Below are 109,724 nucleotides of genomic sequence, written 5' to 3' on the forward strand. Positions count from 1 at the left end.
CGCGGACCAGCTGCTTCTGGCTGAACCAGCCCATGATCAGGATCGGCGCGATCGCCAGCGTCGAGGCGGCCGAAAGCTTGGCCCAGAACAGCCCCTGCGGGCTGGAGAAGGAGCTGATGAAAGCGGTGAGCGGCGCGGCCTCGGTGGTGGTCAGCCGGATCGTCCAGAACGCCTCGTTCCAGGCGAGAATGATGTTGAGCAGCATGGTCGAGGCGATGCCGGGCACCGCCATCGGCGTCAGCACGTAGATGATCTCGTTCCAGAGCGATGCGCCGTCCATGCGCGCCGCTTCCAGGATCTCGCCCGGGATCTCGCGGAAATAGGTGTAGAGCATCCAGACCACGATCGGCAGGTTGATCAGCATCAGCATGACCATCAGGCCGATGCGGCTGTCGAGCAGTCCGGTATCGCGGAAGATCAGATAGATCGGGAACAGCACGGCGACGGCCGGCATCATCTTGGTGGAAAGCATCCACATCAGGATGTCCTTGGTGCGTTTGCTCGGCGAAAACGCCATCGACCATGCCGCCGGTACGGCGACAAGCAGAGCCAGGACGGTCGAGCCGACCGACAGGAACACCGAGTTCAGGAAGAATTTGAAATAGCCGCTCTGCGCCTGGACCTCGGAATAGCTCTCCGTGGTTCCCGACGGGAACAGGTTGAAGCCTTGGATGGCCTCCTGCTCCGATTTGAACGAAGTGATGATCGTATAGAGGATCGGGAAGAAGATCAGTAGCGCGACGATCCAGGCGGCCGCGGTCGCAATCGTCTTGTGCTGGGTGGTGACTGCACGTGCCATCTTAGCCTCCCTTATTTGTCCAGGTTCTTGCCGACGGCGCGCATGGCGAAGAAGGCGACGATGTTGGCGAGAATGACGGCGATGATGCCGCCGGCGGACGCCTGGCCGATTTTGAACTCCAGCAATGCCTTCTGGTAGACGAGGAAGGGCAGGTTGGTAGAGGCGTAACCCGGGCCGCCATTGGTGGTGACGAGGATCTCGGCATAGACCGACAGAAGGAAGATCGTCTGGATCAGGATGACGACGGTTATGGCGCGCGACATATGCGGCAGCGTCAAATAAATGAAGCGGCTGATGAAGCCGGCACCGTCCATTTCGGCGGCTTCCTTCTGCTCGCCGTCGAGCGACTGAAGCGCGGTCAACAGGATCAGCGTCGCAAACGGCAGCCACTGCCAGGCAACGATGATGATGATCGCCAGGAGCGGGTGCTGCCCGAACCAGTCGATCGGCTGCCCGCCGAAGAAGCGCGCAATATCGGCGAAGACACCGTACTGCGGATGCATGATCATGTTCTTCCAGACCAGTGCTGCCACCGGCGGCATGACGAAGAACGGCGAGATGACGAGGATGCGGACGATGCCCTGTCCCCACATCGGCTGATCGAGCAGAAGCGCCAGCAAGATACCGCCGATCACCGTGATCAAAAGCACGCTGACGACGATGGTGAGCGTGTTGAGGATCGACTGCAGGAATGCCGGGTTGGAATAGAACAGCGCGTAGTTCGAAAAGCCGACGAAGCCGTCGCGCATCGGATTGAGCGGATTGTACTGCTGGAAGGAGAACCACAGCGTGAATGCCAGCGGCACAATCATCCAAACCAGCAGCAGCACCACGGATGGCGCCATCATGAAACGGGCAAGCGAACGGGTCTGCTGAGTAGCCATGACGGTCACCCTTCGAGGTCAGCCAAGTTTTTCAGCGGTATGAAGCTGGCCGCCCGAACTGGGATTCGGGCGGCCGGTGCCGATTGCTATTGGCAACCGGCACCGGGAGGAACCTACTTGATGTAACCGCCCTCGGTCATCGTCGCGGTGGCGGCGTCCTGCGCCTGCTTCAAGGCATCGTCGACGCTCGACTGGCCGGCAAGTGCCGCTGAGAAGAGCTGGCCGACGGTGGTGCCGAGACCCTGGAACTCAGGAATGGCGACGAACTGGACGCCGACATAAGGCACCGGCTTGACGGTTGGGTGCGTCGGATCGGCGGAGTTGATCGAGTCCAGCGTCATCTTGGCGAAAGGCGCTGCCTTCTGGTACTCGGGATTGGCATAGAGCGAGGAGCGCGTTCCCGGCGGAACGTTGGCCCAGCCTTCCTTCGAGGCGACGAGCTCGGCATAATGCTTGCTGGTAGCCCAGGATACGAACTTTTGAGCGGCGTCGGCCTTCTGGGTGCCGGCGGGGATGGCCAGCGACCATGCCCACAGCCAATTGCCGCGCTTGCCGAGGCCATTGTCCGGCGCCAGCGCATAGCCGACCTTGTCGGCGACGGTGGAGTTCTTCGGGTCGGAGACGAAGGAGGCAGCGACGGTGGCGTCGATCCACATGCCGCATTTGCCCTGCTGGAACAGCGCCAGGTTTTCGTTGAAGCCGTTGGACGACGCGCCCTCGGGGCCGTCGGCCTTCATCAGGTCGACATAGAATTGCAGCGTGTTCTTCCATTCGGGCTGGTCGAATTGCGGCTTCCAGTTCTCGTCGAACCAGCGCGCACCGAACGAGTTCGACATGGCGGTCAGGAAGGCCATGTTCTCGCCCCAGCCTGCCTTGCCGCGCAGGCAGACGCCGTTCACGCCGTTGGCGCGGTCGGTCATCTTGTCGGCGGCCTGCTTGATGAAGTCCCAAGTCGGTGCATCGGGCATCTTGAGCCCGGCCTTTTCCATCAGGTCCTTGCGGTACATGACGAAGGAGCTTTCGCCGTAGAACGGCGCTGCATAGAGCTTGCCGTCGACCGACAGGCCGCCGGCTATGGCCGGGATGATGTCCTTGACGTCGTAATCGTCGCCGAGCTTGTCGAGAGGCAAGAGCCAGCTCTGCTTGGCCCAGATCGGCACCTCGTAGGTGCCGATGGTCATCACGTCGTACTGGCCACCCTTGGTGGCGATGTCGGTGGTGACGCGCTCGCGCAGGACATTTTCCTCGAGCGTGACCCACTGCAGCTGAATGTCGGGATTCGTTGCGGTGAAGTCGTCGGTCAGCTTCTGCATGCGGACCATGTCGCCATTGTTGACCGTGGCGATGGTGATGGATTCGGCATGCGCGGCGAAAGCAAGCGCGCTGGCCGAGAACAGGCCTAGGGTGAACGTGCGAAGTTTCATCAAAATTCCTCCCATAAACCAAGATGAGCATTTGCCTTGGCTGTGAGCAATTACTCACTTGCGGTGAATTATGTCAAGACGGATTCGTTGCTGCAGCGCAGCACGTCGGTCTCGTGCAGCGGCAAGCCTGGGCCACTCGCGGGATATGTGAGAGGGGTTCGGTCGGGCTCATCGCGCCGCCAAAAGCCGGAGCTTTGCTGTCCGGGTGGCTGGGATTCAGCCTATTGGCAAGCGATCTCGCTCAGGATCCAATCGCGGAAGGCGCGGATCTTCGGCACGTTGCGCCGCGCTGTCGGATAGACCAGCCAATAGGCATGGCCGTCGTCACCAACAAGATCGAAGGGCTGGATCAGGCGGCCGTCGGCAAGTTCGGTCTTGAACAGCGCCTTGGTAACGATCGCCACGCCGTGGCCGGCAATCGCGGCGTTGGCCTCATAGGCCTGCGCGCCCATGCTGGTGCCGGGGCGCTTGGCCAGTTCCTCGACCGGCAGGCCGGCGGCGGCAAACCAGTCCCGCCACCAGATGTCGCCCGGGTCGAGGATCGGCAGCCGCAGCAAGTCGGCCGGCTCCTTGACGCCGCCGATGCTTGCCGCGAGCTTTGGGCTGAGAACCGGCGTGAAATCGGCCCTGAAAAGCATATGGGTCTCGACGCCCGGCCAGTTGCCGCCACCGGAGCGGATGGCGATGTCGATATCCTCTCTGGCAAAGTCGACAACCCTGTTCGAGGTGTCGACGCGCACCGCCAGCGACGGATGCGCGACCTGGAACGAACCGAGATGCTGCGCCAGCCAATTGGAGGCAAAGGTCAGCAGCGTCGAAACGCAAAGTACGCCGTCGGCGCCGGTGCGCGCGGCGGCATAGGCGCCGCTCAACAGCGCGAATGCTTCGCTGACCGCGGGCGCCAGGCGTTGGCCGGGTTCGGTCAGCACGATCTGTTTTGGCTGGCGCAGGAACAAGGGCGCGCCGATGCGCTCCTCCAGAAGCTTGATCTGATAGCTTGCCGCCGCCTGCGTCATGCCAAGCTCCTGGGCGGCCTTGGTGAACGAGAGATGCCGCGCCACGGCCTCGAACACCCGGATCGCCTGAAGCGGAGGAAGCTGCGAAACCAGCTGTCGTGAATTGAGCTCCGGCATAAGCCCTCCTTATGGGCAGTGATCGACGTTTGATTGGCGGCACCGGCCGGTCCTACCGATATTCCGTGTTGAAGATCAATTACGCCTAGAGATAGCGAAGGCTGACGATCATGACCACAATACAGGAAAAGCTGCTTCTTGCTCCAGCCCATGGCTGGTTTTCACGGCTGGCGCGGGGATTGGCAAGGCACGCGGCGCGGAAACGGGCCTATCTCGACGTCCGGGAACTGCCGCCGCATCTGCAGCGAGACATGGGCTTCCTCGACGGCAATGATCCTTGCGGCCGTCGCCAGTAGTGTCGCTCGTTTTATCGGGGGTTCAGATGCGTTTCGATTTCACATGATCGTTTCCGACCGTCAGGGGCTCGGAGATCATGCGCCCGCCAGCAGGGCGGCGGCGGTCCGCTCATCGGTGATCAGGCCGTTGACCAGCCGCCGGTTGACGGCGGCGAAGATGCCCGGCAGCTTGCGGTCGCCCATGGCAAGCGCGATCACCAGCGACTTTTCGCGCGACGGCAGCGGCGCCGACGACACCCGGTCGTTGGTGATGCCGTCGATCATGCGGCCGTCGCGATCGAACACCCAGCCGACGATCTCGGCGACGCCGCCGGCCTTCTGCAGCGCCTTCAATTCACCCTCCGAGATGAAGCCGTCCTCGTAAAGCGGCGCCTTCGGGCCGAGATCGCCTATGCCGACAAAAGTGACGTCGGCCTCGGCCGCAAGCGCCAGCGTCGGCTGGATCATCGGCTGGCTGAGCAGCATCTCGCGCTCCTCCGGCGAGGAGGCGATGACCGGCAAAGGCATCGGAAACGAGCGCGCCTTGACCCTGTCGGCCATGGTGAAGATGACGTTGTAGAAGGCGGCCGAGCCGTCCGGCGAGATGTTGCCGGTCAGCGATACCACCTTGTGCTGCGGGCATTCCATCGGCGGCAGCTGCTCGATCGCGGCCTTCAGCGTGCGGCCGGTGCCGATCGCCATGACAATCGGGGTCGGCGACCTCAGCCGCCGCTCGATCTCGGCCGCCGCCGCCTCTGCGACGCCGATGACGGTGGAGGACGAAGACGGGTCGCTCGGCACCACCTCGACCAGATCAAGGGCAAAGCGCGATTTCAGCCGTGCCGCAAGGTCGAGGCAATTGGCGATCGGATGGTCGACGCGCACCTTGATCAGCCCTTCGGAGACTGCGAGCGACACCAGCCGCTGCGCCGTCTGCCGCGAGATGCCAAGCGTGGCGGCGATCTGGTCCTGGGTGTTGCCGGCAACGTAATAGAGCCATCCGGCGCGCGCCGCGTCGTCCAGCCTGTTGCCGCCGCTGTCCTGCCGCGAATTCAAGTTCCTGCCTCCCAACCCGCCGAGCATAAGAGGCGGAGTACCATAGTTTCGCAGGGAATGAACTTGCGCGCAATTGCCTATTGTACGAGCAATTGCTTAAGGACTTGGTGGTTCGAACGAAGTGACGGGGTCGACCTAGTCTCGTCGCAACAGCAAGGCTGTCGAGGTCGCACCAATCTCGGTTCCAAAGCGCGACGTGTTCGATCGGCCTCATGCATGTCGTTATCGCAAAACCGCTGCACACTTTTGCGCGACATGCATTAGCGGGGACGCGGCGGTTTATCTCCCGCGCTAAACGCTTTAAGGGATTTTGGAGAATGGAGCCTTGCATGACGCCGAAAGCGGTTTTCTGGGATATGGACGGCACGCTGGTCGACAGCGAGCCGCTGCACGAGGCAGCGCTGATTGCGGCGCTGCACAGCGTCGGCATCGCACCGCCGGCCAACCTGCACGAGCGGGTGCTCGGCATCGCCGCATGGCCGGTCTACGAAATGCTGCGCGACGAGTTCGGCCTCGACCTGCCTTTCGACGACTGGATCGTGCGCAAATACGATCACTATCTGCCGATGGCCGAAACGCTGACGCCACGCAGCGGCGCGATCGAGATTTTCAATGAGCTGCGGGAGCTTGGCGTGCCGCAAGCGGTGGTGTCCAACTCGGACAGGCTGATCGTCGATGCCAATCTGCGCGCCGTAGGCCTCGTCTATCCCGGCATGAAGACGGTCAGCCGCAACGACGTGCGCGAAGGCAAGCCGCATGCCGAACCTTTCCTGCGCGCCGCCTGGTTGGCCGACGTCGATCCCGCCGAGGCCGTGGCGGTCGATGACAGCGTGACCGGCGCCACGGCGGGGCTGGCAGCGGGAATGAAGACGATCTTCTGGCCAGAGGTGCCCATGGAAGGGCCGCCGGGGGCGATTGTCATCAACAGCGCCGACGAATTGCGGGCCAAGCTCGGGCTTTAAGCCAGGCCCGGCGGGACTGCACTCAGTTCCGGTAGGCAGGCTCCTGCTCGTCGAGGATCGCCTTCAGTTCGGAAAGGTGGCGCTCGGCCTGGCCGGGATAGTCTTCCTGTTCCCGTGCCGCCTTTTCGGCGATCTCATCCGACAGAACCCGCAGCGTCCGGCCTGTCCACAGCGCCTTGATATAGGTTTCGGCGGCGCGCTCGAAATAGAACATGCGGTTGAAGGTGTCGGCGACGCTGTCACCGATGACCAGCACGCCATGGTTGCCCATCACCATGACCTTGACCTTCGGGTCCACAAGAAGCTGCGAGCAGCGCTCGCCCTCTTCCTCGAAGGCCAGCCCGCCATAATGAGCGTCGACGACATGGCGGTTGAAGAAGATTGCCGAGTTCTGGTCGACCGGCGGCAGCGTCGAGTCGGCAAGCGAGGCAAGCACGGTGGCGTGGATCGAGTGGACATGCATGACGCAGCGCGCATGACGCACGTTGCGATGGATGGCACCATGCAGCCCCCACGCCGTCGGATCGGGCGCATTCGGGCCGACCAGCGTGTCGGGATCATTGGCGTCGATCAGAAGCAGATCGCTCGCCTTGATGCGCGAGAAATGCACCTGGTTAGGGTTCATCAGGAATTGCGAGCCATCGTCGTTGACCGCCAGCGAAAAATGGTTGGCCACCGCCTCGTGCATGTTAAGCCGCGCCGTCCAGCGGAAGGCGCAAGCCAGATCGACGCGCTCCTCATAGAACGGCAGGTTGGTCAGCACTTCCTTCTGCAGGCGCGTGATGCTCATCGTAGACCTCCGTGAATGGAGCGAGCATGCCGCGCGGCTGGAACACGCGCAACCGGTTTCGTTTGGTGCAGGCGAGCGCCGTTATGCCGCCGTGCTGGTGGCCGCGCCGACCCTGAGCCCGCCATGCTCGACGATGAAATCTATCACCTCCTGCAGTCCCTTGCCGCGCGACAGGTCGGTGAAGCCGAACGGCCGTTTGCCGCGCATGCGGGCAGCGTCGCGTTCCATGATGTCGAGATTGACGTTCACATAGGGCGCAAGGTCGCTCTTGTTGATGACCAGGAAATCGGACCGGGTGATCGCCGGCCCGCCCTTGCGCGGAATCTCCTCGCCCTGGCAAACCGAGATGACATAGAGCGTCAGGTCGGCAAGGTCCGGCGAGAAGGTGGCGGCGAGGTTGTCGCCGCCCGATTCTATGAAGACGATGTCGAGATCCGGGAATTTTTTGGTCATCTCGGCGATCGCCTGCAGATTGATCGAGGCGTCCTCGCGGATGGCGGTGTGCGGACAGCCGCCGGTCTCGACGCCGACGATGCGATCCTCGGGCAGCGCCTGCAGCCGGGCCAGCATCATGGCGTCTTCCTTGGTGTAGATGTCGTTGGTGACGACGGCGATCGAGAACTCGTCACGCAGCGCCTTGCAGAGCTTTTCGGTGAGCGTCGTCTTGCCCGAGCCGACGGGACCGCCAATGCCGATGCGAAGAGGACCGTTGGGCGATATCATGCGGGGAACTCCGTGAAGGCAAGAATGGCGAAGGCAAGCCCGATCAGCAGGCACAGCGGCGAATAGTAACGCAGATCGAGCCGCGCGAAAGGCTGTTCGGGCGTCAGCCGGCGCCACCAGGACGTGAAGCCGGCAATGCCGCGCGCCAGGAAAACCAGGGCGATAAGCAGTGACGTGGCGGCAAGCCCAGCCTTGGGAAACGGCGTGGCAAAGATGCCCTCGAGCGCCATCGGCCACAGTGTCGCCAGGCCGAGACATGCGGCGACGGCGAAGCTGGCGAAGGGTGCCGGCATTTCGTCGACGCCATGAAAGCCGATGACGGCGCGGGCGCAGGAGGCAGCGTCCCTGCCCGGCCAGATGCCGCCAATGCCCCAATAGACATGCAGTGCGGTGATCAGCAGCAGGACCGAGGAGAGCGCGGAGGCTAGGACGATCATGAGCGGAACAGCCGCGAATACTGGGTCTCGTGCTTCATCGCCGTGATGTCGGAGATAAAAGCGCAGCCGCCGAGATCGTCGAGGGTCGAGTCGGAAGCGCGGGCTGCAGTCGCCAAGGCCAGCGGCTCGAAGCCGGCGAGCAGCGCGGTCGCTCCGGTCTGGCCAACGACACCAAGCCGGATCGCGGCCTGGACGAGGTTGGAAAAGAAGGCCTGCAGGAAGCCGGCCAGCGCATCCCGCAGCATAATTCCGTGGCCGCCGGCGACGGCACCGACGGCGACGCAATAGGCACATTCGGCCGGCAGGCGGTCCAGCACCTGGCACGGCCAGGCCGAGGCCGCCTTCAGGAAGGCGGCGCCCTGCAGCATGGTTTCGGCATGACGCTCGCGCGAGCCGGCCAAGGCCTCTGCGAGTGCTGCGATTTCGGCGAGATCGCCGGCTTCGCGCGCACGGCGCCAGCTTTCGGCAAACAGCACCGCATCGTTCCAGCCCGAACCCATCTCGACCAGCGTCTCCAGCCACGCGGCGAGCTCTTTGCCGTCGGCAACCAGCCCGGCATGCACGGCTTGTTCCAGGCCATGGCTGTAGGAAAAACCGCCGACCGGAAAAGACGGCGACAGCCACGCCATCAGCCGCAACAAAGCAACGTTGGAAGGCTGGGCCACGTTGGAGGGCTGGTCAGTCATGATCATGGTCGTGCGAATGGCTGTGGGAATGCGATTCGCTGTGGCTATGGGAATGCGCTTCGGCGTGGCTGTGTGCATGCACCTCGGCATGAGCATGGCCGTGCCCGCCATGCCCGGAATAGGCACCGCGCACCGGCTTGAACGGTTCGGAAACGTCGCTCACGGTGGCGCCAAGCCCTTCCAGCATCGCCTTGATGACATGGTCGCGCAGGATGAGGATGCGCCCAGCTTCGATGGCGGCTGCGAGATGGCGGTTGCCGATGTGCCAGGCAAGCTCGGCCAGATGAACAGGGTCGCTGGCCCGGACGTCGTAGAGCGGCTCCGCCGCCGCGATGATCTCGATGTGGCGGCCATCCTCCAGCACCAGCCGGTCGCCATGGTTCAAGGTCACCGGTTCGGGCAGGTCGACCAGCACCTTGTCGCTACGGGCCGTTTCGATGGCGCGACGGCGCAGATGCCGCTCGTCATGGGCAAGCACTGCGCTGTCATACGGCGTAGTGGTTCCGGCCTTGCCGGCAGCTAGTACCGCCACAGCGCGCGGGAATTTGGTGAAGTCGGTGCGGATGTCGAGCTTCATGTAAGACTACCTTTCGCAAAAAGCCTAGACTATACCGATCAGCCGCCCCAATGGCGCTCAAACAATCGTGTCGAAGAGCCGCAGGATAAACGATATCTGATAGACGAGCGCGCCGGCGACAAAGGCGATGTGAAAGCGGCGGTCGCGCAGCAGGACCGCAATGACGCAAAGCGCTACGAAAACCGGCGTGCGGATCAGATATTCGACGCCGAAATGTGCGAAATGCGCCGGCCCTTTCAGCAGCGTATCGACCACGTCGAGCAGATAGGTCGCCGCCAGCAGGCCGAAGAACCAGGCCCGGCGCGAATAAAAGAAATCCTCATAGCTGGTGTAGTCCAGCATCGAATCCGGAAACAGCAGCGCGCAGAGCAGGAACAGCGTGACGGCGTAGAAGATGATGAACAGGTATTTGCCGAAGGTCCAATTCTCGATCTGGAACAGGCCGAACTCCCACCACCAGAAATGCACCAGCATTAAAAGCACCGACGCAACCCAGGCGAGGTGCACGGGATAGAGCCGGTATTGGCCGGGATGCTGGACGATGCGGGCGAGCCCCGACAGCAGGCGGGTGACGCCGAGGCCGATCACCATGCCCAGGACGATGCGGATATGAGGGAAAATGTCGTGGGCGTAGGGGAGTTGCTGGTCCATAGGCCTGGCGCGGCATGTTCTACGTCGGTCGTTCTAACGCCTATGGTTCAGAACAGGAAGTAGCGTTGCGCCATCGGCAGCACGGTGGCCGGCTCGCAGGTGAGCAACTCGCCGTCGGCGCGGACCTCATAGGTTTCGGGGTCGACCTCGACATGCGGCGTGGCGTCGTTGAGCACCATCGAGTGCTTGCCAATGCCGCCGCGGGTGTTCTCTACCGCCACCATCTGCTTGTCGATGCCGAGCCTGCCGCGCAGGCCGGAATCGAGCGCGGCCTTCGAAACGAAGGTCACCGACGAATTGGTCATCGCCTTGCCATAGGCGCCGAACATCGGCCGATAGTGCATCGGCTGCGGCGTCGGGATCGAGGCGTTGGGATCGCCCATCGGGGCGGCGGCGATCATGCCGCCAATCAGCACCATGTCCGGCTTGACGCCGAAGAAGGCCGGGTTCCACAGCACAAGGTCAGCGCGTTTTCCCACCGCCACCGAACCGATGTCCTTCGACAGGCCATGCGCGATGGCCGGATTGATGGTGTATTTGGCGATGTAGCGGCGGACACGGAAATTGTCGTTGTTGCCGGTCTCCTGCGGCAGCGAACCGCGCTGGCGCTTCATCTTGTCGGCGGTCTGCCAGCAGCGGATCGCCACTTCGCCGACACGACCCATGGCCTGGCTGTCCGACGAGATGATCGAGAAGGCGCCGATGTCGTGCAGAATGTCTTCGGCGGCGATGGTTTCCTTGCGGATGCGGCTCTCGGCAAAGGCGATGTCTTCGGGGATCGACGGCGACAGGTGATGACAGACCATCAGCATGTCGAGGTGTTCGGCCAGCGTGTTGACCGTGTAGGGGCGGGTCGGATTGGTCGAGGACGGAATGACGTTGGGCAGGCCGCAGACCTTGATGATATCAGGCGCGTGGCCGCCGCCGGCGCCTTCGGTGTGGAAGGCGTGAATGGTGCGGCCCTTGATCGCTGCGACCGTGTTTTCGACGAAGCCGGACTCGTTCAGCGTGTCGGTGTGGATCATCACCTGCACGTCGTAATCGTCGGCGACCGACAGGCAGCAGTCGATTGCAGCCGGCGTTGTGCCCCAGTCCTCGTGCAGCTTCAGCGAGCAGGCGCCGGCGAGCACCATCTCCTCGAGCGCGGCAGGCAGCGACGCGTTGCCCTTGCCCGACAGGCCGATATTCATCGGGAAGGCATCGAAAGACTGGATCATGCGCGCCAGATGCCACGGCCCCGGCGTGCAGGTGGTCGCCAGCGTGCCGTGGGCCGGGCCGGTGCCGCCGCCGAGCATGGTGGTGATGCCCGACATCAGCGCTTCCTCGATCTGCTGCGGGCAGATGAAGTGGATATGCGCGTCGAAGCCGCCGGCGGTCACGATCTTGCCCTCGCCGGCAATAATCTCGGTGCCCGGGCCGATGATAATGGTAACGCCGCCTTGAGTATCCGGATTGCCGGCCTTGCCGATCGCGGCGATGCGGCCGTCCCTGAGGCCGATATCGGCCTTGACGATGCCGGCGGTGGCATCGACGACCAGCGCATTGGTGATGACGGTGTCGACCGCGCCTTGCGCGCGCGAAACCTGGCTCTGGCCCATGCCGTCGCGGATGACCTTGCCGCCGCCGAATTTCACCTCCTCACCGTAAAGGGTGAGATCCTTTTCGACTTCGATGAACAGCTCGGTGTCGGCGAGCCGGACCTTGTCGCCAACGGTCGGGCCGTACATCTGGGCATAGGCGGCGCGGGTGATTTTGGCGGGCATGGATGTTCCCTGTTTGCGGATGCGGCCCTCAACGGCCAGAATGGCTACTTACTTTAACCCCAAAGTCCCCCGTGCGGGCCGCACTGACGTCTTCGCTAGTTAGTCTCGGGATCCTCTTCGGGCCACGGATCCCCGGCTCGCCGGCACATGTAGTCCATATGCATACTGCCTCAGAACGGCTCCCTCGGCAGCCGATAGCCGTCGACAGTCAAATCGAGCCCTCCACATGTGTGCTTCCACTGAAGATGGGAAAGAACATCGTGGACTGCACTACTTCGAGCGTCTTCGATCAATTGCGCAACAATTTCCCTATTCGATCCGGTGAGTGACAGGAGAAATGCCTTTCTTGTTTCCTCCTGCAAATCCAACGGCAAATCGTCGTGGTTCGTGCGTTCCGTATGCCCGTACTTTCTAATCCGATCTGCTACGACCTCGGAGCCCGAAAGCTCGACAAATTCGTCGATGAATTTCTGGTAGCGCAAACCGCCTTCCGAAAAGCTCGCGGAAATCATAGTTTTCCCCACTGCCTTCTGCTGAAACACGGCCTGCCCGCGGCCGGGCCCCACATTGCCGCCATCCTATGGTCACGCAATGACCCGCTGAGCGACACTTTCCGATCCCATTTAGCGTTTGAGGTGGCCGGGCCACCCCAAAACGACCATTTGCCAATCGATGGAAAGGAACATCCATGCGCAAAACGACCCTTCTGGCAGCCGCCGCCACGCTGGTGCTCGCAACTGCCGCCAGCGGCCAGCAACAGCCTGCGCAGCAGCCCAGTCCGGCGCCGGCGGCGCCTGCTCCTGCCGCACCCGGGGCGCAGCCGCAGGCGCCCACCATCCAGGCGATCAACGTCGTCGATATCAAGGATCTGCCGGCGGACACTCAAGCCAAGGTCAACGAGGTGATCGCCAAGCGCAGCGATGCCGACCTGCAGAAACTGCGCGGCTCGATCGACGCGACACCGCAGGTCAAATCCGCGCTCGAAGCCAAGGGGCTCACCTCGGCGCAGGTGATCGCCGCCAGCATGAGCACCAATGGCGCGCTGACGCTGATCACCAAGAAAGCGAGCTGACGAGACGAGGCGGCGGGCCGGCGCCCGGTCAGCCCGCCGCATCGCAAAGGGAACCTTCACGGGGGACGTTACGTTTCGGTCCTGTCGCCCTGACACAAGCCTCGAAAAGGACCCTGAGAACGAGCGATGGCGATCACCACCTTCTCCGACACCAGATGGCTGCATGGGATTGCCGCAACCGCGTTTCTGGCAGCCAGCATTCCGCACGCCGCGCTGAACGCGCAAAGCCTGGACAGCGCCGAGACCGTCAACCGGATCGTCGGCTCGGAGGTCGGCCAGGAAGAGACCAAGACAAATGCGGAAGCCGGCAAGGTCAGTTCGGCGATTGACCGCACGCGTGAAAACATCGCCGTCGTGCGCAAGACATCCAAGCTCGACAAGGTCGATATCGTGTTTCTTACCGACGCCGCGCGCACCGAAGGCGGCCCGCCGCCGGCGATCGAGAACAAGGTCAGGCAACATCGGGACGACATTGCCGAGCTGCGCAAGGAGATCGAGGCGAACGCATTGCTGTTCAACGCCATCGACTCGCGGCGAGTGCAGACCGAGGACGTTCTGGCGGTAGAATTCGACGATCCCGGAAAGGTCGTCATCTATGCGGCGGCCAAGCCGCCCGGCTGAGCCGAAACTGCTCGACGCCTTCGATCTCACAGCGCGCCCATGATCTTCTGCTGAAACCCGTAGACCTCGCGCTTGCCGCCGAGCGGCACCAGAGTAACGTCGCGCTCCTGCCCCGGCTCGAAGCGCATCGCGGTGCCGGCAGCGATGTCGAGGCGCATGCCGCGGGCCTTGTCGCGATCGAATCTCAGTCCCGCATTGGTCTCGAAGAAGTGGTAATGGCTGCCGACCTGGATCGGCCGGTCGCCGCTGTTGGCTACCTTCAAGGTGACCGTCGGCAGTCCCTTGTTCAGCTCGATCTCGCCGCTTGCCGTGATGATTTCGCCAGGGATCATTGATTGCCTTCCGTTTCACGGTCGCCGGATCAGGCGGCCTTGCGGGGGCCGCAGCCTTCGGCCTTCAGCACACGTCTGGTGGAGGCCGGATATTTCTTCAGCAGCGCTGCCGGACGGATCGGGCGGGCCGAGAAGTTGCCGCCGCAATTCGGGCAGGCGCCGCCGAGCACGTTTTGTGCGCAGTCGGCGCAAAAGGTGCATTCGAAGGTGCAGATCACCGCATCCGTCGCATCGGGCGGCAGATCCTTGTCGCAGCACTCGCAGTTGGGACGCAGCTCAAGCATTTTCCTCTCCTTGGCGGTGTTATCTGATCGGCTCGTGCACGGTCACCAGTTTGGTGCCGTCTGGAAACGTCGCCTCGACCTGCACGTCGTGGATCATTTCGGCAATGCCTTCCATCACCTGGGCCCGCGTGACGACATGGGCACCGGCCTCCATCAGCTCGGCGACCGCGCGGCCGTCGCGGGCCCCCTCAACGACGAAATCGGTGATCAGCGCGATCGCTTCCGGATGATTGAGCTTGACGCCGCGTTCGAGCCGCTTGCGGGCCACGATCGCCGCCATGGCGATCAGCAGCTTGTCTTTCTCCCTCGGCGTCAGATTCATGCTTTTTCCTGCAGTGGCACGATCGAAATCAGAGTGACCATAATTTGGGCAGGCCTGCCCGTCCGTTGAGCGATTCGACAAGCGGCACCAGCCGCTTGCGGAGCTGGTAGCCGTCCTCGGCGAACAGCCTCGCAAGAAGCTTGCCAGATTTCCGCACGCTCCAGAAACTGACGCCGCCCTGGCCGCCGACTATGCCCCGGGCCGGCTCGAGCAAAGCCTCTGCCCGCGGCGACACCATCAGCAGCGTCGCCACGGCGACGGCACCGCCGGCAACTGCCGTGCGGTTCAAGGTGGCCGCAATGTCGGGCCCGATGCGGAACTCCTCGGCATGGACCAGCTTCCCGTCCTGGCGGACACGCCAGCGGTCGTGGAAATGGCCTTGCGCTGCCCGTTCACCCATGGCCAGACGGCCGAAGACGGTAGCCTCCAGGATCAGCGCCTCGGCTCCGGCGGCAAGCTCCACGTCAAGTGTGCGGGCAAAGGCCGAGCGGTCGAAGACGATGGTTTCCTGCGGCAGCCAGGCAATATGGCCATCTTCGCCGACGGTCAGCTGCACCCGCACTTCGGCGCGGTCGGATGCGGCGCGGTAGATTTTCTCGCAGGCCTGCGTCGTTATGGTTGCGGCGGCGCCGGCACCGACATCGACCTCCCAGGCGAGACGGTCGCCACCGGTCAGCCCGCCGGCAGTGTTGATCAGGACGGCTTCGAGCGGATCGGCCGAGACCGCCGGCATGCGGATCTTGGCAGAGCCGTCCTGGTACAGCCGCCGAAGACGCGTGCGGCCTCCGTTCCAGTCGCAGCCAAGCCGCGCGACGCCGGCAACACGCTGGGCCGGCACTGGGGTCAAGCTATATGCGATCGTATCCACGACACCAACGTTAAGCACTGCGGCGGCTTTGTCGATATATAGCTTGTTGCTTGACAGCGTTTCGGTTTCTATAGAGGGAGCCACCTTGGTACGGTCACCGGCGCCCGGCGGGGGTAAAAGGCGACGATGACGACGTAATCGAGGACAAAAGGGGCGCTGATCAGTTGGCGTCGGGAAACGACAGAGTTGGGGAAGAAACCGAATGGCTGACCAGCTGGCAAACGATATCATCGCCAAGATCAAGGCTCATGCCGAGCCGGGCGGCGAGGAAATCACCACCAGTACCGAACTGACCGCCCTTGGCATCCATTCGCTGGAACTGACGGAAATCATCTTCGATCTCGAGGAAGAGTATGGCATCGAAATCGAGATGAACACGGTCGATGCCTGGAGCAATCTGAAGAATGTCGGCGACATGGTCGAGGCGGTTCGCGCGCTGATCGCGAAAAAAGCCTGACCGAATGCACAAGCGCATCGTCATCACGGGCATCGGCGGATTATGCGGCCTCGGCACCAATGCACCGGCAATCTGGAATGAGATGCGCGCCGGCCGTTCGGCAATCGGCGCGATCGACAATCCGCTGCTGCATGATCTGAAGGTCAAGGTCGGCTGCGAAATCAAGGCGCTTCCCGAGCACGGCATCGACCGCAAGCAGGTCGTGTCGATGGACCGCTTCAGCCTTCTGGCGACGATCGCCGCGCGGGAGGCGGCACAGCAGGCGGGATTGAACCCGCACGCGGCCAACACCTACCGGATGGGCACCATCGTCGGCGTCGGCGTCTGCGGCTGGGAGGCAATCGAAGAGAACTATCGCGCCATCCTGCTCGAAGGCAAGAACCGCGCCGGCATCTTCACCGTACCGAAAGTAATGCCGGGCGCAGCCGCCGGCCACGTCAGCATGAATCTTGGTCTGCGCGGGCCGGTGTTCGGCATCACCTCTGCCTGCTCGTCATCCAACCACGCCATTGCCTCGGCGGTCGATCAGATCAGGCTCGGCCGGGCCGATGTCATGGTCGCCGGCGGCACCGATGCGCCGCTGGTCTGGGGCATCCTCAAGGGCTGGGAGGCCCTGCGGGTACTGTCGCCGGACACCTGCCGGCCGTTTTCGGCCGACCGCCAAGGGCTCGTGCTCGGCGAAGGCGCCGGCATGGTGGTGCTGGAAACGTATGAGCATGCCATGGCGCGCGGCGCCGCCATCCTTGCCGAAATCGCCGGCGTCGGCCTTTCCGCCGACGCCTCCGACATCGTCGCGCCAACTATCGAAGGGCCTGAGGCGGCGATGCGCTTCTGCCTCGTCGATGCCGGGCTCAATCCCGAGGACGTCGACTATCTCAACGCGCATGGCACCGGCACCAAGGCCAACGACCAGATTGAGACAGCGGCGATCAAGCGTGTCTTCGGCGGCCATGCCTACAAGCTTTCTATCTCCTCGACCAAATCGATGCACGCCCACTGCCTCGGCGCATCCGGCGCGCTGGAAATGATCGCCTGCGTGATGGCGATCCGCGAAGGCATCGTGCCGCCGACGGCCAACTATCGGGAAGCCGACGCCGACTGCGATCTCGACATCACGCCGAACGTGGCGCGCGAACGCACCGTGCGCACCGCGATCAGCAACAGCTTCGCCTTCGGCGGCACCAATGCGGTGCTGGCGGTCAAGGCCGTGTGACCGCACGCCTTGCGGGCCCTTCACCGGGGCCGTGAAACTTTCCATGCGCATATTGATCGCGCCAGGCGTCGCGCCTAACTCTCTGCGACCCGCCATGACCGTGCCGCTCGGCGCGGTCCCCGACCAGGAGTTTCGATGACCGATCTGTCCGCGTTTCCGATCGCCACGCGCTGGCCGGCGAGCCACCCCGACCGCATCCAGCTTTATTCGTTTCCGACGCCGAACGGGGTGAAGATATCGATCGCGCTGGAGGAACTTGGCCTGCCGTACGAGCCGCATGCCGTCGACATCGGCAAGAACGAGAGCTGGACCCCGGAATTCCTGTCTTTGAACCCGAACGGCAAGATACCGGCGATGATCGATCCGAACGGCCCGGGCGGCAAGCCGATCGGCTTGTTCGAATCCGGCGCCATCCTGCTCTACCTCAGCGACAAGACCGGCAAGCTGGTTCCGGCAGACGCAACGCTGCGTTACGAGACGATCCAGTGGGTGTTCTTCCAGATGGCTTCGGTCGGGCCGATGTTCGGCCAAGTCGGTTTCTTCCACAAATTCGCCGGGCGCGAAATCGCCGACAAGCGCCCGCTGGAACGTTATCGCGACGAGTCGCGACGGCTGATCGGCGTCCTCGAAACGAGGCTCAAGCGCCGCAGCTGGATCATGGGCGACGACTACACCATCGCCGACATTTCGATGCTTGGATGGGTGCGCAATCTGATCAGTTTTTACGAGGCACGGGAACTCGTCGGTTTCGACGACTTCCCCAGCGTGGGCGCATGGCTGGAGCGCGGCCTTGCCCGGCCGGCGGTGCAGAGGGGCCTCACCATTCCGGCCAGAGCCTGATCGAAAGCCTGACTGGACCGGCTATTTTGCCTTGGTCCGGCGTTTCGAGCTCTTGCCGACTACGGAAGCGGCAAGCGACGCCGCACCTTTGGCGGTCGCAAGCACGGCACCAGCGGCGACGTTGGCCGTCGTTTTGACGGTGCGCATTGCGCTGCCTGCGATCGATGCGCTGCTGCTTACCGGCTTTTTAGGGCTGGCGGCTTTGGGAGCTGCGGCCTTGCTCGCAGCAGGCATCACCTTTTTCGGCGCTGCCTTGCCAAAGCTGGGCTTTGCCGCATCCTTGGAACGCGTCGCCGCTGCCCGGCCGGCGCTGGTTTTCGCTCGGGTTGCTTTTGATCGTGTTGCCCTGCCCTTGGCGGGCGCAGGCTTTCTTGCCATGGTTTCCATCGAACTGTTCCCTCATGCGGCACGATTGCCGTGTCCGGGATAACGGCCTGAAAGTGTTAAGGTTCCGGCCGAACAGTCCTTACAGATCAGGCCTGCTCACCGACCACCAGGTCGGCGGGCCGCCGACGGGCAAGCACGCGATCGATGTTCGGCATGTCGTTGGAAACGATCCAGGCGCGCGCGTCCTCGTCGGACCGGCCGTGCTCGTGCCATCGCTCCAGCAGCCGGCGCTCGAGCTCGGCGCGCGGCACATCGACAAAGATCGAGAAGTCGAACAGCGGCGCCAGCCGCGTCCATGGCTCTTCGTCGAGCAGCAGATAATTGCCTTCAACCAGGATGAATTTGGTCTCGGCGGCGATGATCGCAGCGGCGGCGCGCGACAGCTCCATGCTGCGGTCGAAGACCGGGATGGCGATATCCGGCTCGCCGGCGCGGATGCGCTTCAGCAGCGTTTCGAAGCCGGCAAAATCAAAGGTTTCCGGGGCACCTTTTCGCGCGCGAAGGCCGCGCCGCTCGAGCACGACATCGTCGTAATGGAAGCCGTCCATCGGCACGACTTCCGCCGTGCCTTCCGGCAGCAAGTCGTGCAACCCTGCCGACAATGTCGATTTGCCGGCGCCGGGCGGACCGGCAATGGCAACGACGAAGCGCGGCGCCCTGCCGGCGCGCTTGAAAATGGCAGCAGCGATATGGGCGATCTCGGACATTGGCCCCCTTACGTTGGTTCTGGCGCATTTTGGCGGCAGTTTTCGGAAATTTCAAACGCCGGATTGTGCCAGGCCTTCAATCGGGCCTGGATTGGCCGATCCGCAGGAAATCGCTGTCGAAGCCGATGTCGCGCACCGCATCATCGGCGGCCAGGATGCGCATGCGGCCCGGCGAGGTCGTGACGTCGCGCGGCGGCTCGCCGGATGGCCATGGCAGTGCGCCGATGACATGGCGGAACGAAAAGCTGCGCCCTTCAGAAAGGGCAAAGGCGGTCGCCACGCCTTCGCGCTTCAGCCAATTGTCGCCGAGCGATGCGGCGTGGCCGACGGCGGTGCGGCCGTCCTCGATGCCGAGCACGCCGCGATGGCGGCCACTCCATGGCGCATAATCGCGCCCGCCATTGCTGACCCACAGCATGGTGACCGGCAATTCGGCCGGGTTCTTCAGCACCAGCACGAGATCGGCTTCCGCCTGGCGCGCCAGCGCCGTCCAGCCCGGCCCGCCATGATCGGCCTCGACCAGCGTGACGAAATCCTCACGCTCCTGGTCCATGCGATAGGTGGTCAGGTCGATCGTGCCGCCATCGGCGGCGGGAAAGCGCGTCAGGTCGGCGCTGCGCGCCGGGTAGGCGAGCAAAGAGCGGCCGCGGGCCGGATCGGGCTCAGGCGCCTCGTTCGGCGTTGCGGCAAAGCGCTTCGCCGAGAACGCCAGCTTGCCGCCGGCCTTCATCACCGTCATCGGGTGGTGGGCGACGGGAATGGCGCCGGCGCCGCCGGAAAAGACGTGCTCCTGATAGAGAAGGGGATGATCGTTGCGCAAGGTCAGGATCTTGTCGACGGTTGCGCCCATGACCGGGCGCTGCAGACGGAAGACGGCGCGCCAGCCATCGGCCGTTGCTGCGCTATCGACGACGTCCCAGCGACTATTGGCCGGCCAGCCATGCAAAGGTGCCGCTTCGACGTCGCTGGTCGAGAACGGCGCGCACAGGAAATCGCCCGACAGGTGGACCGTCCCTTCAGGCAGGTCTTTCGGCAGCGTCTCGCGCGGCTCGCCGACCCAGGGTGCGCGATGCAGCGGCTTCAGCCGACGGCCATCGATCTCGATCGCCATGTCGGCGAGATGGCCGACGGCCAGATCGACCGATACCGAAATGCCCTTTGCCGTGATCGTGACCGTATCCATGTGCACCTACCGATTCTCCCGGCCCGATACTGGCGGCCCGATTCTGCCGGCGCCAGCAAAGCCCACTCGCCGCCGGTTGCGCAAGCGCGGTGGCCGGCAATTCACATCAGACCGCGCCACGTCGGCCTGTGGACAGGGCACCAATCCAGGCACCGACCGATATTAACCAAATGGACTGTGCCTTTGCGTTAAGATAGCTTCGCCTCGTCTCAGAAACAGCCTGCCTTCGGAACTGACTTGTCCGCCTTCCGCTTCTTTTCGCTCATTCACAAATGCGTCGCTGTGCTGGCGCTGCTGCTGGTTGCCGCCGGCTGCACGACGGTGGCGCCGCCCGACAGCGTGCTGGCGGTGCCGGCGCCGCCGCAGAAATATGCCGCCATGGTCATCGATGCCGGCACCGGCAAGACGCTGTTCGAGGTCAATTCGACGGCGCCGCGTTATCCGGCGTCACTGACCAAGATGATGACGCTGTACCTTCTGTTCGAGGCGCTGGACCAGGGCCGCATCAGCAAGGAGACGCAAATTCCGGTGTCGGACAACGCCGCCCGGCAGCCGCCGACCAAGCTGCGGTTCAGGCGCGGCGAGACGATCGACGTCGATTCGGCGATCCGCGCCATCGTCGTCAAATCGGCCAATGACGTGGCGGTCGCCGTTGCCGAATATCTCGGCGGCAGCGAAGAGGCGTTCGCCGGCATGATGACCGCCAAGGCGCGCCAGATCGGCATGAGCAGCACCGTTTTCCGCAACGCCTCGGGCCTGCCGGACGGCGACCAGCACACGAGCGCGCGCGACATGGCGGTGCTCGGCATGGCGCTGCACGCCCGCTTCCCGCAGCATTTCCACTATTTCTCCGAAAGCGACTTCATGTTTCGCGGCAGGCTGGTGCGCGGCCACAACGACATGCTCGGCCGGGTGCGCGGCGTCGACGGCATCAAGACCGGCTACATCAGGGCTTCCGGCTTCAACATCGTTACCTCCTATAATGCGGACGGGCACAGGCTGATCATCGTGGTGATGGGCGCCGACAGCGCGCGCCAGCGCAACGACCATGTCGAGGCGCTGATCCAGCGCAGCCTGTCGACGGGGATGGCGAATGCGACGACGCGGCTGCTGTATGCCGAGCAGCAGTGAGGGCTGACGTCCGGCGGGCGGCGGATCAGGGCGCTCATCAGGCGACAAACGCCGAACCGCCGTTTTGCGCGATACCGCTGAGATACTTTGCCGGCGGCTTGCCAAGCGCTTTCTTGAACATGGTGATGAAGGCGGTGACCGACTCGTAACCGAGATCGGCCGAAACCTGCTGCACGCTCGCGCCGGAGGCCAGCTCGCGCAATGCGACGATCAGGTGCAATTGCTGGCGCCAGCGCCCGAAGGTCAGCCCTGTCTCCTTTACCACGAGACGTGCGAGACTGCTCTCGCTGAGCGCGACGCGACTGGCCCATTGCGCCAAGGTGCTGCGGTCGGCAGTATCTTCCGCCAACGCTGCGGCGATGCGCCTCAAGCGCGGCTCGGACGAGATCGGCAAATGTAGCTGCTGGACAGGCATACGCGGCAGTTCGGCGAGCAGAACCCTGGTCAGGAGCTCGCTCCTGGCGTCCTCGTCCTCACCGCGATCGGCCAGCTCGATGATGAGCTCACGCAGCAACGGCGAGATCGACAGTGTGCAGCACCGGTCCGGCAGGTCGGCAGCTCCCGGCTCGATATAGACGAAGAAAATCCGGGCATTGGCGGTCGCGATATTGCTGTGCTCCATGTCGCCGGGAATCCACACCGCGCAATGCGGCGGCACCATCCACAGGCCGCTGGGGACGCGACATGTGACGCCCCCGCCGAGCGCGAAGACGAGTTGGCCTTTGCGGTGGCGGTGGTCGGGCACCTCCGCCCTGGTTTCGGTAACGTCAACGCGCACGGCGATTGCCGGGGCGAGGACGTCATCCGGATCGAAATTCGGCCAGGGGAAGCGAAGAGGCTGTCTCATTTTGACTGATTTTAGCGATCAAGTGCCAAGATATCTAAATTACTCAACCAGGAAAGTCGATAATTTAGGCCACCGGATGAGTAACTCAGGAGCATGCAGGCGTGCTTCCTGGCCCGGCGCACGAAAACAGGCTGGCGTCCGCCAGGCAGCAGGAAGGTACGAACCATGCTCGGCTTAGTCACATCTTCCGACAGCGCCACCGGGTTGAGGTTCGCCGAGCTTGGCGAGCCCGAGCCCGCCCCGCACGAGGCGCTGGTTTCAGTCCGGGCAGTCTCGCTGAACCGCGGCGAACTGCGCCTGCTCAACATCCGCCCGAATGGCTGGGTGCCTGGCCAGGACGTCGCCGGAATTGTCGAGCGCGCGGCGGCCGATGGCTCCGGGCCGGCCGTCGGCGCCCGGGTTGCGGCGCTGGTCGACGAGGCCGGGTGGGCCGTGCGTGTCGCCGTTCCAACCGACCACCTTGCCGTCCTGCCGGACGGCGTCAGCTTCGTCGCCGCCGCCACCGTTCCGGTCGCCGGCACGACCGCGCTGCGGACCCTGCGCCACGGCGGAGACCTTGCCGGCCAGCGGGTCCTGATTACCGGCGCAAGCGGCGCGGTCGGCCGTTTCCAGATCCAGATCGCCCGCCAGCAGGGCGCGTCGGTGGTGGCGGTCGCCGCCGCCCGGCATACCGAAGATCTCCGCGGCCTGGGAGCCGAGCGGGTCGTGGAGTCGATCGAGCTCGCCGAAGGACTGTTCTCGCTGATTACCGAGTCGGTCGGCGGCGATAGCCTCGCCCACGCCATCGAACGGGTGGCGCCTGGCGGGACCGTCGTCATGTTCGGCTCGAGCAGCGGCGAACTCACGCCCATCGGCTTCCGCCAGTTCGTGCCGGGTCACGAGGGCGCGCGGCTTCAGACCTTCGCCTACTACACTTCCGGTCCGCAGGTCGGCGCCGATATCGCCTCGCTGCTCGCGCTGATCGCTGCCGGCCGGCTCGAAACGCGCGTGGTCCTGACCGTGCCGTGGCGGGACGTCGGCCGGGCTCTGGACGCGCTGCGGCAGCGCAGCATCAGCGGCAAGGCCGTCCTCACCCTGACCGAATGAGCAGGCGGTGGCGCCGGACCAAGCTGCGTTTCGGGCACGGCGGGACGATCGAGGTCGATTCGGCGTTCCGCGCCATCGTCGTCAAATCGGCGCTGTGCCGGAGGTTGAACAGACTACCGGTGTGTTCAATAGCCGTGATGAGAACAGCTTGCAAAGTGTCATCCCGAGGAAGTAGCTGACCGTCCCCTTCTCGGGGGGTCCAGCCCAGCAAAGGCATCAGTGCGTTGAAGATGTTCATCCCATGATGTGCTGAGAGTTCCGATGCGTGCCAAATTGTATACGCTGGGGAAAGATCGGCTGTGATATTCGATCAGGAGCGTCATTCCGCCGCCTCCAGTTCCCGCGCGTCGACCGGCGCCAGCGCCTCGGTCAGCAGCGCGTCGAGCAGGCGGCGACTGGTGGTCTCGGCGGCGGTGAGGCTCGCCTCGAGCTGCTCGCACAGAGCCATCAATGAATCGACCTTGGCGACGATGCGGTGTTGTTCGGCGAGCGGCGGGAGGGGAACAAGCAAGGTCTCGACGCCGCCCACGCGCAGGTGCTGCACCGTTGCGCCGATCGGCTTATCCTGAACACGATCCATCAGCTTTGGATCGCGAAGCGAGTAGATCATGAAATTGCGATCAATCGTGTCGGGCACCAAACGCGCAAGCATCATGCGCTGCCCGAGGCAGATTTGTTCGCCCGAAGGAATGAGGCAGACCTCGCCCATAGGAGCTTCGCGCGTGATGAGAATGTCGCCGGGCTCAGGCGTGCAACGGGCGCTCCAGATTTCATATGTCCGTTGATCGACATACTTCTGGTCGTTCAAGTTCATCCGGCCATCGCGAACATTCGTCGTTCGTATCAAACGAATCCCTGAACTAGCATAGGGCGCAGTCTTGTTCTTGCAGTCGATGACGAGCCCCGAACATTGCAGAAGGGTTGCCCATGCCCAACCGTTGGGAAGTGTCTCCAACCCGTCTGGAACGGACTGCTCGGCCAACTTCTTAATCTGGGTGCGCGCCTCATCCGGGTTCGGGTATCCCGCTTTAAGCAACCCGGCGCGCTCCTTCGCGATGCGCTTCAACAGTTCCGACGCCGGTTCGTCGGTCGCATCCTGCGGCACGAGTTTGCCGCGCACGGCGAGGTTGAGGATGGTCTGGCGCAGGGCCTTGATCTGGTCGGGGCGCGTGGTCAGCGCGGGCAGAGCGTCGAGGGCGAAGCGGGCGTCATCTTGATATGTCTCGGCATCGGGCGCGTTGAGGCGGGCGAGGCTCGCCGCCGCCAGCCGGTCGCGCACCTGCTCGCGGCCCGCCCGCGCCGCTTCCAGCCGGTCGCACAGCGTCATCAATTCATCGACCTTGGCGACGATGCGGTGTTGTTCGGCGAATGGCGGGAGGGGAAAGGGTAGGATTGCGAAATCCGCGTCATTGATCGCCGGATAGGCCTGCCCGCGTTGTTTCTCCTCAACGCACTCCACCATGAACGGGCTACGAAGCACTATCCAGAGATAACGCGGCAGCACAAAGCCGTGCCCGTTCAGGACTGCAAAGGCAGTGCTCGCAATCGGCTCCGGGCTGAATTCGGCCTCTATGACAGCGACGTTCAACAAGTATGGGCGAACGCAAGAATAGATCACGTCGCCCTTCCGTGTGACCTTGCGTGCCCTGCTTGGGGCCTCGCTGGCCGCTAGCACCTTCGGGTCAGCGACGACACCGGCCTCTTTGTCGATGGCCGTCACGTCGATGTAAGTGAATGTCCCTTTCGGGATCTCCTGACCTCGATCGCTGGCAATTTCGCGGATGCGCGTCCAGCGCCAGTTCTGCGGTAAATCGAACGGCGGTTCATCCACGACGGGAAGTGTCTTCGGCTTCCTGATCTCTCCCGCCTTTACGAGCCGCGCCTTCTCCTTCGCGATCCGCTTCAGCAATTCCGACGCCGGCTCGTCGCTCGCGTCCTGCGGCACGACCTTGCCGCGTACCGCCAGATCGAGAATGAAGCGGCGCAACCTCGCAATGGCGTCCGGTGCGTCGGCAATCTGTTCATAATGCACCAACAGGCGTTCAGCATTCATCGGGCGAGCGCCTCAGCGAGTATCGCCTTCAAATGGTCACGCAAGCCCGCCGTCTCGGCCTCGGCCTTGGCTAGAGCCGCCAGCAGCGTTTCCGGGTCGCCGTGATCGTCGGCAACACTGTGCGGGTTCTTGATGTCGAGATTGTAGCCGCGCGCTTTGATATCCTCGGCGCTCACTTTCCACGCCTGCGGTGTTTCTTCGCGGCCCTTCCGCTCCTTGCCGCCCCACCAATCGATGCAGCCCTGAAAATGCTCCAGTCGGATCGGTTTGGTCATGGAATAGGCTTTTTGACCTTCCGGCACGCGGTGTTCGTAGAACCAGACGTGCTTGGTCGGCGCGCCCTTTTCGAAGAACAGGAGGTTAGTGCCGATCGAGGCATAGGGTTTGAACACGGAGTTAGGCAGGCGAACGATGGTGTGGAGGGTGCACTCCTCCATCAGATGTTCCTTGAGCCGCGTCTTGACGCCCTCGCCGAACAGGGTGCCGTCGGGCAGCACCACGGCGGCGCGGCCGTCGGCCTTCAGCAGCCGCACGATGAGCGCGAGGAATAGGTCGGCCGTTTCCTTGGTGCGAAAGGTCGGAAAGTTGTTTTCGATGCCGTCCTCCTCGCGCCCGCCAAAGGGAGGATTGGTGACGACGATATCAACGCGCTCGTCCTTGCTCCATGAAATCAGCGGCCGGGCTAGCGTGTTGTCATGGCGCACGAAGCTCGGGTCTTCGATGCCGTGCAGCAGCATGTTGGTGACGCAGAGCATGTGCGGAAGTTGCTTCTTCTCCACCGCCCGCAAGGCGCCCTGCATCGTCTCACGCTGCGCGGGCGTGCGGACGTGGCCTTTTTCCATGTGACGAATAGCGCAGGTGAGAAAGCCACCCGTGCCGCAAGCGGGATCGAACAGCGTTTCTCCTGGGCGCGGGTCAATGCGATCAACCATGAAGGCAGTCACGGCGCGCGGTGTATAATATTCGCCGGCATTGCCTGCCGATTGAAGATCATTCAGCAACTGCTCATAGAACTCGCCGAAGTGCCGCCGCTCGTCGAGATTATTGAAATCAACCTCATTGATCTTGTTTAAGACCTGCCGGATGAGGTGTCCGGATTTCATGTAATTGTACGCGTCCTCGAACACGTCGCGCACTACGCGGCGCCGGTCGCCCGGTTTTCCAGTGAGCTGCAAGCCTTTCAATGCAGGGAAAAGTTCATCATTGATAAAATCGAGCATAGCTTGCCCGGTGATGCCTTCTGGGTCGGCCGCCCAGTTGCGCCACTGGAGTTTTTCCGGAATCGGCGAGTGGTAGCCGTCCTTAGTCAGTTCAAGTTCTTGATCCTGATCGTCGATGATCTTGAGGAAGAACATCCAACACAACTGGCTGATGCGCTGCGCGTCGCCATCAACGCCAACATCCTGGCGCATGATGTCCTGGATGGATTTGACAGTGGTGCGGACAATCATTGGCTATGCGATCTCCTGGTAAAGGGCATCCTGCATTTCGTGGACGGCCTTTTCAAAGCCTTCCTTGCCGCCGAACGCCTTGATTAGTTGGACGACGCTGCCCATCGCAGTGAAGGGCGTCACCTTCAGCACGTTGGCGTCGTCGAGATTGATTACGCCCTCGTCGCGATATTTTTCGAGCAGCGCATCGAGCACGGCGCGGGCTTGTGGCCCGTATTTGGTGAATACGTCGCGCTTCTTGACGTTTTCGGCACGCTCGCGGCGTGTCAAAAGTTTCTTGTCGAATGCCACGTGGCAGATCAGATCGAAGGGATCGAGGTTCTTGCCCAGTTCATCCGCGATGGCGTCAAGCGCCAGGCCCTCGGCTTCTAGTTCCTCAACGATCGCGTGTTTGCGTTCGGCAGATTTCCAGCGTCTGAGGAAATCGTCGAGACTGGCGAAACGCTTCTTCAACGCCGTCTTAGTGAAATCGCGCAAGCTTTCGGTGACGAGCTTGCCGTTCTCGTCAAGATATTCGACGCGCTCGGCGACGATGCGGGCGCCGACGCCGTCCACGTAAATCTTGCGCACCTGGTTTCCCGGCGATAGCGGAAAGCCCGGCTGATCGACTATGGTTTCGTCTTCGCCCGGTTCGTATGGCGCTTGATCAATTTCACCAAAACCGACTGCAGAATCGTCGGGCGGCGTGATCGGATCGTCTTCGCTGGGCTCATAAATCTGCACCGGATCGCCATCGAACTCCGGATCTGCGAAATGTGAGGTTGCGCCACGGAAGTCGATCAGCGTGAAGTAGAATTTTTTGGTGTCCTCGTGAACGCGGGTGCCACGCCCGACGATTTGCTTGAACTCGGTCATCGACCCTACCGTGCGATCGAGCACGATTAGCCGACAGGTCTGCGCGTCAACCCCAGTCGACAAAAGCCGCGAGGTCGTGACTAGAACGGGATACTTCGATTCCGGGTCAAGGAAATTGCCGAGCTGGTCCTGGCCATCGCTGTCACCGCCGGTGATCCGCAAGACATATCGGTGGTTCTCGTCGCAAAGATCCTTGTTCTCGTTGATGAGTGCCTGTCGCATACGCGCTGCGTGCTCCCGGTCAACGCAGAACACGATGGTTTTCTGGAAGCGGTCGCCGGTTTCCTTTAGAAATTCGGTGACCTTCTTGGCGGTAAGCAAAGTGCGGTCGTCAAGAACCAGCGTCCGGTCGAAATCCTTAGCGTTATAGATTCGATCCTCGACTTCGTTACCATCTCGGTCGAGTTGCCCAAGTTCCGGGCGATAGCCCTCAACGTCGCGATCGATGTGGACCTTGATGACTTTGTAGGGTGCAAGGAAGCCGTCACTGATGCCCTGGCGCAATGAATAGGTGAAGATTGGCTCGCCGAAATAATCGGCGTTTGAAACGTATTCCGTTTCTTTCGGCGTGGCTGTTAGGCCGATCTGCGTTGCACCGGAAAAGTGGGTAAGGATTTCGCGCCATGCGGAATCCTCGGCCGCGCTGCCACGATGGCATTCGTCGATTACGATCAGATCGAAGAAGCCGGGCGAGAACTCCTTGTAGAGTTTCTGGCGCTCCTCCGGCCCGGTGATGGCCTGATAGAGACCGAGATAGACCTCGAAGGCGGTGTCGATGCGCCGCTTCCTGTCGAGCGCCAGTGTCAGATCGACCGTGGTGCCGTCCTGCCGCTCGATCGTCTTTGCATTCGTCGAAAGCTTCGCCATCGACGCGCCGAACGGGCGAAAGTCGTTCACCATCGTCTGGTCGATCAACACGTTGCGGTCGGCGAGGAAGAGTATGCGTTTCTTACGACCCGCCTTCCACAGACGCCAGATGATCTGAAACGCCGTGTAGGTCTTGCCCGTCCCCGTCGCCATGACGAGCAGCACGCGGTCGCGACCCTTGGCGATGGCCTCGATCGCGGCGTTGACGGCGTTTACCTGATAATAACGGGGGGCTTTGCCGCTACCGTCGTCGAAATAATCCTGAAGCACGATCTGTTCTGCTTCCGGGCTGAGGCCCTTCCAGGCGCGATAGCGTGCCCAAAGATTGGCGGGCGACGGAAAGGCGTCGAGGCCGAGGTTCGCCTCCTTGGTGTCGCTCTGGCCCGTGCGGTCGTGAAAGACGAAACCGTCGCCGTTTGAGGAAAAGACGAAGGGGATGTCCAGCGTCGCGGCGTAGTCGAGGCCCTGCTGGATACCATCGCCAACGCCGTGGTTGTTGTCCTTCGCTTCGATCAACGCGATGGGGATGTTCGGCTTATAGTAGAGAACGAAGTCGGCCTTTTTCGCCTTGCCGCGAGTCACCAGCTTCCCGCGCACGATGATCCGGCCCTTGGTGAAATAGACCTCCTCCCGAACCTGCATCATCTCGTCCCATCCAGCGCGCTTGACGGCAGGCAAGATGAATTTCGTGCAGATGTCGCGTTCGGTGAGGCTTCGTTTGTCCATCAGTGATGTCCCCCCAACTTGGCTCTATGGGGTAAGCTCACTCCGATCAAGGGTGCAGTTCAACACATCGGCTAGCGAGCTGCTTAAAGCCACTTTGCGGGGGCCTTCGGAATTCGCCTAAACTCGACTTGCCCGTTGAAGCCGGCGCCTGCTTCCGCTAAGAAGCCGTGGCTGGCCGGTTCACCGGCTGGTTCGTTTTTGGGATCACCGATCCTGAAGGCACCCGTAGCTCAGCTGGATAGAGCGCTGCCCTCCGAAGGCAGAGGTCACAGGTTCGAATCCTGTCGGGTGCGCCAACTTTCAAGTGTACGGCCCGGACACATAGGTTACGGTTTATACCGGAGACATGGTGGACCGCACCCCTGGGTGAGACACCAATTAGGGACAGTTCCCCAGATTTTGGATTGCGCACAACCTCCTAGCGCAACGGTTAAGTAGGCGACCACGGGAAGTTCGCGGGGGTCAAGCTTGTGTAAAAACGCCGGGCCTGGCTCCAATCAGATCCGTGGATCGTGTACTGTGATGAGACGTCGGGACCGAGGATCAGCGGATATGGACGAGGAGGGCTTGGCCGAGATCTCAGCCCGATATATTCGCTTCGCCGATACGGAAGCTCGCGGTCGCTCGCCGCTCTACGAGGAGTTGGCTCGGGCAGTCACTGGGGATCGGGAGACGCTCGGTTTCCTGTCGACCCTTCCGGACCTAAAGCGGCAACCGAACCTTCTACTTGCAGCGGTGCGTCACCTGTTCGGCACGCCGACAGGGTGGACCGAGTTTCGCCAGGCGCTTCAGGCTAATCCCGACGCCATCCGCTCGCTCATGCTCGAGCGCTCAACGCAAACCAACGAGCCGGGAAGGTGCGCCACCCTGCTCCCCCTCCTGGCGCGTTTGCCGCAGCCGCTGGCCCTCATCGAGGTCGGGACCTCCGCAGGGCTCTGCCTCATGCCCGACCTCTATGGCTATGACTACGGACGCAAGGTGATCCCCGCACCGGCGATGGCCTTGGAGCCGCCTGTCTTCCGCTGCTTCGCCAGCGAAACAACGCCATTGCCGACGGCCTTGCCGCAAGTCGTCTGGCGGGCGGGATTGGACCTGAGCCCGATAGATGCTTCGGACGACTCGCAAGTCGCATGGCTAGAGACACTGGTCTGGCCGGAACAGACAGCACGGCTCGCCAATCTGCGGGCGGCCCTAAAGATCGCTGCCACAGTCAAGCCTCGGGTGGTGAAGGGCGACCTGCGCGGGAGCGACCTCGTGCGACTCTGCAACGAAGCGCCAAACGACGCTACACTCGTCATCTTTCACACAGCCGTCCTCGACTATGTCTCCGACCCTGGTGACAGAGAAGCTTTCGCCGAGCAGGCGATGCGTCTCTCTCCTTATTGGATATCGAACGAGTTCCCACGCGTCTTTCCGTCCATCGCCACACGCGCCGGAACAAGCTGGCCGCCCGGCCGCTTCCTCCTATCTGCGAACGGCTCCCCTGTAGCTTGGACTGACCCGCATGGTGCCTCGCTCGAATGGATCGCGGACGAGGCGTAGGCTATAGGTAGTGGATTACCGTCCTTGGCCAGAGGCGCCATCAGTTCTCAGCTTCATCTATGCTCGTTTCGACGGCTCGCGTCTCGAATTCATTGGAAGCGACCTCTCCGACTTTCCTTGTCGCCGCCTCTACCGGACGGCTGAGAAAGAGAACGGCGCGCTGAGGCGTACGAAGACCGCTCCACAGTCGGGAACCACAGCTATCGGCAAGCCGTTTACGCTGCAAACCCCGCCTGGCGATCCTCAGAGCCCGGCGAGTTCTCCAGAGAGAACCAAATTGGAGATTTGATCATGACAAGCGCTGCCGACCGCGATCCGCGCCACCACACGCAGAAAATGCAGAAAAAGTTGGAGGAGGTGAAGCAGCACCTTCGCGAGGACATCGAGAAGGTCGATTCGCCGCAGCTGAAGGCGATGTTCGAGACGTCTGCGGAGGTGATAGGCGGCCTCCAGAAGGCGTTCCAGGACTACGAACAGAAGAATGAACCCGCTTGGCGTTGAACGACTTCTTCGCGGGTAGGTTTCAAAGGAGCGCCCCGTGCCTGCACCACCTGAAATGGATGTCGTCCTCGAACAGCTGCCCTTGAGGATCGGCGCCTATATCCCCGACGATCTGCTGGAGGACTGGTTTGCGCCGGGAACCGGCATGAACCCGGTCAGCAAGGAAGCGCTTGCCGCCGCGAAGAACTACGGCTGGCGCTTCGAATGCGACTTCAAGCACTACCCGGAACGCAAGGAAGGCGTGTTCTGGAAGTGGGTGCCGGCGATCTGACCGGCGCTGTTCATCGTTTCGCCGGAAACGCAGAACCGGCCTATCTTTTTGTTTTACGCAATTCCGGACGGAAAACCGTTCCACACTTTTCCTGGAATTGCTCAGCCTCCGCCAATCGGCGTCGTCACCTTGCCGGTTCCGCCGCATTCGGGGCAGGTGCGGCCGTCGATCATGCCTGACCCTGCACAGCGGCGACAAATATTCTCGCCGGCGCCTGGAGTGCCTGCGCGAACTTCGTCCGTGTTGGTTTGGCCGGCTTGCCGGGGCTTGCCCTGCAGCTTGTTCCTCGGCCGGGCGACCCAGCCTTCGTCGACCTCGAGCGGCCTGCTGCTGTCGTCCGGCAGGCCTTCGCCGGATTGGCCGATGGTTTCATTGCGCGGCCGGTCGTTCGCGCCTGTCGTGATCTTCTGAGCCATTGCCGTTGCCTCTACGCCTTGCAATTTCGAACGCCTCAGCCCCGCGGAGGTTCCGGTAGCGGCCAGCCGCCTTCAGCCGGGTTTTGTCCGAGCCGTCCTTCGGCCTCGGCTGGCAAGGATGGTGGTCAGCGTGACCGGACGAAAATCCCAGTTGTCGACGCCGACGTCATACTGACGCGTGACGGGGGTCAGCCTGCCGTGGGAATGGCCATGCAGATCGATCGATTTCCTGCCGATCTGGTTCCAGGTGCGAAAAGGGTAGTGGCAAAGGATCAGCAGGCTGCCGTCGAGCGTCAGCTCCTTGTAGTGCTGCGTGCTCGCCCAACCCGTGGCGTCGATGGTGGCCACAGCATCGTTGTTGCCGATGATCAAATGCTTGCTGCCATGAAGAGACGACAGAAGCGACGACACGAATGCGGCCGATCCCCTGGCAAAATCGCCCAAGTGCCAGACCTCGTCGTCCGGCCCGACAGTCTCGTTCCAGAACGCAATGAGCGCCCGGTCATGTTCCGCCAGCGAGCCGAACGGACGACGATCGATGCGCAGAATGCGCGGGTCGCTGAAATGCGTGTCGGCGGTGAAGTAGATCATGCGCTGGAGTGTTTCGAACTGCCGCGCATCTGGGCGCGTGGCGCACCAAGTCCATCTCGCCTTCCCCGATGCCTGGCCCAACCTGCCCGGTCGCCGGTTGTTCCTGGAAGGAACTGGTGGTTTATGCTCCGCTGAATATCGCACGCAAGTTCAGCGGCGCAGTGGCTGGACATTTTGCATCCGGTCCGGGACCTTGTTGTCGCGTCAGGTTCAGGCGCGATCGAGTCTGCTGCACAGTGACCACGACCCATCAATTCTTTGCCCGTGACGCCACCATCGTCGCGCGCGACATGATTGGCGCCACGCTGCTCTTGCATGGCGTTGGCGGCATCATCGTCGAGACCGAAGCCTATCGTTCGGATGACCCGGCTTCGCATGCTTTCGGTGGCAGGACGGTGCGCAACGGCGCCATGTTCGGCGCCCCAGGCAGCGCCTATGTCTATCGCTCCTATGGCCTGCATTGGTGCCTCAATGCCGTCTGCCTGCCCGGCAGTGCCGTGCTTATCCGCGCAATCGAACCGCAATCCGGGCTGGAGGTGATGCGGGCCAATCGCGGCCTTGACGATCCCCGGCTGCTTTGTTCGGGACCGGGTCGCCTTTGCCAGGCGCTGGCAATCGACAAATCCCATGACGGGCTGCCGCTGGACGTGCCGCCATTCGAATTCAGGCGGCCGGGCGACGCCAGCGCCGTTCTTACAGGCCGCCGGATCGGCATTTCCAAGGCTGTCGATGCAGAGTGGCGGTTCGGCCTGCGCGGCTCGGATTATTTGAGCCGCAAGTTCTGACGCTGCGGCAGCGGCAGAGTAGCTGCCTGGCATCACTCGTCGGGTTTGCCGAGATGCATAGGCGTTCTCTGTTGGCGGGCTTCGCTGGTCACCTCGTCGGCTCCGGCAGGTGAAATCCCTCGCAACGCCTTCGCGGCTTCGATCAGGCGCCCGCGATCATTGCCGAAGCTCTTGATCAGCTGGCGGACCTGGTCGGCGGTGATGCCGTTCTGTTGGGCAAAATACTCGACCTCACGTTCGTCTTCCGCAGCAATGCGATCGCGGTCGCGGAAATCTCGCTTGCTCTTATCGTCAGCCATTTTTTCCTCCTGGTGGAGCTTCGCATCACTGGCAACGTGGGCAAGCGGCTTTCGTTGCCGCGACCAGGCGGACTTTTGCGCCGTCGGGCGACTGACCAGGAACCATGAGGCGAGCAGCCGGTTTGGCTTGGATGCAGCAGCCACCAATTCATACCGATGGAGATTACGATGATGCTCGCAAGCAAAACCACTGTAATTGCAGCGGCGCTGGCTTTGTTGGCCGCGCCGGCATTCGGCCAGACGAGCCCGCCCGCGGCGCCGGCGCCGGATCGTGGCGCCGAACAGTCGCCCGCAGTGAACGGGCAGGATGCCATGCGCGATATGATGCGGCAGATGATGACTGAGATGCTGGAGGAGAGAATGCAAGAAGATCGCGCGCCCCGGGCAGAACGGCGAGGTCACTGGCATCGCGACTACAGGATGGGCCCGCCTGATCGAGGTTGGGAGATGGGAGGCCGCGGTGGCGTTGGACGCGGGATGCATGGCGCGAGGATGCGAATGATGTTCGCCATAGTAGATGCGGACGGCGATGGCGCGCTTTCTCAGAGCGAAGTCCAGGATTTCGTCGGGCGGATATTCAACGCCGTCGATGAGGACGGTGACGGCAGCGTCGACATGCAGGAAATCCGGTCCTTCTTCCACGGAGCAGACGCCGAGGATCAGGAGTAGGTCTCCTGCCGGCCGGCAAGGAGGCTTGGGGCAGCGCGAGCTACGTCGGCCGGGGAGGATGAAAGCTCTGGCAGCTGGATACCAGGCTGCCAGCCGGGGAGATGCGTTCCTTGGCTGGCCTTGCCCGAACGCCGCGGACCAATCAAACCAGCAGGAATTCGTTGGCCATGACAGAGAAAACTACGGAGAAAACCCCGACCATCGCTCGTATCTGGCGCGGCAGAACCGTGCCTGAAAAGGCGGATGCCTATGAGAGTTACAATTACGAAGCCGGCATCAAGCCGCTGACCCAGAAGGCCCTGGGCGTGCAGACCTTTCGCGAGGACACGCCGACCCATTCGGAATTCGTGACGATTTCCTATTGGGAAAACGTCGAGGCGATGGCGGCGTTCACCGGCGGCGATCCGACAAAAATCCACCATCTGGAGCGGGACGAAGAGTTCCTGATCGAGCTGCCGTCGAGGGTGCAGGTGTTGCGCATCCGCTCCAGTCACGGCCAGCTCCGATAGCCCTGGCGACCGCTGCCCGGTTCGGCCCGATCTAGGAAATCGCCCTCAAATCGATTTCGGTAATGTGCCAGCGGCCGAGATTTGCGGTGTAGAGCTTGTCGCCCTTGAAGGCGATATTGGTGGGATGGGCGAGCGTCGTTGCCGCCGGATCCTCGATCAGCACCTCGAGCCCGCTATCCGGTCGCCAACGATAGATGCGGCTCGGCTCGTAGCACGAGATGAACAGCGAACCGTCCGGCGCCAAGGCGACGCCATCGGGGACGTTGTTCACGCCGTCCACGACGAGCCGGCGAGGTCCTGCCGTGCCGTCGGCACGGATCGGCACATAGCTGACGCAGGCCGCATGGCTTTCCACGACGTAAAGCCCATTCCCACCCGGCGCCATCGCCATGCCGTTGGCGAAGGCCATGGCCTCGCTGCACCACAGGCCGCCTTCGCCGGTCTTCAAATCATAGCGGAAGATGCCGGAGCGGTTGTCTTCGCCTACGCTGTCGGAAACGTAGAGCCAGCCGCGCGCCTCGTCGATCACGGGATAGTTCGGCACGCGAATGCCGGCCGAAGCGAAGCGCGTCATATCAGCCGTCGCGGCATTCCAGCGAAAGATCGCCGAATGTCTCAAATCGCAGGCAAAACAGTTTCCCGCGCTATCGAAGGCTATACCGAGCAGAAAGCCATCCGTGCCGCCCATGCGTTCGACCGAGCTGCCATCGGCGGCGAGGCGCAGCAGGTCGCCGGTTTCGGTGCCGCACCAGATCGAGCCGTCGCGATGGATGGCCACGCCTTCCGGATGGGCGACGCGCGGGCTGGTGAAGATGCCATCGAAGAAGACCTTCGCGGCCGACATTTCGAGCAACGGCTTTGCCATGCGCCGCCCCCTCTTCAGCCTGTTGCAGTATGCGACCGCTGCGCGGCAATACAGCGCTCGACCATCAGCCGGTCGGCCGCCAGGATCTCGGCGATCAGCGCGCCACGCTCCTTGGCGCTGACGAATTCGAGGCGCCGCAGGCCGAGCGGGTCGATGCGGTTTCGCAGGATGTCGAGCGTCTCGTTCGAGGGCAGCGCAACCTCGCGGCAATCGGCATCGAATGTCAGGGCAAAGCCGGTGGCATCCTGGACCTGCTGGCGCGTCACGCCCGGCATGGTCTCGACGACGACCAATTGCCGGCTCTCCTGGTCGAGCCGAAACACGCAAAGGTCCGTGAACACCAATGCCGCGCCGGTCCGATAGCCCATCGGCTCGCGCTCGGCCTCAGTCAGCAGGCCGCGCGCCGAGCTGGCGATCTCGACCGTCTCGACCAGCGACTGCACGGAATGGCGGGGGACGTAGAGCAGATAATCGCGGTGCATGTTGGCGACATCGGCCATGCCGCCTTGCCCGGGCAGCCGGATGAGGCTGCCGTCGCGCTTGCGCAGCGCAATGGTGTTGACGCGCCCGCCTCGATCGACCTGCGCGGCACCGACGATCTCATGCGTCACCGCGCCGGCCTGGTAGTAGGTCGAATAGGTGTCATCGCCGCCGGCATGCGCCACCGCCGTCTCGCAATCGAGGCTTTCGATCAGCGACAGGATCATCGGGCTCGGCGCTATGTCGAGATGGCCGCAACTCATGGTGGCGATGATCATGTCCGGCGCGTGCGTCGCTTTGGCCAGCCGGTAGGCGACATTGGCCAGCGGCGACACCGCGCCGGCACTGGCAAAGCTCTCATTGTCGAGCTCAGCGGCGATGCGGGCGGCGATGATCTCGTCGATGGACGCCTCCTTTTCGCCGTGCACGAGCCCGGGCATTGCGAGGACTGTTTCAGCGCGGACTTTTGCAGCGTCTTGAACCCGCTCCGGCACGCCTTCCGAAGGCATACTCAGGCTGTCCGACAAAGGTATTTCCTTGGCCGCGAACGCCCCCGCCAACGCTTGATAATCCGTCACATAGAATGGCAGGCAGGAGGCGGGATAGGCACCGCCTGGCGCCAGGGCGATCGCCGACACCTGATTGCGGGTCAAAATGCTCTGCCGGCCATCATACCGCAGCGCTCCGACCGGGACGATTTCCTCAACCGTGACCAGCACCTGGCGCGCCGCGCCGGCCATGGCGAAATCCAGCGCTCGTGGCCCGATGATCTGGACATTGCCGCTCTCGTCGGCACGCTGGGCATGGACGACGAACGTATCGAGCCGCAAGGCCGGGATGATCCCGGTCGTGATTCCCGCGATCGGATCGGGCACGGCGATCGCGCCGGGCACGCGCGCCAGCATGTCCGAACCCTCCGGAAGCTGAAACGGCATCGACGGCAGGTTCTGCTGCGCGGCCCGCAACGCCTGGATCATGGCCAGCGCCGTCCAGTCGCGGACCGGCACGGCATTGGTCTCGGCAGCCGCGCGGAAGCGCGGCGGCAAGCCAAAAATATCGAGGCTGGAAAAGCAGATATCGACCTCCGCCACGGCATTCGCTTCGAGAAGCAGTTCGAGTGGCAGGCCGCCGGCCCAGCAGACATAGCGAAGGTGCTTGACGCCCGAGCGGGCGATGGCCCGCAACAAGGCGATCGGCAGCCGGGCAAAATGATGGCCACCGACACCGAAGACGTCGCCGCCGCCGACCATCGCAGCCAGGCCCTCGACGTCGGTGAAGCGCGGCCGGTTCGGCTTGACCAGGGACGTCATTTCGCAGCCTTCGGCCGCGCCGCGCTCTTTTCAGCAAATTCCTTGACGCGACGCTGGCCGAGCTCGCTGCGGTAGAGGCCACCCAGGGCATCGCGCTCCATGGCAAGGCCGCCGGCCAGATCGCCCGACACGGCATGCGCTGTCAGCGCTTTTAGCCCCTCGATCGCTGCGGCTGGTTCGGCGGCGATCATCTCGGCGAGTTCCAGCGCCCGCGGCATCAGCCTTTCGGCATCGACGATCTCGTTGACCAGCCCGGCGCCGACGAACTCGGAAGCCGGCATGATGGCGCCGGTCATCAGCAGCAGATTGGCGCGGTTGCGGCCGAGTTTTTGGACGCTGCGCTGCGTGCCGCCGCCGCCGGGGACCAGCCCGAGCTTGATTTCGGGCAGGCCGAGCTTCGCGAACTGGTTGGCGATGACGATGTCGCAGCACAGCACCAGCTCCATGCCGCCGCCGAGCGCAAAGCCGTTGACCGCCGCGATGACCGGCTTGCGGTTGTTCTCGACCGCCGCATACATGCGCGTGCCGGCGGCCTGGAAGGCGTCGAACTCGATAGCTGTCTGGGCGGCGTATTCCTTGATGTCGGCGCCGGCCATGAAGCCTCGCCCCTCGCCGGTCACCACGATCGCGCCGACGCCATCATCCTGCGACAACGCCTCGAAAACTTCGGTGATCTCGCTTTGCATCAGCCGGTTCATGGCGTTGAGCTGATCGGCGCGCCGGAAGGTGACGACCGCGACGCGCCCGGATATTTCCAAGCTGAGTGTCTGGTAAACGCTCATCGTCAGGCAGCATCCACGGTCATGTCGCCGGACGCCTCAAGTGCTGCAATCTCGCCGCTGGAGAGGCCGAACTCGGCCAGTATCTCGCGGCCATGCTGGCCGACCAGCGGCGCCGGCCGTTCTATGGTAGCCGGCGTCTCGCTCATCTTGACCGCCGGCGCGACCACCCTGACCTTGCCGCCGCGCGGATGCTCGTAGCTGGTGATCATGCCCATGTGCCTGACCTGCGGATCCTCGGCCGCGCGGCGGATGTCTTTCACCTCGGCACACCAGATGTCGGCTGCGAGCAGCCGCGCCAGCAGCTCCTGCGTGGCAAACTTCCTGGTCTCGGCGTTGACCTTGTCGAACACCTCGTCGCGCTTGTCGAACAGCGTCTTCAGATCGTCGTAGACAGCAAGCTGCGGCGCCTCCAGCACTTCATACAGCGTCTTGAACGGGCTCATGGCGATCGACACATAGCCGCCGTCCTTCGCTTCGTAGATACCGAACGGCGCCTGCATGCCGGGGTGGCCGATGCCGGAATTCGGGCGCACGAAATCCTCGCCGAGATTGAGCACCGCGACATATTCCTGATTGAGATGCGCCAGCATGCCGGCGAGCAGATTGACCTCGATCTTCTGGCCCTTGCCGGTCTTCTCGCGATAGTAGAGCGCCGACAGGATGCCGTAGACCATGTTCATGGCGCCGATCTGGTCGGCCAGGCCGGCGCCGGCCGGAACAGGAGCCTGATCGCCGCGGCCGGTGTTGGAAATCAGCCCGGACAGTCCCTGGATCAGCATGTCCTGACCGGGACGCTCGACATAGGGGCCTTCCTCGCCATAGCCGGAGCCCGAGCAATAGATAATGGCGGGATTGACCGCCCTGAAATCCTCGTAGCCATAGCCGAGCCTGGCGAGCACGCCAGGGCGGAAATTCTGCACCACCACATCCGCCTTCTTGGCCATGTCCAAGATGATGGCATGCACCTTGCGGCTTTTCAGATTGAGCGCGATGGAGCGCTTGTTGCGGTTCCAGGCGAGGAAATTCGGGCTTTCGGAGCCGCCGACCCATTTGGCGAAAAAGGTCATGCCGCGGAACATGTCGCCGGCGCCGGCACGCTCGATCTTGATGATGTCGGCGCCCATGTCGCCGAGCAGCTGCGTGGCGAACGGCCCTTGCAGCAGATGGCTGAAATCGAGGATGCGGACGCCTTCGAGGGCCTTGTTCATTTTTGTCTCGTTGGTTGTCAAAGCAGGTCGGGTACGTAGCGGGGTGCCGCGGTGAGGCCGCCGTCGACGCGCAGGTCGGTGCCGGTGGTGAAGCCGGCGGCGTCGGAGGCGAGATAGACGGCGGCTTCGGCCACCTCGGACGGTTTGCCGATGCGGCCGAGCGGATGCATCTTTACCCAGGCCTTGGCGAGGTTGCCACCGATCTCCTTGACCAATTTGTCGTTCATCGGCGTGTTGATGGTGCCGGGCGAGATCGAGTTGACGCGAATGTTGAGCGGACCGAACTCGACCGCCATCTGGCGCGTCATTGCCATCACCGCGCCCTTGGCGCCGGCATAGGCGGTCCAGCCGTCAAGCCCGATATGCCCTTGTGCCGAGGCCATGTTGATGATCGAGCCGGATTTCTGCGCGATCATATGCGGCAGCGCATATTTGCAGCCGCGGAACACGCTGGTCAGGTTGACCGCGATCAGCCGGTGCCACTGCTCGTCGGTCATTTCGTGAACCGGCATGCCGCCGATGGCGATGGCGGCATTGTTGACGAGAATGTCGAGATGGCCCGTCTTGGCGACCGCGCCGTCTATCAGGGCGGCAATGTCGGCCTCCTCCGCCACGTCGCAATGGATGTAGTCGGCGCGATGGCCGGCGGCGCGCAGTTCCGCGGCGAAGTTTTCACCCTTCTCGTCGGCGATGTCGCTGAGGAAGACGTGCGCGCCTTCCCTTGCCATCGCCTCGCTGATCGCATGGCCGATGCCGTCGGCGGCGCCGGTGACGATTGCGGTTTTCCCTTTGAGACGATCCATATCAGCCTCCAATGGCGCGCCGGCGCTTTGCTTCGTCGAAGGCGACGGCGGCAATGATGATCATGCCGGTGATGACCAGTTGCCACTCGGTCGGCAGGCCGAGACCGCGCAGCCCGTTGGACAGGAACTGCAGGATCAGCACGCCGAGCGCCATGCCGGTCAGGCTGCCGATGCCGCCGGCAAGGCTCACCCCGCCGAGCACGGTGGCGGCGACGACCTGGAACTCGAAATTCAGCCCGGCCGTATGCTGCGCCGAACCGACGCGGGCGGCCAGGATGATGCCGGCAACCGTCGCCAGCAGCGCGCTGATGATGAAGCAGATGAACTTGACGCGGCGCACATCGTAGCCTGCCAGGCGTGCCACTTCCGGATTGCCGCCGACGGCATAGATCTGCCGTCCGAACGGCCGGTGCAGCATCATGTAGGCGAAGACGGCGAGCAGGGCGATGGCGATAACCGCCGAATAGGGAATGACATTGAACAGTCGGCCGTCCGACAGCGCGATGAAGCTGTCGAGCGCGGCATCGTCTGGAATGGCGCGCTGGCCGGTATAGAGATAAACGCCGCCGCGCATGATGAACATCGTGCCCAGCGTCACGATCAGCGAATTGATGCCGGCATAGGCAGTCAGATAGCCGTTCACGACGCCGATGATCAGCCCGAACAGCAATGCGCCGCTGATGCCGAGCACAAGCGAATTCGTGTCGTTCATGATGATGATCAGCGGCAGCGCGATGGTCGCCAGCAGTGAGCCGATCGAGATGTCGACCTCGCCGGACATGAAGACGATGGCGCAGCCGATGCCGGCGGTGAGCGCCAGCGAAGCCTGACCGAGCACATTGGTGATGTTGCGCACCGAGAAGAAATTCTCGGCGGTGAAGGAAAAGAACGCGATCACCAGGATGAGGCAGAGGAGCAATGCCAATTCCTGCCGCGCGACGAGCCGCGCCAGCATGGACGGCCCAGCTTTCATGGTGTCGGTGCTTGCCAGGCTCATCGCTTGGTCCCTTCGAAAGCGTCGGCCGAATGACAGGGAATGCTGTCGCGAAGCATCATCATCTATCCGATCGCCGCATTGAGGATGTTCTCCTGCGTGGCCTCGTCGCGAGGCATGATCGCGGTGAGGCGGCCTTCGCACATCACCGCGATGCGGTCGGCAAGCCCCAGCAGCTCGGGCATTTCGGACGTCATCATGACGACCGCCAATCCTTCGCCGGCGAGCCGGTCGATGAGCGCAAAAATCTCCGACTTGGCGCCGACGTCGATGCCGCGGGTCGGTTCATCGACGACGATCACCTTGAGACCGCGCATCAGCCAGCGCGAGATCAGCACTTTCTGCTGGTTGCCGCCGGACAGGTTCTTGACCTGCTGGAACAGGCTGGGCGTCCTGATGCGGAAACGGTCAACATAGTCCTGCACCGCCTTGCGTTCGCTGGCCTTGTCGACGAAGCCCATTCTGGCGAAGGCACCGAGCGAGGCGAGGCTTGCATTCTGGTAGACCGGCAGCTCGCCCATCAGCCCTTCGCTCTTGCGATCCTCGGTGAGCAGGCCGATGCCGAGCCGGACGCCCGTATGGGTGTCGTGCGGCAGCAGCCGGCTGCCATCGACCGAAATGGCGCCGGAAGTGATCGGGTCGTAGCCGACGATGGCCTTGGCGAGCTCGGTCCGGCCGGCCCCCATCAGGCCGAAGAAGCCGAGGACCTCGCCGGCATGCGCCTCGAACGACACATCCTTCAGCTTCTTGGCGGTGCTGAGCCCTTCAACGGAAAGCGCTACCTTGCTGCCCGGCGCACCGCGCTTGCGCGGGAACAGGTTTTCAATGCGCCGGCCGATCATGTCCTGGATCAGCGTGTCGTTGGTGTGCTCGCCGATCGGCCTGGTCGAGACGTGACGGCCGTCGCGCAGCACGGTCACGGTGTCGGCGATCTCGAAGACCTCGTCGAGCTTGTGGCTGACATAGAGCACCGCGATGCCGAGAGCGGCCAGCCGGCGGATGACGGTGAACAGCAGCGAGACCTCGTTCGGCGTCAGCGAGGAGGTCGGCTCGTCCATCACCACGACGCGGGCTTCATGGGCGAGTGCGCGGGCGATCTCGACCATTTGCTGCTGGCTGACCGGCAGCGATCCCGTGCGCGCCGCCGGGTCGACGTTGAAGCCGATGCGCTTGAACAAGGCGGCCGCGTCGGCACGGATCTTCTTCCAGTCGATCGAGCCGCCTTTGCCGGTCGGATAGCCCTCAAGGAAAATGTTTTCGGCGACGCTGAATTCGGCGATCAACGCGATCTCCTGGAACACCACCTTGATGCCCTCTTTCAGGCTATCGCGCGGCGACTTGATGTCGGCCTCGCGGCCGCGCAAGCGGATGGTGCCGGCATCCTTGCCGTAGACCCCGGCCATGATCTTGATCAGGGTCGACTTGCCGGCGCCGTTCTCGCCCATCAGGGCGTGGATTTTGCCGGGTTCCAGGGTCAGATCGACATTGTCCAGCGCCACCACGCCGGGAAAGCGCTTGCCGATGCCGCGCATCTCCAGCGCCGGCACGCTTTTGTCGACAGCCGCGGTTTTGCGGGGGTGAAGGAAATCAACCGACATTGGCTCTGTTCCGCACGATGTCGAGATAGGTCGCCAGGATGATGACGATGCCCGGCACCACCATTTGCAGGTCCTGGTTCCATCCGAGGATGATGATGCCGTTGTCGATGACCTTCAGCACGAGCACGCCAAGCAACGTGCCGAGCAGCGAGCCGCGGCCGCCAAGCAGGCTGGTGCCGCCGAGGATGACGGCGGCAATCACGGTCAACTCGAAGCCGCGGCCGGCGGTCGGCTGGCCGGCATTCATCAGCGACGACAGGATCATGCCGGCAATGCCGACGCAAAGGCCGGTGACGACGAAGGCGAACAGCTTCAGGCGTTGCGAGCGCACGCCGGAGAGGCGAACCGCCCGCTCATTGGCGCCGACCGCGTAGAGATAGCGGCCGAGCGTGGTGAAGCGCAGCGTTGCCGCGGCCAGCGCGAAAATCAGCGCGGCAATGACCACGGGCAGCGGGATCGCGCCGATATAGCCGGCACCGAGATCGGTGAAACTTGCAAGCCGATGGTGGTTCTGCACTGCCTCGCGGGTGAACAGATAGACGCCGCCCTGCAGCATCATCATGGTGCCGATGGTGGCGATCAGCGAGTTCACCTTGAGCCTGGTGACGACGAGGCCGTTGAACAGGCCGACCGCACCGGAAAAGGCGAGCGCCGCCAGCAGGCCGAGCGTCAGGCTGTGCGTCGAATTGAGCACGGCCATGCCGATGCAGCCGACAAACGCCAGCGATGCACCGACCGACAGGTCGACTTCAGCGGTGATGATCAGCATCGTCATGCCCGAGGCAACGATCAGCACCAGCGCGCATTGGCGCAGGATGGCGATGATGTTGGCCTCGGAGTAGAATTGCGGCACCGCAATCGAGATGGCGATGCAGAGCACGGCCAGGATCACGCCGAGCACCAGCTGGCTGCTGCCCAGCAGCTGGCCGCCGATGAAACGCCTTGGCGCGGAGGATTGCGTAAGCTCGCTCATGTCCATTTCATTTCGGGGCCGCATCGGGTGCCGTCGCCGTTTGGAAACTGCCGGCCAAAACAGGGCGGTTGACCTGTTTTGCCGTCGGCATCCGATCCGATGCCCTTCCCGCCGCGCGGGAAGGGCTACCCGGAATCCTTACTTCTTCAGATCGGCGGAAGTTTTCATGCATTTTTCCGGTGGCTGAAGCGCATTGACGGCATCCCATTTGATCGTTCGTGTGGTGCCGTCGTAGTCATAGAACTTCTTCCAGTCGTCGCCGTTCATCGGCGCGGTCGGACTGACGATGTGTTCCGGCACCTCTTCGCCGTTGAAGAGCTTAACCGCTGCATCGATGGCGGTGTAGCCTTCCTTTTCGGGGAACATCGCGGCCTCGATTCGATAGGACGGCTCGTTCTGCATCGCATTGATGAAGGCGAGGCCTTCGCCGCCGGTGCCGACCGTCAACAGGCCGTCCTGCGACTTGCCGGCCGCTTTCCAGGCCTGAAGGCCGCCGAGCGACGAGGAATCGTTGATGCCGTAGATGATGTTGATGTCGGCGTTCTTGGCAAGAGCCGCCGAAGAGACTTCGAGCGCGCGGTCCGGGTTGCCGCCGCCGTCGAGGTCGTGGACCATGACCGCGTCGGGGATGATGGTCTTCAGGCCATCCATGAAACCCTGCGACCGCAGCACGGTGGCGGACAGCAGCGGCAGGCCGACATTCATCACCTTGGCTTTGCCTTCGAGCTTCTCCTTGGCGTATTTGCCGGCTTCAACGCCGGCTGTGTAGCCGGTGTCGTAGTCGCAAATCGCGACCATTGTGGTCATGCCCTTGACCGGATTGCCTTCGAGCACGACCGGAACGTTGTTGGATTTCGCCTGGCGCAGCAGCGGTACGACGCCTTCCTCGTTGACGGGCGTGACAATCAGCACGTCGACGCCTTTGGCCATGAAGTCTTCGGCGGCGGAAACCTCCTTGGCGATGTCGAGATTGGCGTCCTGCACCTCGAGCTCGATGCCGAGTTCCTTGGCGCGGGCCTGCATGCCCTTGATGACGTTCTGATACCACTCGTGCGTGGCGTAATTGGTGACGTAGCCGATGCGCTTCGGCATGTTTTCGGCGTGTGCGGCGGCGGCGCTCAGAGCCAGCGCGGCCGCCGAGGCAAACAGCATCGATTTGGACCAGTTCATGTTTCTTCTCCCTGTATTTCTTGTCAGTTGCTGAACGGATAGTCCCGCCGTTCCGGGTCGGCACGTGAAGAGGCGGCAGCTTCGCCCGCGCCCAGCGCCGCCGATATCGTCTCGGCCGCCGCCTTGGTTCGTTCGAAGACGGTCTTGCGATCGAAGCGCGCGGCCTTCTGCGGCAGGAACGGGACGGTGAGCGCGGCAATGACCGCACCGGTATGGTCGCGCACCGGCATCGAGATGTTGGTGCAGCCCTCGACAGCCAGCGAGGCGCGCATTTCATAGCCGAGCCTTGCGACTTCGTTCAGCCGCGCTTCGATTTCCGTCCGGCTGCCTTGGCCCTCGCCCGCAGCGACGATCCGCTCGACGATGCGGTCACGCTCGGCGCGGCTCGAATGCGCTAGCAGCACCGCGCCGGAGCTCGTTTCGAGGATCGGGAAATGCGAGCCGAGGGCAACCGAATATCGCATCGGCAAAGGCGAATCGATCTGCAGCACGACCAGTGCGCTCTCGCCTTCGCGCACGACCAGATGGCAGCTCTGGTCGGCATTGGCGGCAAGGCCGCGCATCACCGGCAGCGCACATTCGACCAGGCGGTTTACCGGCGGATGCATATGCGCCAGTTCGAACAGCTTCAGCGACAGGCGAAAGCGGTCCGATTGCGTCCGGAAAATGTAGCCGCGCTTCTCCAGCAGCAGCAGGATGCGGTAGATCTCGTGAATGGAGCGCCCCATTCCCGTGGCGATCTCGGTCTGGGTCAGCGGCTCGCCGCTGGCAGCCATGAATTCCAGGATGTTGAGCGCCTTCTCCACCGCAGGCACGCGGTAGCCGTTGCGGCCGCTTTCGCCTTCGTCGACGATCTGGGCAATATCGGTGGCCATTACGCGACGCTCCGTTGCGGCTGGCCATGCCTGGTCTCGCGATAGAGCCGGTTCAGCCGATCTGCGAGCTCGGCCGCCGGCAATTCGCCGGCGATGGCCGCCGCGGCATGAGGGGCGCATTGGCGGAAGAAGCTGATGAAGCCCGGATGGGTCGGGCGCAGATAGGAGGCTTCGATCGTCGCCAGCGTCGACGCGAAGAAGCCGCCTGAGAGAGCGTTGACCTCGCCATCTTGCCATGCCGTCAGCGATCCCGGCTGTCCGCCGGATTTCACATAGTCGCCGCGCTGATAGCCGGGCGAGCACAGAAACAGCGCGTAATCGATGGCTGCCTGCTTGTGTTTCGATTGGGCGCTGACGCCGATGCCGGCGCCACCGAGCAAGGCGCCGGCGGATCGCGGCGTCGGCACGTCGGCGAAGCGCAGATACGGCCTGTCTGCCTTGGAGGCATAGTTCACATAGCCGAAGGCGAACGGCACGTAGACCACGTCGTCATGTGCGATCATATGATCGTAGCAGCGGATCGGGTTCCATTTCGGCGAGTTCGGATGCGACAGCGCCGCAAGCTGGCGCAACTGCCCGACGGCCTGCTCGATTTTTTGCCTGGCGATGAACTCGTCGCCGTCGTCGCGGGGCTCACCGAGCGTCAAAAGCAGGCACATGGCGTCAGTCGGCACCAATGGCAGCCCAAGCCATTTGCCGTCCTTCAAGGCGCTCCGGCCGAGCTCCAGCACCTCGTCATGGCTGCGCGGCAGCGGTCCGTAGCGCTCCACGAGATCGGGGCGATACGAGGCAACCTGACAGGCAGCATCGATCGGCAACGCCCATTGGCGCCCGTCCCTTGCGTAGGATTGCCAGGATGCGCCAACTGAATCCTGTTCGAAGCCGCGGCGCTGCTCAGCCGACAAATCGAACGGCACCATCAGCCCGCCTTCGGCAATATCGCCGATGAACGGATGGTCGAACACGACGAGATCATAGGCGTCGAGCACCGGACCAAGCGCGCCCTCGCCGAACTCGTAAAGGCTGCGGCGGTCCCATTCGATCTCAAGGCCGGGATTGGCGGCACAATACGGCCCGATGCTGGCGTCGAGCGGACCCCAGCAGCGTCGGTGATCCCACGCGAGGCCGCGCAGTCTTGTCATGCCGTAATTCCTCCTGAACCGGCCATGCGTCGGCCCAGCCGATTAGTAGCAACTATTTTTACCTAGACAAGTAATTTTTACATACGCAAAGCCGACCTCGGCTTCCGCTAGGCAGGAGAGCCGCCCATGCGGCCCTGATGCGCATCGCGTGGCCGCCGGACTGCAACCAAAGGCTGCGTTGGATCTGGCTTTTTGGAACCTTCGCGACGAACATACGTTCGGTTGGCGCAACCATTCAGAGCAGCGTCATTGGGCAGCGTCACTGGATTCAGCGACGAGTCGCAGGGAGCGGACTAAATGGACCAACTGTGGGCGCGGCCATGAACCGGTTCACCGCCTTGGCATTCGCCACGTTTCTGGCGATAACTTCGATCTGGGTACTGTTTCTGGTTTCTTAAGATTTGCCGCTGGTTTTTAGGATTTGGAGGGGTTCTCGACAGGTCGACCGCTTAACGATGACGTCCGCCGCATGTGGTTCTGCCAGCCGGAGCCGCGTGCATGAAGAAACTGTCGCCAGGAGCATACCGGCGCGCACATTCGGGGTTGGCAGCCACGCTGCCTGCAACGTTCCAATCGGTTTTCAGGAAACGGCGAGATTTCATGTTGCTGAGGGCGATCGTTCGAAATTGTGCCGTCATCCGTTTTGGCCGCGTCGGCGCGACGATGCTACTTGCTGGGCTACTTGCTGGTCTGCTTGCCGGCTGCCAGGGCGGCGTGCTCGACCCGCAAGGGCCAGTCGGCGCGGCGCAGCGCACGATCCTGCTCAATTCGGTCGCCATCATGCTGGCCATCGTCGTCCCGACGATCGTGGCGACGCTCGGTTTTGCCTGGTGGTTCCGGGAGACCAACACAAGGGCGCGGTATCTGCCGGAATGGGCCTATTCCGGACGCATCGAACTGGTGGTCTGGTCGATCCCCATCCTCGTCATCCTGTTTCTGAGCGGCATCATCTGGATCGGGTCGCATGACCTCGATCCAATGAAGCCGCTGGATTCCCAGCAAAAGCCGCTTGAGGTGCAGGTCGTCTCGCTCGACTGGAAATGGCTGTTCATCTACCCCGAGCAGAATATCGCGAGCATCAACCAGCTTGTGGTGCCGGCGGGCAGGCCGGTGCATTTCTCGCTCACCTCGGCAAGCGTCATGAATGCGTTCTTCGTGCCTCAGCTCGGCGGCATGATCTACACGATGAACGGCATGACAACGCAGCTTCACCTGCAGGCGGATCAGCCGGGCGAATTCTATGGGCGGTCGGCCCATTTCAGCGGCGACGGTTTTCCAGGCATGCAATTCGTGCTGCATGCCGTGGCGGCGGACGCCTTCGATGCATTCGTCAATTCGGCGCGAAACCAGGGACAGGCACTCGACAAGGCCAGCTACCAGGAACTGGCCAGACAGAGCCTGGACGTGCCGCCTTCGACCTATCGCTCGGTCGAGCCGGACCTTTTCCATGAAATCGCGACGCAGGGCGTTCCGCCCGCGCCCGGCCCCCAGGCCGGTCGCCCCGAGCCGAGCGTATTGCCCAAGACAGGAGGCTGACAATGCTCGGAAAATTGAGCTGGGACGTCATTCCGTTCGATCAGCCTCTGCCGATGATCGCCTCGGCGGTCGTCGCCCTGGCAATCCTCGGCGTGCTGGCCTGGGTCTTCCTGGCCGGCCATTTCCCCTATCTGTGGCGCGAATGGATCACCAGCGTCGATCACAAGCGGATTGGCGTGATGTACACGCTGCTGGCGCTGCTGATGCTGCTGCGCGGCTTCAGCGACGCCATCATGATGCGGTCCCAGCAGGCCCTCGCCTTCCAGGCGCCCGGCTATCTGCCGCCCGACCACTTCAACCAGGTCTTTTCCGCCCACGGCACCATCATGATCTTTTTCGGGGCGATGCCGTTCGTCATCGGCCTGATGAACCTGGTCGTGCCGCTGCAGCTCGGCGTTCGCGACGTTGCCTTTCCAACGCTCAACTCGGTGAGTTTCTGGCTCACCGCCACCGGTGCGCTGCTGGTCAACATCTCGCTGGTGATCGGCGAATTCGCGCGCACCGGATGGCTGCCCTATCCGCCGCTCAGCGAGACCGCCTACTCGCCGGGCGTCGGCGTCGATTATTATCTGTGGGCAGTGCAGATAGCGGGCGTCGGAACGCTGCTCACCGGCATCAATTTCGTCACCACGATCCTGAAGATGCGGGCGCCCGGCATGAGTTACCTCAGGATGTCGATGTTCTGCTGGACCTCACTCGCCGCCAGCTTGCTCATCGTCGCCGCGTTCCCGGTCCTCACCGCGACGCTCGCGATGCTGACGCTCGACCGCTATTTCGGCTTTCATTTCTTCACCAATGAAGCCGGCGGCAACATGCTGATGTTCGTGAACCTGATCTGGGCCTGGGGCCATCCCGAGGTCTACATCCTCGTCCTGCCGGCGTTCGGCATCTTCTCGGAGGTTATCTCCACGTTCTCCAGCAAGCCGCTGTTCGGCTACCGCTCGATGGTGGCCGCGACGCTGTTCATCTGCATCGTCTCCTTCATGGTGTGGCTGCACCACTTCTTCACCATGGGAGCCGGCGCCGACGTCAACGCCGCGTTCGGCATCGCCACCAGCATTATCGCTGTCGGTACCGGCGTGAAGATCTACAACTGGATGTTCACAATGTATGGCGGCCGCATCCGCTTCGCGACGCCAATGCTGTGGTCGCTGGGCTTCATGGTGACGTTCGTCATCGGCGGCATGACGGGCGTGTTGCTGGCCGTGCCGCCGGCCGATTTCCTGCTCCACAACAGCCTGTTCCTGGTGGCGCATTTCCATAACGTCATCATCGGCGGTGTGCTGTTCGGCGCCTTCGCGGGATATACCTACTGGTTTCCCAAGGCATTCGGCTTCCGGCTGCACGAGGGCTGGGGCAAGCTGGCCTTCTGGCTGACGCTGATCGGGTTCTACGCCACCTTCGTGCCGCTCTACGCTGTCGGCCTGCTCGGCATGACCCGCCGCATGCAGCATTTCGACGTGCCGGCCTGGTATCCCTGGGTGCTGGTTGCCGGCGCCGGCATGTTAATCACCACCGCCGGCGTGGTCGCGCAGATCATACAACTCGTCGTCAGCATCCGGCAGCGTGCGGCGCTTCGAGATGCCACCGGGGATCCCTGGGACGGGCGCTCGCTGGAATGGGCCACGCCCTCGCCGCCGCCGGTCTTCAACTTCGCCGCGCTTCCGCATGTCGAGGGCGAAGAGCCCTACTGGAACATCAAGCAGCGGGCACGCGAGCAAAACCGGCTGCGCGACGAGCCTGAATACGAGCCGATCGAGATGCCGCGCAACAGTCCCACCGGGTTCATCTGCGCCTTCTTTGCGACCGTGATGGGCTTCGCCCTCATCTGGCACATCTGGTGGATGGTGGCGCTCGGCGCGCTCGGCGCTTTCGCCACCTTCGTCATATTCGCGTGGCGCGACATCCCCGAATACGTCATTCCTGCCGCCGAAGTCGCCCGGATCGACCGCGCCAACCGAAGTGCCCGCCGCGAGGCGCTGGCCACTCATACGGGGCCAAGGCAATGACCGCGATCGACGTTCGAGAGCGTGACCCCTACCGCCTCGGCCATCGCAGCCACGGCCGTGCACCCGGCCACGGCGACAGCGGCCCAGCACCGATCCGGATCGTCGTGGGCTACGGCTTCTGGATCTTCCTCCTGAGCGACATCGTGATGTTCTCGGCCTTCTTCGCGGCCTACGCCGTGCTGGCGGGCAAGACGGCGGGCGGACCAAGCGGAGCCGAGCTGTTCGACCTGCGCAACGTCGCGATCGAGACGGCCGCTTTGCTGTTGTCGAGCTTTACCTGCGGTCTCGCCAGCCTCGCCGTGACAGCGCGACGAAGCTCCTGGTTCTATGTCGCGATGGCTGTCACCTTCGTGCTCGGCGCCACCTTCATCCTGCTCGAGTTGCGCGAGTTCGCGCATATGGTTGCCAGCGGTGCCGGACCGACACGCAGCGCTTTCCTGTCGGCGTTCTTCACGCTGGTGGGATGCCACGGCCTTCACGTCACGGCGGGGCTGCTGTGGCTGCTTACGATGATGGCGCAGATCTTCGCCAAGGGATTCCGCGACGATATTCTTCGGCGTTTCATGTGCTTCAGCCTGTTCTGGCACGCCCTCGACATCATCTGGGTCGCCCTGTTCACGGTGGTCTATCTCCTGGGAGCAAGTCGATGAGCAATGCGGACGATCGCCACGCGCAACGGCGCGACACCGATGGCCTGGAGCGCTACGACATCGATACGGCGCCGGGTGACGAATACCTCGGCGACACCGAAGTCGGATCCGGGTTACGCGGTTATGTGATCGGCCTTGGGCTGGCAACGCTGCTGACCATCGCCTCGTTCTGGTTGCCCGGAACGAACCTGATATGGGCACCCGGCATTCCGGTGGCGCTGGTCGTGCTGGCGATCGCCCAGATGGGCGTGCATCTCGTCTTCTTCCTGCACATCACGACGGGGCCGGACAACACCAACAACGCCCTGGCGCTTGCCTTCGGCGTGCTGATCGTTGTGCTGGTGATCGGCGGCTCGATCTGGATCATGGCCAATCTCGACCACAATTTGATGTCGATGAACGCGAACATGAACATGAACCGCTAGCGATTATTCCGGCCGTTGGCCGCAGTTCATGCGACAGCGAGCTCGGTCTCAAGCGGACGACCTCGGCCTCTCCCAGGGCGCGCGGCGCGGCCTCCTTGAGCACATCCATCTCCCTGTCTGAGGCTCCCGCATAAAAACCATGAGCCGCCGATGTTCCGATCGCCGCAACTCGGTCAAACCGGATAGCGCGCCGTTGCCCGGAACATTCGCCGAGGAAGCGGGTTTTTCGGTTCGGACGCATCGCCGCGGAAACGGCGATGGGCTCGGCAATGGGCGAAGGGCTCGACATGACCGGGCTAAGCGGTAAGCAACCAAGCGGGACGAAAGGTGTTGTGGTCGTATTCTCCGCGCCGGGCGGCGAGACCATCTACGCGCACGAATGGAAAACCGTCGCTGCCGTCGCGCGCACGATTGCAGCGTTGAAGGGATTTTCCTTCCGCCAGGGCCTGCGTGATGGCGGCGGTGACAGCGGCGGGCTGTATTTCGTGCCGGACGACAGCCTGCTTGCTGCCGATGCGGCCCAACTGGGCATCAACGGGCCCGACGACTTCTTCGGCGGCGTGGTGCCCTGGCGCCTCGCAACCACCAAGGCCATAACCCACGAGCTGGTGGACGGGTCGGCGGCACGGCCAAAGGAATGGCCCGCCGGCTTCGGCAGCGCCGTCGCCGCGGCCGTACTGCCCGGCTACACTGCATTTTCACGCCATGACGCGCTGCGCGCAGCGCAACGTCTGCTGGAGCTCGGGCTGGTCCGGTTCAAGCCACCGCGCGCTTCGCGGGGCCGCGACCAGCACACCGCCGCGACGGTCGGCGATGTCGAAAGGCTGCTGGACCAATATCCATCCTCTGACCTAAGCGAATACGGCCTTGTTCTCGAAACGCAGCTTCGCGACATTGTTACACTGAGCGTTGGCAGAACCACGATCGACGAATTGTCGGTCAGCTATTACGGCACCCAGCGGACGACGACCGACAACGACGGGCAGCCCGTTTACGGCGGATCCGATCTGGTTGTCGTGCGGGGCGGATGGGAGGCGCTGGATGAGCTGCGGCTATCTCCGGCGCTGGGTTTGGCTGTGGCGCAGGCGAGAACCTATGACGCAGCGATGGATGGTTATCCCGGATTCTTCGCCTCGCGACGCAACTACGACATCGGCCAAGGTGTCGATTCCTCGGGCATCTGGCGATCGGGTGTGCTGGAAGCCAGCTGGCGGATCGGTGGCAGCAGCAGCGCCGAGCTGGCAGCAATGGACGCCATGAAGCGCGATCCCGATATGCAGATCGTGCATGTCTCCGCCGTCAAGCAGTTCGGCAGCACTGCGCCGCTGCCGCTGAACGCAGACATCCATTTCCACGGGGAGGACCCCGAGGAGGGTCAAATCACGCGTTATACCATCGTCACCCAAGCGATCCGAGGGCCGATCGGGGACGCCGGCCGATCGTCATCTTAGGTCGAAGTGAAACACGCCTTTGGCAGGGAACATCCGCCAATGGCGTTCCACACTTTTCCTGGAATTGCTCTAACCGCGGCGGCAATTGAAGGTTCCGTGGCTTCGGATTTCGTTACCGCTACAGGTCAAGGGCGAAGATCACAGCCGCGCCTTGGTGGTGCGCGGCGTTGCCAGGAGCAGGCTTGTTTCACTGCCGGTAATTCCGGGGATCAGGCGGATACGTCTCAGCACCGCGTCGAACTCGCTCAGGGTCTGCGTTCCGAGTTCTATCACCAGATCCCAGCGGCCATTGGTGGTGTGGATCGTCGAGACCTCGGAGAAGCCGCCCAGCGCCCGGATGACGCGATCAGCGGCGTGGCCTTCGATCTCGATCATCATGATGCCACGCACGCGCTGATCGACCGCGTCGGCGCGCAGAATGACGGTGTAGCCGACGATGACGCCGTCCCTTTCAAGTCGCTCGATCCGGGACCTTACCGTTGCCCGAGAGACACCCAGGCTGATGGCAAGATCGGAAATGCTGCGCCGGGCGTCGTGCCGCAAAGAGGTGATGATCTGCTCATCGAGCTGGTCCATGATTGCTCACAACGGACGTAGATGATGCCACTATGGTAAGGCACTTCGACAAATTTGCCAATTTGACATGTTCATTCTGCCAGCGATGCCGGCTTCAATAGGGGCATCGTAATTGGTGGGGCATGAGCATGCATTGCACGATCGTAGGAGCACCGATCCAGGCGGGTTCGGGCCGCATGGGTTGCGAGATGGGGCCCAGCGCGCTGCGCACGGCCGGCCTGGCCGGCGCATTGACCGAACTCGGCCATACACTGACCGACCTCGGAACGATTATCCCTGCCGACATGTGCCCTGTCGTACACGGCAACGCGGCGGTGAAGGCGCTGCCGGAAATTGCCGCCTGGACGGCGGCGATCAGCGAAACGGCCTATGCGGCAAGCGCCGATGCGATGCCGATCTTTCTCGGCGGCGACCACAGCATTTCGGCCGGCACGCTCGCTGGCATTGCCCGCCGGGCGGCGAATGCCGGTCGGCCGCTCTTCGTGCTGTGGCTCGACGCGCACCCCGATTTTCACACGCTCGACACGACGACCAGCGGCAATTTGCATGGTGTGCCGCTGGCCTATGCCAGCGGGCAGCCCGGCTTCGAGGGCTATTTCCCCCGCCTTGCAGCGCAGGTGGATCCGGCTCGCATATGCGCGCTGGGGATCCGCAGCGTGGACCTGGCGGAACGGGAAGCGTTGCGCAGAGCCGGCGTCACGGTCCATGACATGCGTTCGATCGACGAGCACGGCATCGCGCAACTGCTTCGCGCGTTTCTCGAACGGGTGAGCGCCGCCAACGGCATGCTGCACGTCAGCCTCGACGTCGATTTTCTCGACCCGTCGATCGCCCCGGCGGTCGGCACCACCGTTCCCGGCGGCGCCACCTTCCGCGAGGCGCATCTGGCGATGGAAATGCTGCATGACAGCGGCCTCGTCACCAGTCTCGACCTGGTCGAGCTCAACCCTTTTCTCGACGAACGCGGCCGCACTGCCACGCTTTTGGTCGACCTGACCGCAAGCCTGATGGGCCGGCGGATCATGGATCGCCCGACGAGGGGGTTCTGAGCCATGACGGTGAATTTGAACATCGTCCCGTTCGTCAGCGTCGACCGCATGATGAAGCTGGTGCTTGCCATCGGCATCGAGCGCTTCCTGGTCGAGCTTGCTGCCTACATCGAAGAGGATTTCAGGCGCTGGGAGCTGTTCGACAAGACGCCGCGCGTCGCCTCGCACAGCGTTGACGGCGTCATCGAGCTGATGCCGACCAGCGACGGGCAGCTCTACGGCTTCAAATACGTCAACGGGCATCCGAAGAATACGCGTGACGGCCGCCAGACCGTGACCGCTTTCGGCGTGCTTGCCGATGTCGGCAACGGCTATCCGATGCTGCTTTCGGAAATGACCATCCTGACCGCGCTCAGAACCGCCGCAAGCTCGGCGGTCGCGGCGAAATACCTCGCTCCCGAGGCCGCCAGGTGCATGGCGATCATCGGCAATGGCGCGCAATCGGAATTCCAGGCGATTGCGTTCAAGGCGCTGCTTGGCGTCGACAGGCTGCGGCTCTACGATATCGACCCGGCGGCCTCGACGAAATGCATGAAGAACCTTGCCGGCATGGGTTTCGACATCAAGGTCTGCGCGTCGGCGCAGGAAGCCGTTGAAGGTGCAGAGATCATCACCACGGTTACCGCCGACAAGCGGTCGGCAACAATCCTGACCGACAACATGGTTGGATCCGGCGTGCACATCAACGCGGTGGGCGGCGACTGCCCGGGCAAGACCGAGCTGCATCGCGACATTCTGCTGCGCTCGGACATTTTCGTCGAATATCCGCCGCAAACGCGCGTCGAAGGCGAGAGCCAGCAGCTCGATGCGAATCACCCGATCACCGAATTGTGGCAAGTGATGACAGGAAAGGCAGCAGGCCGGACGGACGCAAGACAGATCACATTGTTTGACTCCGTCGGCTTTGCGATCGAGGATTTTTCCGCGTTGCGCTACGTCCGCGATCAGCTGCAGCGGACCGGCCTTTACGAGGAACTAGACCTTCTGGCCGATCCCGATGAGCCGCGCGACCTGTTTGGCATGCTGCTGCGCGCCGAAAAAGCGACCAGCCTGGCGGTTGCCGGCAGCTGAGCTGCGATCCCGTCGGTCAGTCCTTCTTTTCCTGATACAGGCGCTCGGTCGCACGCTCGCTTTCCCTGCGCTCCGCCGGGCCGCGACGGCGCTGCGTGAGCAGGGCGTAGGCGATCAGAATTGCCAGAAGCAGTGGACCGCCTGCAACAACGAGCAACCACAAACTATTCCCAGACATCGACCGTCTCCTTTCCCTCACAACCGGAAAGGACCCGAACCGTTCCTCCGTCTTGTCGGATGTCGCCCGCAGGACGTGGTGCGATTCAGGATTTTGTGCCTCGGGCAGGACGTTCCACGCCTTGTCTGCACTCAGGATGCGCTTATGTAACTCTTATCATTCGGTCACATGCACTCTCTGCGAAGTGAAGGGAACCACAAGGGCTTTCCAACATTTGGTTGTTCAAGAGACAAACGTGCAGCCACACCGGCTCCGGGGCTAGGAATACCATGCGTGAGAATCAATCCGACGTCTTCGATCTGTTTTCCGAGGTCTACAAGAATGCGGCGCAGGAGGAGATAAGCCTCCAGCAATATCTGCTTGCCTGCCGCGAGGACAAGTCGATGTACGCCTCGGCACCCGAACGGATGGTCGAGGCGATCGGTGAGCCGACCTTTGTCGATACCAGCAAGGACGAGCGGCTCGGCCGTATTTTTTCGAACCGGACGATCAAGATCTATCCAACCTTCGCCGACTTTTACGGCATGGAGGATACAATCGAGCGTATCGCCGGTTATTTCCGCTATGCCTCGCAAGGGCTTGAGGAACGCAAGCAGATCCTCTATCTCCTCGGCCCGGTCGGCGGCGGCAAATCCTCGCTTGCGGAGCAGCTGAAAAGGCTGATGGAGCAGCGTCCGATCTATACCCTGAAGGTCGGCGGCCAGGTCAGCCCGGTCTTCGAATCGCCGCTCGGGCTGTTCGATCCCGACCGCATGGGCGACCTTTTGGAGGACAAATACGGGATCGCCCGGCGGCGGCTGAACGGCCTGATCTCGCCCTGGGCGGCCAAGCGCCTCGACGAATTGTCCGGCGACATCTCCAAATTCAGCGTCGTCAAGCTGATGCCGTCCAGGCTGCGCCAGATCGGCATTGCCAAGACCGAGCCGGGCGACGAGAACAACCAGGACGTGTCGGCCCTGGTGGGCAAGGTCGATATCAGGCAGCTGGAAAACTTCAGCCAGTCCGATCCGGACGCCTACTCCTATAGCGGCGGGCTGAACCGGACCACGCAAGGACTGCTCGAATTCGTCGAGATGTTCAAGGCGCCGATCAAGGTGCTGCATCCGCTGCTGACCGCGACCCAGGAAGGCAGCTACAACGGCACCGAGAATTTCGGCGCTTTCCCCTATCAGGGCATCATCGTTGCCCATTCCAATGAATCGGAATGGCTGCAGTTCAAGAACAACAAGAACAACGAGGCGTTCCTCGACCGCATCCTGGTGGTCAAGGTGCCGTATTGCCTGCGCGTTACCGAAGAACGGCAGATCTACGAGAAGCTGTTGCGCGAAAGCGAACTGGCTAACAGTCCCTGCGCTCCGGAAGTGCTCGACATCCTCAGCCGGTTCACCGTCTCGACCCGCCTGGCCGAACACGACAATTCGCCGCTCTACACCAAGATGCGCGTCTATGACGGCGAGAACCTCAAGGAAACCGATCCCAAGGCGAAGTCGGTCCAGGAGTACCGAAACGCGGCCGGTGTCGATGAAGGCATGACCGGCGTCAGCACCCGCTTCGCCTTCAAGATCCTGTCGCAGACCTTCAACTACGACACCGAAGAGGTGGCCGCCGATCCGGTGCATCTGATGTACATCCTGGAAGAGGCGATCAAGCGCGAGCAGTTCCCGAAGGAAACAGAGGCGGACTATCTCGATTTCATAAAGTCGGAGCTGGCCACCCGTTATGCCGAGTTCATCGGCCACGAGATCCAGAAGGCCTATCTGGAATCCTACAGCGAATACGGCCAGAATCTGTTCGACCGCTATATCGCCTATGCCGATGCCTGGATCGAGGATCAGGACTACAAGGATACCGATACCGGCCAGATCCTCAATCGCGAGGTTTTGGACAACGAACTGTCGCAGGTCGAAAAGCCGGCCGGCATCGCCAATCCCAAGGACTTCCGTAACGAAGTGGTGAAGTTCACGCTGCGCGCGCGGGCCAGAAACCATGGCCGCAACCCGTCATGGACAAGCTACGAAAAGCTGCGCGAAGTCATCGAGAAGCGGATGTTCGGGCAGGTCGAGGATCTGCTGCCGGTGATCAGTTTCGGCTCCAAGCAGGACAGCGTGACGGAGAAGCGGCATACCGAATTCGTGCAGCGGATGATCCAGCGCGGTTACACCGAGCGCCAGGTCCGCCGGCTGGTGGACTGGTACATGCGGGTGAACAAGGCGGGTTGAAGCCAGCCGGGGTAACATATGCCGATCTTCATCGATCGCCGACTGAACCCGAAGGACAAAAGCCTCGGCAACCGGCAGCGTTTCCTGCGGCGGGCGCGCGAAGAGTTGAAGCGCACCATCCGCGATCAGATCCGCACCGGCAAGATCGCCGACGTGGATGCCGAGCATGCCGTTTCGATGCCGGCGCGAGGCACCGGCGAGCCGAGCTTCAACGATGCCAGGAACAGCGGCAGCCGCCGGCACGTCCTGCCCGGCAACAAGCATTTTGCTCCAGGCGACCGGCTGCCCAAGCCCGGCCAGGGCGGCGGCATGGGATCAGCCCCGGGGAGAACCGAATCGGAGGACGATTTCCGTTTCGTGCTGTCGCGCGAAGAGGTGCTCGACCTCTTTTTCGAAGACCTCGAACTGCCTGATATGGTCAAGCTCAACCTGAAGGAGATCCTCGCCTTCAAGCCGCGCCGGGCCGGCTTCGCCGCGACCGGCTCGCCGACCAACATCAATGTCGGGCGCACGATGCGCAACAGCCACGGCCGCCGCATAGCGCTCAGGCGCCCCAAGCAGGAGGAACTCGACGCGATCGCGCAGGAGATTGCGTCGCTGGAGGCGAAGCCGCAAAACGCCGAGATACGCCAGCGCATCGTGGCGCTTCAGGAAGAGTTCGATCGGCTGGAGCGCCGCCGCAAGCGGATCGCCTTTGTCGATCCGGTCGATATCCGCTTCAACCGCTTCGACGCGCAGCCGGTGCCGAATGCCAACGCGGTGATGTTCTGCCTCATGGACGTGTCCGGTTCGATGGGCGAACGCGAGAAGGATCTGGCCAAGCGCTTCTTCGTGCTGCTGCACCTGTTCCTGAAACGGCGCTACGACCGGACCGAGGTGGTCTTCATCCGCCACACGCACGAGGCGCAGGAGGTCGACGAGGAAACCTTCTTCTACAACACCCAGAGCGGCGGTACGGTGGTTTCCACGGCGCTCGAGGAGATGCACCGCATCGTCGAGCAACGCTATCCCAGCCGCGAATGGAACATCTATGTCGCCCAGGCCTCGGACGGCGACAATTTCGTCACCGATTCCGAGCGCTGCATCGCACTTCTCGATGAACAGATCATGCGGCTCTGCCAGTATTTCGCCTATGTCGAGATCCTCGACGAGCGCGAGAGCCATATCTTCGGCGCTACCGACAACGGCACGTCGCTATGGCGTGCCTACAGTGCGGTCAAGCTGAGATGGTCGAATTTCCAGATGAGCCGCATCGCCACCGCGGCCGACATCTACCCGGTTTTCCGCCAACTCTTCGCCAGACAGCCGGGTTATCAAAAGAGCGGTGAAAGAGGGGGCTGATGGAGAGCAGATCCGGGCTGCTGTTTTCCGGTTCCGACTGGGATTTCAGGACGCTGTCGCGCGCCTACAAGACCATCGAGGCGATCGCCACCGAAGAGCTCCACCTCGACATCTATCCGGTACAAATGGAGATCATCTCGTCCGAACAGATGCTCGACGCCTATTCCTCGGTCGGCATGCCGCTGATGTACCGGCACTGGTCGTTCGGCAAGCACTACCTCTACCAGGAATTGCTCTATCGCAAAGGCGGGCGAGGGCTCGCCTATGAACTCGTCATCAATTCGAATCCCTGCATCGTCTATCTGATGGAGGAAAACACCATGGCCCTGCAGGCCCTGGTGACGGCGCACGCGGCACTCGGCCACAACCATTTCTTCAAGAACAATTATCTGTTCCGGCAGTGGACGGACGCCGGCGCCATCCTCAGCTATCTGGACTTTGCCAAGGGCTACATTGCCCGCTGCGAGGAGCGGCATGGCGTCGATGCGGTGGAAGAGATCCTCGATGCCGCACATGCGCTGATGGAACAGGGCGTGTTCAGATATCACCGGCCGCCGAAGCTGTCGTCGGAAAAGCAGCGCGAGGGCCTTCGCGAGCGCCTGGAATACGAGGAGCGCTCCTACAATGATCTGTGGCGCACGCTGCCGCCGTCCAAGGACGGCACCAAGGTCCGCGAGACGGACACCGTGGCGGAGCGCAAGAAATCGCTCAAGCTGCCCGAGGAGAACCTGCTTTATTTCCTGGAGAAGAACAGCCTGATCCTGGAACCATGGCAGCGTGAGGTCGTCCGGATTGTCCGCGTCATCGCGCAGTATTTCTATCCCCAACGGCAAACGCAGGTGATGAACGAGGGCTGCGCCACCTTCGTGCATTACACGCTGATGAACCTTTTGTTCGATCGCGGCCTGATCGGCGAAGGTGCCATGCTGGAAATCCTGCGCAACCATTCGAACGTGATCTTCCAGCCAGGGTTCGACGATCCGCGCTTTTCCGGTATCAACCCTTACGCGCTGGGTCTCGACATGATGCAGGACATCCAGCGCATCTCGACCGCGCCGACGGCCGAGGACCGCGACTGGTTCCCCGATATCGCCGGCAATGGCGACTGGCGCCAGACCTTGCTGGACGCCTGGGCCAACCATCGCGACGAGTCCTTCATCCGCCAATATCTGAGCCCTACCCTGATACGGAAATGGCGGTTCTTTGTCCTTGCCGATGCCGCCAACGACCCCCATTACGAAGTCGCCTCGATACACAATGAGCGCGGCTACGAGAGCGTCCGCGCCGCACTCGCCCACAGCTACGACATCGGCGCCAGCCGGCCGGACATCCAGGTGGTGGACGTGGACCTGCTCGGCGACCGGCATCTGCGCCTGCAGCACAAGGTCAAGTACGGCATCGTGCTGGAAGGCGGCAGCCGCGACGCCACGCTGCGCCACATCCGCAAGCTCTGGGGCTACGAGGTCAGCATGGTCGCGGTCGACGCGCAGACCGGCGCCACGCTCCACGAACGGTCTACCAGCCAGATCGGGGAATGACCCGACCGGCTTGCCGGCGACGTCGGGTGTCATAGCCTTTACCGGATCACCAACGACCCTATCTACGCGCGCACCTTGGCATGATCGGGAGCAGGAACATGCGCGCATTGATGATCGCCACCCTTCTTCTGGTCGCCGTCTCGATGGCGCTCTCGCTCGCGCACGCACTGGAATTGCCCGGCAAGTTGCGTCTCAAGGAGGCCACCTACAGATCAGTGCAGGCGATCTACTATCCCGGCTTCACGATCGGCGGGTTCGCCGAGATCGGCGGCATCATTGCACTCGCCGTCCTGCTCTACCTGACGCCCTATCCAAGCGCCCGATTCTGGTGGACCTTGGCGGCGCTTGTCTTCTTGCTGGCGGAGCATGCGACCTATTGGTTGGTTACGCATCCCGTCAATAATTTCTGGGTGCAAGACACTGCCATGCCGAAATCAGCCGCGACGTTTTTTTCAATGTTCTCTCGAAAGCAGACCGGCGACTGGAGAGATTTGCGCAACGTCTGGGAGGCTTCGCATGTCGCCAGGGCAGGCCTCGCGATGCTGAGCCTAGTCTCAATTGCTGTCGCCGCGACATTTTTTGCCGAATAGCGCCGAGGAGATCAAGACGGCGTCCTCGTTCGCCAATTTGCGGCTACGAACGCTGCATCCGTCAGATCAGAGAACGGACCCGGCGCCGTATTGTCTTAACGTCAAGCGATCCGGCCGTTCAGCGGTCGGCGCGATGCTTGTTGTGGGCGCTTTCCTGGTGCTCGCCGCGGATGATGTTGCGATCGTCGGGATCGGCAATATCCTTCGGGTCCGATCTGAGCTCGGCACCGCGCCGGAACGCCTCGCGCTCTTGCCTGGTCTTTTTCAAATCCGCTTCGGCGTCGAAATCCTTGCCGGCGTTTTTCGTGTTCTCGCGCTCTTCGATGATGCGCAACTGCTGCTCATGAGTCTTTCTTCCGGCCATCGGCGACCTCCTTCTTTCTATTTTCCGCTTCCCAAGCTGCTAAAGCCCGAAAGGATAGGTCTCGGGAAGGCCTGTCCCCGCATGTTCCGGCCCAAGCGGCGTCACGGCACTGGTTTCATCGAACCAGACGAAAGCATCGAACTGGCGGGCGAGCGAGGCATCCGCATAGTGGCTGTGCAACTCGGTCTCGGGCCGGTAGATGACGCCGATAAAGCGCTCCAGCCGGCGCTCGAGAAGCCGTTGGCGCAGCGTGTCGTCGCGCTCGAAATCGAGAAGGAAAGGCGAGACGCCGCTGTCGTGGCAAAGCCGCTCATAGCTGTCGTTGTGGGAAGGCCGCACCAGTTTCACTTCCATGTCGCCGTCCCAGTCGGTCGCCGCGGCCACCGTCCCGGAATGCGTACTGAGCCCAATCAAGCCAACCTCGTCGCCAAGACGCTGGCGGCAGAGCTGGCCGATGTTCACTTCGTCCCTGACGATCCCCATCTCGGTGTAGCGAGCATCGCCGATATGGGAATTATGTGCCCACACCACCGCCTTGGCATTCGGGCCGCGGGCCTGCAGCAGGTGCTCCAGCGTTTCGAACATGTGGGTGTCGCGCAGGTTCCAGGATTGCGCGCCGCCATAATACATGGTGCGGTAATAGCGCTCGGCGGCGGCGACTAGGCGGGCGTTCTGGGTGGCGTCGAGGAAATCGATACCGTCCTGCTGCGCATAGTCGAGCTCCCTGGAAAGCAGTTCCCGGCATTGCTCGAGCACGGCCTTCTCGCATTTCTGGTAACCGGAGGTGAGTGCGACACGGCCATAAGTGGCCGGGTCGTTCTGCCACGGCGTCAGGCAGCCATAGCGTTCGCGCGCGATCCTCGCCGCCTGCGGATCGACCCGGTCGAGATATTGCAGGACCGCCGCAATCGATCCGCCCATATTGTAGATGTCGAGGCCATAGAATCCGGCCCGCCGGGAGGATATGCTGATCCGCTCATTACGCACTCGCATCCAGTCGACGAACGCCGCGACGTCGGTGTTGCGCCACATCCAGGTGGGAAAGCGCTGGAACGGCGGCGCCGCGCCCGGCCGCGGCGGCCGATGGCGGACGTAGCGGTCGATCGCCGCGGCATCGGGCCAGTCGGCCTCCACCGCGACGATGGTGAAGCCATGCTTCTCGATCAGCCTGCGAGTGATCGCGGCGCGCGCACGGTAGAACTCCGACGTACCGTGACTGGCTTCGCCGAGCAAGACGACGCGGCGGTCGGCAAACCGGTCGAACAGCGCACCGAAGGCCGGATCGTCGAAATCCGGAAGCGGTTCGGCTGCGGCCGCTATCATCTGCGGCAGGCTGCTCCTGCGCTGATGCCGGTGCGGAAGATCGGCCGCTATTTGGCTGTCGCTGCCTGGCTCGCCCCAGCCTTGCTCGCCGATCAGCGGAACAAACCGCACGCCGCCGAAATCCTCCTCGGTGTAAGTTGCTGCGCCGGTCCGGGTGACCTTGAGCAGCCGCTGCGCGTCGAATTCGTCGCCGACCGGGATGATAAGCCGGCCGGCGACGTCGAGCTGTTCTTGCAGAGCGAGCGGTGCGCCGGGTCCAGCGGCGGCAACCAGGATCGCATCGAAGGGCGCCGCTTCGGGCCAGCCCTTGGTGCCGTCGCCAGTGCGGACTTCGATATTGTCGTAGCCAAGCTTTTTGAACCGTTGCCTTGCCGTTTCAGCCAACGCGGCGTGGCGCTCGATCGTGTAGACGCGTTCGACGATGCGGCTCATTACGGCAGCCGCATAGCCGGAGCCGGTGCCGACCTCGAGAACATGGTCACCAGCTCCGATCTCCGCCATTTCGATCATGAACGCAACGATAAAGGGCTGCGATATCGTCTGACCTTCGGCGATCGGCAGCGGCCCATCCTCATAAGCGAACTCTTCGAAGCCCGGATCGACGAAAGCCTCGCGCGGAACCTCCCGCATCGCCTGCAGGACATTGCGGTCGCGAATGCCACGGCGGCTTAGGTGGACGTCCACCATACGATCACGGGCATCGGAGAGATCGAGCATTTTTTGCTCCTTTTGCAGACCCCTCCGCCCCAATGAGCCAAGCGTCCTCAAGGGCAACTAGGTTCATGTCCCGTACGTCCCTGGAATTGCGGTCCCGTGAATTCCTGGATTACGCACGTCTCTCTAACCGTTGGCGAGCCTCGAGGTTCCCAAGTGACCGATCGGCTTTTGCTGGCGAGGGGCAGCGCCCGCCCAAACTTATTTCGAGGCAAATCCTTTCTCCGAGGCGACGCCACTCCAGATACCGACGGACGAGGGTATTCCGGAGGCATTTCCATGAACGACGAGGCCCGCACCACTGCGCAGACAACCGGCCTTGACCAGATCGATCTGATGGACCGCTACTGGCGCGCCGCGAACTACATCTCGGTTGGCCAGATCTATCTGCTCGACAATCCGCTCTTGCGCGAGCCTTTGCGGCCCGAGCACATCAAGCCGCGGCTGCTCGGCCATTGGGGCACGACGCCCGGCCTCAATTTCATCTATGTGCATCTGAACCGGATCATCCGTGAACGTGGTCTCGATGTTCTGTTCATCTGCGGGCCGGGTCACGGCGGCCCGGCAATGGTCGCGAACACCTGGCTCGAGGGCACCTACAGCGAGATCTATCCCGAGGTCGGCGGGGACGAAGACGGCCTGCGAAAGCTGTTCCGGCAGTTCTCGTTTCCCGGCGGAGTGCCGAGCCACGCGGCTCCGGAGACGCCCGGCTCGATCCACGAAGGCGGAGAACTCGGCTATGCGCTGGTTCATGCCTTCGGCGCCGCCTTCGACAATCCGAACCTTGTCGTTGCCTGCGTCGTCGGCGACGGTGAAGCCGAGACCGGCCCGCTCGCCGCGGCCTGGCATTCCAACAAGTTCCTGAACCCGGCATCCGACGGTGCCGTCCTGCCGATCCTGCATCTCAATGGCTACAAGATCGCCAGCCCGACGATCCTCGGCCGCATGGAAGACGAGGCGTTGCGCAGCCTGTTCCTCGGCTATGGCTACGAGACCTTCTTCGTGGAAGGTCATGAGCCTGCCGCGATGCATCGGGAGATGGCCCGCACGCTCGATACCGTGCTCGACCGGATCCACTCCATCCAGGAGCCTGCACGAGCCGCGGGCTGGATGGGAGAGCGGCCGCTGTGGCCGATGATCGTGCTGCGCAGCCCAAAGGGTTGGACCGGGCCGAAAGAGGTCGACGGCAAGAAGGTCGAGGATTTCTGGCGCTCGCACCAGGTCCCGGTGTCGAACGCACGCGGCGACGCGGCGCACCGCCAGATCCTCGAAGACTGGATGCGCAGCTACGAACCGAAGACGCTGTTCGACGAAGGCGGGCATCTCCTGGCGGAACTCGCGGCGCTGGCGCCTACGGGGTCAAGACGCATGGGCGCAATCCCCTACGCCAATGGTGGCCTGCTGAAACAAGACCTTGTGCTTCCCGACTGGAAAGGCCTCGCGCTCGACGTACTGCGTCCGGGCGGTACTGTTGGGGAGGCGACGCGGACCGTCGGAAGCTATCTTCGCGATGTGATCCGCTTGAACGCCGATGCCAGGAATTTTCGGCTGATGGGACCGGACGAGACATCCTCCAACCGCCTCGACGACGTGTTCGAGGTTACGGACCGCGTCTGGATGGAGCGGATCGAGCCTTACGACGTCCATCTTTCCCGCGACGGCCGCGTCATGGAGGTGCTCAGCGAGCACCTTTGCCAAGGCTGGCTGGAGGGCTATCTGCTGACCGGCCGCCACGGCCTGTTCTCGTGCTACGAGGCGTTCATCCACATTGTCGATTCCATGGTCAACCAGCACGCCAAATGGCTGAAGACCTCCGGCGAACTTGCCTGGCGCAAGCCGATCGCCTCGCTCAACTACCTGCTGACCTCGCATGTCTGGCGGCAGGATCACAACGGCTTCAGCCATCAGGACCCGGGATTTGCCGATTTCGTCGCCAACAAGAAGGCCGACACGGTCAGGCTCTATTTCCCGCCGGATGCCAACACGCTGCTGTGGATCACCGACCATTGCCTGAAAACCTACAACCGCATCAACGTCATCGTCGCCGGCAAGCAGCCGGCGCCGCAATGGCTGTCCGCCGAAGACGCGGAAGCGCACTGCAAGGCCGGTGCGGGCATCTGGGAATGGGCCGGGACGGTTGCCAAGGGCGAAGATCCGGATGTGGTCCTGGCCAGCGCCGGCGACGTGCCGACACTGGAGACGCTTGCCGCAGCCGACATCCTGCGCTCAGGCATTCCGGACCTGAAGATCCGCGTCGTCAATGTCGTCGACCTGATGATTTTGCAGTCGAATTCCGAGCATCCGCATGGCTTTGCCGATGACAGATTCGACGCCCTGTTCACCAAGGCCAAGCCGGTTATCTTCGCTTATCACGGCTACCCCTATCTCATTCACCGTCTGACCTACCGGCGCGCCAACCACGACAACATGCATGTGCATGGCTTTCGCGAGGAAGGCACGACGACGACGCCGTTCGATATGGTCGTGCTCAACCAGCTCGACCGCTATCATCTGGCGCTCGCCGCGATCGCGCGCGTGCCGGGGCTGGCCGAGCGGGCGAAGGAGCTTGCCGCGGCGCTGCATGGGAAATTGGCTGAGCACAAGGCCTATGTCCGCGAACATGGCGAGGACATGCCCGAGATCCAGAAATGGTCCTGGCCACAGGACAGCGCGACGAAGGCCGGCGATTGATGCGACGATCGATCCTTGCGTTGAATGCCGGCTCGTCGAGCATCAAGTTCAGACTTTACGACCTTGCAGCATCCGCCGAGCTGGATCTTGCCTCGCGCGGTTCGCTGGATCTGGGCGACGCGCCAAGGCTGACCGCGAAAGCCGCCGATGGGGCGGTGCAGTGCGATCGGCCACTTGCCGCAGACGCATCACGCGACATGGGCATCGGCCAGATGCTGCAATGGATCGAGAACGAACTTGGCGGAAGGAAACTGATCGCCGCCGGCCATCGCATCGTCCATGGCGGACGCGAGTTCGTCGAACCTGTCCGCCTGATGCCGACAGTTATCGAGGCTCTCGACAGGCTGACCCCGCTTGCGCCACTGCACCAGCCGCGCAGTCTCGCACCAATCCGGGCGCTTGCTGCGCTGCGGCCGGACCTGCCGCAGGTCGGATGTTTCGACACGGCCTTCCATCGGACCATCGAGCCTCTGGTCAGCCGTTTCGCACTGCCGCGCCGCTATGAGGCAGACGGCATCCACCGCTACGGCTTTCACGGGCTTTCCTACGAATATGTCGCCGGCCGGCTCAAGCAGATATCGCCCGATCTGGCGGCGAAAAGAACCATCGTCGCCCATCTCGGCAACGGGGCGAGCTTGTGCGCCATGCGCTACGGGCGAAGCGTCGATACTACTATGGGCTTTTCGGCGCTTGACGGCCTGGTCATGGGCACACGCTGCGGCGCCATCGATCCGGGCGTGCTTTTGTACCTGTTGTTGGAAAGAGGCGTTTCGGGAGAGGCGCTGCAAGACATGCTCTACGAGGAATCCGGCCTGCTCGGCGTGTCCGGCATTTCCGGCGACATGCGCACGCTGGAGGCCAGCGACGACCGCCGGGCTCGCGAAGCGGTGGAGCTTTTCGCCTTCCGCGCCGCCCGGGAGGTTGCCGCCCTCGCCAACACGCTGGGCGGGCTGGAATGCCTGGTGTTCACCGGCGGCATCGGCGAGCACTCTGCCCCGGCCCGCAAAGCGATTTGCGGGAGGCTTGGCTGGCTCGGCGTGGCGATCGACGAGGCCGCCAACAGCTCCCATGCCGCGCTCATCAGCCAGGCAGACAGCAAGGTCGAAGTCCGCGTCGTGGCGACCGACGAAGAAGGTGTCATCGCCCGCCACACCCGCAAGGTGATGGAGGAGCCCGGCTGATGCGGATGGCCTTGAGTGGCGGCGCCTACGACCGCACTGGTCGAGCGGCTACGCCGCTAGCGCGGCCGATCTGTTGAACACAATGGTCACCCGCGTTCCTTTGCCAGGGGTCGAATCCACCTCGAACCGGGCATTGGCATTTTCGGTCAGCGATTGCGCGATCAACGCTCCGAGCTTGCCGGGTTTCGGCCAGGTCTCGCCTTCGGGCAGCCCGATGCCGTCATCGGCGACTACGATGCGAAAACCGTCGCCATCGACGACGCTGCGCAGCGTGATCGTCCCGCCTTCGCGGCCCAAAAGGCGTGCTTCAGCGCGTTCGTCAAAAGCTCATTGAGGTCACTCGCCAACTGCGAAGTCCCGGCGCGGCCACGCATGGCGGAGAGCCGAGATGATGGTTGGGAAGCGCCTGAAGGCTCAGCTCGAATGGCTCTGCTCGACCAGATGGAATTTATACCGGTCGCGAATATGCGCGTTGAAGAACCGGCCCTTTGACGAGGCTTTGCGGAATGCCGCGTGCACCCGCGGCGGCACGTCCTCGTAATCATAGCGGTTTCCGCTCGGGACGAACCATACGGAGAGTACCCTCGTCGCCGGCTGGTAGTCGATGTTTCTGATCGCAGTTGAAGGCATCCTCGACAGGTCCAATGCTCGGCAGTGCTCCATTCCATGCCGTCGTGTGAATAACCCTGCACGGAGAGCGAGGTTCCTTGCTGCCGAGGCAGCCTTGCCGCTACGGGCCGGCTTCACCAAATACGGTTGATGCCGTCGCTCAAGACATCGGCTGCAGCCCGCCAGGGCGATCTCTTTGCCGCCATCGACGACCTGCCGGAAGGATTTCACTACCGGCCCGAACTGATCACGCCGGACGAAGAAGCAACGTTGGCGAGCCAGCTCGCAACCCTGCCATTTCAGGCCTTCGACTTTCACGGCCATCTGGCAAACCGTCGGGTGGTCGGCTTCGGGCTGCGTTACGACTACGACCGGCTCGAAGTCGTCGAGGCACCGCCGATACCCGGCTTTCTGCTGCCGCTCAGGGAAAAGGTTGTAGCCTTTGCCCGCCTGCCGGCCGAAACCTTCGTGCAGGTGCTGATCAACGAGTACCGGCCGGGCGCCGGTATCGGCTGGCACCGCGACAAGCCTCATTTCGAGGCGGTCGCCGGCGTTTCGCTGCTAGCCGCCTGCAGCTTTCGCCTGCGCCGGAAAAATGGCACGCGATGGGATCGCAAGACCGTCACCGTCGAGCCAAGATCGGCCTATCTGATGACGGGTGCTGCGCGCAACGAATGGGAGCACAGCATTCCACCGGTTGCCGAGCGCCGCTATTCGATCACGTTGCGCACGCTGCGACCGCAACGCGCTTAAAGCAGGGCGGTGAGGAAGCCCAAGCGATGCCCTAAGGACCAGGCTGAAACAAGTTCATCCGTCGCCATGCCGACCGGCAAAGTCCGCCAACATGGCGCGCTGGCCTTTCAGGATCTTGAGGTTGGCTTCAGGCAGGGAGAACCAGCCCGCTCTGTCGACTTCGGCAAATTCCTTCATCGAGCCGGACCTTGGCGGCCATTCCATGACGAAGGTGTTGCTGCTGATGGCGTCGCTGTCGAAATCCGCCTCGACGCACCATGCGATGACGAGCTTGCCGCCCGGCTGCCGGTAGCTGCCAAGGTGTTCGAAAACTCCATCGATGGCGATGCCGAGTTCCTCTTCTGCCTCGCGTTTGGCCGCCGCCAGCTCGTCCTCGTTCTCGTCGACCAAGCCCTTCGGGATCGACCATGCGCCGTCGTCCTTCTTCGCCCAGAATGGGCCGCCCGGATGCACCAGCAACACCTGAAGTGAACCTCTGCTTTGGCGATAAATGAGCAACCCTGCGCTGCGTTTGGCCATTCCGCTATTCCCCTGACGAAAATGAAACGAACGTTCTCGTCCGGGCCGGCGTATGGAGCAGCCTGCCACGGCGGAACGATTTCCGCTCGCAGCCGTTCCGTCCGTTCGGCAAATGAGTGATTGACATGGCGACGCCGCGAGCTGCCTGGAAGGGCTTTATGAAAGTCGGATCGGTTTCCTGTGGCGTCAAGATCATCGGCGCCGTCAGCGAGGCCGAGAAAGTACATTTCAGGATCCTGAACCGCAAAGACGGTCTCCCGGTCAAGAGCGCCTATATAGACGAGGAGACCGGCGACACGGTCGAGGCGGCCGAGCAGGTAAAGGGCTACGAGGTCGAAAAGGGCGAGTTCATCCGCATTGAGCCGGACGAAATCAAGAAACTGAAGATGGTATCGCAGCATACGCTCGAGATCGGCGAGTTCGTGCCCGCCGCCGAAATCGACGCACGCTACCTCGAAAAGCCCTATTATCTGGTCCCGGCCGATGCGCCCTCCACGGAGGCGTTCGCGGTGATCCGGGACGCCATGGCCAGGAAGAAAGTGGCAGCTCGCTCCTGCGTCGTGCTGTACCAGCGTGGCCGAGAGGTGCTGATCCAGCCGCTGGGCAAGGGCATGGTGATGACTGAATTACGCAACCACAATGAAGTGGTCGCGGCGGACGCGGTGTTCGAAGGGCTGAAGGCTCGCAAGGTCGATCCCGAGATGCTGGAAATCGCGCAATTGCTAGTCGACAAGAAGCCGGCCAAATTCGACCCGTCGAAGTTCGAAGACACTTATGAACAGGCGCTGGTTGCGATGATCGAAGCCAAGCGCAAGGGCAAGAAACCGCCCAAGCCGGCACCCGAGCCGAGGACGAACGTCGTCAACCTCGCCGATGTTCTGCGCAAAAGCCTGGCGCAGGAAGGCGGCAAGGCTCCCAGCAAGAATCCGAGAACGGCCCCGAAACGCAAATCGGCCTGAATGTCCGAAAGTGGATCGAACGGAACCGAAAACGCTCGCGCGCATTTAGATGACGAAGCAATCCGTCGGCAAGCCAAGCGGAGCGGGGGACTGGTGGACGTCGTTGAACTAAAGACTGGCGGAATCCCGCAAGTTTCCTCCGCCGATCTGATGCAGGCGTTGCCTGTCGCCGTCTACACCACCGACAAACAAGGCTACATTACCTTCTTCAACGAAGCCGCTGCCGATCTCTGGGGATATCGTCCAGTTATCGGCCAGGACCGCTGGTGCGGATCATGGAAGCTTCGCCACATAGACGGGCGGCCGATGGCGCATGACGAATGTCCGATGGCCGTTGCCTTGCTGGAGGAGCGGGAGGTTCGTGGGGGCCGGGCGATCGCCGAGCGGCCGGACGGCCAGTTCATCCCGTTCAGCGCGCACCCGGTCCTGCTTCGCAATGCGCGCGGTGAGGTCGTCGGCGCCATCAACACCCTGCTCGACCTGCGCACCCAGGCGCTGGCTGACGACGCCGGCATAAGGCTCGCTGCCATCGTCGAATCCTCGATGGACGCGATCGTGTCGAAAGACCTGAACGGCATTATCACCAGTTGGAACGACGCGGCACAACGCCTGTTCGGCTATACGCCCGCCGAGGCGATCGGGCGCCCGGTGACGATCCTTATCCCGCCCGACCACCTGGATGAGGAAGCCATGATCATCAGCCGCATTCGCGCCGGCGAACGGATTCCTTCATACGAGACGATCCGGCAGCGCAAGGACGGCACCCTGGTTCCGGTTTCGCTCACCATCTCGCCGATACGCGACGGCATCGGGCGTATCATCGGCGCCTCCAAGATCGCGCGCGACATCAGCCCGCACAAGGAGAGCGAACGGCGTATCCGCACACTCATGCGCGAAGTCAACCATCGCGTCAAAAACCAGTATTCGGTGATCGTCTCGATGATCCGCGAGACCAGCAAGCTGGCGGGGACGCCAGAGGCTTTCCTTTCACAGGTTCGGGAACGCATCATGGCGCTTTCGGAATCGCACGATCTGCTGGTCGATGCCGAATGGCGTGGCGCGACTATCGGCGAATTGATCCATGCCCAGACCAAGGCCTTCGCGACACAGGCCAGGCTGTCGATGAGCGGGCCGATGATCATGCTGCAGCCGAACGCGGTGCAATATCTCGGCATTGCCTTTCACGAGCTGGCCACCAATTCGGTAAAGCACGGAGCGCTGTCGCGCCTTGACGGACGGGTCGAGGTCGAATGGACCGTGACGCCAGCCGCCGATGGCAGCGATGGCTTCCGCCTTGTCTGGCGGGAACTGGACGGACCATTGGTCGATGAAAACACGCGACGCGGTTTCGGAACGGTTGTGCTCAAACGCGTCACCCCGCAGGCGCTCAGCGGCACCGGCCGCCTGGAATTCGCCAGGCACGGCATCACCTGGACGCTGGAAGCGCCGCTGCGCTTCGTTCAGATGTCGATGGCTGGCATCGCGGCTGATTGAAGGCTGCTACACCAGCCGCGGCTTGGCGGCCGTGTGGCAACGCAATCCCTTTGGTAGCAATCAGGAGGAGCAGCGATGAGTTGGCTGGGCACCTGGCGGAACCAGTACGGGTCGGTCGTCGAACTGACCAGCGAAGAGGGCGGACGGATCAGCGGAACCTTCAGGACGGCACTGGAGGACAGCGCCTTCTTCGGCATGACGGTGCCGCTGTTCGGAGCCTGCCATGGAGACGTCATCGGATTCACCTGCGCGGCCGAAGGGCGGATCGGAGCCGCGGCGGTGAGCTATACCGGCATCCTCAGGAACGGGAAGCTGGAGATGCTGTGGCACACCGTTGCGGATGCCGCTTTGTCGGCTGAAAAGGAAGGTGCCCCGGCCCGAGCCAGGAAACTCCCCGCCTGGCGCGCTTTTGGAACCAGCCTCGACAGTTTTGAACGCGTCTCCTGACTGTCGCGGGCATTCAGCTCGCGAGTGAGGCAGCAGGAGTCCCGCAGTGCACAGGAACTCGCACTGACGATGGCGCGTTGGTGCGCCAGGACATGCGCTGTTCGTTACGGGGTCGACCCAATGAGCGTGCTTTATCGCGCAGCGAAAATCGCCGAACAGGCTCATGCCGGGCAGACGGACAAGACAGGGCGGCCTTATATCGAACATTGCCGCCGGGTCGTCGATGCCGTCGAAACGCTCGACCAGAAAGCCATCGCCTATCTTCACGACGTCATCGAAAAAGGCGACGGCTGGAACCGCGACCGGCTTGAGGCGGCCGGGTTTGGACCGTCCATCGTATCCGCCGTCGATGCCATGACGCGGCTGCCGAACGAGGACGATGCGGCTTTCGTTCGCAGGGCCGCGGCCAACCCGTTGGCGTTGCCTGTCAAGCGCGCCGATCTTGCCGACAATCTATGGCAGGCACGGCAGATCGGGGCCTCGACAGCGAAATACGAAGACGGCTTGCGCATTCTCAGAGAAGAGTTTGCGAGCTGACGGAAGGCTGCGCTGTCGCCGATTTGAGTTTACTCGGTGACGTGCGGCGTATGCCGCTTGTCCTCCGCGGGATCGGCCTCGATCCGCGCCCTGCCGGGATCGAACGCGCCGTGGCGGGCGATCGCCAATGCCGGGGTGTCGGGCGTCTCGTAGGCCCACATGAAGTCTTCTGCCGACGAACCGACCGCATGAACACGCCAATAGCTTGCCGTGCCCTTCAGCGGGCTGTGGCTCGTTGTGTTCGTCTTCTCCAGAAGGTCGAAATAGATGTCCTCGAAGGGTATGTAGAAGACAGGATCATGACCGTCTTCGTAGAGCAGCTTTGCCCGCTGGCTCGACGCGATAATGGCATCGGAAAACCGAACGGTCACGGTTCCATCGAACGGGACAATGCTGAGCGGGCCTGGCCGGGGGGCGGAATTTGCGGCTAAGGGCTGCATTCGACTTCTCCGTTGACTGCGCTGCCCTCCTGAAACGTGTTGTTGCCCGTCACGGTTCCAGGCCGCGGGCGCGCCGAGGCCGGCGGTGGAACGGTTTTGCAAGGTCGTCGTTGTTTCAGACCTCCGCACGCGCCATAATCGCAATGGCCGCCACTCACCGACTCAACAGCAAATGGATCACATGCTGGATCGATCGCCTACCCTTCCAAGGTCGCTTGGCGCTGCGCTGCGAAGGGAAGTGCCGCGGTTTACGGTACCCGGCAATGAAATTTCGTGCACAACGGTCGCATCCTACAACGTGCATAAATGCGTCGGCACAGACGGTAGGTTCGATCCGGAGCGGGTCGCAGCCGTGGTCAAGGAACTCGACGCGGATATCATTGCTTTGCAGGAGGCCGACGAAAGAACCGGAAGCAGGCAGGGTTTGCTCGATCTCGCAGCGCTCGAGCGGGACAGCGACCTCGTCCCCACCCACGTCCCCGAAAACCGCCGCAGCCATGGCTGGCACGGAAATCTGATCCTGGCACGCCGCGGCGTGGTCGAAAGCGTGAACCAGATCCGGCTGCCCGGCCTCGAGCCGCGCGGTGCGGTCATCGTGGACCTGGAACTGAAGGGCGTCTCCCTCAGGATCATAGCCGCACATTTTGGCTTGCTGCGGCGGTCGCGCTCGCAGCAGGCCAACGCGCTGGTCGAAGCCACGCACCCGGTTCTGCGGCCAACAATCCTGCTTGGCGACCTCAACGAATGGCGCGTCCGCAACAGGTCTTCGCTGCTGGCCCTGCTGCCGCATTTCGGTCCGATCGATGCGGTTCTGCCGAGCTTTCCGTCGCGCTTTCCGCTTTTTGCGCTCGACCGCATCCTGGCCAGGCCGCCGCACCTGATTTCCAGCATCGAGGTGCACAAGACGCCGCTGGCGCAACGGGCTTCCGATCATCTGCCGATCAAGGCCCGGCTGAACCTGGACGCGATACGGCAGCCGCGACTGCAACCAGAATGAACCTGAAGGGTTGTTAGTCAGATTTCAGACCGTTTGCTTCGCTGATGTTTGCCGGTGCACTTCATGGATACAGCCATTTCGCGGTTTGCCCGGGACAAGATCGCGGCCGGCAATAGCGGGCTGCTGCTGATCACCGACAATTATGACGCGTTTGCCGCGCGAATCCTTGCTGCGCGAAGTGCCACAAGCAGCCTCGACCTGATGTACTATCTCTGGCACGACGACCATAGCGGCCGGCTGCTTATGCAGGAGGTCGTCAAGGCGGCGGAGCGCGGTGTCCGCGTCCGCATACTGCTGGACGATATAAATCCGCGCAACAGCGACGCCGCTTACCTGGCGCTCAACAGCTACAAGAACATCGAGCTGAGGCTGTTCAACCCCAGCGGCATGAGGAACGGCAGCATCTTTCGCTCGCTGGAGATGGTCGCCCGGCTGTTTGCGATGACCCGCCGCATGCACAACAAGGCCTGGATCGCCGATGAGGGCTTGGCCATCGTCGGAGGAAGAAATATCGGCGATGCCTATTTCGACGCTGCGGAGACGAATTTCCGCGATCTCGACCTGTTGCTTCTCGGTCCTGCCGTAGGGCAGACGATGCAGATCTTCGAGGCGTTCTGGAATTGCGAGGCGGCAACGCCGATCCAGCTGCTCAACCCGGCTGCGGCGGGCTCGCGCGCCGATTTCCTCGACAATTTCGATGCGACCGCGGACGGCCAGCTTTTGAACAGCTTCCGTGCCTGGCGCACGATCACGGAGTTCATTGTAGCGCACAGCGACGTCTGCTGGACGAAAGGCGTTCGCGTCATTTCCGATCCGCCGGAAAAGGTGCGCGGCAAAAGGCGCAGGAACTGGCTGACCAAGGAGCTGCTTCCCGCTATCGCGGCGACCAGGCAGCGCCTCGAAATCGTCTCGCCCTATTTCATCCCCAGCCGCACCGGGTTGGCCATCCTGTCGAAGCTGGTGGACCGTGGCGCCGAGGTTGCAATCCTGACCAACTCGCTCGCCGCGACGGACGTCGCCGCCGTGCACGGCGCCTATGCCAAATACCGCCGCAAGCTGCTTAAAAACGGCGTCCAGCTTTTCGAATTGCAGCCCTTCGACCGCCAGGCCAACATCTCCGTTTTCGGCTCAAAGGGAGCCAGCCTCCACACCAAGGCCTTCACGGTCGACGACACGCTGGGGTTTGTCGGCTCCTTCAATTTCGATCCGCGTTCGGTGTCGTTGAATGCCGAAATGGGCGTGCTTTTCCATGATACCAATCTGGTGATGGAATTGCGCCGGCGGTTCGAGCACGAAAAGTCACCGCAGACGAGCTACCAGCTGGTCCTGGACAAAGGCGCCGTGCGGTGGCTCGGCATGGCGAATGGCGAGATGCGGCAATATTCGCGTGAACCCGAGGCCAGTCTCTATCGGCGCATCGTTGCAGCGCTGGTTGGGTGCCTGCCGATCGAATCGCAATTGTAGAGGCAACTCATTGTCGGAACGGAACTCCGGGATCACGAGTTGTAACCCGTGTCCGGAGCATGCCGATGAAGACCACGATATACAGTTTTCTTGCTGAGCTCTTGCCGTTCTGGATGGCGCATAAACGCAAAATGCGCGCCGACCGCGCCGCTGAGTGGCCGACACGACCGGCTGCTGCGGATGACGATGGTCGGCCGTCGGGCGATCCGAATCGAGCAACATCGGCGCGGCGGCGCAACACGTCCTAAGGGCGGGATACCTTCAAATTGGATCCCGCTCCAACTGTCTGGCTAGCCGCATTTCTGCGACGCCAAGTGATCCCATTTGGCTGCAGAAGCTCTAGCCCCTAGGCGATCACGCTATCGTCAAGTGGCGTAATTCGAAATCCGGCGTTGCCAAGCATCCATTTTGCAGCACGTACGTTAATGTGCACTACAGGTTGCCGCTATAGGTGAGCGCCATGAGTGCTAGTGCGATAGAATTCTTGCAGGACTGGATCCACGAAAACGTTCATCTACCGCCGCCTCCGATCAAGCTTGAAAAGGAGGCGGAAACCCTCGCCAGGGAATGCAAGGAAGAGGCGGCAGACGCCGGCGTACCCATCGAAGATATCGAGGAAGAGGTTGGTGACCTCAAGGATCTGCTTGTCGCCAAGCTCGAAGACGCAGCCGAAGACGAGGCCAGGCAACTCAATGGCAAGGGGCGCGACACGAATAGGACGGATGGAGCCAACGGGCCGGCGACCCTGCAGAACAATCTGTGACTCAGGGCGGGCCGAACGAATGCGCCGCTGAGGGAGCCGCAATCTCCTAGGCTTTTCAGCGGGTCCGTACTGCAGCCGGCGCCGTGGGTTAGACTCCGCACGATCCGCCCGGGCTGAAGGAATGACGCCATCGCATAAACCTTTTCGCTGGACACGCGTTGTTGGGTTTCAAGCCAGGGAGATGACCATGCAGATGAAGTCGGAAATCGCCGGCGAGGCCGCCAAGCAGCGGCACATCCAGCGCCGTATCGACGAGAAGGATAAGTCCAAGTCCAATGGCAAGCAAAAAGGCGCCATGCAGGCCGGTGCCCGCAAATATCCCGAGCCGCCCTTCCCCGAGCAGCACCAGCCGAAGCCGGGGCATGAATGGGCGATCGAGCCGGCGCCGCTTTACGATGCGCCATTTTATATCGGATCGAAAAAGCTCGACGGCAAAGTGGCCGTCATTACCGGCGGCGACTCAGGCATCGGCCGTGCGGTGGCCGTGCTCTATGCGCGTGAAGGCGCCGATGTGGCGATCATCTATCTCTCAGAGGATAGGGACGCCGAAGATACCAAAAGGGCCGTCGAAGCGGAAGGCCGGCGCTGCATCCTGATCAAGGCCGATGTCAGCGAACGCGACCACTGCCACAACGCGGTGGCTGAGATCGTGCAGGAGTTTGGGCGGATCGACGTGCTGGTCAACAACGCCGCTTTCCAGGTCCACTCCAGCGATTTCAGCGAGCTGACCGAGGAGCATTTCGACACGACGCTGAAGACCAACCTCTACGGCTATTTTCACATGGCGCAGGAGGCCGTGCCGCACATGAAACCCGGTTCGGCGATCATCAATACCGGTTCAGTGACCGGCATCGAGGGCTCGAAGCAACTGGTCGATTACTCCATGACTAAGGGCGGCATTCATGCCTTCACCCGCGCGCTCTCGGGCAACCTTGTCGACAAGGGCATAAGGGTCAACGCCGTGGCGCCAGGCCCGGTTTGGACGCCGCTCAACCCCTCGGACAAGGAAGCCGGCGATGTTTCGAAATTTGGCGCTGACACGCCGATGAAACGGCCGGCCCAGCCGGAGGAGATCGCGCCGGCCTACGTGTTCCTCGCCTCGCCGCACTGCTCCAGCTATATCACCGGCGAGATATTGCCGATCGTCGGCGGCTACTGACGACATGTATTTCATAGCCCTGGCCACTGACTATGACGGCACGCTGGCGCATGAAGGGATCGTTGCCGAGAAGACTCTTGCGGCGCTCGAGCGCTTCAAGAAGAGCGGCCGCAAGCTCATTCTCGTTACCGGGCGCGAGCTGCCCGACCTGAAGCGTGTCTTTCCCGAAGTCGCGATCTTCGACAAGGTCGTCGCGGAAAATGGCGCGCTGATCTACACGCCGGCGAGCGAGGAGGAGCGGGCGATATCTCCGCCGCCCGCCCCCGAGTTCATCGCCAAACTCAGGAAACGCGGTGTCAAACCGCTTTCGGTCGGCCGCTCTATCGTGGCTACCTGGGAACCGCATCAGGCTACCGCACTCGAGGTCATCAAGAAATTGGGGCTGGAGCTGGAAATCATCTTCAACAAGGGCGCGGTTATGATCCTGCCCAGCGGCATCAACAAGGCGACCGGGCTGACAGCCGCGCTTCAGGACCTCAGATTGTCGCCGCACAACGTCGTCGGTGTCGGCGACGCCGAAAACGACCACGCCTTCCTGCGCGCCTGCGGCCTCAGCATCGCCGTCGACAATGCACTGGCGGCGGTCAAGGATACAGCGGATCTCGTGACACGCGGCGCGCGCGGAAAGGGCGTCGAGGAGCTGATCGACAAACTTGTCGAGCGCGATCGCGAGCTTGTGCCGAACCGCGACGGCATTCTGCTCGGCTCGGAGGATGGCAAGGAGGTGCATCTGTCGCCAACCGATACGGTGCTGATCGCCGGCAGCTCCGGCATCGGCAAATCGACCCTGGCGACCGCACTGACGGAGCGCTTCGTCGAGAGAAAGTTCCAGTTCTGCATCTTCGATCCGGAAGGCGACTATGACGGCCTCGAAGGCGCCGTCCGGCTGGGCGACGGCTCGAATGCGCCGACGAAGACGGAGCTGCTCGAGATCCTGGAGAAGCCGGACAACAACCTGGTCGTCAACGGCCTGGCGCTGCGCGTCAATGAGCGGCCGGACTTCTTTGCCGACCTGCTGCCGGGGCTTGGTAGCGTTCGCTTCCGCACGGCACGACCACACTGGCTGATCATCGACGAAGCGCATCACCTCTTGCCGAAGCGGCGCGACGACACGCCAATGGTGCTGGCCATGGAATTGCCGGGCACGATCCTGATCACGGTTCATCCGGACGCGATCTCAACCGAGGCATTGCGGCTGGTCACCGCCGTCATCGCACTCGGCCCCAAGGCGAAAAAGGTCATCAAGACGTTCTGTCACGAGACCGGCACCGAACCGCCAAAGGACAAGGACCTGAACTCTCCAAAAGACAAGCGCGTGCTGTTCTGGCGGCCGCAGGCGCGTAAGAAACCTGCCATGGTCGAGCCGATCGAACCGCGACAGTCGCTCAAGCGCCACAGCCGCAAATATGCCGAGGGCCAGCTGGACGAGAAGGGCAGCTTCTATTTCCGCGGCCCCGACAATGCGATGAACCTCCGCGCCCACAATCTGATGATTTTCGCCCAGATCGCCGAGGGCATCGACGACAAGACCTGGGAACATCATTTGCGCGCCGGCGACTATTCCGAATGGTTTCGCCACCAGATCAGGGACAAGGAACTGGCGCGCGAAACCGCCGAAGCGGAGAAAGACGGCACACTTTCGGCGCAGGAGAGCCGCAACCACGTCCTGGACGCGGTGCGCCGCCGCTATACCGCGCCCGCGACCGCGCCGAAGGAATAGATGCAAACGGCGCCCAGCCGGTCCCAAGCCGGCTGGGTTCACCTCGTGGTCGATCTCCGTCCCGAGCCGGCAGAAGACCGGGTCCCAGTCGGTTCCAATCGTCGATGGTCCATCGTGGAACCTCATCCGCCAAACGAGATTGTGTTCTATCGGGCGCCAGATCCATTCAATGCCGAATAATTGCCCGGAAGGAGACGATGGATGAGCAACGACCGGGACAAGGATGGTCCTGTCTTTTCGGCGGAGCAGGCGCGGCAGGGCGAGATCATCCTGCGGACGCGGGCGCGCCGGATCATTTTCATCGCCGGCCTGGCGGGTCTCGTCTTGCTGGCATTGCTGGTGTGGTGGATTTGAATTCCTGACGGCTGGAGCGAAATCATGAAATCACAGCTTGTTGCCGAAAGCGCCGGACAGAGAACGTTCGTCATTGTGCTCGATCCGGGCGAAGAGGCGTTTGCCCAGCTGACGTCCTTTGCCGTCGACAACGACATTGGCAGTGCGGCGCTGACCGCGCTCGGCGCTTTCGAAAGAGCGACCGTCGGCTGGTTCGACCCTGGGGAAAGGACCTACCGGAAAATCCCCGTTCGGGAACAGTGTGAAGTGCTGAGCGCGATCGGCGATGTTGCCATCGGCGACGACGGCAGGCCCAGCCTGCACGTCCACGCAGTCCTTGGATTGAGTGACGGCACCACGAGGGGCGGTCATCTGTTGGACGGCATCGTGCGGCCGACGCTCGAGGTCACATTGGTGGAGACGCCTGGCCATCTGCGCCGCAGGCACCGTCCCGAACTCGGCGTCGCCCTGATCGACTTGGAGGCTTGATCCGAGCCGATCACTTCGTTGATTTGACCGCGGCCGTTTCGGGTACGACCTCCCAACCGAAGACGCTGCGGCCGCCGAGCAGATGCGATTGCTCGAACTCCCCGGCGACGATTTCCTTCAGGCTTGGGCCGGTGACATAGCGCTCGACCTGCCGCGACTGGTCGTCCAGCCGCCGCAACGCGCCGATCTCTTCGTCACGGCCGAGCCTGGCCTTCTGGACAGCCGACTTCAGCACGCCGATCGTCTCGTCATAGACCTTCAGCGGCACGGGGAACGGATGCCGGTCCTTGCCGCCATGCGCCAGCGAGAAACGCCCTGGATCGGAAAAACGGCACGGCGCGCCATGCACCACTTCGGCGACCAGCGCCAGCGCCCGCACCGTGCGCGCGCCGACATTGGGCACCAGGAGAAGCCCGGCGAAATCTGTCGGGCCGCGCTCGGCCGCCGCCGCGATGTTGCCGTGCAGGCGGCGCATGACGACATCGCTTTCGCGTACATCGTGGTGCGCCGGCATCACCAGATGCGGCAGCAGCTTTTGTGCCGGCTCCGGCGCTGGCGCCGAACCCCGCTCCAAAGCGGCAAGCTCCCTCACGATGCGATCCGGTCCAAGGTCGTGCAGAAGGTCCAGTTGTCCCTGGCGCGACGCTTCGGCGCGGCGGTCGGTCAGGTTGACGATCTCGCCCTGGTTGGCGCCCTCGATGGCAGCATGCGGCTGGTCGACAAAGCTCTTCAGGCCCTCGGACAGCCAGTGATAGCGGCGCGCCACCTTGCTGTCGCCGTTCATGCCTTGCTGCACCACCACCCATTTGCCGTCATCGGTGACGATAAAGCCGTGCAGATAGAGATCGAAACCGTCCTGGACCGCGGCGCTGTCCACCTTGGCGACAAGCCGGCTGGCAGTCGCGAGGCCTTGCCCGTCGAGGCCGACACGCTCGCCGATCAGGGCAAGCTCGTGCGGGGTCTTGCGCGAATGCGCGCCGCGGCCGCCGCAAACGTGGATGCCGAGTTCGCCGGAAAGCGGCGACAGGCCGCGCTTCAACGCACCGACGACGCTGGTGGTGATGCCGGAAGAGTGCCAGTCCATCCCCATCACGGCGCCAAAGGACTGGAACCAGAACGGATGCGCCAGCCGGCGCAGCAATTCATCGCGGCCGTAATGGTGGATGATCGCCTCGCACATGACCGCGCCAAGCCGCGTCATGCGGTCGCCGAGCCATTTCGGCACGCGTCCGCCGTGAAGTGGAAGATCAGCACTTCCCGATCGCTGTGCCACGCTCTCTTGCTTGCTCCTTGAGTCCTGCCTCCACAGATAGGTATCGAAAGCGCCGCGAAGAAGCGATGGCCTGATTCAGGCCGCGATCGTTGCGAGCCGCTAGAGCAATTCCAGGAAAAGTGTGAACGGTTTTCCGTCCGGGATTGCGCAGAAACAAAGAGATAGAGCGTTTCGGCGTTTCCGTGAAACGATGAACCGCTCTAGCGGGCAGGCTCGCTGAGGAGATCAAACTTTTGGATCTCGCAATGCTCGCCCACCGATGCCAGCAGATCCATTGGCGGTGCGCCAGTGTCGGGCCGCCTCCAACTGATCTCGAACGAGAACACAGGGTCCTTGAGATCTGGGCGCCTCTCTATTGCGACGAGGCGTGCCTGGTAGCCAAGCGGCCCGATGAGCGCATCGAGCTCCTGTCGAGCCGCGGCCTTCCACGTCAGTTCCAACTGGGCATGGTGTTCGCGCGACATTCGAAGGTCCACCCATTTCAGGACCAGCAAGGTGGCCAGCGTCAGCGCCGTGCCGGCCGCGCCCAAGCCGTATTGGCCACCACCGAAAGCCAATCCGATCGCCGTCATCACCCACAACGTGGCCGCCGTGGTGACCCCGCTGACAAGATTGCCGCGGCGAAGAATGGCGCCACCGCCGATAAAGCCAACGCCGGTCAACACGCCCAGCGGAAAGCGCAAGACGTCCATCGATGCAAACGAATCCGGGTGCTTGCCAACGGTCTCGAGCAGAATACTGGCCTGGATCATTGTGATGGCGGCGGCCAATCCGACCAGCACGGTGGTGCGTAGCCCCGCCGCGTGCCCGCGCGCCTCGCGGTTGAGGCCTATCAACAGGCCGGCGAGCGCGGTCAGAAGCAGTCGTGCCGCGATGTCCTGCCAGACCGGAACAACGAGAAGCATCGCGGTCACCCGTCAGGCCAAGCGCTGCTGGCCAGGAATAGCGCCAGGGTCAAAGCGAACAAGGGCAAGAGCGTCTTCATCGCAAATTCTTTTCGTCGATAAGCAACAAACGATGCGCTTGGATTTTGGTTGCGCCGCCGACGATTCACTCCGGCGATCGGCAGCGGCGGAACAAAACCTTCGGCCTGTGGGTTGGTGGGTTCACGCCAACGAAGGATTTGCAGTCATGGTCCGCTTGCTGCTTGCCGGAGCCGTCGCTTATCTGGCCTATCGCATCACCAAGGAGATCGGTGGGTCCGACGAGGTCGATCCGCGGTCGCCTTCACCCGACCAAACCGGCCGCAAGGTGCCGAGGCGGGAAAGCGGGGCGCAGGGGAATGGCCGACGGCGGTAGCGAATGCCTCAGCGGCGGCGCGGACCAGCCATGACCGCATTTCCGTTGCCGCTCGACCTTCGTCCGATGGAAGCCAAAGCCGCCGATGCAATTCCTGGCGGTGACGGGCTTTGGCAGTACGAACCGAAATGGGACGGGTTCCGCTGCCTCGTGTTCAAGGGCGACGATGCCGTCGATCTGCGTGCAAAATCGGGCAAGCCGCTTGGCCGCTATTTTCCCGAACTGGTCGTGGTGCTGCGCTATGTGAACTCGCGGCGGTTTGTTGCCGACGGCGAGATCGTCATCGAGGTCGACGGATCGTCCTCGTTCGAGGCCCTGCAAATGCGCCTTCATCCAGCCGAAAGCAGGATCCGCAAGTTGAGCCTGGAGACGCCTGCCATGCTGGTCCTGTTCGACATGCTGGCCGAACCCGGCGGCAGGATCATCATCGAAGAGCCTCTCACCAGCAGGAGGCAGGCGATTGAGGCCTTTGTCGCGTCGGCGGCACGGCCCGAACTGCACCTGTCTAAATATACGCACGACGCCGCCACCGCCGAGCGCTGGCTGCAGGGCGCCGGCCACGGCTCGACCGACGGTGTCGTTGCAAAACTGATCGCCGGGCCATACCGGCCCGGCGAGCGCGCCATGGTCAAGGTCAAGCGGCTGCGCACGGCGGATTGCGTGGTCGGCGGCTTTCGCTATCTCGCCGGCAGCAACGAAGTCGGATCCCTGCTGCTCGGCCTCTACAACAACGAAGGCAGGCTGGACCATGTCGGGTTCACCTCGACCATCGGCAAGGACGACAGGGCGGCGCTGACCAGACGGCTGGAAAAACTGCGGGCCAAACCGGGTTTCACCGGCAAGGCGCCGGGCGGACCAAGCCGCTGGAGTACGGACCGCAGCGGACAATGGGAACCGATAAAGCCTGAACTGGTGGTCGAGGTTCGTTTCGACCATGTGACAGGCGACCGGTTCCGGCATGGAACCAAGCTGTTGCGCTGGCGGCCGGACAAGCAGCCGCGGCAATGCACGTTCGAGCAGATCGAGTAAGTCCGTCCCGAGGCACCGATTCAAGCTCTTGCTGCCCCGTCCTGCCGACGACGACGGAACCAATGCAGAATTCGCTGGTTCGCCGCACTAGCGGAGCCTCGGCAATCCATTGCCGAGGCTCGGAGGCGATCTGGTAGATCAAGCGGCTTCTTGCATTGCGCGTTCGTTGACACCGCTTTCGCCGAGCTTGGAAAGCGCTTCGTCGGTCGCGACCTCTTCCTTGAGAGTTGCCCTGAGCAGCTCGACAACGTCGCTCTTGCCAAGTTCTTCCGCCCACGCGATCAAAGTGCCGTAGCGAGCGATCTCGTAATGCTCGACGGCCTGCGCCGCACCGACAAGCCCGGCGTCGAGCGCGGGAGCACCGTTATACTCCTCGAGCATTTCCGAGCCCTCTTCGATGATGCCGTCAATCGCCGGGCAGGTCTTGCCGCGGGCCGGCTTGCCGAATTTCTCGAACACCTCCTCCAGGCGGTCGACATGTCCTTCGGTTTCCATGCGGTGCTTCTCGAAGGCGGCGGTCACTTCTTCCGACTCCGCGCCCTTGGCCATTTTGGGCAGCGCTTTCAGTATCTTCTTCTCGGCGTAGTAGAGGTCTTTGAGCCCGTCGAGGAACAGATCCTCAAGGCCCTTGCTTGCCGTCTTCGCGGCCTTTTTCGTAGTCACCATGATCCTCTCCCCAATGGTTGGTGCCGCCTCGCAAAGTAGAGGCGTCCGATAACCCACCGACGGGAAACAAGTTCCCTGACGGTCCGGGAGCTTTGAAAATTTTCCGACCCGCCGTGTAGTGTCGCAAGGGGCCTCAACCTGCGGCAGCAATCGGCCAGGAAAGCGCCGTCAGCGCTCGCCGATATGCTCGACCAGGCGGGTATATTCGGCCTCGGCCAGGCCGTAGCCGCCATCCGCCAGTGCGACGAGACCATCGCGATCGCGAATGATAATTTCGCCGCGGCGGGACCGGATGAGCCCTCGCCCCTCAAGCAGCTGCAACGCGACCGTGACGCCCGGGCGCCTTACGCCAAGCATGATCGACAGGAATTCGTGAGTGATCGTCAGCCGGCCGCCGTCCACCCGATCGTCACACATGAGCAGCCAGCGCGCCAGCCGGTCTTCAAGTTTCGATCGCGCGTTGACCAGCGCGGTATAGCCAGTCTGGACATGCAGATATTGCACGTAGCGCAGCAAGAACAGGCGCAGCGTCGGGCTTTGCGTCAGCGCTGCCTTGAATGGCTCGGCATCTATCCTGGCGGCTTCTCCCGCCAGTTGCACATAGCAATCATGGACCGTACGGTCGTCGCCCATTATCAGAGCCGAGCCGGTCATACCTTCCAAGCCGACAAGGCCAACTTCCGCATCGCTGCCGTTCGGCATTTTCGCAACCACCGAACCGATGCCGTCCTCGAGGAAATAAATGGCCTCGATCGGCGATCCGGACACTTCGAGCGATTGCCGTAACTCCAGCGAACAGCGCTCGATGTGCGGCTCGAGAGATGCGAAATCGCCGGCGCTCATCCGGCGCAACAGCTTGTTTTTGTATAGGTTTTTGTTGGAAATTGCTGGATCAGACATAGCTCGCCCCAAAACAGGGCAAGAGCTTTTTTATCTCCCAGCCGTCCGCGCCCGGTATAACCTGCGGACGATAGCGCTCATATAAGCACTGAAAGGTATGGAGCCTACTAAATAAAAAAATGAATCGATGCACGGCAGTTTCTCCTGCCGCTTGCCTACGAAAACATCCGACTGAAAGTTAGAGTTGGAAACGTACCAAAGACAGTTTGGTACGAAAACGACAATTGAGATCATCGGGCGCGAAAGAGCCCGTCGCGAGGGATGCAACGGGCTCCATTCGGGCGTCGTGGGCTACGCCCAGTGATCCAAATGAGGGGTGGGTTGGATCGCAGCAACAATGCAGGTGGAAGGCAGTCGTTCCCAAACTGTCTGCTTGGTAATTTCCGTACATTGAGTTTGGAAGAGAGCGGCGCTAATTGAATTGGAGTCGTCCACACAGACATGGCGAGTGGACGCTTGAAAGACGCTTCGCGCTTTCGCCCTTTCAAGGGAGGATGGCATGTCGATGCAAGGTGCAGCAACTCCAGCCGAACTGAGCGTGCTGAAAAAAGCGCTCGACGACTGCTGCCGCGAGTTGGGTGTTGCGGACGACAGTCCTGTCCGCGAGCGGTTGGCCGCCCGTATCATGTCGCTGTTCAACGAGGGTGTGCTCAGCGCCGATCTGAAAGAAGCGCTGGCCGCCGATCGCCAACACTAAGCTGCTGCTATGGTGGTGTCCTCGTTGCCGAAAGGTTCGGCACCGGGTCGCCCTTTTTAGCCAAGGATCATGGAAATCTTGTCTCTTCACGACAAAACGCCCGGCGCTTGTTACCAAGCGCCGGGTGTTTGGTCGTGAGCGTGACACTAAAGCGCGTCGCGCTCGACCGGCCCCATGCGACGCGCTTTAGGTTCCTGTTTTATGCATGTCGCTATCACAAAACCGCTGCACACTTTTGCGCGACATACATCAAATGCGCCCAAGCAGGACCAGGATGATGACTATAAGCAACACCAGGCCGAGGCCGCCACCACCGTAATAGCCGGTGCCATAGAACGGTCCGCCGCCCAAGCCGCTGAAGCCGCCAAGCAAGGCAAGGACCAAGATAATGATGAGAATGGTTCCAAGGCCCATGATGTCTGCTCTCCTTGTTTGCGCTGCCGCCATTCGCATCAGCGCGTCGCATTGTACAAAGGTATGAACTCGCAAGGAGCATTCCTGTTCCGGCGGGACGGTAAGGCGTACGCTCATGCGGCGAGCAAAATGCCGGGTTGTGCCGTTAGAAAAGTCCATAGATGCGTGCCCGCGGAGAATGGCATGCCGGCCACCTTGAACACCTGAGAACATGCTGAATTTCATAGGAAATTTGTCGGAACCTTCGCCAGCTCGAACGGTTGTTTTCGTAGTCGCAACGCGACGACCCTCGTAAAAAGGAGAAGCATCATGCTCACGAAAATTCTCGCAGCTTCGGCGCTTACGATCGGTCTGGCCACGTCAGCGATGGCCCAGAACGTCGGCGACCCCTCCGGAGCCGCTGCCGACGGTAGCGGGCGGACGGTCGTAGTCCCGGATAATGGCGGCCCTGACACCGGCACGGATTCGACCATCACCAACAGCATTCGCGATTTCTCAACGACGAATTCGAATGCCGACCGGAATTGCCCGCCGGGCCCGCAGGGGGCTCTGCCCGATGCGACCGGCAAGGCTCGGGACACGATGGCGCCGACGGTGAACGACAACCACTGCGGCAAGTAAGCGCCCGGTCATCACAGCCTGACGAGGCCGCGGAGCATAGGATCCGCGGCCGGCTGGTTTTGCCGTAAAATCAGCCTAACGGCCGCGGTGGTCGAAGCTGACCGCGATATCCCGACCGTCCAGCGCCCGAACGATAAAGCCAACCAGCTCCTCGTCGGTTTGCCGGAACCAGGGAAAGCGTTTGCGCAAATCGGCTATGACGACGGTGGTCGAGAGAATGTCGCCGGAATGATAGTCGGCCATGATGGTATGAACGGCAGCGTCGGTGTCAATACCGATTCCTAGCGGCGACTTGATCTGCCCCACGGAAGCCTCCACCCATCTCTCCCAGCCAACGATAGCAAGACTGCGGCAAAGCGAAAGAGCTTGTACGATTCCGTACGATCTCGCGGCTTGCGTTGCACTTTCCACGACCCGGCCGGCGTCTTTTGTTTTGCGTTTCCAAACCATTGTTTGGCGTCGCGGCGGCTGTGGCCGCCGCGATCAGGCAACCTCGCCGCAGCTTCCGCGTTGAGCCATCGGAGGGATGACATCGGCCTCGGAGAACTTCCATGAAAACACTTCTATCCATCACTGCGGCAGCGCTGATGGCCGGCGCGCCTTTGGCTGCTTTTGCTCAATCGGCGACGCTGACGCCTCTAACGACCGACACCATGAGCAAGGTTGACACCGCGACGTTCGTCAAGACCGTGCCCATCGCCAATACATTCGAAATCGAATCGAGCCGACTTGCGCAGACGCAGGCGACTGCCGACGACGTGAAGGCATTCGCGGCGCAAATGGTCACGGACCACACCAAGGCCGGCGAGGACTTCAAGGCGGCGCTCAGCAGGGGTCAGACGACTTCGGCCACCGCGCCAGCCGGCCCGTCGCTGGACACCAAGCACCAGGCGCTGCTCGACCAACTTAAGGAGGCCAGCGGTGACAGCTTCCAATCGAAATATATCGACATGCAGACCCAGGCGCATAAGGAAGCGGTGGCGCTGTTTTCCGCTTACGCAAATTCCGGCGACGATCCGGCGATGAAGGAGTTTGCCAAGAAGACGCTGCCGGTGCTGCAAATGCACGAACGTCATGTCAAGGACCTCGCTGCCGCGCATCAATGAGAGCGAGGAGTGCCTTTTGCAAACGAAAGGCCGCCCCACACACGACCTGTGTAAAGCGGCTGTAGTCCGGCCACACGGCCGGGAACAAAGCACCGAGAGTGCCGTTATTTATCCGGCTTGTTCGGGGAGGATCCAATGGAAGGCGGCATTCGCGAGGCCTCAAGGATAGTAGCGCCGGCTTTCGGCACCGTCCTGGTCGCCGCTGTCATAGGCTGAAATCGCTTTCCGAACGGGACAGGCTGCCTTCATGCGCTACGGCGAGATATTTGCAAATGTTACGGCACTCATGTTGCTGGCCTTGATGATTGGCGGCGTCTTCGTCCTGTTTGGAGAGCCGCTGTGGCCGCGGCACTACGCGAGAATGGTGCTGGTTACGGATATCGATGCCATGACCACCGCGTCAGTCCGAACAAGCTGCGTGCCCAGTCCATGCCTGCCCGACACCATCGATCACACCGTGCTCACTCCTCGCCCCGAGGACGGACCGTGATCTGCGATTGCAGCAGACGCGGAGCGAGGAGATGCGGAAAGGCCCGCCACGCGACCTGCGCGACGGACCCTTTGGTTCAATCAAACCATCTGGCCACAACTAAGTCAGGATAATCACGATCTTGTAGGTATTCGGGTCGACGATGACGATCCGGCCATCGGCGAGCACGAAATACTCATAGCCTTCGTAAGCCGGAACGATCTTGACGGTGCGCGCCGGCAGACGATGCAGCCGGACTTTCTTCCGCGGAACCTCGATGCCGACAGAGATGTCGAAATCGACGCTGGAAACGGGTTGGACGTTCGTCTCCTTGATGACCTGCGTGATCTCCGTCTTCTGTTCAACGGTCACATTGTTGATGGAAGCGGTCGAACTCTGGTCTTGCGTCTGCGTCGAGGCATTGCCCTGAGTCTGCTCGGTGGTCGTGGTCCCAGTCTTGCCCTGAGCCTGCTCCTCGGTCTTCATTTTCGTGTTGCCTTGGGCCTGCTCGGTAGTGGTGGTTCCGGCCTTGCCCTGGGCCTGCTCTTCGGTCTTCAGCTTCTTGTTGCCCTGCGCCTGTTGATCAGTCGTAGCGCCGGCCTTGCCCTGGGCCTGCTCGTCGGTCTTCAGCTTCGGTTTGCCCTGCGCCTGTTGATCAGTCGCAGCGCCGGCCTTGCCCTGAGCCTGCTCGTCCATCTTGGCGCCATTCTGGCAATTGGCAGCGCCGGCTGCGCAATTGGCGCCGGACTGGTCGTCGGTCGACTGCTGCGTCTGGGCAAGTGCAGCTCCGCAGCTGACGCTGATTGCTAGCATGCTGGTGATCAGAACGCCTTTCATGAGAGATCTCCTTGGAAAATGCGTCCCTTCACCGCGTAAAACTGCGGCTAAAAAATTTTGTTCCAAACCAATGGAGCGAAACGGCAAGCGATCCGAGTGGCGGAACAAGCTCCACCTGATGACGTTACCGGCCTATAGCGACCCCGCTGCGAACGGCATGACGCGGCGCAGCGCAGAGGTGGCTCACGACGAAAGGAGACGATCATGAGAATGCATCTTTCGGCAGCCGCGGCTGGGTTCTTGCTGCTTGCGGGTATTGGCGCCGCTGCCGCTCAGGACGTGGTCATCGAACCGCAGCAGGAGACGATCGTACGCGAGTATGTGAAAAAGCAGCCTCTGGCGTCCGTCCAGCTTCCCGGCGTGGAGCTCAATGTCGGCTCGACCCTGCCCGATACCGTCGAGCTTCATGAGGTTCCCGACGTCAAATACCGCTATGTCGTCGTCGACAATCGGACCGTCCTGGTCGATCCTGGCTCGCGCAGGATTGTAAAGGTCATCGAGTGAGCAAGCGCGTCGCTTTGAAGGGACATGCGGCGCGTCCAGCATTGTCGACATCCCAAACTGCTGCCCGTGTTGGGCATTCGGACGCAGAAAGGCCCGCCGCTTCGAAGCACGGCGGGCCTCATAGCGGAGACGACAGCCGGACAATTTCTGAGCCAGCATTGGCTTGGAACGCATGATCCCAGCACGCCCTGTGCTCGCCAGGCCCGAAACTTTGAGAGAATATTCCTGGCTTGGCATTTCGCGGGAAATACGGTGCTTTGATCCGACGGTCAGCATTCCCGATGATGCCGGCAAGGCTTGGCACTCCGCTTGGCCGCAACGACTTCAGAACCGACGGGATAGATCATGTCTGGGAACACCAACACTTTGCTCTCATTTCTCTCCGCAAGTATAAACCGGCGCGCCGGTCTGGCTGTACTTTTCGCGTCGGCGGTTGCGATTGTCGGCCTTGCTGCGCCGTCGTTCGCCGAAGACAAGACGGCGGTCAAGGTCGGCATCATGAGCGGCGAGGATGAGGATGTATGGCGCGTCGTCACCGCCCAGGCGGCGGAGAGGGGGCTGACGATCGAGACCGTGGTGTTCAACGACTACACCCAGCCGAATGAAGCACTCGAGCGTGGCGAAATCGACGCCAACGCCTTCCAGCACAAGCCCTATCTCGACAACCAGATCAAGACGCAGGGCTATCACATCGTCCCGGTCGGCTATACCGGGGTCTGGCCGATCGGCCTCTATTCCAAGAAGTACACGAAGATTGCCGACCTGCCCGAAGGCGCCGTCATTGGCGTGCCGAACGACCCGTCCAATGAGGGCCGCGCACTGCGCGTTCTGCAGAGCGAAGGTCTGATCAAGCTCAGGGAAGGCACCGGCATTCTGGCTACGACGACCGACATTGCCGAAAACCCGAAGAAATTGGTCGTCAAGGAGCTTGACGCCGGCATTGTCGGGCGCTCGGTGGAAGATCTCGACGGGGCCGTGGTCAACACGGATTGGGCGCTTAAAAGCGGCCTCACACCGGAGAACCGCATCGCCCAGGAGGCGGTGGCCGACAATCCCTACCGCAACTTCATCGCGGTCAAGGCCGGCAATGAAAACCAGCCCTGGGTAAAGACGTTGGTCGCCTCCTATCAGAACGAAAAGGTGAAGGCCGAATTCGACCGGGTCTACAAGGGAACCGGCATCAGCGCCTATTGATTTGCCGAACCGGTCCGGGTGCTGAAGCCCGGTCCATGAGGAAAGCGGTCCGTGTTGCAACGCGGACCGCGATCGCGTTTGTGGATCGCGAGACAGGAATTTTCATGAACCAGCATTTCGCCTCGGCCACCGAGATCATGCATCCCATCGGCAGCCGTTCCACCGGACCGGACGATGTCGTGCGCCTCGTCGAGCTGAAGCGCCGCTTCGGCGCTACGGCGGCGCTGGACGGCGTATCGCTCAGCGTGCGCCAGGGCGAGATCCTCGGCATCATCGGCCGCAGCGGCGCCGGCAAGTCGACGCTGATACGCTGTCTGAACGGCCTGGAGCGGCCGGATACAGGACAGGTCTTCATCGAAGGCCGCGACATCAGCCGGCTCGGCGAGCGCGAATTGCAGCCGCTGCGCCGGCGCATCGGCATGATCTTCCAGCATTTCAATCTGCTGTCCGCCAAGACGGTCGAAGACAATGTAGCGCTGCCGCTCAAGATCGAAGGCCGGCCCAGAGCCGAACGCCTGGCGCGCGCTGCCGAGTTGCTCGAGCTCGTCGGCCTGTCGGAGAAGGCGAAAGCCTATCCGGCGTCGCTTTCGGGCGGGCAGAAGCAGCGCGTCGGCATTGCCCGGGCGCTTGGGGCGCGCCCGGCGCTGCTGCTGTCGGACGAAGCGACCTCGGCGTTGGACCCGGAGACGACGCGCTCCATCCTTGCCTTGCTCAGAGACATCAACCGGCAGCTCGGCCTGACCATCCTGCTCATCACCCATGAGATGGAGGTGATCCGTTCGATCGCCGACCGGGTCGCGGTGATCGATGCCGGACGAATCGTCGAGCAAGGGCCGGTGTGGTCGGTCTTTGCCGATCCGAAGTCGGCGATCACACAAAGCCTGCTCGGCGGCATCAGGCCGCAATTGCCGGCGGAGATCGCAAGCCGGCTAACGCAGAACGCCGGCGTGGAGGCGATCCTCAGGATCGACGTGGCGGGTGAGGCCGCGCGAAGCCCGCTTTTGTCCGATCTTGCCTCGGCAGTTCCCGGCTCGTTCCGCCTGGTGCATGGCGGCATCGATCACGTCCAGCAGCAGCCTGTCGGGACACTGTTCGTGGCGGTCGCGGGCAGCAATGAAGGTCACCTGGCAGAGGTGATCGCGTTCTTGAAAGCTCGCCAAGCGCGGGTGGAGGTGCTTGGCCATGTCGCCGGTTCTGTTTGAGCTTCTCGTCCGTTCGATCTGGGAAACGATCCTGATGACAGCCGCCTCCGGCCTCATCTCGCTGGTTTTCGGGCTGCCGCTCGGCCTGGCGCTGGTCGCCACCGACCGCGGCGGCATCGCCGAAAACCTGTGGGTGAACCGCGCGCTCGGCGCGGTCATCAACGGTTTCCGCTCGGTGCCTTTCATCATCCTGCTGGTTGCGCTGATCCCGGTGACGCGGCTGATCGTCGGCACCTCGATCGGCACCTGGGCAGCGATTGTGCCGCTGTCGATCGCGGCGACGCCCTACTACGCCCGGATCGCCGAAGTGTCGCTGCGCGAGGTCGACCACGGGCTGATCGAAGCGGCGCGCGCCATGGGCGGCAACCGCTGGACGATCATTCGCGAGGTGCTGGTGCCGGAAGCGTTGCCCGGCATCGTCGCCGGCTTCACGGTGACGCTGGTGACGCTTATCGGCGCCTCGGCCATGGCCGGCGCCATCGGCGCCGGCGGGCTGGGCGACCTCGCCATCCGCTACGGCTACCAGCGCTTCGAAACGTCCGTCATGATCGCCGTGGTCATCGTCCTGATCGTCCTGGTCTGCGGCATCCAGTGGGCCGGCGACCGGCTGGTCGCGAGGCTGGATCACAGGGCATAGGGCCGCTTGAACTGAGGGTGCGCTGCGGTTTGGGCGATGCGCCAGCACCCGGTGAGACCCTCACTGCCGGTCCGGCTTCTCCACCGCGCTCAGCGCCGCCAAGCCTTGTAGAGGCGGCTCTCCGGCTTGCAAATATAGCTGGATCAGTTGCTCATCCTCTGCGCCTTTATAGGCTAACGGAATACCTCTGATTTGAGCGGGCATGTCCCAATCGAGCGGCCGATCCTCCGGCGCGAACCACTTGCATCGCCGAACCTCCACCCAATGCCGGCGAATTGACAAACAATTGCCGAGGCCGTCGTCTTCGTAGCCGAACTCCACTCCAGAGCACGAACATATGATGTAGCTGGGTTCTTTGCTGTTCTCGCCCCATGGCAGATCGGGAGATTGATCGAGGCCGCAGACACGGCATTTGAAGTTGTCTTGTGGATTCATTTGATCCCGAACAGATCTCTGGCTTGCTCTGCCGTATAGTACCCTAGCCTGACATCCCGAGCGACCAGTTCCGAATCGCGCTGCAACGGGTCACCGTAGCCGCCGCCGCCCGGCGTGCCGACGCGCACGCGATCGCCTGCCTTCAGCGCGATGTCCTGTTCCTTGGACAGATGCGGCGGCACATGTTCCTTGCCGTCGCGGAACACGGTCACCGTGTTGACCGCACCGTCTTTGCCGCCGAGCGCGCCTTGCGGGCCAAACCGGCCATGGTCCATGACGAAGGAGGCGCGGGCGTCACCGCGCAGGATCTCGACCTCATAGGCGAGGCCAAAACCGCCGCGATGCTTGCCGGCGCCGCCCGAGCCTTCGCGCAGGGCGTAGTGGCGGTAGAGCACCGGGAAGGCCTGCTCCATGATCTCGACCGGCGGCGACTTTGAAATGCCGATGGTCGAGCAGCCATTGGTCAGGCCGTCGTGACCGGCATTGCCGCCATAGCCGCCGCCGGAAATCTGGTACATGACGTAGTCGCGGCCGCGCGCCGGGTCGTTGCCGCCGAGCGCGAAATTGCCGCTGGAGCCGGCCGGAGCCGCCGTCACTTTGTCCGGCAGCGCCTGCACCATCGCCGCGAACACCGCCTCGGCAATGCGCTGCGAGACTTCGGCTGCGCAGCCCGACACCGGCCGCGGATATTTGGCATCGAGGAAGGTGCCTTCCGGCCGCTTGACGATCAGCGGCTCGAAGGCGCCAGCGCTGATCGGCACGTCGGGGAAAATGTGCCGCATGGCGAGATAGACCGAGGACAAGGTAGTCGCCAGCACGCTGTTCATCGGCCCAGCGCAGGGCTTTGACGACCCCGAGAAGTCGAAGCTGAGCGTGTCGCCCTGTTTTTCGACCGCCAGCGCGATAGTCAGCGGCTCGTTGACTACGCCGTCGGAATCAACGAAAGCCTGCGACCGGTAAATGCCGTCCGGAATGGCTGATATGTTGACGCGCATCTGTTCAGCGGCGCGGCGCCGCAATTCGGCGATCGCATCGACCACCGTTTCATCTCCGTAACGATCCAAAATTCCGTTGAGCCGGTCCTGTCCGATCAGCAGTGCCGCCGCCTGCGCGCGGATGTCGCCGATGCGCTGGTCGGCAACCCTGATGTTCGAGCAGATAATGGCGTAGATTTCGCGATCGAGCACGCCCTTCTTGAACAGCTTCACCGGCGGCAGTCGCAAGCCTTCCTGCTCGACCGCCGTTGCCGAGGCGGAGAAGCCGCCCGGCACCGAACCGCCGATGTCGGGCCAGTGGCCGGTGTTCGACAGCCAGCAGAATATTTTGCCGCCGCGATAGACCGGCATGGCGAAGCGCACATCCATCAGATGGGTGCCGCCGAGATAGGGATCGTTGACGATGTAGATATCGCCTGGCTCGGGCGGCAGGCAGCGACCGTCGGCGATCATCTCGATCACCGTTTTGGTCGAATACTGCATGACGCCGACGAACACCGGCAGGCCTTGGCTGCCTTGCGCGATCAGCGAACCATCGAGCGCCGAATAGATACCGTCGGAGCGGTCATTGGCCTCGGCGATAACAGGCGAGAACGCGGCGCGCGAAAACGTCAGGTCCATTTCGTCACAGACCTGCTGTAGGGCCGCCTGGATGACCGAAAGGGTGATGGCGTCGAGCTTTTCCATCTCAGGCCTTACCGATATCGATGATGATGTTGCCGTCGGCATCCGATCGCGCCAGGTCGCCGGGCTCCAGCACCGTGGTGGCGTCCATCTGTTCGAGGATTGCCGGCCCTTCGATTGTTGCGTCGAGCGGCAGTTTCTCTCTGCTGTAGACCGGCGTGTCGTACCAGCGCCCGCCATACCAGACAGGCCTGACTTCGCGCCGCGCCTCTTCGAGCGTTTTGGCGCGGCCAGCCGGGTCGATCAGCCGGGACAGATCGATCGCCGGCCGCACGCCGGTCACCGAGGTGTTGAGGTTGACCAGATTGGCGCGGATTTCCGGCAGCTCGACCTTGAAGCGGGCGAAATAGGCCTTCTCGAACAGTTGCTGCAGTACCTCGCGCGTCACCGCAGACGACGGCAGCGGCACGTTGATGATATGCGTCTGGCCGACGAACTGCATGTCGGCGGAATGCGTGACGCGGATCATTTCCGGCTTCACCGCTTCCTTGCCGACCAGCTCCTCGCCTTCGTTTCGGTGCCGTTCCAATACTCCGTGAAGCTGGGTTTCATCGAGACTCGCCACCGGCTGGTTGACTGTATTAACGAAATCATGGCGCAGATCGGCGACGACACAGCCGAGCGCATTGGTAATGCCTGGCCGCGCCGGCACCAGCACCTTGGGCAAGCCGAGCTCGCGCGCCAATGCCGTCGCATGCAGCGGCCCGGCGCCGCCGAAGGCGAACAGCGCGAAATCGCGCGGGTCGTGGCCGCGCGACACCGACACCATGCGGATGGCGCCGGCCATCTTCACGTTGCCGAGCCGCAGCACGGCACCCGCCGCCTCGACGCCGGACAGGCCCGTGGCGCGGCCGATCCTGTCCTCGAATATGCCGGTGACGCGTTCGACGGTGACCGGGTTTTCCACCGCAAGCAGCTTTTTCGGCGCCAGCCGACCGAGCACCAGATTGGCGTCGGTAATGGTCGGCTCCAAGCCGCCGCGTCCGTAGCAGATCGGCCCGGGATTGGCGCCGGCGCTTTCCGGGCCGATCTGGATCAGGCCGGCCGCATCGACGCGGGCGATCGAGCCGCCGCCGGCGCCGACCGTATGCACCGCCACCATCGGCACATGGATCGGCATGGCATATTCGATCTCGATCTCGTTCGACACCGCCGGCTCGGCGTTGCGGATCAGCGCCACATCGGTCGAGGTGCCGCCCATGTCGTAGGTGACCAGGTTTTCGAAGCCGGCGCGCTTGCCGGTATAGGCGGCGGCAATGACGCCGGAGGCGGGTCCCGACATGACGGTCTTGGCCGACTCACGTGTGACAAAGCGGGCCGAGATCATGCCGCCATTGCCGTTCATGATCAGGAAGTCGCGGGCGTAGCCTTTTGACGCCAGTTCCTTGCGCAGCCGTTCGACATAGCGTTCGAGGATCGGCTGCACCGAGGCGTTGACCGAAGCGGTCACGCCGCGCTCGAATTCGCGCGCTTCCGAAAGCAGCGCATGGCCTGTCGTGATGTAGCCGTTCGGCCAAAGCTCGGCGGCGATCTCGGCCGCGCGCCGCTCATGCGCCGGGTTGGCGTAGGAATGCAGGAAATGGATGACGAGGGATTCGCAGCCGGCTTCGATCAGTTCTGAAATCGCTGCCCGCATCTCGGCCTCGTCGAGCGGTATGCGCACCGCGCCCGAGGCCTCGACCCGCTCCGACACTTCGAGCCGCAGATTGCGCGGAATGATCGGCACGAAAGTGCCTGTCATGCCGTAGGGTTGCGGCCGTGTCCGCCGGCCTAGCTCGATCACGTCGCGAAAGCCGCGCGTGGTGATCATGCCGGTTTTGGCCAGCCGGCGCTCCAGCACCGCGTTGGTTGTGGTGGTCGTGCCGTGCACGATAAGGTCGATGCCGTCGATCGGAAAGCCGGTGGCACCAAGCGCTGCAACGACGCCGAAGGCCTGGTTGTCGACCGTGGTCGGGGTCTTGGCGATATGCACCCGGCCACCGTCGCGGCCGTCGATCAGAAGCAGGTCGGTAAAGGTGCCGCCGACATCGATACCGGCCACGACGCTGCCCGTCGAATCCAGAGCTTGCGCCGAAAAATTCTGTCCCATTGTCGAAACCCGAAATGCCCGAACTGCTTACATGCCTCAGTTTGGAAAGCTGTTTTACGGCGGCGTCTTGACGCAAATATCGTTTGTATACTAATAAATTCCGGACACAAGAGCTTACCGCTTCGGAGTGTGCAAACGGCACGCTGGAACCTGACCGGTTCGGGCGCGCAGGTGAAGATTTGGCGCGGGCGCTGAGCTGGCCCAGAAGGTTAGGTTTGATGAACACCACATCCGCGTTCAACACTACCGGCGCCCGGCCGTTGCAGTTCCCGATACCGGCCAATGTCTATGCCGAAACCGTGGTCTCGGTGAAGCACTATACCGACCGGCTGTTTTCGTTCCGCATCACCCGGCCGCAATCACTGCGCTTCCGCTCCGGTGAGTTCGTCATGATCGGCCTGCCCAATGCCGAGAAGCCGGTGTTCCGTGCCTATTCGATCGCCAGCCCCGCCTGGGACGACGAACTCGAATTCTTCTCGATCAAGGTGCCGGACGGCCCGCTGACCTCGGAGCTGCAGAAAATCCAGATCGGCGACACCGTCATCATGCGGCAGAAGTCGACCGGCACGCTGGTGGTCGACGCGCTGATCCCGGCCAAGCGCCTGTTCATGATCTCGACCGGCACCGGCATTGCGCCCTTCGCCAGCCTGCTGCGCGATCCCGATACCTATGAGAAGTTCGAGCAGGTTATCCTGACCCATACATGCCGCGACAATGCCGAGCTCACCTATGGCCAGGAGCTGGTGGCCGCACTGGAGAACGATCCGCTGATCGGCGAGCTGACCGGCGGCCGGGTCACGCTCTACAATTCAACGACGCGCGAGACCTCCGAGCGCATGGGCCGCATCACCGCACTGATCGGCTCGGGCAAATTCTACACCGATCTCGGCATCGACAAGCTCAATCCCGAGACCGACCGCATCATGATCTGCGGCTCGATGCATATGCTGAAGGACGTCAAGGAGCTGGCTGAAAGCCACGGCTTCCAGGAAGGCTCGCTGCATCATCCGGCAAGCTTCGTCGTCGAGCGCGCCTTCGTCGGCTGAGACGCGGCAGTTCAGCGTCCACTGGTTTGCGATCCTGATTTTGATCATACGGTCAAAAATCGGCTGCCTTGACTGCCTTTTTCCGCTATGACCGCTTGAAGGACTCGTGAAGCGCTGCTTCACGGTCTATCTTCGGCATAAGTCGCTGAAAACAAGGGGCAGGAGATGAGCAGCACAATCCGCGAAACCGATCTCGGCACGTCCAAGATCACGCCGCTGCCGGCGCGGCCCGCCGCCAATGCGCCTATGCCGCAGGCCCATGGCATTGCCCGCAATCCCGGCATGAGGCTCGATCTTGGCTTCATGGAATCGGTGCGCAGCGTCAACCGCTCGGCGCTGGAACGCCGCGTCGCCAGCCTGACCAAAAGACGCTCGATCAAGGCAGATAACCAGGCCGCCTGGCTGCTGCGCGCTGTCGCCTGCATGGACCTGACGACGCTGAACTCGAACGACACGGAAGAGCGCGTGCGCCGGCTCTGTGCCAAGGCGGTCAACCCGTTCCGCCGAGACATTGCCGAGGGGCTCGGCATTACCGGTGAAAAGATCCGCCCGGCGGCGGTCTGCGTCTATCACCCCTTCGTCGCCACTGCCGTCGAGGCGCTGCGCGGCAGCGGCGTCCATGTCGCCGCCGTTTCCACGGCTTTCCCACATGGCCTTGCACCGCTTTCGACACGTCTGCAGGAGATCGAAGCATCGGTCCGCGACGGCGCCGACGAGATCGACGTCGTCATTCCGCGCGGCCTGGTATTCGGGGCGAAATGGCAAGAGCTCTATAACGAGATCGTCTCGATGCGTGCCGCTTGCGGCGAGGCGCATCTGAAGGTGATCCTCGGCACCGGCGACCTCGCCACGCTGCGCAACGTCATGCTCGCCTCGATGGTGGCGATGATGGCGGGTGCAGATTTCATCAAGACCTCGACCGGCAAGGAAAGCGTCAACGCGACGCTGCCGGTCGGCCTTGCCATGGTGCGCGCCATCCGCGCCTATTTCGAGGAAACCGGCTATCTCATCGGCTTCAAGCCGGCCGGCGGCATTTCCACCGCCAAGGCATCGCTCGACTGGCTGGTGCTGATGAAGGAAGAGCTTGGCCGACCGTGGCTGGAGCCGGAGCTGTTCCGCTTCGGAGCATCGAGCCTTTTGACCGATATCGAGCGCCAGCTTGAGCATCATCTGACCGGCCACTACTCGGCCAATCATCGCCACGCGATGGCGTGATTCGGAGCGCTTCATGAACATTCTCGAACGCTATCACGCCATGGATTACGGCCCGGCGCCGGAAGCCCGCAACGAGGCCGATGCCTGGCTGGCGACCCGTGATTTCTCGAAAGCCCTGTTCATCAGCGGCGACTGGAAGGCAGCTGCAAATGGCAAGACCTTCGACACCAGCGATCCGTCCTCGGGAAAGCTGCTGGCCAAGGTGTCGGACGCTGGTGCCGCCGATATCGACGCGGCGGTTTCGGCCGCCACAAAAGCGCTGCCGAAATGGAGCGCCAGCACCGGCTACAGCCGAGCCAAAGTGCTCTATGCCATCGGCCGCGCCATGCAGCGTCACCAGCGGCTGTTCGCAGTGCTGGAATCGATCGACAACGGCAAGCCGATCCGCGAAAGCCGCGACATCGATGTGCCGCTCGCCATCCGCCATTTCATCCATCATGCCGGCTGGGCGCAGGCGCTGGACAAGGATTTTCCAGGCCACAGGGGCGTCGGCGTCGTCGGCCAGATCATCCCGTGGAACTTCCCCCTCTTGATGCTGGCCTGGAAGATCGCGCCGGCGCTCGCCGCGGGCTGCACCGTGGTGCTCAAACCCGCGGAATTCACGCCGCTCACCGCGATCCTCTTTGCCGAGATCTGTGAACGCGCCGGCGTGCCGAAAGGCGTCGTCAACGTCGTCCAGGGCGGGCCGGCAGCAGGCGCGGCCATCGTCAACCATCCCGGCATCCAGAAGATCGCCTTCACCGGTTCGTCCGAGGTCGGCAAGATCATCCGCAAAGCCACTGCCGGCTCGGGCAAGAAACTTTCGCTGGAGCTTGGCGGCAAGTCGGCCTTCGTCGTTTTCGAGGATGCCGATCTCGACAGCGCCGTCGAAGGGCTGGTCGACGGCATCTGGTTCAACCAGGGCCAGGTGTGCTGTGCCGGCTCGCGCCTTCTGGTGCAGGAAGGCATCGCCGACGCCTTCATCGCCAAGGTCAAGACGCGGATGAGCCGGCTGCGCGTCGGCAGCCCGCTCGACAAGAACACCGATATCGGCCCGCTGGTCGATTTGACCCAGCTCGATCGCGTCAAGGGCCTGATCGCCGAAGGCGCCAAGCAGGGCGCGATCTGCTGGCAGCCGGACTCGGCACTGCCCGCCTCGGGCTATTACCATCTGCCAACGCTGGCGACAGGTGTTTCGCCGGCTAACATTCTGGCACAGGAAGAGGTGTTCGGGCCGGTGCTCGCCACCATGACCTTCCGCAACACCGAGGAAGCGATCGACCTCGCCAACAACACACGCTATGGCCTGGCCGCTTCGGTGTGGAGCGAGAACATCAATCTTGCCCTGCACGTCGCACCGCAATTGAAGGCCGGCGTCGTCTGGGTCAACGGCACCAATATGTTCGACGCCTCCTGCGGTTTCGGCGGCTATCGCGAGAGCGGCTTCGGCCGCGAAGGCGGGCGCGAGGGCATGTTCGAATATCTCTCGGCAAAACTGCCGCTTGGCCCGGTCATCAAACCGGCAACGTCTTCGGCTCAACCTATCGAGCGCCCGGAGGGCGATGCCATCGACCGCACGGCAAAGCTGTTCATCGGCGGCAAGCAGGTCCGGCCGGACGGCAATTATTCCATTGCCGTCGCCAGCGCCAAGGGCAAGCTTGCGGGCGAGGTCGGTCTCGGCAACCGCAAGGACATCCGCGACGCCGTCGGGGCCGCGCGTGCCTGCAAGGCCTGGCCGGAGGCGACCGCCTACAACCGCAGCCAGGTGCTCTACTACCTGGCCGAAAACCTTTCCGGCCGCGCCGACGAGTTTGCCGCCCGTTTGACCCATCTCACCGGCGCGACCGCCAAGGCGGCGCGCGAAGAGGTCGAACTGTCGATCGAGCGCCTGTTCCTCTATGCCGGCTTGGCCGACAAGTTCGAGGGCCGCGTCCACCAGCCGCCGGCCCGCGCCGTCACACTGGCGCTGCACGAACCGGTCGGCGTCGTCGGTATCGTCGCGTCGGACAACGCACCTTTGCTTGGCCTGATCTCGCTGGTGGCGCCTGTGCTCGCCATGGGCAACACCGTGGTCGCGGTACCATCCGAAAGATACCCGCTGCTTGCCACCGACCTCTACCAGGTCATCGAATATTCCGACGTTCCAGCGGGCGCCATCAATATCGTCACAGGCCGCAGCGCCGAACTCGCCGGCGTCCTGGCCAAGCATGACGATGTCGACGGGCTCTGGGTGTTCGCCGATTCCGAGACCTGCGCCAAGGCCGAGGCCGAGTCCATCGGCAATCTCAAGCGCGTCTGGACCGGCAATGGCCACAGCCTCGACTGGGCGTCGGGCGAAGCAGCCGGCAATGCCGTGCTGCGTCGGGCGATCGAGGTCAAGAACGTCTGGGTGCCCTACGGCGACTGAGTGTCCCGGAGGGACGTCCGGGCTTGACGGGTCAAAAGATGTTCTTTACCGAGAAAAAACATTTGGCTGGCAGGCGGATATCGAAACAGGCGGGATGGTAGTGCCCGCCTGGCACATTGCGCCCCGGCCTTGTGCCGGTAAAAAGCCGAACGATCACAGACGGGCGAGGAGAAAAGCATGGCGGATCTGACAGGCAAAATCGTTGTCGTCACGGCGGCGGCGCAAGGCATCGGCCGGGCGAGCGCGCTGGCTTTCGCCAAGGCAGGCGCCGTCGTCCATGCCACCGACATTAACGAGGTTGTGCTCGCCGACCTCGGCAAGACCCCCAGCATCAAGACCCGCAAGCTCGACGTGCTGAACGACGAGGCGGTGAACGCCGCTTTTGCCGAGATCGGCGCCGTCGACGTGCTGTTCAATTGCGCCGGCTTCGTCCATTCCGGCTCGATCCTCGAGATGAAGGACGGCGATCTCGACTTTGCCTATGACCTCAATGTCCGCTCGATGATCCGCACCATCCGCGCCGTGCTGCCCGGCATGCTGGAGCGCGGCGACGGCTCGATCATCAACATGGCATCGCTGGCCAGTTCGACCAAGGGTGTGCCGAACCGCTTCGTCTATGGCCTGACCAAGGCAGCCGTCATCGGCCTGACCAAGTCGGTCGCCGCCGACTACGTCGGCAAGGGCATACGCTGCAATGCGATCTGTCCGGGCACGGTCGAAAGCCCGTCGCTGCAGGACCGCATGCATGCGCAGGGCGACTACGACACAGCCCGCGCCGCCTTCATCGCCCGCCAGCCGATGGGCCGCCTCGGCACGCCCGAGGAAATCGCCGACTTCGCCGTCTATCTCGCCGGTGCCACCTATACGTCGGGGCAGGCTTACAATATCGACGGTGGCTGGTCGATCTAAGAGGCCATTTGAAAACCCTACTCCGCCGGGCGCCTGACGCGGCTTTCTGCGCTTCCGGTGCTCACGTACTTTAAGTACGCTCCGCTCCGGTTCTCGAAACCCACGCCATTCGCCGCAGCGGAGCGAGTTTGCAAACGGCCTCTGGTCGCAACTGGGAGAAAACTGTATGAAACTGCTGCGCTATGGCGAGGCGGGGAGCGAACGCCCCGGCCTGCTCGATGCCGATGGAACGATCCGCGACCTCTCCGCCCATGTCACCGACATTGCCGGCAAGGCGCTTGACCCGGCATCGCTTGAGACATTGTCGAAGCTCGACGTGAAATCGCTGCCGGTGGTTTCCGGCAAGCCGCGGATCGGCGCCTGCGTCGCCGGCACCGGCAAATTCATCTGCATCGGCCTCAACTATTCCGATCACGCTGCCGAAACCGGCGCCACCGTGCCGCCGGAGCCGATCATCTTCATGAAGGCAAGCTCGGCCATTGTCGGGCCGAACGACGACGTGCTGATCCCGCGCGGCTCGGTCAAGACCGACTGGGAAGTTGAGCTCGGCGTGGTCATCGGCAGAAAAGCGAAATATGTCACCGAGGCCGAGGCGCTGGACTATGTCGCCGGCTACTGCGTCGCGCATGACGTCTCCGAGCGCGCCTTCCAGGCCGAGCGGCAGGGCCAGTGGACCAAGGGCAAGAGCTGCGACACGTTCGGGCCGATCGGTCCGTGGCTGGTGACCAAGGACGAGGTCAAGGACCCGCAGAACATCCCGATGTGGCTGACGGTCAACGGCAAGACCATGCAGAACGGCTCGACCAAGACCATGGTCTTCGGCGTCGCTTATCTCGTCTCCTATCTCAGCCAGTTCATGTCGCTGCATCCCGGCGACATCATCTCGACCGGCACGCCGCCCGGCGTCGGCCTCGGCATGAAGCCGCCGGTGTTCCTGAAGCCAGGCGACGTCGTCGAGCTCGGTATTGAAGGGCTTGGTATACAGAAGCAGACGTTCAAGGCGGATTTGTAGGCGTTTCACTTTGGCAAGTTTGCGCCGCCCCTCATCTGCCTGCCGGCATCTTCTCCCCGTATAGTGACGGGGAGAAGGACGAAGCTCCAGCGCTGACGCCCCCCTCTCCCCGTCTCTATACGGGGAGAGGGTAAGGGTGAGGGGCAGCGCCAACCTTTGCCGCGAAGCTACTTCAGCACCTTCCCATCGGCTCCAAACCGGTATGTCTTCGCCGGATCCGGCGTCGCATAGAGCGTGGCACCAGGCTCAGCGTTATAGACGCCAAAAATGCGCACGGTGATCAGGCCGGCCATCTCGCAGTCGAGATAGAGGTTGGTGTCGGCGCCGAGATGCTCGGCATGGACGACCGTGCCTTTCCAGGCGCCGGATTTGGGATCGACCGTCAAATGTTCGGGACGGACGCCGATGGTCTTTGCCGTTTCGCCAAGCCTGGCACCGTCGACGAAATTCATCTTCGGTGAGCCGATGAACCCAGCGACGAATTCATTTGCCGGCGAATTGTAAAGCTCCATCGGTCCGCCGATCTGCTCGATCTTGCCTGCGTTGAGCACAACGATCTTGTCGGCCAGTGTCATCGCCTCGACCTGGTCGTGGGTGACATAGATCATCGTTGCCTTCAGCCGGCGATGCAATTGCGCAATCTCCAGCCTGGTGTTGACGCGCAGCGCGGCATCGAGGTTCGACAACGGCTCGTCGAACAGAAAAAGCTTTGGTTCGCGCACCACGGCACGGCCGATGGCGACGCGCTGGCGCTGGCCGCCGGACAATTCGGCCGGCCGCCTCTCGAGATAGGGCTCCAGCGACAGCATCGACGAAGCGATGCCGATGCGGCGGTCGATCTCGGCCGCCGGCGTGCCTGCCTGCTTGAGGCCGAGGCCCATATTGTTCTTCACCGTCAGATGCGGGTAGAGCGCGTAGGTCTGGAACACCATGGCGATGCCGCGCTTGGCCGGCGGCGTTGCGGAGACGTCCGCACCGTCGATCACCACGCGGCCTGAGGTCGAGTCCTCCAGCCCGGCAATAACCCTGAGCAGCGTCGACTTCCCACAGCCGGATGGACCGACGAAGACGACGAACTCGCCATCCGTCACTTCGAGGTTGATGCCCTTCAGCACCTCGACCGGCCCGAAGGCCTTTTTCACGTTCTCGATGTTCAGCGAGCCCACGGCTTAGTCCCTGTTCTAGAGTTTCACGGCGAGGCCGCTGCGCACGCTCTCGTCTGCGGCCAGGCAGACGGCGAGCGACTTCACCGCGTCGTCCATGTGGCGGGTCAAGTCCAGATCCTCGCGGACCGCCTTCAGCACAAACGCCTGTTCCAGGTCGCAGAGGTCCTGATGGCCGGGCTCGCCTTGCATCGACAGCATCTCATCCGGTTTGGCGAATTTGCCGTCCGCTCCGGTTGCCGCACTGTGCAGGCGGATGGTCGAGGTCTTGGTGTGGGTGTCGATGTCGTCGGACCTGACGCCCTCTTTCATAACGATCGACACGCAACCATTGGGCGAGATCACGTCTTTCACGAAGAAAGCCGTCTCCGAAATCATCGGCCCCCAGCCGGCCTCATACCAGCCGACCGAGCCATCGTCGAACAGCACCTGCAGATGCCCGTAATTGTACATTGAGGGCGCAATCTCGTCGCTCAGCCGCAGCCCCATGCCGCGCACCTCGACCGGCCTGGCATCGGTGATCTGCAGCATCACGTCGAGATAATGCACCCCGCAATCGACTATCGGCGACGTCGTCTGCATCAGCTGCTTGTGCGTCTCCCAGGTGTGGCCGGAGGATTGCTGGTTGAGATTCATGCGGAACACGTAAGGGCCGCCGAGCTTCCGCGCCTCGGCGATCAGCCTGATCCAGGACGGGTGATGGCGCAGGATATAGCCGATCACCAGTTTCTTGCCGTTGGCCTTGGCTGCGGCGACGACGCGCTCTGCATCCGCGACCGTCGTTGCCAGCGGCTTTTCGACGAAGACGTGGCAGCCGGCCTCGAATGCCTTGACCGCATAATCGGCATGGCTGTCGGAATAGGTGGCGATGCAGGCGACGTCAGGCCGTTCGTCACGCAGCGCCTCGTCGAAGGAGCGCCGGATGGCGTAGGTCGAAAGCCCTTCCGGCAGCTGCACATCGGAGCGGTTGACCAGTGCGGCGATCTGGAATCCCGGATTGGTGTGATAGGCCAGCGCATGGCTGCGCCCCATATTGCCGAGCCCGGCGACGACAACGCGAAGAGGTTTTTGCGAACTCACTTGACGGCTCCGGACGTAATGCCGCGGATCAATTGCCGCGAGAAGATGACGTAGAGGATCAGCACCGGCATGATCGCCAGCGACAGCGCCGCGAGAATGGCGTTCCAGTTGGTGACGAACTGGCCGAGGAACAGTTGCGCGCCGAGCGTCACCGTCTTGGTCTCCTCCGACGGCGCCAGGATCAGCGGGAACCACAGATCGTTCCAGATCGGGATCATGGTGAAGACGGCGACCGTCGCCATCGATGGCCGCACCAGCGGCAGCACCAGCCGGAAAAAGATCGTGTATTCGGACAGGCCATCGATCCTGCCCGCATTCTTCAGATCGTCGGAGACCTGCTTCATGAATTCCGACAGGATGAAGACGGCAAGCGGCAGGCCCTGCGCCGTGTAGACCAGGATCAGCGCCGTCAGCGTGTTGACCAGTCCGCTGGCCACCATCAACTGCAGGATGGCGACGGTGCCGAGGCGGATCGGGATCATGATGCCGAGCGCCAGGTAAAGCCCCATCAGCGAATTGCCGCGAAAGCGGTATTCGGACAGCGCGAAAGCCGCCATGGCGCCGAACAGAAGCACGAAGAACAGCGAGGCGACGGTGACGACAAGGCTGTTCTGGAAATAGTGGATGAAGTCGCCCTGACCGATCACCGTGGTGTAGCCGATCAGGTCGAAGGTCCCTGGCGTCGGCGGCGTCAGCGGCGCGCCAAAGATCCCGGCACGCGATTTGAACGAATTCATGATCACGAGGATCACCGGAAACAGCGCGATCGCGGTGTAGGTCAGAAGGATCGCGTGGGCGCCGATGGTGCGGGGCAGCGAACGGGTTGCGGTGCTCATGATCGCGCTCCCTAAAACTGGTAGCGACGCAAGCGTGTCTGCACGAGGAACAGATAGACGCAGACGCCGCCGAGGATGATCAGGAACATCATCGTGGCGATCGCAGCTCCCATATTGGGGTCGCCAACCTGCAGCTGGAAGCCAAAGAAGGCGCGGTAGAGGAAGGTGCCGAGAATATCCGTTGAATAGTTCGGCCCGGCCAACGCGCCTTGCGCGGTGTAGATCAGGTCGAAAGCGTTGAAATTGCCGACGAAGGTCAGGATCGAGATGATGCCGATCGACGGCAGGATCAGCGGCAGCTTGATCTTCCAGAACTGCGCCATCCCGGTGATCCCATCGCATTCGGCGGCCTCGATCACCTCTTCGGGGATGGACAGCAGTGCCGCGTAGATCAGCATCATCGGGATGCCGACGAACTGCCACACCGAGATCAGGCTGAGCGCGGTCAGCGCATATTGCGCCTTGCCGAGCCAGGGCGTGAACAGGCTTTTCAGGCCGACAAGGTCCATCATATGCGGTGCCACGCCCCATAGCGGCGACAGGATCAGCTTCCAGGCAAAGCCGACGATGACGAAAGACAGAATCGTCGGCACGAAGATCGCCGTGCGGTAGAAGGCGGAAAACCGCAGCCTGGGGCTGGACAGAAGTGCCGCCAAAAGGACGCCGATCGGGTTCTGCACCAGCATGTGGATGATGAAGAACCAGACATTGTTCCGCAGCGCGTTCCAGAAATTGACCGACCAGTTGGGATCGCCGAACAGCATGCGGAAATTTTCCAGTCCGACGAACACCTGCGACTGATTGATGTTGCGGAACAAGGAAAGCTGCAGCGTGCCGGCCAGCGGCAGGATCATGATCGCCGTATAGACCAGCAACGCCGGCGCCAGGAAAACGCCGATATGCCAGCGGAACGGTCTTTTCGGTACTGCGGCCATGCGTTCGGTCCCCGCCGATCAGGTCTTGCTATTGCCGTCAAAGGGCACGGCGCCTCCCTCCCCCTCGAGGGGAGGGTGCTTCGCGAAGCGAGGCGGGTGGGGTCGGCAGAGGCAGCGCGCCATCGTCGTTCGACCGCGCTTTCCAACAACGATCAAGCCGCGGCCTGCCTCGACCGACCCCCTCTGTCGCCTTCAGCGACATCTCCCCCTCGAGGGGGGAGACAACGCTTCGCCGCGCCTTACTTCGCCGGCTTGTACCAGCTGTCGAGGCCGTCCTGCAGCTTCTTGGCGGCAGCCTCCGGCGTGTCGGTGCCGTTGATGACGTTGGCCGATTCAACCCACGTTTCGTTTTCGAGGTTCGGCGTGCCGCGCGACAGGATCTGGTAGGTCGAGCGGATCGTCGACTTGCACTTGCCGCGCCAGGAGACGAATTCCTGGGCCAGCGGGTCTTCCATCTTCACGGGGGTGTTGTTCAGGCTGAAGAAGCCCGGCAGCGCGTTGGCGTAGATGGTGGCGAAGTCCGGCGAGGCCACCCAGGACAGGAAGGTCTTGGCCGCATCCGCGTTCTTCGAGGCCGCATTGAGGCCCATGCCGATGTCGGTGTGGTCGGAGATGTAGCAGGTGTCGCCGGCCTTCTGTACCGGCGGCGGGAACGCGCCCATCTTGAACTGTGCCTGCGTGTTGAACAGGCCGATTTCCCACGAACCGGCCGGGTAGATGGCGGCGCGGCCGAGCGTGAACAGGTTCTGGCTGTCCGGATAGGTCTGCGCCTCGAAGCCGTCGCCGAGATAGTCCTTCCACTTGGCCAGTTCCTTGTAGGGCTCGACCCACTGCGGATCGGTCAGCTTCTGCTCGCCCTTGATCAGTGCCAGGCGGCCTTCCTCGCCCTTCCAGTAGTTCGGGCCGATGTTCTGGTAGCCCATGGTCGCCGCTTCCCAGAGATCCTTGGTGCCCATCGCCATCGGGATGTAGGTGCCGTCGGCCTTGATCTTGTCGAGCGCGGCGTAGAACTCCTCATTGGTCGTCGGCACCTTGATGCCGAGCTTGTCAAAGGCGTCCTTGTTGTAGATGAAGCCATGGATGACCGAGGCCATCGGCACGCAGAAGCTCGACTTGCCGTCGTCGGTCTGCCAGGCCGCCTTGGCAACATCGGAGAAGTTCTCCATGCCGGGCAGGGTCGAGATATCGGCGAGGTTGCCCTTCTTGAAGAGTTCCAGCGACTTGTCGAACGGGCGGCAGGTGATCAGGTCGCCGGCC

Annotated in this window: 116 protein-coding genes, 1 tRNA gene and 1 pseudogene (2 of these 118 running past the window's edge); 58 read left to right on the forward strand and 60 right to left on the reverse strand. The window is 62.6% G+C overall.

Annotated features, from left to right (window positions below; translation table 11 throughout):
• The 4 genes from NKH70_RS01375 to gcvA all read right to left on the reverse strand — a co-directional run.
• A protein-coding gene (locus NKH70_RS01375) for a carbohydrate ABC transporter permease (protein WP_352911877.1) crosses the window boundary here: on the reverse strand, nt 1–799 show its 5' portion. Its footprint begins 26 nt before the window's first position; only the first 799 of its 825 coding nucleotides appear in the window; the start codon lies at nt 797–799; the stop codon falls past the left edge of the window.
• 11 nt (nt 800–810) lie between these two features.
• Entirely contained in the window at nt 811–1,683 is an 873-nt protein-coding gene (locus NKH70_RS01380; RefSeq protein ID WP_031195183.1) for a carbohydrate ABC transporter permease, read from the reverse strand.
• A 113-nt stretch (nt 1,684–1,796) separates the two neighbouring features.
• On the reverse strand, nt 1,797–3,107 hold the full coding sequence (locus tag NKH70_RS01385; RefSeq protein ID WP_352467784.1) for an ABC transporter substrate-binding protein: 1,311 nt from the start codon (nt 3,105–3,107) through the stop codon (nt 1,797–1,799).
• 221 nt (nt 3,108–3,328) lie between these two features.
• Nucleotides 3,329–4,240, reverse strand: coding sequence for a transcriptional regulator GcvA (gene gcvA / locus NKH70_RS01390; RefSeq protein ID WP_292662413.1), 912 nt, complete (start codon nt 4,238–4,240; stop codon nt 3,329–3,331).
• Nucleotides 4,241–4,350: 110 nt separating this feature from the next.
• On the opposite strand from gcvA, the gene NKH70_RS01395 reads away from it, so the two are divergent.
• Complete coding sequence (locus NKH70_RS01395) at nt 4,351–4,536, forward strand: hypothetical protein (protein WP_292662415.1); 186 nt, start codon at nt 4,351–4,353, stop codon at nt 4,534–4,536.
• 75 nt (nt 4,537–4,611) lie between these two features.
• On the opposite strand, the gene NKH70_RS01400 is transcribed toward NKH70_RS01395, so the two are convergent.
• Complete coding sequence (locus NKH70_RS01400; protein ID WP_352716338.1) at nt 4,612–5,571, reverse strand: sugar-binding transcriptional regulator; 960 nt, start codon at nt 5,569–5,571, stop codon at nt 4,612–4,614.
• Between the two features lie 329 nt (nt 5,572–5,900).
• On the opposite strand from NKH70_RS01400, the gene NKH70_RS01405 reads away from it, so the two are divergent.
• On the forward strand, nt 5,901–6,533 hold the full coding sequence (locus NKH70_RS01405; protein ID WP_352911882.1) for an HAD family hydrolase: 633 nt from the start codon (nt 5,901–5,903) through the stop codon (nt 6,531–6,533).
• A gap of 22 nt (nt 6,534–6,555) precedes the next feature.
• Here NKH70_RS01405 and NKH70_RS01410 read toward each other — a convergent pair whose 3' ends face one another.
• The 8 genes from NKH70_RS01410 to NKH70_RS01445 all read right to left on the reverse strand — a co-directional run bounded on the left by NKH70_RS01410 (nt 6,556) and on the right by NKH70_RS01445 (nt 12,672).
• Nucleotides 6,556–7,323: a class II aldolase and adducin N-terminal domain-containing protein gene (locus NKH70_RS01410; RefSeq protein ID WP_352911885.1), complete on the reverse strand. Its 768-nt coding sequence runs from the start codon at nt 7,321–7,323 to the stop codon at nt 6,556–6,558.
• A gap of 81 nt (nt 7,324–7,404) precedes the next feature.
• Nucleotides 7,405–8,046, reverse strand: a complete 642-nt coding sequence (ureG, locus tag NKH70_RS01415) for an urease accessory protein UreG (RefSeq protein ID WP_352911888.1) — start codon at nt 8,044–8,046, stop codon at nt 7,405–7,407.
• Nucleotides 8,043–8,483, reverse strand: coding sequence for a DUF3995 domain-containing protein (locus NKH70_RS01420; protein WP_352911891.1), 441 nt, complete (start codon nt 8,481–8,483; stop codon nt 8,043–8,045). Before NKH70_RS01420 ends, ureG begins: the two co-directional genes overlap by 4 nt.
• The gene (locus tag NKH70_RS01425) at nt 8,480–9,175 is read right to left on the reverse strand and encodes an urease accessory protein UreF (RefSeq protein WP_502908305.1); all 696 of its coding nucleotides are present in this window, start codon (nt 9,173–9,175) and stop codon (nt 8,480–8,482) included. The genes NKH70_RS01420 and NKH70_RS01425 overlap by 4 nt, the downstream gene beginning before the upstream one ends.
• Complete coding sequence (locus NKH70_RS01430) at nt 9,162–9,746, reverse strand: urease accessory protein UreE (RefSeq protein ID WP_352977120.1); 585 nt, start codon at nt 9,744–9,746, stop codon at nt 9,162–9,164. Before NKH70_RS01430 ends, NKH70_RS01425 begins: the two co-directional genes overlap by 14 nt.
• 57 nt (nt 9,747–9,803) lie before the next feature.
• A complete protein-coding gene (locus NKH70_RS01435) occupies nt 9,804–10,397 on the reverse strand; it encodes a hypothetical protein (protein ID WP_352467774.1) in 594 nt (197 codons plus the stop codon).
• Nucleotides 10,398–10,444: 47 nt separating this feature from the next.
• Nucleotides 10,445–12,160 carry an urease subunit alpha gene (ureC, locus tag NKH70_RS01440; RefSeq protein WP_352911899.1) on the reverse strand — a complete coding sequence of 572 codons (1,716 nt, stop codon included), beginning with the start codon at nt 12,158–12,160 and terminating at the stop codon, nt 10,445–10,447.
• Nucleotides 12,161–12,330: 170 nt separating this feature from the next.
• A complete protein-coding gene (locus tag NKH70_RS01445) occupies nt 12,331–12,672 on the reverse strand; it encodes a DUF6547 family protein (RefSeq protein WP_352911902.1) in 342 nt (113 codons plus the stop codon).
• A 176-nt stretch (nt 12,673–12,848) separates the two neighbouring features.
• On the opposite strand from NKH70_RS01445, the gene NKH70_RS01450 reads away from it, so the two are divergent.
• Both NKH70_RS01450 and NKH70_RS01455 read left to right on the forward strand, forming a co-directional pair.
• On the forward strand, nt 12,849–13,232 hold the full coding sequence (locus NKH70_RS01450; RefSeq protein WP_352911905.1) for a hypothetical protein: 384 nt from the start codon (nt 12,849–12,851) through the stop codon (nt 13,230–13,232).
• Between the two features lie 126 nt (nt 13,233–13,358).
• The gene (locus NKH70_RS01455; RefSeq protein ID WP_023722544.1) at nt 13,359–13,853 is read left to right on the forward strand and encodes a hypothetical protein; all 495 of its coding nucleotides are present in this window, start codon (nt 13,359–13,361) and stop codon (nt 13,851–13,853) included.
• A 26-nt stretch (nt 13,854–13,879) separates the two neighbouring features.
• Here NKH70_RS01455 and NKH70_RS01460 read toward each other — a convergent pair whose 3' ends face one another.
• Genes NKH70_RS01460 through NKH70_RS01475 form a run of 4 tightly spaced genes read right to left on the reverse strand, consistent with a single transcriptional unit; the run spans nt 13,880 to nt 15,659 of the window.
• Complete coding sequence (locus tag NKH70_RS01460; protein WP_352911909.1) at nt 13,880–14,185, reverse strand: urease subunit beta; 306 nt, start codon at nt 14,183–14,185, stop codon at nt 13,880–13,882.
• A gap of 29 nt (nt 14,186–14,214) precedes the next feature.
• Nucleotides 14,215–14,469, reverse strand: a complete 255-nt coding sequence (locus tag NKH70_RS01465) for a DUF1272 domain-containing protein (RefSeq protein ID WP_352911913.1) — start codon at nt 14,467–14,469, stop codon at nt 14,215–14,217.
• A gap of 19 nt (nt 14,470–14,488) precedes the next feature.
• Nucleotides 14,489–14,791, reverse strand: a complete 303-nt coding sequence (locus NKH70_RS01470) for an urease subunit gamma (protein WP_023677011.1) — start codon at nt 14,789–14,791, stop codon at nt 14,489–14,491.
• 28 nt (nt 14,792–14,819) lie between these two features.
• The gene (locus tag NKH70_RS01475; RefSeq protein ID WP_352911915.1) at nt 14,820–15,659 is read right to left on the reverse strand and encodes an urease accessory protein UreD; all 840 of its coding nucleotides are present in this window, start codon (nt 15,657–15,659) and stop codon (nt 14,820–14,822) included.
• A gap of 202 nt (nt 15,660–15,861) precedes the next feature.
• Here NKH70_RS01475 and NKH70_RS01480 point away from each other — a divergent pair, with 202 nt between their 5' ends.
• The 4 genes from NKH70_RS01480 (at nt 15,862) to NKH70_RS01495 (ending at nt 18,599) form a co-directional block, all read left to right on the forward strand.
• The gene (locus NKH70_RS01480) at nt 15,862–16,116 is read left to right on the forward strand and encodes an acyl carrier protein (RefSeq protein WP_023677013.1); all 255 of its coding nucleotides are present in this window, start codon (nt 15,862–15,864) and stop codon (nt 16,114–16,116) included.
• Nucleotides 16,117–16,120: 4 nt separating this feature from the next.
• Nucleotides 16,121–17,329, forward strand: a complete 1,209-nt coding sequence (locus NKH70_RS01485; RefSeq protein WP_352467770.1) for a beta-ketoacyl-[acyl-carrier-protein] synthase family protein — start codon at nt 16,121–16,123, stop codon at nt 17,327–17,329.
• A 135-nt stretch (nt 17,330–17,464) separates the two neighbouring features.
• On the forward strand, nt 17,465–18,169 hold the full coding sequence (locus NKH70_RS01490; RefSeq protein ID WP_353024775.1) for a glutathione S-transferase family protein: 705 nt from the start codon (nt 17,465–17,467) through the stop codon (nt 18,167–18,169).
• A 121-nt stretch (nt 18,170–18,290) separates the two neighbouring features.
• Nucleotides 18,291–18,599, forward strand: coding sequence for a hypothetical protein (locus tag NKH70_RS01495; protein WP_353024776.1), 309 nt, complete (start codon nt 18,291–18,293; stop codon nt 18,597–18,599).
• Between the two features lie 43 nt (nt 18,600–18,642).
• On the opposite strand, the gene NKH70_RS01500 is transcribed toward NKH70_RS01495, so the two are convergent.
• Together NKH70_RS01500 and NKH70_RS01505 are read right to left on the reverse strand one after the other, a co-directional pair.
• A complete protein-coding gene (locus NKH70_RS01500; RefSeq protein ID WP_352911926.1) occupies nt 18,643–19,263 on the reverse strand; it encodes a nucleoside triphosphate hydrolase in 621 nt (206 codons plus the stop codon).
• Between the two features lie 76 nt (nt 19,264–19,339).
• Nucleotides 19,340–20,446, reverse strand: coding sequence for a hypothetical protein (locus tag NKH70_RS01505; RefSeq protein ID WP_352911928.1), 1,107 nt, complete (start codon nt 20,444–20,446; stop codon nt 19,340–19,342).
• A 237-nt stretch (nt 20,447–20,683) separates the two neighbouring features.
• Here NKH70_RS01505 and NKH70_RS01510 point away from each other — a divergent pair, with 237 nt between their 5' ends.
• Nucleotides 20,684–21,577, forward strand: coding sequence for a D-alanyl-D-alanine carboxypeptidase family protein (locus NKH70_RS01510; RefSeq protein WP_353024777.1), 894 nt, complete (start codon nt 20,684–20,686; stop codon nt 21,575–21,577).
• Nucleotides 21,578–21,614: 37 nt separating this feature from the next.
• Here NKH70_RS01510 and NKH70_RS01515 read toward each other — a convergent pair whose 3' ends face one another.
• A complete protein-coding gene (locus NKH70_RS01515; RefSeq protein ID WP_352911933.1) occupies nt 21,615–22,424 on the reverse strand; it encodes an AraC family transcriptional regulator in 810 nt (269 codons plus the stop codon).
• A gap of 165 nt (nt 22,425–22,589) precedes the next feature.
• On the opposite strand from NKH70_RS01515, the gene NKH70_RS01520 reads away from it, so the two are divergent.
• Nucleotides 22,590–23,510: a zinc-binding dehydrogenase gene (locus NKH70_RS01520; RefSeq protein WP_352911936.1), complete on the forward strand. Its 921-nt coding sequence runs from the start codon at nt 22,590–22,592 to the stop codon at nt 23,508–23,510.
• Nucleotides 23,511–23,829: 319 nt separating this feature from the next.
• Here the strand turns inward: NKH70_RS01520 and NKH70_RS01525 are convergent, their stop codons facing one another.
• The 3 genes from NKH70_RS01525 to hsdR are packed head-to-tail and all read right to left on the reverse strand — an operon-like array spanning nt 23,830 to nt 29,462.
• Nucleotides 23,830–25,563, reverse strand: coding sequence for a restriction endonuclease subunit S (locus NKH70_RS01525; RefSeq protein ID WP_352911938.1), 1,734 nt, complete (start codon nt 25,561–25,563; stop codon nt 23,830–23,832).
• Nucleotides 25,560–27,014, reverse strand: coding sequence for a type I restriction-modification system subunit M (locus tag NKH70_RS01530; protein ID WP_352977123.1), 1,455 nt, complete (start codon nt 27,012–27,014; stop codon nt 25,560–25,562). The genes NKH70_RS01525 and NKH70_RS01530 overlap by 4 nt, the downstream gene beginning before the upstream one ends.
• A gap of 3 nt (nt 27,015–27,017) precedes the next feature.
• The gene (gene hsdR, locus NKH70_RS01535; protein ID WP_353024778.1) at nt 27,018–29,462 is read right to left on the reverse strand and encodes an EcoAI/FtnUII family type I restriction enzme subunit R; all 2,445 of its coding nucleotides are present in this window, start codon (nt 29,460–29,462) and stop codon (nt 27,018–27,020) included.
• 219 nt (nt 29,463–29,681) lie between these two features.
• On the opposite strand from hsdR, the gene NKH70_RS01540 reads away from it, so the two are divergent.
• The 4 genes from NKH70_RS01540 (at nt 29,682) to NKH70_RS01555 (ending at nt 31,776) form a co-directional block, all read left to right on the forward strand.
• Nucleotides 29,682–29,758, forward strand: a tRNA-Arg gene (locus NKH70_RS01540).
• Between the two features lie 256 nt (nt 29,759–30,014).
• The gene (locus NKH70_RS01545; protein ID WP_352977124.1) at nt 30,015–31,004 is read left to right on the forward strand and encodes a DUF2332 domain-containing protein; all 990 of its coding nucleotides are present in this window, start codon (nt 30,015–30,017) and stop codon (nt 31,002–31,004) included.
• A 291-nt stretch (nt 31,005–31,295) separates the two neighbouring features.
• Nucleotides 31,296–31,505, forward strand: coding sequence for a hypothetical protein (locus tag NKH70_RS01550; protein WP_353024779.1), 210 nt, complete (start codon nt 31,296–31,298; stop codon nt 31,503–31,505).
• 37 nt (nt 31,506–31,542) lie between these two features.
• Nucleotides 31,543–31,776, forward strand: a complete 234-nt coding sequence (locus NKH70_RS01555) for a hypothetical protein (protein ID WP_023720474.1) — start codon at nt 31,543–31,545, stop codon at nt 31,774–31,776.
• 101 nt (nt 31,777–31,877) lie between these two features.
• On the opposite strand, the gene NKH70_RS01560 is transcribed toward NKH70_RS01555, so the two are convergent.
• Entirely contained in the window at nt 31,878–32,192 is a 315-nt protein-coding gene (locus NKH70_RS01560) for a hypothetical protein (RefSeq protein WP_352912223.1), read from the reverse strand.
• A 72-nt stretch (nt 32,193–32,264) separates the two neighbouring features.
• Nucleotides 32,265–32,783, reverse strand: coding sequence for a metallophosphoesterase (locus NKH70_RS01565; protein WP_352911947.1), 519 nt, complete (start codon nt 32,781–32,783; stop codon nt 32,265–32,267).
• Nucleotides 32,784–33,019: 236 nt separating this feature from the next.
• On the opposite strand from NKH70_RS01565, the gene NKH70_RS01570 reads away from it, so the two are divergent.
• Complete coding sequence (locus NKH70_RS01570; RefSeq protein ID WP_352911949.1) at nt 33,020–33,568, forward strand: DNA-3-methyladenine glycosylase; 549 nt, start codon at nt 33,020–33,022, stop codon at nt 33,566–33,568.
• 32 nt (nt 33,569–33,600) lie between these two features.
• Here the strand turns inward: NKH70_RS01570 and NKH70_RS01575 are convergent, their stop codons facing one another.
• Complete coding sequence (locus NKH70_RS01575) at nt 33,601–34,269, reverse strand: DUF3606 domain-containing protein (protein ID WP_353016089.1); 669 nt, start codon at nt 34,267–34,269, stop codon at nt 33,601–33,603.
• Nucleotides 34,270–34,368: 99 nt separating this feature from the next.
• On the opposite strand from NKH70_RS01575, the gene NKH70_RS01580 reads away from it, so the two are divergent.
• Entirely contained in the window at nt 34,369–34,536 is a 168-nt protein-coding gene (locus tag NKH70_RS01580) for a hypothetical protein (RefSeq protein ID WP_352977126.1), read from the forward strand.
• A 167-nt stretch (nt 34,537–34,703) separates the two neighbouring features.
• Nucleotides 34,704–35,045 (forward strand): hypothetical protein, encoded by a 342-nt coding sequence (locus NKH70_RS01585; RefSeq protein WP_352911955.1) that lies wholly within the window; start codon nt 34,704–34,706, stop codon nt 35,043–35,045.
• 31 nt (nt 35,046–35,076) lie between these two features.
• On the opposite strand, the gene NKH70_RS01590 is transcribed toward NKH70_RS01585, so the two are convergent.
• From NKH70_RS01590 to NKH70_RS01640, 11 genes are all read right to left on the reverse strand, one after another.
• The gene (locus tag NKH70_RS01590) at nt 35,077–35,910 is read right to left on the reverse strand and encodes an SMP-30/gluconolactonase/LRE family protein (RefSeq protein WP_352911958.1); all 834 of its coding nucleotides are present in this window, start codon (nt 35,908–35,910) and stop codon (nt 35,077–35,079) included.
• 14 nt (nt 35,911–35,924) lie between these two features.
• A complete protein-coding gene (locus tag NKH70_RS01595; RefSeq protein ID WP_352911961.1) occupies nt 35,925–37,700 on the reverse strand; it encodes a CoA-transferase in 1,776 nt (591 codons plus the stop codon).
• Nucleotides 37,697–38,482 carry an enoyl-CoA hydratase/isomerase family protein gene (locus NKH70_RS01600; protein WP_352911964.1) on the reverse strand — a complete coding sequence of 262 codons (786 nt, stop codon included), beginning with the start codon at nt 38,480–38,482 and terminating at the stop codon, nt 37,697–37,699. The genes NKH70_RS01595 and NKH70_RS01600 overlap by 4 nt, the downstream gene beginning before the upstream one ends.
• Nucleotides 38,483–38,484: 2 nt before the next feature.
• Entirely contained in the window at nt 38,485–39,690 is a 1,206-nt protein-coding gene (locus NKH70_RS01605; protein ID WP_352911966.1) for a CaiB/BaiF CoA transferase family protein, read from the reverse strand.
• Between the two features lie 17 nt (nt 39,691–39,707).
• Nucleotides 39,708–40,493, reverse strand: coding sequence for an SDR family NAD(P)-dependent oxidoreductase (locus NKH70_RS01610; protein WP_352911968.1), 786 nt, complete (start codon nt 40,491–40,493; stop codon nt 39,708–39,710).
• 1 nt (nt 40,494) lies between these two features.
• Nucleotides 40,495–41,490, reverse strand: coding sequence for an ABC transporter permease (locus NKH70_RS01615; protein WP_352911971.1), 996 nt, complete (start codon nt 41,488–41,490; stop codon nt 40,495–40,497).
• A gap of 62 nt (nt 41,491–41,552) precedes the next feature.
• Entirely contained in the window at nt 41,553–43,085 is a 1,533-nt protein-coding gene (locus NKH70_RS01620) for a sugar ABC transporter ATP-binding protein (protein ID WP_352911974.1), read from the reverse strand.
• Nucleotides 43,075–44,058, reverse strand: coding sequence for an ABC transporter permease (locus NKH70_RS01625; RefSeq protein ID WP_352911978.1), 984 nt, complete (start codon nt 44,056–44,058; stop codon nt 43,075–43,077). The genes NKH70_RS01620 and NKH70_RS01625 overlap by 11 nt, the downstream gene beginning before the upstream one ends.
• 138 nt (nt 44,059–44,196) lie before the next feature.
• A complete protein-coding gene (locus NKH70_RS01630) occupies nt 44,197–45,228 on the reverse strand; it encodes a sugar ABC transporter substrate-binding protein (RefSeq protein ID WP_352911981.1) in 1,032 nt (343 codons plus the stop codon).
• A gap of 23 nt (nt 45,229–45,251) precedes the next feature.
• The gene (locus tag NKH70_RS01635) at nt 45,252–46,103 is read right to left on the reverse strand and encodes an IclR family transcriptional regulator (RefSeq protein WP_352911984.1); all 852 of its coding nucleotides are present in this window, start codon (nt 46,101–46,103) and stop codon (nt 45,252–45,254) included.
• Nucleotides 46,103–47,245, reverse strand: coding sequence for an ABC transporter substrate-binding protein (locus NKH70_RS01640; protein ID WP_352911987.1), 1,143 nt, complete (start codon nt 47,243–47,245; stop codon nt 46,103–46,105). The genes NKH70_RS01635 and NKH70_RS01640 overlap by 1 nt, the downstream gene beginning before the upstream one ends.
• Before the next feature lie 663 nt (nt 47,246–47,908).
• Here NKH70_RS01640 and cyoA point away from each other — a divergent pair.
• The 5 genes from cyoA (at nt 47,909) to NKH70_RS01665 (ending at nt 53,316) form a co-directional block, all read left to right on the forward strand.
• A complete protein-coding gene (gene cyoA, locus NKH70_RS01645; RefSeq protein ID WP_352716403.1) occupies nt 47,909–48,781 on the forward strand; it encodes a ubiquinol oxidase subunit II in 873 nt (290 codons plus the stop codon).
• Nucleotides 48,782–48,783: 2 nt separating this feature from the next.
• The gene (gene cyoB / locus NKH70_RS01650) at nt 48,784–50,790 is read left to right on the forward strand and encodes a cytochrome o ubiquinol oxidase subunit I (protein WP_352911993.1); all 2,007 of its coding nucleotides are present in this window, start codon (nt 48,784–48,786) and stop codon (nt 50,788–50,790) included.
• Nucleotides 50,787–51,440 (forward strand): cytochrome o ubiquinol oxidase subunit III, encoded by a 654-nt coding sequence (cyoC, locus tag NKH70_RS01655; RefSeq protein ID WP_352977128.1) that lies wholly within the window; start codon nt 50,787–50,789, stop codon nt 51,438–51,440. The genes cyoB and cyoC overlap by 4 nt, the downstream gene beginning before the upstream one ends.
• Nucleotides 51,437–51,865 carry a cytochrome o ubiquinol oxidase subunit IV gene (gene cyoD, locus NKH70_RS01660; RefSeq protein WP_352911999.1) on the forward strand — a complete coding sequence of 143 codons (429 nt, stop codon included), beginning with the start codon at nt 51,437–51,439 and terminating at the stop codon, nt 51,863–51,865. Before cyoC ends, cyoD begins: the two co-directional genes overlap by 4 nt.
• 269 nt (nt 51,866–52,134) lie before the next feature.
• On the forward strand, nt 52,135–53,316 hold the full coding sequence (locus tag NKH70_RS01665; protein ID WP_353024780.1) for a DUF3182 family protein: 1,182 nt from the start codon (nt 52,135–52,137) through the stop codon (nt 53,314–53,316).
• A 138-nt stretch (nt 53,317–53,454) separates the two neighbouring features.
• On the opposite strand, the gene NKH70_RS01670 is transcribed toward NKH70_RS01665, so the two are convergent.
• A complete protein-coding gene (locus NKH70_RS01670) occupies nt 53,455–53,892 on the reverse strand; it encodes an Lrp/AsnC family transcriptional regulator (RefSeq protein ID WP_292655471.1) in 438 nt (145 codons plus the stop codon).
• A 128-nt stretch (nt 53,893–54,020) separates the two neighbouring features.
• On the opposite strand from NKH70_RS01670, the gene rocF reads away from it, so the two are divergent.
• A complete protein-coding gene (gene rocF / locus NKH70_RS01675; protein WP_352912006.1) occupies nt 54,021–54,941 on the forward strand; it encodes an arginase in 921 nt (306 codons plus the stop codon).
• A gap of 3 nt (nt 54,942–54,944) precedes the next feature.
• Nucleotides 54,945–56,012, forward strand: coding sequence for an ornithine cyclodeaminase (ocd, locus tag NKH70_RS01680; protein ID WP_352912009.1), 1,068 nt, complete (start codon nt 54,945–54,947; stop codon nt 56,010–56,012).
• A 16-nt stretch (nt 56,013–56,028) separates the two neighbouring features.
• On the opposite strand, the gene NKH70_RS01685 is transcribed toward ocd, so the two are convergent.
• Entirely contained in the window at nt 56,029–56,190 is a 162-nt protein-coding gene (locus NKH70_RS01685) for a hypothetical protein (RefSeq protein WP_292655465.1), read from the reverse strand.
• 269 nt (nt 56,191–56,459) lie between these two features.
• Here NKH70_RS01685 and NKH70_RS01690 point away from each other — a divergent pair, with 269 nt between their 5' ends.
• The 4 genes from NKH70_RS01690 to NKH70_RS01705 all read left to right on the forward strand — a co-directional run bounded on the left by NKH70_RS01690 (nt 56,460) and on the right by NKH70_RS01705 (nt 61,878).
• Nucleotides 56,460–58,409 (forward strand): PrkA family serine protein kinase, encoded by a 1,950-nt coding sequence (locus tag NKH70_RS01690; RefSeq protein ID WP_352449545.1) that lies wholly within the window; start codon nt 56,460–56,462, stop codon nt 58,407–58,409.
• A gap of 18 nt (nt 58,410–58,427) precedes the next feature.
• Complete coding sequence (locus NKH70_RS01695; RefSeq protein ID WP_352912013.1) at nt 58,428–59,750, forward strand: YeaH/YhbH family protein; 1,323 nt, start codon at nt 58,428–58,430, stop codon at nt 59,748–59,750.
• Nucleotides 59,750–61,288 carry a SpoVR family protein gene (locus tag NKH70_RS01700; protein WP_352977130.1) on the forward strand — a complete coding sequence of 513 codons (1,539 nt, stop codon included), beginning with the start codon at nt 59,750–59,752 and terminating at the stop codon, nt 61,286–61,288. The genes NKH70_RS01695 and NKH70_RS01700 overlap by 1 nt, the downstream gene beginning before the upstream one ends.
• A 98-nt stretch (nt 61,289–61,386) precedes the next feature.
• The gene (locus tag NKH70_RS01705) at nt 61,387–61,878 is read left to right on the forward strand and encodes a DUF1772 domain-containing protein (RefSeq protein ID WP_352716251.1); all 492 of its coding nucleotides are present in this window, start codon (nt 61,387–61,389) and stop codon (nt 61,876–61,878) included.
• 118 nt (nt 61,879–61,996) lie between these two features.
• Here the strand turns inward: NKH70_RS01705 and NKH70_RS01710 are convergent, their stop codons facing one another.
• A complete protein-coding gene (locus NKH70_RS01710; RefSeq protein WP_352716249.1) occupies nt 61,997–62,242 on the reverse strand; it encodes a hypothetical protein in 246 nt (81 codons plus the stop codon).
• A gap of 39 nt (nt 62,243–62,281) precedes the next feature.
• Entirely contained in the window at nt 62,282–64,282 is a 2,001-nt protein-coding gene (locus tag NKH70_RS01715; RefSeq protein ID WP_352716247.1) for a protein-L-isoaspartate(D-aspartate) O-methyltransferase, read from the reverse strand.
• 276 nt (nt 64,283–64,558) lie between these two features.
• On the opposite strand from NKH70_RS01715, the gene NKH70_RS01720 reads away from it, so the two are divergent.
• Together NKH70_RS01720 and NKH70_RS01725 are read left to right on the forward strand one after the other, a co-directional pair.
• Nucleotides 64,559–66,970 carry a phosphoketolase family protein gene (locus tag NKH70_RS01720; protein ID WP_352912020.1) on the forward strand — a complete coding sequence of 804 codons (2,412 nt, stop codon included), beginning with the start codon at nt 64,559–64,561 and terminating at the stop codon, nt 66,968–66,970.
• Nucleotides 66,970–68,151 (forward strand): acetate/propionate family kinase, encoded by a 1,182-nt coding sequence (locus NKH70_RS01725; protein WP_352977131.1) that lies wholly within the window; start codon nt 66,970–66,972, stop codon nt 68,149–68,151. The genes NKH70_RS01720 and NKH70_RS01725 overlap by 1 nt, the downstream gene beginning before the upstream one ends.
• Before the next feature lie 48 nt (nt 68,152–68,199).
• Here NKH70_RS01725 and NKH70_RS01730 read toward each other — a convergent pair.
• Nucleotides 68,200–68,486 (reverse strand): annotated as a pseudogene (locus NKH70_RS01730) (ATP-binding protein); the annotation flags it as partial.
• A gap of 79 nt (nt 68,487–68,565) precedes the next feature.
• Nucleotides 68,566–68,781, reverse strand: coding sequence for a KTSC domain-containing protein (locus NKH70_RS01735; protein WP_352912024.1), 216 nt, complete (start codon nt 68,779–68,781; stop codon nt 68,566–68,568).
• A gap of 129 nt (nt 68,782–68,910) precedes the next feature.
• On the opposite strand from NKH70_RS01735, the gene NKH70_RS01740 reads away from it, so the two are divergent.
• Complete coding sequence (locus NKH70_RS01740) at nt 68,911–69,513, forward strand: alpha-ketoglutarate-dependent dioxygenase AlkB (protein WP_352912027.1); 603 nt, start codon at nt 68,911–68,913, stop codon at nt 69,511–69,513.
• Nucleotides 69,514–69,567: 54 nt separating this feature from the next.
• On the opposite strand, the gene NKH70_RS01745 is transcribed toward NKH70_RS01740, so the two are convergent.
• The gene (locus tag NKH70_RS01745; RefSeq protein WP_352912030.1) at nt 69,568–70,032 is read right to left on the reverse strand and encodes an NUDIX hydrolase; all 465 of its coding nucleotides are present in this window, start codon (nt 70,030–70,032) and stop codon (nt 69,568–69,570) included.
• 125 nt (nt 70,033–70,157) lie between these two features.
• Between NKH70_RS01745 and ku the strand changes: the two genes are divergently transcribed.
• From ku to NKH70_RS01765, 4 genes are all read left to right on the forward strand, one after another.
• Nucleotides 70,158–70,991 (forward strand): non-homologous end joining protein Ku, encoded by an 834-nt coding sequence (gene ku / locus NKH70_RS01750; RefSeq protein WP_352912033.1) that lies wholly within the window; start codon nt 70,158–70,160, stop codon nt 70,989–70,991.
• Nucleotides 70,992–71,084: 93 nt separating this feature from the next.
• Nucleotides 71,085–72,485, forward strand: a complete 1,401-nt coding sequence (locus NKH70_RS01755; protein ID WP_352912036.1) for a PAS domain-containing HWE histidine kinase family protein — start codon at nt 71,085–71,087, stop codon at nt 72,483–72,485.
• Nucleotides 72,486–72,560: 75 nt separating this feature from the next.
• The gene (locus tag NKH70_RS01760; protein WP_352716236.1) at nt 72,561–72,932 is read left to right on the forward strand and encodes an avidin/streptavidin family protein; all 372 of its coding nucleotides are present in this window, start codon (nt 72,561–72,563) and stop codon (nt 72,930–72,932) included.
• A gap of 120 nt (nt 72,933–73,052) precedes the next feature.
• Complete coding sequence (locus NKH70_RS01765; RefSeq protein WP_023677074.1) at nt 73,053–73,469, forward strand: HD domain-containing protein; 417 nt, start codon at nt 73,053–73,055, stop codon at nt 73,467–73,469.
• A 29-nt stretch (nt 73,470–73,498) separates the two neighbouring features.
• Here NKH70_RS01765 and NKH70_RS01770 read toward each other — a convergent pair whose 3' ends face one another.
• Nucleotides 73,499–73,909, reverse strand: a complete 411-nt coding sequence (locus NKH70_RS01770; protein ID WP_353016094.1) for a DUF427 domain-containing protein — start codon at nt 73,907–73,909, stop codon at nt 73,499–73,501.
• A gap of 181 nt (nt 73,910–74,090) precedes the next feature.
• Between NKH70_RS01770 and NKH70_RS01775 the strand changes: the two genes are divergently transcribed.
• The 8 genes from NKH70_RS01775 to NKH70_RS01810 all read left to right on the forward strand — a co-directional run bounded on the left by NKH70_RS01775 (nt 74,091) and on the right by NKH70_RS01810 (nt 80,834).
• Nucleotides 74,091–74,906, forward strand: a complete 816-nt coding sequence (locus tag NKH70_RS01775) for an endonuclease/exonuclease/phosphatase family protein (RefSeq protein WP_352912041.1) — start codon at nt 74,091–74,093, stop codon at nt 74,904–74,906.
• A 63-nt stretch (nt 74,907–74,969) separates the two neighbouring features.
• Complete coding sequence (locus tag NKH70_RS01780) at nt 74,970–76,370, forward strand: phospholipase D family protein (protein WP_352912044.1); 1,401 nt, start codon at nt 74,970–74,972, stop codon at nt 76,368–76,370.
• 59 nt (nt 76,371–76,429) lie between these two features.
• Entirely contained in the window at nt 76,430–76,618 is a 189-nt protein-coding gene (locus NKH70_RS01785) for a hypothetical protein (protein ID WP_353024781.1), read from the forward strand.
• Between the two features lie 212 nt (nt 76,619–76,830).
• Nucleotides 76,831–77,133 carry a hypothetical protein gene (locus NKH70_RS01790; RefSeq protein WP_352912047.1) on the forward strand — a complete coding sequence of 101 codons (303 nt, stop codon included), beginning with the start codon at nt 76,831–76,833 and terminating at the stop codon, nt 77,131–77,133.
• 187 nt (nt 77,134–77,320) lie between these two features.
• Nucleotides 77,321–78,292, forward strand: a complete 972-nt coding sequence (locus tag NKH70_RS01795; protein WP_352912050.1) for an SDR family oxidoreductase — start codon at nt 77,321–77,323, stop codon at nt 78,290–78,292.
• A gap of 4 nt (nt 78,293–78,296) precedes the next feature.
• Nucleotides 78,297–80,012, forward strand: a complete 1,716-nt coding sequence (locus NKH70_RS01800; protein ID WP_352912053.1) for an HAD family hydrolase — start codon at nt 78,297–78,299, stop codon at nt 80,010–80,012.
• A gap of 201 nt (nt 80,013–80,213) precedes the next feature.
• Entirely contained in the window at nt 80,214–80,366 is a 153-nt protein-coding gene (locus tag NKH70_RS01805) for a peptide ABC transporter permease (RefSeq protein WP_352716227.1), read from the forward strand.
• A gap of 24 nt (nt 80,367–80,390) precedes the next feature.
• Nucleotides 80,391–80,834: a PPC domain-containing DNA-binding protein gene (locus NKH70_RS01810; protein ID WP_352912057.1), complete on the forward strand. Its 444-nt coding sequence runs from the start codon at nt 80,391–80,393 to the stop codon at nt 80,832–80,834.
• A gap of 10 nt (nt 80,835–80,844) precedes the next feature.
• Here the strand turns inward: NKH70_RS01810 and NKH70_RS01815 are convergent, their stop codons facing one another.
• Both NKH70_RS01815 and NKH70_RS01820 read right to left on the reverse strand, forming a co-directional pair.
• Nucleotides 80,845–82,107 carry a DUF763 domain-containing protein gene (locus tag NKH70_RS01815; RefSeq protein WP_352449581.1) on the reverse strand — a complete coding sequence of 421 codons (1,263 nt, stop codon included), beginning with the start codon at nt 82,105–82,107 and terminating at the stop codon, nt 80,845–80,847.
• A 200-nt stretch (nt 82,108–82,307) separates the two neighbouring features.
• Nucleotides 82,308–83,012, reverse strand: a complete 705-nt coding sequence (locus NKH70_RS01820) for an MgtC/SapB family protein (protein WP_352716224.1) — start codon at nt 83,010–83,012, stop codon at nt 82,308–82,310.
• 226 nt (nt 83,013–83,238) lie between these two features.
• On the opposite strand from NKH70_RS01820, the gene NKH70_RS01825 reads away from it, so the two are divergent.
• Nucleotides 83,239–83,406: a hypothetical protein gene (locus NKH70_RS01825; RefSeq protein WP_023677102.1), complete on the forward strand. Its 168-nt coding sequence runs from the start codon at nt 83,239–83,241 to the stop codon at nt 83,404–83,406.
• A 30-nt stretch (nt 83,407–83,436) separates the two neighbouring features.
• Nucleotides 83,437–84,435, forward strand: coding sequence for an ATP-dependent DNA ligase (locus tag NKH70_RS01830; RefSeq protein WP_352979100.1), 999 nt, complete (start codon nt 83,437–83,439; stop codon nt 84,433–84,435).
• Between the two features lie 138 nt (nt 84,436–84,573).
• Here NKH70_RS01830 and NKH70_RS01835 read toward each other — a convergent pair whose 3' ends face one another.
• Both NKH70_RS01835 and NKH70_RS01840 read right to left on the reverse strand, forming a co-directional pair.
• Nucleotides 84,574–85,101 (reverse strand): YciE/YciF ferroxidase family protein, encoded by a 528-nt coding sequence (locus NKH70_RS01835; protein WP_352979102.1) that lies wholly within the window; start codon nt 85,099–85,101, stop codon nt 84,574–84,576.
• Nucleotides 85,102–85,269: 168 nt separating this feature from the next.
• The gene (locus NKH70_RS01840; protein ID WP_352716218.1) at nt 85,270–86,001 is read right to left on the reverse strand and encodes a Crp/Fnr family transcriptional regulator; all 732 of its coding nucleotides are present in this window, start codon (nt 85,999–86,001) and stop codon (nt 85,270–85,272) included.
• 499 nt (nt 86,002–86,500) lie between these two features.
• On the opposite strand from NKH70_RS01840, the gene NKH70_RS01845 reads away from it, so the two are divergent.
• Nucleotides 86,501–86,698 (forward strand): hypothetical protein, encoded by a 198-nt coding sequence (locus NKH70_RS01845; protein WP_292655400.1) that lies wholly within the window; start codon nt 86,501–86,503, stop codon nt 86,696–86,698.
• A gap of 249 nt (nt 86,699–86,947) precedes the next feature.
• Here NKH70_RS01845 and NKH70_RS01850 read toward each other — a convergent pair whose 3' ends face one another.
• A complete protein-coding gene (locus NKH70_RS01850; RefSeq protein WP_023677107.1) occupies nt 86,948–87,112 on the reverse strand; it encodes a DUF3309 family protein in 165 nt (54 codons plus the stop codon).
• A gap of 309 nt (nt 87,113–87,421) precedes the next feature.
• Between NKH70_RS01850 and NKH70_RS01855 the strand changes: the two genes are divergently transcribed.
• Nucleotides 87,422–87,733, forward strand: a complete 312-nt coding sequence (locus tag NKH70_RS01855; protein ID WP_352979104.1) for a hypothetical protein — start codon at nt 87,422–87,424, stop codon at nt 87,731–87,733.
• 75 nt (nt 87,734–87,808) lie between these two features.
• Here the strand turns inward: NKH70_RS01855 and NKH70_RS01860 are convergent, their stop codons facing one another.
• Nucleotides 87,809–88,051, reverse strand: coding sequence for a hypothetical protein (locus NKH70_RS01860; RefSeq protein WP_023677110.1), 243 nt, complete (start codon nt 88,049–88,051; stop codon nt 87,809–87,811).
• A 233-nt stretch (nt 88,052–88,284) separates the two neighbouring features.
• Between NKH70_RS01860 and NKH70_RS01865 the strand changes: the two genes are divergently transcribed.
• Together NKH70_RS01865 and NKH70_RS01870 are read left to right on the forward strand one after the other, a co-directional pair.
• Nucleotides 88,285–88,839: a DUF4142 domain-containing protein gene (locus NKH70_RS01865; RefSeq protein ID WP_352716216.1), complete on the forward strand. Its 555-nt coding sequence runs from the start codon at nt 88,285–88,287 to the stop codon at nt 88,837–88,839.
• Nucleotides 88,840–89,086: 247 nt separating this feature from the next.
• A complete protein-coding gene (locus NKH70_RS01870) occupies nt 89,087–89,329 on the forward strand; it encodes a hypothetical protein (protein WP_023677112.1) in 243 nt (80 codons plus the stop codon).
• A gap of 99 nt (nt 89,330–89,428) precedes the next feature.
• On the opposite strand, the gene NKH70_RS01875 is transcribed toward NKH70_RS01870, so the two are convergent.
• Nucleotides 89,429–90,145: a DUF1236 domain-containing protein gene (locus NKH70_RS01875; protein WP_353024823.1), complete on the reverse strand. Its 717-nt coding sequence runs from the start codon at nt 90,143–90,145 to the stop codon at nt 89,429–89,431.
• A gap of 204 nt (nt 90,146–90,349) precedes the next feature.
• Between NKH70_RS01875 and NKH70_RS01880 the strand changes: the two genes are divergently transcribed.
• From NKH70_RS01880 to NKH70_RS01895, 4 genes are all read left to right on the forward strand, one after another.
• A complete protein-coding gene (locus NKH70_RS01880) occupies nt 90,350–90,649 on the forward strand; it encodes a DUF1236 domain-containing protein (protein ID WP_352912070.1) in 300 nt (99 codons plus the stop codon).
• Between the two features lie 345 nt (nt 90,650–90,994).
• Nucleotides 90,995–91,843 (forward strand): MetQ/NlpA family lipoprotein, encoded by an 849-nt coding sequence (locus NKH70_RS01885; RefSeq protein ID WP_352912073.1) that lies wholly within the window; start codon nt 90,995–90,997, stop codon nt 91,841–91,843.
• A 104-nt stretch (nt 91,844–91,947) separates the two neighbouring features.
• Nucleotides 91,948–93,045 carry a methionine ABC transporter ATP-binding protein gene (locus NKH70_RS01890; protein WP_352716206.1) on the forward strand — a complete coding sequence of 366 codons (1,098 nt, stop codon included), beginning with the start codon at nt 91,948–91,950 and terminating at the stop codon, nt 93,043–93,045.
• Nucleotides 93,026–93,682, forward strand: a complete 657-nt coding sequence (locus tag NKH70_RS01895) for a methionine ABC transporter permease (protein WP_254815748.1) — start codon at nt 93,026–93,028, stop codon at nt 93,680–93,682. Before NKH70_RS01890 ends, NKH70_RS01895 begins: the two co-directional genes overlap by 20 nt.
• A 60-nt stretch (nt 93,683–93,742) precedes the next feature.
• Here NKH70_RS01895 and NKH70_RS01900 read toward each other — a convergent pair whose 3' ends face one another.
• From NKH70_RS01900 to NKH70_RS01910, 3 genes are read right to left on the reverse strand one after another with little or no spacing between them, the layout of a single operon-like run.
• On the reverse strand, nt 93,743–94,117 hold the full coding sequence (locus tag NKH70_RS01900) for a hypothetical protein (RefSeq protein WP_352912078.1): 375 nt from the start codon (nt 94,115–94,117) through the stop codon (nt 93,743–93,745).
• Nucleotides 94,114–95,799: a hydantoinase B/oxoprolinase family protein gene (locus NKH70_RS01905; protein ID WP_352912080.1), complete on the reverse strand. Its 1,686-nt coding sequence runs from the start codon at nt 95,797–95,799 to the stop codon at nt 94,114–94,116. The genes NKH70_RS01900 and NKH70_RS01905 overlap by 4 nt, the downstream gene beginning before the upstream one ends.
• A 1-nt stretch (nt 95,800) precedes the next feature.
• Nucleotides 95,801–97,885: a hydantoinase/oxoprolinase family protein gene (locus NKH70_RS01910; RefSeq protein ID WP_352912082.1), complete on the reverse strand. Its 2,085-nt coding sequence runs from the start codon at nt 97,883–97,885 to the stop codon at nt 95,801–95,803.
• Nucleotides 97,886–98,103: 218 nt separating this feature from the next.
• Between NKH70_RS01910 and NKH70_RS01915 the strand changes: the two genes are divergently transcribed.
• The 5 genes from NKH70_RS01915 (at nt 98,104) to NKH70_RS01935 (ending at nt 104,453) form a co-directional block, all read left to right on the forward strand.
• Nucleotides 98,104–98,931 carry a ferredoxin--NADP reductase gene (locus tag NKH70_RS01915; RefSeq protein ID WP_352912084.1) on the forward strand — a complete coding sequence of 276 codons (828 nt, stop codon included), beginning with the start codon at nt 98,104–98,106 and terminating at the stop codon, nt 98,929–98,931.
• 165 nt (nt 98,932–99,096) lie between these two features.
• Nucleotides 99,097–100,146: a deoxyribose-phosphate aldolase gene (gene deoC / locus NKH70_RS01920; RefSeq protein WP_352912086.1), complete on the forward strand. Its 1,050-nt coding sequence runs from the start codon at nt 99,097–99,099 to the stop codon at nt 100,144–100,146.
• A 13-nt stretch (nt 100,147–100,159) separates the two neighbouring features.
• Entirely contained in the window at nt 100,160–102,532 is a 2,373-nt protein-coding gene (locus NKH70_RS01925; RefSeq protein ID WP_352912088.1) for an aldehyde dehydrogenase family protein, read from the forward strand.
• Between the two features lie 177 nt (nt 102,533–102,709).
• Nucleotides 102,710–103,441, forward strand: coding sequence for an SDR family oxidoreductase (locus NKH70_RS01930; protein ID WP_352912090.1), 732 nt, complete (start codon nt 102,710–102,712; stop codon nt 103,439–103,441).
• A 166-nt stretch (nt 103,442–103,607) separates the two neighbouring features.
• Complete coding sequence (locus NKH70_RS01935; protein WP_352716188.1) at nt 103,608–104,453, forward strand: fumarylacetoacetate hydrolase family protein; 846 nt, start codon at nt 103,608–103,610, stop codon at nt 104,451–104,453.
• Between the two features lie 167 nt (nt 104,454–104,620).
• On the opposite strand, the gene NKH70_RS01940 is transcribed toward NKH70_RS01935, so the two are convergent.
• From NKH70_RS01940 to NKH70_RS01960, 5 genes are all read right to left on the reverse strand, one after another.
• Nucleotides 104,621–105,619 carry an ABC transporter ATP-binding protein gene (locus tag NKH70_RS01940; protein WP_352716186.1) on the reverse strand — a complete coding sequence of 333 codons (999 nt, stop codon included), beginning with the start codon at nt 105,617–105,619 and terminating at the stop codon, nt 104,621–104,623.
• 15 nt (nt 105,620–105,634) lie between these two features.
• The gene (locus NKH70_RS01945; RefSeq protein ID WP_352912093.1) at nt 105,635–106,696 is read right to left on the reverse strand and encodes a Gfo/Idh/MocA family protein; all 1,062 of its coding nucleotides are present in this window, start codon (nt 106,694–106,696) and stop codon (nt 105,635–105,637) included.
• Nucleotides 106,693–107,532 (reverse strand): carbohydrate ABC transporter permease, encoded by an 840-nt coding sequence (locus NKH70_RS01950; RefSeq protein ID WP_023718923.1) that lies wholly within the window; start codon nt 107,530–107,532, stop codon nt 106,693–106,695. The genes NKH70_RS01945 and NKH70_RS01950 overlap by 4 nt, the downstream gene beginning before the upstream one ends.
• Before the next feature lie 11 nt (nt 107,533–107,543).
• Nucleotides 107,544–108,467: a carbohydrate ABC transporter permease gene (locus tag NKH70_RS01955; protein WP_352716179.1), complete on the reverse strand. Its 924-nt coding sequence runs from the start codon at nt 108,465–108,467 to the stop codon at nt 107,544–107,546.
• 239 nt (nt 108,468–108,706) lie between these two features.
• Nucleotides 108,707–109,724 carry the 3' portion of an ABC transporter substrate-binding protein gene (locus tag NKH70_RS01960; RefSeq protein ID WP_352716177.1) on the reverse strand. The gene runs 242 nt beyond the window's last position, so the window shows 1,018 of its 1,260 coding nt (coding positions 243–1,260); its start codon lies beyond the right edge, outside the window — the gene reads right to left on this strand; the stop codon is at nt 108,707–108,709.

Origin of the sequence: Mesorhizobium sp. M0991, from assembly GCF_040318915.1 — a bacterium.
GTDB lineage: Bacteria > Pseudomonadota > Alphaproteobacteria > Rhizobiales > Rhizobiaceae > Mesorhizobium.

Excerpts from the sequence above, each read along its gene's own strand:
- NKH70_RS01380 (WP_031195183.1), bottom strand. The coding sequence starts at position 1,683 with ATGGCTACTCAGCAGACCCGTTCGCTTGCCCGTTTCATGATGGCGCCA.
- NKH70_RS01385 (WP_352467784.1), bottom strand. The coding sequence starts at position 3,107 with ATGAAACTTCGCACGTTCACCCTAGGCCTGTTCTCGGCCAGCGCGCTT.
- gcvA (WP_292662413.1), bottom strand. The coding sequence starts at position 4,240 with ATGCCGGAGCTCAATTCACGACAGCTGGTTTCGCAGCTTCCTCCGCTT.
- NKH70_RS01395 (WP_292662415.1), top strand. The coding sequence starts at position 4,351 with ATGACCACAATACAGGAAAAGCTGCTTCTTGCTCCAGCCCATGGCTGG.
- NKH70_RS01405 (WP_352911882.1), top strand. The coding sequence starts at position 5,901 with ATGACGCCGAAAGCGGTTTTCTGGGATATGGACGGCACGCTGGTCGAC.
- NKH70_RS01410 (WP_352911885.1), bottom strand. The coding sequence starts at position 7,323 with ATGAGCATCACGCGCCTGCAGAAGGAAGTGCTGACCAACCTGCCGTTC.
- ureG (WP_352911888.1), bottom strand. The coding sequence starts at position 8,046 with ATGATATCGCCCAACGGTCCTCTTCGCATCGGCATTGGCGGTCCCGTC.
- NKH70_RS01420 (WP_352911891.1), bottom strand. The coding sequence starts at position 8,483 with ATGATCGTCCTAGCCTCCGCGCTCTCCTCGGTCCTGCTGCTGATCACC.
- NKH70_RS01425 (WP_502908305.1), bottom strand. The coding sequence starts at position 9,175 with ATGATCATGACTGACCAGCCCTCCAACGTGGCCCAGCCTTCCAACGTT.
- NKH70_RS01430 (WP_352977120.1), bottom strand. The coding sequence starts at position 9,746 with ATGAAGCTCGACATCCGCACCGACTTCACCAAATTCCCGCGCGCTGTG.
- NKH70_RS01435 (WP_352467774.1), bottom strand. The coding sequence starts at position 10,397 with ATGGACCAGCAACTCCCCTACGCCCACGACATTTTCCCTCATATCCGC.
- ureC (WP_352911899.1), bottom strand. The coding sequence starts at position 12,160 with ATGCCCGCCAAAATCACCCGCGCCGCCTATGCCCAGATGTACGGCCCG.
- NKH70_RS01445 (WP_352911902.1), bottom strand. The coding sequence starts at position 12,672 with ATGATTTCCGCGAGCTTTTCGGAAGGCGGTTTGCGCTACCAGAAATTC.
- NKH70_RS01450 (WP_352911905.1), top strand. The coding sequence starts at position 12,849 with ATGCGCAAAACGACCCTTCTGGCAGCCGCCGCCACGCTGGTGCTCGCA.
- NKH70_RS01455 (WP_023722544.1), top strand. The coding sequence starts at position 13,359 with ATGGCGATCACCACCTTCTCCGACACCAGATGGCTGCATGGGATTGCC.
- NKH70_RS01460 (WP_352911909.1), bottom strand. The coding sequence starts at position 14,185 with ATGATCCCTGGCGAAATCATCACGGCAAGCGGCGAGATCGAGCTGAAC.
- NKH70_RS01465 (WP_352911913.1), bottom strand. The coding sequence starts at position 14,469 with ATGCTTGAGCTGCGTCCCAACTGCGAGTGCTGCGACAAGGATCTGCCG.
- NKH70_RS01470 (WP_023677011.1), bottom strand. The coding sequence starts at position 14,791 with ATGAATCTGACGCCGAGGGAGAAAGACAAGCTGCTGATCGCCATGGCG.
- NKH70_RS01480 (WP_023677013.1), top strand. The coding sequence starts at position 15,862 with ATGGCTGACCAGCTGGCAAACGATATCATCGCCAAGATCAAGGCTCAT.
- NKH70_RS01485 (WP_352467770.1), top strand. The coding sequence starts at position 16,121 with ATGCACAAGCGCATCGTCATCACGGGCATCGGCGGATTATGCGGCCTC.
- NKH70_RS01490 (WP_353024775.1), top strand. The coding sequence starts at position 17,465 with ATGACCGATCTGTCCGCGTTTCCGATCGCCACGCGCTGGCCGGCGAGC.
- NKH70_RS01500 (WP_352911926.1), bottom strand. The coding sequence starts at position 19,263 with ATGTCCGAGATCGCCCATATCGCTGCTGCCATTTTCAAGCGCGCCGGC.
- NKH70_RS01505 (WP_352911928.1), bottom strand. The coding sequence starts at position 20,446 with ATGGATACGGTCACGATCACGGCAAAGGGCATTTCGGTATCGGTCGAT.
- NKH70_RS01515 (WP_352911933.1), bottom strand. The coding sequence starts at position 22,424 with ATGAGACAGCCTCTTCGCTTCCCCTGGCCGAATTTCGATCCGGATGAC.
- NKH70_RS01520 (WP_352911936.1), top strand. The coding sequence starts at position 22,590 with ATGCTCGGCTTAGTCACATCTTCCGACAGCGCCACCGGGTTGAGGTTC.
- NKH70_RS01525 (WP_352911938.1), bottom strand. The coding sequence starts at position 25,563 with ATGAATGCTGAACGCCTGTTGGTGCATTATGAACAGATTGCCGACGCA.
- NKH70_RS01530 (WP_352977123.1), bottom strand. The coding sequence starts at position 27,014 with ATGATTGTCCGCACCACTGTCAAATCCATCCAGGACATCATGCGCCAG.
- hsdR (WP_353024778.1), bottom strand. The coding sequence starts at position 29,462 with ATGGACAAACGAAGCCTCACCGAACGCGACATCTGCACGAAATTCATC.
- NKH70_RS01545 (WP_352977124.1), top strand. The coding sequence starts at position 30,015 with ATGGACGAGGAGGGCTTGGCCGAGATCTCAGCCCGATATATTCGCTTC.
- NKH70_RS01550 (WP_353024779.1), top strand. The coding sequence starts at position 31,296 with ATGACAAGCGCTGCCGACCGCGATCCGCGCCACCACACGCAGAAAATG.
- NKH70_RS01560 (WP_352912223.1), bottom strand. The coding sequence starts at position 32,192 with ATGGCTCAGAAGATCACGACAGGCGCGAACGACCGGCCGCGCAATGAA.
- NKH70_RS01565 (WP_352911947.1), bottom strand. The coding sequence starts at position 32,783 with ATGATCTACTTCACCGCCGACACGCATTTCAGCGACCCGCGCATTCTG.
- NKH70_RS01580 (WP_352977126.1), top strand. The coding sequence starts at position 34,369 with ATGTTCGCCATAGTAGATGCGGACGGCGATGGCGCGCTTTCTCAGAGC.
- NKH70_RS01585 (WP_352911955.1), top strand. The coding sequence starts at position 34,704 with ATGACAGAGAAAACTACGGAGAAAACCCCGACCATCGCTCGTATCTGG.
- NKH70_RS01590 (WP_352911958.1), bottom strand. The coding sequence starts at position 35,910 with ATGGCAAAGCCGTTGCTCGAAATGTCGGCCGCGAAGGTCTTCTTCGAT.
- NKH70_RS01595 (WP_352911961.1), bottom strand. The coding sequence starts at position 37,700 with ATGACGTCCCTGGTCAAGCCGAACCGGCCGCGCTTCACCGACGTCGAG.
- NKH70_RS01600 (WP_352911964.1), bottom strand. The coding sequence starts at position 38,482 with ATGAGCGTTTACCAGACACTCAGCTTGGAAATATCCGGGCGCGTCGCG.
- NKH70_RS01605 (WP_352911966.1), bottom strand. The coding sequence starts at position 39,690 with ATGAACAAGGCCCTCGAAGGCGTCCGCATCCTCGATTTCAGCCATCTG.
- NKH70_RS01610 (WP_352911968.1), bottom strand. The coding sequence starts at position 40,493 with ATGGATCGTCTCAAAGGGAAAACCGCAATCGTCACCGGCGCCGCCGAC.
- NKH70_RS01615 (WP_352911971.1), bottom strand. The coding sequence starts at position 41,490 with ATGAGCCTGGCAAGCACCGACACCATGAAAGCTGGGCCGTCCATGCTG.
- NKH70_RS01620 (WP_352911974.1), bottom strand. The coding sequence starts at position 43,085 with ATGTCGGTTGATTTCCTTCACCCCCGCAAAACCGCGGCTGTCGACAAA.
- NKH70_RS01625 (WP_352911978.1), bottom strand. The coding sequence starts at position 44,058 with ATGAGCGAGCTTACGCAATCCTCCGCGCCAAGGCGTTTCATCGGCGGC.
- NKH70_RS01630 (WP_352911981.1), bottom strand. The coding sequence starts at position 45,228 with ATGAACTGGTCCAAATCGATGCTGTTTGCCTCGGCGGCCGCGCTGGCT.
- NKH70_RS01635 (WP_352911984.1), bottom strand. The coding sequence starts at position 46,103 with ATGGCCACCGATATTGCCCAGATCGTCGACGAAGGCGAAAGCGGCCGC.
- NKH70_RS01640 (WP_352911987.1), bottom strand. The coding sequence starts at position 47,245 with ATGACAAGACTGCGCGGCCTCGCGTGGGATCACCGACGCTGCTGGGGT.
- cyoA (WP_352716403.1), top strand. The coding sequence starts at position 47,909 with ATGCTACTTGCTGGGCTACTTGCTGGTCTGCTTGCCGGCTGCCAGGGC.
- cyoB (WP_352911993.1), top strand. The coding sequence starts at position 48,784 with ATGCTCGGAAAATTGAGCTGGGACGTCATTCCGTTCGATCAGCCTCTG.
- cyoC (WP_352977128.1), top strand. The coding sequence starts at position 50,787 with ATGACCGCGATCGACGTTCGAGAGCGTGACCCCTACCGCCTCGGCCAT.
- cyoD (WP_352911999.1), top strand. The coding sequence starts at position 51,437 with ATGAGCAATGCGGACGATCGCCACGCGCAACGGCGCGACACCGATGGC.
- NKH70_RS01665 (WP_353024780.1), top strand. The coding sequence starts at position 52,135 with ATGGGCGAAGGGCTCGACATGACCGGGCTAAGCGGTAAGCAACCAAGC.
- NKH70_RS01670 (WP_292655471.1), bottom strand. The coding sequence starts at position 53,892 with ATGGACCAGCTCGATGAGCAGATCATCACCTCTTTGCGGCACGACGCC.
- rocF (WP_352912006.1), top strand. The coding sequence starts at position 54,021 with ATGCATTGCACGATCGTAGGAGCACCGATCCAGGCGGGTTCGGGCCGC.
- ocd (WP_352912009.1), top strand. The coding sequence starts at position 54,945 with ATGACGGTGAATTTGAACATCGTCCCGTTCGTCAGCGTCGACCGCATG.
- NKH70_RS01685 (WP_292655465.1), bottom strand. The coding sequence starts at position 56,190 with ATGTCTGGGAATAGTTTGTGGTTGCTCGTTGTTGCAGGCGGTCCACTG.
- NKH70_RS01690 (WP_352449545.1), top strand. The coding sequence starts at position 56,460 with ATGCGTGAGAATCAATCCGACGTCTTCGATCTGTTTTCCGAGGTCTAC.
- NKH70_RS01695 (WP_352912013.1), top strand. The coding sequence starts at position 58,428 with ATGCCGATCTTCATCGATCGCCGACTGAACCCGAAGGACAAAAGCCTC.
- NKH70_RS01700 (WP_352977130.1), top strand. The coding sequence starts at position 59,750 with ATGGAGAGCAGATCCGGGCTGCTGTTTTCCGGTTCCGACTGGGATTTC.
- NKH70_RS01705 (WP_352716251.1), top strand. The coding sequence starts at position 61,387 with ATGCGCGCATTGATGATCGCCACCCTTCTTCTGGTCGCCGTCTCGATG.
- NKH70_RS01710 (WP_352716249.1), bottom strand. The coding sequence starts at position 62,242 with ATGGCCGGAAGAAAGACTCATGAGCAGCAGTTGCGCATCATCGAAGAG.
- NKH70_RS01715 (WP_352716247.1), bottom strand. The coding sequence starts at position 64,282 with ATGCTCGATCTCTCCGATGCCCGTGATCGTATGGTGGACGTCCACCTA.
- NKH70_RS01720 (WP_352912020.1), top strand. The coding sequence starts at position 64,559 with ATGAACGACGAGGCCCGCACCACTGCGCAGACAACCGGCCTTGACCAG.
- NKH70_RS01725 (WP_352977131.1), top strand. The coding sequence starts at position 66,970 with ATGCGACGATCGATCCTTGCGTTGAATGCCGGCTCGTCGAGCATCAAG.
- NKH70_RS01735 (WP_352912024.1), bottom strand. The coding sequence starts at position 68,781 with ATGCCTTCAACTGCGATCAGAAACATCGACTACCAGCCGGCGACGAGG.
- NKH70_RS01740 (WP_352912027.1), top strand. The coding sequence starts at position 68,911 with ATGCCGTCGCTCAAGACATCGGCTGCAGCCCGCCAGGGCGATCTCTTT.
- NKH70_RS01745 (WP_352912030.1), bottom strand. The coding sequence starts at position 70,032 with ATGGCCAAACGCAGCGCAGGGTTGCTCATTTATCGCCAAAGCAGAGGT.
- ku (WP_352912033.1), top strand. The coding sequence starts at position 70,158 with ATGGCGACGCCGCGAGCTGCCTGGAAGGGCTTTATGAAAGTCGGATCG.
- NKH70_RS01760 (WP_352716236.1), top strand. The coding sequence starts at position 72,561 with ATGAGTTGGCTGGGCACCTGGCGGAACCAGTACGGGTCGGTCGTCGAA.
- NKH70_RS01765 (WP_023677074.1), top strand. The coding sequence starts at position 73,053 with ATGAGCGTGCTTTATCGCGCAGCGAAAATCGCCGAACAGGCTCATGCC.
- NKH70_RS01770 (WP_353016094.1), bottom strand. The coding sequence starts at position 73,909 with ATGCAGCCCTTAGCCGCAAATTCCGCCCCCCGGCCAGGCCCGCTCAGC.
- NKH70_RS01775 (WP_352912041.1), top strand. The coding sequence starts at position 74,091 with ATGCTGGATCGATCGCCTACCCTTCCAAGGTCGCTTGGCGCTGCGCTG.
- NKH70_RS01780 (WP_352912044.1), top strand. The coding sequence starts at position 74,970 with ATGGATACAGCCATTTCGCGGTTTGCCCGGGACAAGATCGCGGCCGGC.
- NKH70_RS01785 (WP_353024781.1), top strand. The coding sequence starts at position 76,430 with ATGCCGATGAAGACCACGATATACAGTTTTCTTGCTGAGCTCTTGCCG.
- NKH70_RS01790 (WP_352912047.1), top strand. The coding sequence starts at position 76,831 with ATGAGTGCTAGTGCGATAGAATTCTTGCAGGACTGGATCCACGAAAAC.
- NKH70_RS01795 (WP_352912050.1), top strand. The coding sequence starts at position 77,321 with ATGCAGATGAAGTCGGAAATCGCCGGCGAGGCCGCCAAGCAGCGGCAC.
- NKH70_RS01800 (WP_352912053.1), top strand. The coding sequence starts at position 78,297 with ATGTATTTCATAGCCCTGGCCACTGACTATGACGGCACGCTGGCGCAT.
- NKH70_RS01805 (WP_352716227.1), top strand. The coding sequence starts at position 80,214 with ATGAGCAACGACCGGGACAAGGATGGTCCTGTCTTTTCGGCGGAGCAG.
- NKH70_RS01810 (WP_352912057.1), top strand. The coding sequence starts at position 80,391 with ATGAAATCACAGCTTGTTGCCGAAAGCGCCGGACAGAGAACGTTCGTC.
- NKH70_RS01820 (WP_352716224.1), bottom strand. The coding sequence starts at position 83,012 with ATGCTTCTCGTTGTTCCGGTCTGGCAGGACATCGCGGCACGACTGCTT.
- NKH70_RS01825 (WP_023677102.1), top strand. The coding sequence starts at position 83,239 with ATGGTCCGCTTGCTGCTTGCCGGAGCCGTCGCTTATCTGGCCTATCGC.
- NKH70_RS01830 (WP_352979100.1), top strand. The coding sequence starts at position 83,437 with ATGACCGCATTTCCGTTGCCGCTCGACCTTCGTCCGATGGAAGCCAAA.
- NKH70_RS01835 (WP_352979102.1), bottom strand. The coding sequence starts at position 85,101 with ATGGTGACTACGAAAAAGGCCGCGAAGACGGCAAGCAAGGGCCTTGAG.
- NKH70_RS01840 (WP_352716218.1), bottom strand. The coding sequence starts at position 86,001 with ATGTCTGATCCAGCAATTTCCAACAAAAACCTATACAAAAACAAGCTG.
- NKH70_RS01845 (WP_292655400.1), top strand. The coding sequence starts at position 86,501 with ATGTCGATGCAAGGTGCAGCAACTCCAGCCGAACTGAGCGTGCTGAAA.
- NKH70_RS01850 (WP_023677107.1), bottom strand. The coding sequence starts at position 87,112 with ATGGGCCTTGGAACCATTCTCATCATTATCTTGGTCCTTGCCTTGCTT.
- NKH70_RS01855 (WP_352979104.1), top strand. The coding sequence starts at position 87,422 with ATGCTCACGAAAATTCTCGCAGCTTCGGCGCTTACGATCGGTCTGGCC.
- NKH70_RS01865 (WP_352716216.1), top strand. The coding sequence starts at position 88,285 with ATGAAAACACTTCTATCCATCACTGCGGCAGCGCTGATGGCCGGCGCG.
- NKH70_RS01870 (WP_023677112.1), top strand. The coding sequence starts at position 89,087 with ATGCGCTACGGCGAGATATTTGCAAATGTTACGGCACTCATGTTGCTG.
- NKH70_RS01875 (WP_353024823.1), bottom strand. The coding sequence starts at position 90,145 with ATGAAAGGCGTTCTGATCACCAGCATGCTAGCAATCAGCGTCAGCTGC.
- NKH70_RS01880 (WP_352912070.1), top strand. The coding sequence starts at position 90,350 with ATGAGAATGCATCTTTCGGCAGCCGCGGCTGGGTTCTTGCTGCTTGCG.
- NKH70_RS01885 (WP_352912073.1), top strand. The coding sequence starts at position 90,995 with ATGTCTGGGAACACCAACACTTTGCTCTCATTTCTCTCCGCAAGTATA.
- NKH70_RS01890 (WP_352716206.1), top strand. The coding sequence starts at position 91,948 with ATGAACCAGCATTTCGCCTCGGCCACCGAGATCATGCATCCCATCGGC.
- NKH70_RS01895 (WP_254815748.1), top strand. The coding sequence starts at position 93,026 with ATGTCGCCGGTTCTGTTTGAGCTTCTCGTCCGTTCGATCTGGGAAACG.
- NKH70_RS01900 (WP_352912078.1), bottom strand. The coding sequence starts at position 94,117 with ATGAATCCACAAGACAACTTCAAATGCCGTGTCTGCGGCCTCGATCAA.
- NKH70_RS01905 (WP_352912080.1), bottom strand. The coding sequence starts at position 95,799 with ATGGAAAAGCTCGACGCCATCACCCTTTCGGTCATCCAGGCGGCCCTA.
- NKH70_RS01910 (WP_352912082.1), bottom strand. The coding sequence starts at position 97,885 with ATGGGACAGAATTTTTCGGCGCAAGCTCTGGATTCGACGGGCAGCGTC.
- NKH70_RS01915 (WP_352912084.1), top strand. The coding sequence starts at position 98,104 with ATGAACACCACATCCGCGTTCAACACTACCGGCGCCCGGCCGTTGCAG.
- deoC (WP_352912086.1), top strand. The coding sequence starts at position 99,097 with ATGAGCAGCACAATCCGCGAAACCGATCTCGGCACGTCCAAGATCACG.
- NKH70_RS01925 (WP_352912088.1), top strand. The coding sequence starts at position 100,160 with ATGAACATTCTCGAACGCTATCACGCCATGGATTACGGCCCGGCGCCG.
- NKH70_RS01930 (WP_352912090.1), top strand. The coding sequence starts at position 102,710 with ATGGCGGATCTGACAGGCAAAATCGTTGTCGTCACGGCGGCGGCGCAA.
- NKH70_RS01935 (WP_352716188.1), top strand. The coding sequence starts at position 103,608 with ATGAAACTGCTGCGCTATGGCGAGGCGGGGAGCGAACGCCCCGGCCTG.
- NKH70_RS01950 (WP_023718923.1), bottom strand. The coding sequence starts at position 107,532 with ATGAGCACCGCAACCCGTTCGCTGCCCCGCACCATCGGCGCCCACGCG.
- NKH70_RS01955 (WP_352716179.1), bottom strand. The coding sequence starts at position 108,467 with ATGGCCGCAGTACCGAAAAGACCGTTCCGCTGGCATATCGGCGTTTTC.